The organism is Bartonella machadoae (genome assembly GCF_022559585.1).
Taxonomy (GTDB): Bacteria; Pseudomonadota; Alphaproteobacteria; order Rhizobiales; family Rhizobiaceae; genus Bartonella; species Bartonella machadoae.
In genome coordinates this window covers 915,966-1,031,308 of record NZ_CP087114.1, presented here as the reverse complement: position 1 = coordinate 1,031,308, position 115,343 = coordinate 915,966, and the positions used below count along the sequence as shown (strand labels likewise).

The 115,343-nt window shown below is 40.5% G+C and carries 118 protein-coding genes, 4 tRNA genes and 6 pseudogenes (2 of these 128 cut by a window edge); 33 read left to right on the top strand and 95 right to left on the bottom strand.

Going from position 1 to position 115,343, the window contains the following annotated elements:
• The 9 genes from rplB to rpsL form a co-directional block, all read right to left on the bottom strand.
• A protein-coding gene (rplB, locus tag LNM86_RS04840; protein ID WP_241438647.1) for a 50S ribosomal protein L2 crosses the window boundary here: on the bottom strand, positions 1–433 show its 5' portion. The gene continues 401 nt to the left of window position 1, outside the view; the window shows 433 of its 834 coding nt (coding positions 1–433); the start codon lies at positions 431–433; its stop codon lies beyond the left edge, outside the window.
• Positions 434–453: 20 nt separating this feature from the next.
• Positions 454–747 (bottom strand): 50S ribosomal protein L23, encoded by a 294-nt coding sequence (locus LNM86_RS04835; RefSeq protein ID WP_241438646.1) that lies wholly within the window; start codon positions 745–747, stop codon positions 454–456.
• Positions 744–1,364, bottom strand: a complete 621-nt coding sequence (rplD, locus tag LNM86_RS04830) for a 50S ribosomal protein L4 (RefSeq protein WP_241438645.1) — start codon at positions 1,362–1,364, stop codon at positions 744–746. The genes LNM86_RS04835 and rplD overlap by 4 nt, the downstream gene beginning before the upstream one ends.
• Positions 1,364–2,104 (bottom strand): 50S ribosomal protein L3, encoded by a 741-nt coding sequence (gene rplC / locus LNM86_RS04825; RefSeq protein WP_241438644.1) that lies wholly within the window; start codon positions 2,102–2,104, stop codon positions 1,364–1,366. The genes rplD and rplC overlap by 1 nt, the downstream gene beginning before the upstream one ends.
• Positions 2,105–2,131: 27 nt before the next feature.
• A complete protein-coding gene (gene rpsJ / locus LNM86_RS04820; RefSeq protein WP_005773267.1) occupies positions 2,132–2,440 on the bottom strand; it encodes a 30S ribosomal protein S10 in 309 nt (102 codons plus the stop codon).
• 67 nt (positions 2,441–2,507) lie between these two features.
• Positions 2,508–3,683 (bottom strand): elongation factor Tu, encoded by a 1,176-nt coding sequence (gene tuf / locus LNM86_RS04815; protein WP_144756285.1) that lies wholly within the window; start codon positions 3,681–3,683, stop codon positions 2,508–2,510.
• 60 nt (positions 3,684–3,743) lie between these two features.
• Entirely contained in the window at positions 3,744–5,828 is a 2,085-nt protein-coding gene (gene fusA, locus LNM86_RS04810) for an elongation factor G (RefSeq protein WP_241438643.1), read from the bottom strand.
• Between the two features lie 26 nt (positions 5,829–5,854).
• Complete coding sequence (gene rpsG, locus LNM86_RS04805) at positions 5,855–6,325, bottom strand: 30S ribosomal protein S7 (protein ID WP_241438642.1); 471 nt, start codon at positions 6,323–6,325, stop codon at positions 5,855–5,857.
• Between the two features lie 34 nt (positions 6,326–6,359).
• Entirely contained in the window at positions 6,360–6,731 is a 372-nt protein-coding gene (gene rpsL, locus LNM86_RS04800) for a 30S ribosomal protein S12 (RefSeq protein ID WP_241438641.1), read from the bottom strand.
• A gap of 491 nt (positions 6,732–7,222) precedes the next feature.
• On the opposite strand from rpsL, the gene xth reads away from it, so the two are divergent.
• From xth to LNM86_RS04775, 5 genes are all read left to right on the top strand, one after another.
• Complete coding sequence (xth, locus tag LNM86_RS04795; protein WP_241438922.1) at positions 7,223–8,005, top strand: exodeoxyribonuclease III; 783 nt, start codon at positions 7,223–7,225, stop codon at positions 8,003–8,005.
• Between the two features lie 131 nt (positions 8,006–8,136).
• A complete protein-coding gene (locus LNM86_RS04790; RefSeq protein WP_241438640.1) occupies positions 8,137–9,042 on the top strand; it encodes a transporter substrate-binding domain-containing protein in 906 nt (301 codons plus the stop codon).
• Between the two features lie 138 nt (positions 9,043–9,180).
• Positions 9,181–9,933 (top strand): amino acid ABC transporter permease, encoded by a 753-nt coding sequence (locus LNM86_RS04785; protein ID WP_241438639.1) that lies wholly within the window; start codon positions 9,181–9,183, stop codon positions 9,931–9,933.
• A gap of 2 nt (positions 9,934–9,935) precedes the next feature.
• Positions 9,936–10,652 (top strand): amino acid ABC transporter permease, encoded by a 717-nt coding sequence (locus LNM86_RS04780; protein ID WP_241438638.1) that lies wholly within the window; start codon positions 9,936–9,938, stop codon positions 10,650–10,652.
• A gap of 11 nt (positions 10,653–10,663) precedes the next feature.
• On the top strand, positions 10,664–11,410 hold the full coding sequence (locus LNM86_RS04775; protein ID WP_256460918.1) for an amino acid ABC transporter ATP-binding protein: 747 nt from the start codon (positions 10,664–10,666) through the stop codon (positions 11,408–11,410).
• A 115-nt stretch (positions 11,411–11,525) separates the two neighbouring features.
• Here the strand turns inward: LNM86_RS04775 and LNM86_RS04770 are convergent, their stop codons facing one another.
• The 6 genes from LNM86_RS04770 to LNM86_RS04745 all read right to left on the bottom strand — a co-directional run bounded on the left by LNM86_RS04770 (position 11,526) and on the right by LNM86_RS04745 (position 18,771).
• Complete coding sequence (locus tag LNM86_RS04770) at positions 11,526–11,708, bottom strand: hypothetical protein (protein WP_241438637.1); 183 nt, start codon at positions 11,706–11,708, stop codon at positions 11,526–11,528.
• 1,059 nt (positions 11,709–12,767) lie between these two features.
• Positions 12,768–15,491, bottom strand: coding sequence for a valine--tRNA ligase (locus tag LNM86_RS04765; protein WP_241438636.1), 2,724 nt, complete (start codon positions 15,489–15,491; stop codon positions 12,768–12,770).
• Positions 15,492–15,636: 145 nt separating this feature from the next.
• On the bottom strand, positions 15,637–16,203 hold the full coding sequence (locus tag LNM86_RS04760) for a DUF2497 domain-containing protein (RefSeq protein WP_241438635.1): 567 nt from the start codon (positions 16,201–16,203) through the stop codon (positions 15,637–15,639).
• 252 nt (positions 16,204–16,455) lie between these two features.
• The gene (locus LNM86_RS04755; protein WP_241438634.1) at positions 16,456–17,778 is read right to left on the bottom strand and encodes a TolC family outer membrane protein; all 1,323 of its coding nucleotides are present in this window, start codon (positions 17,776–17,778) and stop codon (positions 16,456–16,458) included.
• Between the two features lie 28 nt (positions 17,779–17,806).
• Complete coding sequence (locus LNM86_RS04750; RefSeq protein WP_241438633.1) at positions 17,807–18,481, bottom strand: protein-L-isoaspartate O-methyltransferase family protein; 675 nt, start codon at positions 18,479–18,481, stop codon at positions 17,807–17,809.
• A 216-nt stretch (positions 18,482–18,697) separates the two neighbouring features.
• A tRNA-Cys gene (locus LNM86_RS04745) sits at positions 18,698–18,771 on the bottom strand.
• A 186-nt stretch (positions 18,772–18,957) separates the two neighbouring features.
• Here LNM86_RS04745 and LNM86_RS04740 point away from each other — a divergent pair.
• Positions 18,958–19,032: transfer RNA gene (locus LNM86_RS04740), tRNA-Asn, on the top strand.
• Between the two features lie 487 nt (positions 19,033–19,519).
• Here the strand turns inward: LNM86_RS04740 and LNM86_RS04735 are convergent.
• The 3 genes from LNM86_RS04735 to ilvA form a co-directional block, all read right to left on the bottom strand.
• Entirely contained in the window at positions 19,520–20,920 is a 1,401-nt protein-coding gene (locus LNM86_RS04735; protein WP_241438920.1) for a DEAD/DEAH box helicase, read from the bottom strand.
• 269 nt (positions 20,921–21,189) lie between these two features.
• Complete coding sequence (locus LNM86_RS04730; RefSeq protein WP_241438632.1) at positions 21,190–21,720, bottom strand: hypothetical protein; 531 nt, start codon at positions 21,718–21,720, stop codon at positions 21,190–21,192.
• Positions 21,721–21,757: 37 nt separating this feature from the next.
• Positions 21,758–23,035, bottom strand: a complete 1,278-nt coding sequence (gene ilvA, locus LNM86_RS04725; RefSeq protein WP_241438631.1) for a threonine ammonia-lyase IlvA — start codon at positions 23,033–23,035, stop codon at positions 21,758–21,760.
• Between the two features lie 147 nt (positions 23,036–23,182).
• Here ilvA and LNM86_RS04720 point away from each other — a divergent pair.
• A tRNA-Leu gene (locus LNM86_RS04720) sits at positions 23,183–23,268 on the top strand.
• A gap of 333 nt (positions 23,269–23,601) precedes the next feature.
• On the opposite strand, the gene LNM86_RS04715 is transcribed toward LNM86_RS04720, so the two are convergent.
• The 3 genes from LNM86_RS04715 to LNM86_RS04705 form a co-directional block, all read right to left on the bottom strand.
• Positions 23,602–24,618 carry an outer membrane protein gene (locus tag LNM86_RS04715; protein WP_241438630.1) on the bottom strand — a complete coding sequence of 339 codons (1,017 nt, stop codon included), beginning with the start codon at positions 24,616–24,618 and terminating at the stop codon, positions 23,602–23,604.
• Positions 24,619–25,369: 751 nt separating this feature from the next.
• Complete coding sequence (locus LNM86_RS04710; RefSeq protein ID WP_241438629.1) at positions 25,370–25,642, bottom strand: hypothetical protein; 273 nt, start codon at positions 25,640–25,642, stop codon at positions 25,370–25,372.
• Positions 25,636–28,005, bottom strand: coding sequence for a mechanosensitive ion channel domain-containing protein (locus tag LNM86_RS04705; RefSeq protein WP_241438628.1), 2,370 nt, complete (start codon positions 28,003–28,005; stop codon positions 25,636–25,638). Before LNM86_RS04705 ends, LNM86_RS04710 begins: the two co-directional genes overlap by 7 nt.
• Positions 28,006–28,628: 623 nt before the next feature.
• Here LNM86_RS04705 and secD point away from each other — a divergent pair.
• The 3 genes from secD (at position 28,629) to LNM86_RS04685 (ending at position 33,969) form a co-directional block, all read left to right on the top strand.
• Positions 28,629–31,142 carry a protein translocase subunit SecD gene (gene secD / locus LNM86_RS04695; protein WP_241438626.1) on the top strand — a complete coding sequence of 838 codons (2,514 nt, stop codon included), beginning with the start codon at positions 28,629–28,631 and terminating at the stop codon, positions 31,140–31,142.
• Positions 31,143–31,245: 103 nt separating this feature from the next.
• Positions 31,246–33,000, top strand: a complete 1,755-nt coding sequence (locus tag LNM86_RS04690) for a cation:proton antiporter domain-containing protein (RefSeq protein WP_241438625.1) — start codon at positions 31,246–31,248, stop codon at positions 32,998–33,000.
• 15 nt (positions 33,001–33,015) lie between these two features.
• Complete coding sequence (locus LNM86_RS04685) at positions 33,016–33,969, top strand: lysylphosphatidylglycerol synthase transmembrane domain-containing protein (protein ID WP_241438624.1); 954 nt, start codon at positions 33,016–33,018, stop codon at positions 33,967–33,969.
• 602 nt (positions 33,970–34,571) lie between these two features.
• Here the strand turns inward: LNM86_RS04685 and LNM86_RS04680 are convergent.
• The gene (locus tag LNM86_RS04680; protein ID WP_241438623.1) at positions 34,572–36,125 is read right to left on the bottom strand and encodes a TerC family protein; all 1,554 of its coding nucleotides are present in this window, start codon (positions 36,123–36,125) and stop codon (positions 34,572–34,574) included.
• Positions 36,126–36,550: 425 nt separating this feature from the next.
• On the opposite strand from LNM86_RS04680, the gene LNM86_RS04675 reads away from it, so the two are divergent.
• Positions 36,551–36,626 (top strand) — tRNA-Lys (locus LNM86_RS04675).
• A gap of 482 nt (positions 36,627–37,108) precedes the next feature.
• Here LNM86_RS04675 and LNM86_RS04670 read toward each other — a convergent pair.
• From LNM86_RS04670 to LNM86_RS04460, 43 genes are all read right to left on the bottom strand, one after another.
• Complete coding sequence (locus tag LNM86_RS04670; RefSeq protein WP_241438622.1) at positions 37,109–38,581, bottom strand: replicative DNA helicase; 1,473 nt, start codon at positions 38,579–38,581, stop codon at positions 37,109–37,111.
• Positions 38,560–39,567, bottom strand: coding sequence for a phage late control D family protein (locus LNM86_RS04665; protein ID WP_241438621.1), 1,008 nt, complete (start codon positions 39,565–39,567; stop codon positions 38,560–38,562). Before LNM86_RS04665 ends, LNM86_RS04670 begins: the two co-directional genes overlap by 22 nt.
• Positions 39,558–39,812: a tail protein X gene (locus LNM86_RS04660; RefSeq protein ID WP_241438620.1), complete on the bottom strand. Its 255-nt coding sequence runs from the start codon at positions 39,810–39,812 to the stop codon at positions 39,558–39,560. The genes LNM86_RS04665 and LNM86_RS04660 overlap by 10 nt, the downstream gene beginning before the upstream one ends.
• Entirely contained in the window at positions 39,809–40,255 is a 447-nt protein-coding gene (locus LNM86_RS04655; protein WP_241437160.1) for a phage tail protein, read from the bottom strand. Before LNM86_RS04655 ends, LNM86_RS04660 begins: the two co-directional genes overlap by 4 nt.
• 31 nt (positions 40,256–40,286) lie before the next feature.
• Positions 40,287–42,635: a phage tail tape measure protein gene (locus tag LNM86_RS04650; RefSeq protein ID WP_241438619.1), complete on the bottom strand. Its 2,349-nt coding sequence runs from the start codon at positions 42,633–42,635 to the stop codon at positions 40,287–40,289.
• A 130-nt stretch (positions 42,636–42,765) separates the two neighbouring features.
• Positions 42,766–43,176 (bottom strand): hypothetical protein, encoded by a 411-nt coding sequence (locus LNM86_RS04645; RefSeq protein WP_241437162.1) that lies wholly within the window; start codon positions 43,174–43,176, stop codon positions 42,766–42,768.
• A gap of 9 nt (positions 43,177–43,185) precedes the next feature.
• Complete coding sequence (locus tag LNM86_RS04640; RefSeq protein ID WP_241437163.1) at positions 43,186–43,704, bottom strand: phage major tail tube protein; 519 nt, start codon at positions 43,702–43,704, stop codon at positions 43,186–43,188.
• Positions 43,701–44,990 carry a phage tail sheath C-terminal domain-containing protein gene (locus tag LNM86_RS04635; protein ID WP_241438919.1) on the bottom strand — a complete coding sequence of 430 codons (1,290 nt, stop codon included), beginning with the start codon at positions 44,988–44,990 and terminating at the stop codon, positions 43,701–43,703. Before LNM86_RS04635 ends, LNM86_RS04640 begins: the two co-directional genes overlap by 4 nt.
• 258 nt (positions 44,991–45,248) lie before the next feature.
• A complete protein-coding gene (locus LNM86_RS04630; RefSeq protein ID WP_241438618.1) occupies positions 45,249–45,476 on the bottom strand; it encodes a hypothetical protein in 228 nt (75 codons plus the stop codon).
• 9 nt (positions 45,477–45,485) lie between these two features.
• A complete protein-coding gene (locus LNM86_RS04625) occupies positions 45,486–46,856 on the bottom strand; it encodes a Bgr_08870 family protein (RefSeq protein ID WP_241438617.1) in 1,371 nt (456 codons plus the stop codon).
• Positions 46,857–46,923: 67 nt separating this feature from the next.
• Positions 46,924–50,067, bottom strand: a complete 3,144-nt coding sequence (locus LNM86_RS04620) for a DUF4815 domain-containing protein (protein WP_241438616.1) — start codon at positions 50,065–50,067, stop codon at positions 46,924–46,926.
• Between the two features lies 1 nt (position 50,068).
• Positions 50,069–51,175: a phage tail protein gene (locus LNM86_RS04615; protein ID WP_241438615.1), complete on the bottom strand. Its 1,107-nt coding sequence runs from the start codon at positions 51,173–51,175 to the stop codon at positions 50,069–50,071.
• Positions 51,175–52,026, bottom strand: a complete 852-nt coding sequence (locus LNM86_RS04610; RefSeq protein WP_241438614.1) for a baseplate assembly protein — start codon at positions 52,024–52,026, stop codon at positions 51,175–51,177. Before LNM86_RS04610 ends, LNM86_RS04615 begins: the two co-directional genes overlap by 1 nt.
• Positions 52,013–52,399: a GPW/gp25 family protein gene (locus tag LNM86_RS04605; RefSeq protein WP_241438613.1), complete on the bottom strand. Its 387-nt coding sequence runs from the start codon at positions 52,397–52,399 to the stop codon at positions 52,013–52,015. Before LNM86_RS04605 ends, LNM86_RS04610 begins: the two co-directional genes overlap by 14 nt.
• Positions 52,400–52,402: 3 nt before the next feature.
• Positions 52,403–52,585 (bottom strand): hypothetical protein, encoded by a 183-nt coding sequence (locus tag LNM86_RS04600; protein WP_241437170.1) that lies wholly within the window; start codon positions 52,583–52,585, stop codon positions 52,403–52,405.
• A gap of 11 nt (positions 52,586–52,596) precedes the next feature.
• A complete protein-coding gene (locus LNM86_RS04595; RefSeq protein ID WP_241438612.1) occupies positions 52,597–53,190 on the bottom strand; it encodes a baseplate assembly protein in 594 nt (197 codons plus the stop codon).
• A complete protein-coding gene (locus LNM86_RS04590; RefSeq protein ID WP_241438611.1) occupies positions 53,190–53,711 on the bottom strand; it encodes a hypothetical protein in 522 nt (173 codons plus the stop codon). Before LNM86_RS04590 ends, LNM86_RS04595 begins: the two co-directional genes overlap by 1 nt.
• The gene (locus LNM86_RS04585) at positions 53,708–54,202 is read right to left on the bottom strand and encodes a phage virion morphogenesis protein (protein ID WP_241438610.1); all 495 of its coding nucleotides are present in this window, start codon (positions 54,200–54,202) and stop codon (positions 53,708–53,710) included. The genes LNM86_RS04590 and LNM86_RS04585 overlap by 4 nt, the downstream gene beginning before the upstream one ends.
• 1 nt (position 54,203) lies before the next feature.
• The gene (locus tag LNM86_RS04580; protein ID WP_241438609.1) at positions 54,204–54,626 is read right to left on the bottom strand and encodes a gp436 family protein; all 423 of its coding nucleotides are present in this window, start codon (positions 54,624–54,626) and stop codon (positions 54,204–54,206) included.
• A 14-nt stretch (positions 54,627–54,640) separates the two neighbouring features.
• Positions 54,641–55,606 carry a major capsid protein gene (locus LNM86_RS04575; RefSeq protein ID WP_241437175.1) on the bottom strand — a complete coding sequence of 322 codons (966 nt, stop codon included), beginning with the start codon at positions 55,604–55,606 and terminating at the stop codon, positions 54,641–54,643.
• A 12-nt stretch (positions 55,607–55,618) separates the two neighbouring features.
• Positions 55,619–55,960: a capsid cement protein gene (locus tag LNM86_RS04570; RefSeq protein WP_241437176.1), complete on the bottom strand. Its 342-nt coding sequence runs from the start codon at positions 55,958–55,960 to the stop codon at positions 55,619–55,621.
• Positions 55,957–57,024 (bottom strand): phage protease, encoded by a 1,068-nt coding sequence (locus LNM86_RS04565; RefSeq protein ID WP_241438918.1) that lies wholly within the window; start codon positions 57,022–57,024, stop codon positions 55,957–55,959. Before LNM86_RS04565 ends, LNM86_RS04570 begins: the two co-directional genes overlap by 4 nt.
• An 846-nt stretch (positions 57,025–57,870) precedes the next feature.
• Positions 57,871–59,076, bottom strand: a complete 1,206-nt coding sequence (locus LNM86_RS04560; RefSeq protein WP_241437805.1) for a phage head morphogenesis protein — start codon at positions 59,074–59,076, stop codon at positions 57,871–57,873.
• The gene (locus LNM86_RS04555; protein WP_241437806.1) at positions 59,069–60,673 is read right to left on the bottom strand and encodes a DUF935 domain-containing protein; all 1,605 of its coding nucleotides are present in this window, start codon (positions 60,671–60,673) and stop codon (positions 59,069–59,071) included. The genes LNM86_RS04560 and LNM86_RS04555 overlap by 8 nt, the downstream gene beginning before the upstream one ends.
• Before the next feature lie 12 nt (positions 60,674–60,685).
• The gene (locus LNM86_RS04550; RefSeq protein WP_241437807.1) at positions 60,686–62,308 is read right to left on the bottom strand and encodes a hypothetical protein; all 1,623 of its coding nucleotides are present in this window, start codon (positions 62,306–62,308) and stop codon (positions 60,686–60,688) included.
• Positions 62,301–62,882, bottom strand: coding sequence for a phage protein Gp27 family protein (locus tag LNM86_RS04545; protein WP_241437180.1), 582 nt, complete (start codon positions 62,880–62,882; stop codon positions 62,301–62,303). The genes LNM86_RS04550 and LNM86_RS04545 overlap by 8 nt, the downstream gene beginning before the upstream one ends.
• The gene (locus tag LNM86_RS04540; RefSeq protein ID WP_241437181.1) at positions 62,845–63,201 is read right to left on the bottom strand and encodes a VpaChn25_0724 family phage protein; all 357 of its coding nucleotides are present in this window, start codon (positions 63,199–63,201) and stop codon (positions 62,845–62,847) included. The genes LNM86_RS04545 and LNM86_RS04540 overlap by 38 nt, the downstream gene beginning before the upstream one ends.
• Entirely contained in the window at positions 63,198–63,512 is a 315-nt protein-coding gene (locus LNM86_RS04535) for a DUF2730 family protein (protein WP_015399066.1), read from the bottom strand. The genes LNM86_RS04540 and LNM86_RS04535 overlap by 4 nt, the downstream gene beginning before the upstream one ends.
• A complete protein-coding gene (locus LNM86_RS04530; RefSeq protein WP_241437182.1) occupies positions 63,509–63,724 on the bottom strand; it encodes a hypothetical protein in 216 nt (71 codons plus the stop codon). The genes LNM86_RS04535 and LNM86_RS04530 overlap by 4 nt, the downstream gene beginning before the upstream one ends.
• A complete protein-coding gene (locus LNM86_RS04525; protein WP_241437808.1) occupies positions 63,717–64,055 on the bottom strand; it encodes a hypothetical protein in 339 nt (112 codons plus the stop codon). The genes LNM86_RS04530 and LNM86_RS04525 overlap by 8 nt, the downstream gene beginning before the upstream one ends.
• Complete coding sequence (locus LNM86_RS04520) at positions 64,048–64,335, bottom strand: hypothetical protein (protein ID WP_241437184.1); 288 nt, start codon at positions 64,333–64,335, stop codon at positions 64,048–64,050. The genes LNM86_RS04525 and LNM86_RS04520 overlap by 8 nt, the downstream gene beginning before the upstream one ends.
• Complete coding sequence (locus LNM86_RS04515; RefSeq protein WP_241438608.1) at positions 64,332–64,928, bottom strand: glycoside hydrolase family 19 protein; 597 nt, start codon at positions 64,926–64,928, stop codon at positions 64,332–64,334. Before LNM86_RS04515 ends, LNM86_RS04520 begins: the two co-directional genes overlap by 4 nt.
• Before the next feature lie 83 nt (positions 64,929–65,011).
• The gene (locus LNM86_RS04510; protein WP_241437810.1) at positions 65,012–65,410 is read right to left on the bottom strand and encodes a helix-turn-helix domain-containing protein; all 399 of its coding nucleotides are present in this window, start codon (positions 65,408–65,410) and stop codon (positions 65,012–65,014) included.
• A 6-nt stretch (positions 65,411–65,416) separates the two neighbouring features.
• Positions 65,417–66,049 (bottom strand): regulatory protein GemA, encoded by a 633-nt coding sequence (locus tag LNM86_RS04505; protein WP_241437811.1) that lies wholly within the window; start codon positions 66,047–66,049, stop codon positions 65,417–65,419.
• Between the two features lie 12 nt (positions 66,050–66,061).
• Positions 66,062–66,685 (bottom strand): DUF3164 family protein, encoded by a 624-nt coding sequence (locus LNM86_RS04500; protein ID WP_241437188.1) that lies wholly within the window; start codon positions 66,683–66,685, stop codon positions 66,062–66,064.
• A complete protein-coding gene (locus LNM86_RS04495) occupies positions 66,669–66,947 on the bottom strand; it encodes a hypothetical protein (protein WP_241437812.1) in 279 nt (92 codons plus the stop codon). The genes LNM86_RS04500 and LNM86_RS04495 overlap by 17 nt, the downstream gene beginning before the upstream one ends.
• On the bottom strand, positions 66,944–67,246 hold the full coding sequence (locus LNM86_RS04490; RefSeq protein WP_241437813.1) for a hypothetical protein: 303 nt from the start codon (positions 67,244–67,246) through the stop codon (positions 66,944–66,946). The genes LNM86_RS04495 and LNM86_RS04490 overlap by 4 nt, the downstream gene beginning before the upstream one ends.
• Entirely contained in the window at positions 67,243–68,271 is a 1,029-nt protein-coding gene (locus LNM86_RS04485; RefSeq protein WP_241437814.1) for an AAA family ATPase, read from the bottom strand. The genes LNM86_RS04490 and LNM86_RS04485 overlap by 4 nt, the downstream gene beginning before the upstream one ends.
• A 309-nt stretch (positions 68,272–68,580) precedes the next feature.
• Positions 68,581–70,575, bottom strand: coding sequence for a transposase domain-containing protein (locus tag LNM86_RS04480; RefSeq protein ID WP_241437192.1), 1,995 nt, complete (start codon positions 70,573–70,575; stop codon positions 68,581–68,583).
• Positions 70,572–71,030, bottom strand: a complete 459-nt coding sequence (locus LNM86_RS04475; protein ID WP_241438917.1) for a hypothetical protein — start codon at positions 71,028–71,030, stop codon at positions 70,572–70,574. Before LNM86_RS04475 ends, LNM86_RS04480 begins: the two co-directional genes overlap by 4 nt.
• Positions 71,030–72,049: a ParB/RepB/Spo0J family partition protein gene (locus LNM86_RS04470; protein ID WP_241437193.1), complete on the bottom strand. Its 1,020-nt coding sequence runs from the start codon at positions 72,047–72,049 to the stop codon at positions 71,030–71,032. The genes LNM86_RS04475 and LNM86_RS04470 overlap by 1 nt, the downstream gene beginning before the upstream one ends.
• On the bottom strand, positions 72,049–72,447 hold the full coding sequence (locus LNM86_RS04465) for a hypothetical protein (RefSeq protein WP_241437194.1): 399 nt from the start codon (positions 72,445–72,447) through the stop codon (positions 72,049–72,051). The genes LNM86_RS04470 and LNM86_RS04465 overlap by 1 nt, the downstream gene beginning before the upstream one ends.
• A 200-nt stretch (positions 72,448–72,647) precedes the next feature.
• Entirely contained in the window at positions 72,648–72,941 is a 294-nt protein-coding gene (locus tag LNM86_RS04460) for a helix-turn-helix domain-containing protein (RefSeq protein ID WP_241437195.1), read from the bottom strand.
• Between the two features lie 149 nt (positions 72,942–73,090).
• Between LNM86_RS04460 and LNM86_RS04455 the strand changes: the two genes are divergently transcribed.
• The 3 genes from LNM86_RS04455 to LNM86_RS04445 all read left to right on the top strand — a co-directional run bounded on the left by LNM86_RS04455 (position 73,091) and on the right by LNM86_RS04445 (position 74,773).
• A complete protein-coding gene (locus LNM86_RS04455; RefSeq protein WP_241438916.1) occupies positions 73,091–73,612 on the top strand; it encodes a helix-turn-helix domain-containing protein in 522 nt (173 codons plus the stop codon).
• A 631-nt stretch (positions 73,613–74,243) separates the two neighbouring features.
• Positions 74,244–74,501 carry a type II toxin-antitoxin system RelB/DinJ family antitoxin gene (locus LNM86_RS04450; protein WP_241438607.1) on the top strand — a complete coding sequence of 86 codons (258 nt, stop codon included), beginning with the start codon at positions 74,244–74,246 and terminating at the stop codon, positions 74,499–74,501.
• A 68-nt stretch (positions 74,502–74,569) separates the two neighbouring features.
• Positions 74,570–74,773 carry a type II toxin-antitoxin system YafQ family toxin gene (locus LNM86_RS04445; protein WP_372712449.1) on the top strand — a complete coding sequence of 68 codons (204 nt, stop codon included), beginning with the start codon at positions 74,570–74,572 and terminating at the stop codon, positions 74,771–74,773.
• 21 nt (positions 74,774–74,794) lie between these two features.
• On the opposite strand, the gene LNM86_RS04440 is transcribed toward LNM86_RS04445, so the two are convergent.
• From LNM86_RS04440 to LNM86_RS04415, 6 genes are all read right to left on the bottom strand, one after another.
• On the bottom strand, positions 74,795–75,010 hold the full coding sequence (locus LNM86_RS04440; RefSeq protein WP_241438606.1) for a hypothetical protein: 216 nt from the start codon (positions 75,008–75,010) through the stop codon (positions 74,795–74,797).
• Positions 74,934–75,104, bottom strand: a complete 171-nt coding sequence (locus tag LNM86_RS04435; protein ID WP_308219241.1) for a hypothetical protein — start codon at positions 75,102–75,104, stop codon at positions 74,934–74,936. The genes LNM86_RS04440 and LNM86_RS04435 overlap by 77 nt, the downstream gene beginning before the upstream one ends.
• A gap of 16 nt (positions 75,105–75,120) precedes the next feature.
• The gene (locus LNM86_RS04430) at positions 75,121–75,354 is read right to left on the bottom strand and encodes a hypothetical protein (protein WP_241438605.1); all 234 of its coding nucleotides are present in this window, start codon (positions 75,352–75,354) and stop codon (positions 75,121–75,123) included.
• Positions 75,351–76,013 carry a gene transfer agent endolysin BgtA gene (gene bgtA, locus LNM86_RS04425; RefSeq protein ID WP_241438604.1) on the bottom strand — a complete coding sequence of 221 codons (663 nt, stop codon included), beginning with the start codon at positions 76,011–76,013 and terminating at the stop codon, positions 75,351–75,353. The genes LNM86_RS04430 and bgtA (LNM86_RS04425) overlap by 4 nt, the downstream gene beginning before the upstream one ends.
• Positions 76,014–76,079: 66 nt before the next feature.
• Positions 76,080–76,409 carry a hypothetical protein gene (locus tag LNM86_RS04420; protein WP_241438603.1) on the bottom strand — a complete coding sequence of 110 codons (330 nt, stop codon included), beginning with the start codon at positions 76,407–76,409 and terminating at the stop codon, positions 76,080–76,082.
• 14 nt (positions 76,410–76,423) lie between these two features.
• Positions 76,424–76,954 carry a hypothetical protein gene (locus LNM86_RS04415; protein WP_241438602.1) on the bottom strand — a complete coding sequence of 177 codons (531 nt, stop codon included), beginning with the start codon at positions 76,952–76,954 and terminating at the stop codon, positions 76,424–76,426.
• A gap of 745 nt (positions 76,955–77,699) precedes the next feature.
• Here LNM86_RS04415 and LNM86_RS04410 point away from each other — a divergent pair.
• Together LNM86_RS04410 and LNM86_RS04405 are read left to right on the top strand one after the other, a co-directional pair.
• Complete coding sequence (locus LNM86_RS04410) at positions 77,700–79,100, top strand: amino acid permease (RefSeq protein WP_241438601.1); 1,401 nt, start codon at positions 77,700–77,702, stop codon at positions 79,098–79,100.
• An 865-nt stretch (positions 79,101–79,965) separates the two neighbouring features.
• Positions 79,966–81,501, top strand: coding sequence for an amino acid permease (locus tag LNM86_RS04405; RefSeq protein WP_241438599.1), 1,536 nt, complete (start codon positions 79,966–79,968; stop codon positions 81,499–81,501).
• A gap of 104 nt (positions 81,502–81,605) precedes the next feature.
• Here the strand turns inward: LNM86_RS04405 and ilvC are convergent, their stop codons facing one another.
• The 6 genes from ilvC to LNM86_RS04375 form a co-directional block, all read right to left on the bottom strand.
• The gene (gene ilvC, locus LNM86_RS04400) at positions 81,606–82,625 is read right to left on the bottom strand and encodes a ketol-acid reductoisomerase (RefSeq protein ID WP_241438598.1); all 1,020 of its coding nucleotides are present in this window, start codon (positions 82,623–82,625) and stop codon (positions 81,606–81,608) included.
• A gap of 885 nt (positions 82,626–83,510) precedes the next feature.
• A complete protein-coding gene (locus tag LNM86_RS04395) occupies positions 83,511–84,245 on the bottom strand; it encodes a pyridoxine 5'-phosphate synthase (RefSeq protein WP_241438597.1) in 735 nt (244 codons plus the stop codon).
• A 75-nt stretch (positions 84,246–84,320) separates the two neighbouring features.
• Entirely contained in the window at positions 84,321–85,442 is a 1,122-nt protein-coding gene (locus tag LNM86_RS04390) for an ATP-dependent DNA helicase (RefSeq protein ID WP_241438596.1), read from the bottom strand.
• Between the two features lie 1,308 nt (positions 85,443–86,750).
• The gene (locus tag LNM86_RS04385; RefSeq protein ID WP_241438595.1) at positions 86,751–87,185 is read right to left on the bottom strand and encodes an XRE family transcriptional regulator; all 435 of its coding nucleotides are present in this window, start codon (positions 87,183–87,185) and stop codon (positions 86,751–86,753) included.
• Between the two features lie 64 nt (positions 87,186–87,249).
• Complete coding sequence (locus LNM86_RS04380; protein ID WP_308219232.1) at positions 87,250–88,035, bottom strand: DNA adenine methylase; 786 nt, start codon at positions 88,033–88,035, stop codon at positions 87,250–87,252.
• Positions 88,036–88,059: 24 nt separating this feature from the next.
• Complete coding sequence (locus LNM86_RS04375) at positions 88,060–88,290, bottom strand: hypothetical protein (RefSeq protein ID WP_241438593.1); 231 nt, start codon at positions 88,288–88,290, stop codon at positions 88,060–88,062.
• 392 nt (positions 88,291–88,682) lie between these two features.
• On the opposite strand from LNM86_RS04375, the gene LNM86_RS04365 reads away from it, so the two are divergent.
• From LNM86_RS04365 to LNM86_RS04340, 6 genes and pseudogenes are all read left to right on the top strand, one after another.
• Positions 88,683–89,849, top strand: a complete 1,167-nt coding sequence (locus LNM86_RS04365) for a tyrosine-type recombinase/integrase (RefSeq protein WP_241438591.1) — start codon at positions 88,683–88,685, stop codon at positions 89,847–89,849.
• Between the two features lie 218 nt (positions 89,850–90,067).
• Positions 90,068–90,274, top strand: coding sequence for a helix-turn-helix transcriptional regulator (locus LNM86_RS04360; protein ID WP_241438590.1), 207 nt, complete (start codon positions 90,068–90,070; stop codon positions 90,272–90,274).
• Positions 90,275–90,374: 100 nt separating this feature from the next.
• Positions 90,375–90,779 (top strand): DUF7146 domain-containing protein, encoded by a 405-nt coding sequence (locus tag LNM86_RS04355; RefSeq protein ID WP_372712448.1) that lies wholly within the window; start codon positions 90,375–90,377, stop codon positions 90,777–90,779.
• 84 nt (positions 90,780–90,863) lie between these two features.
• Positions 90,864–91,154, top strand: coding sequence for a CopG family ribbon-helix-helix protein (locus LNM86_RS04350; RefSeq protein WP_241438589.1), 291 nt, complete (start codon positions 90,864–90,866; stop codon positions 91,152–91,154).
• A gap of 32 nt (positions 91,155–91,186) precedes the next feature.
• Positions 91,187–91,423 (top strand): annotated as a pseudogene (locus LNM86_RS04345) (type II toxin-antitoxin system RelE/ParE family toxin); the annotation flags it as partial.
• A gap of 105 nt (positions 91,424–91,528) precedes the next feature.
• Positions 91,529–92,521: pseudogene (locus tag LNM86_RS04340) on the top strand (DUF3987 domain-containing protein); the annotation flags it as partial.
• 171 nt (positions 92,522–92,692) lie between these two features.
• Here LNM86_RS04340 and LNM86_RS04335 read toward each other — a convergent pair.
• From LNM86_RS04335 to LNM86_RS04315, 5 genes and pseudogenes are all read right to left on the bottom strand, one after another.
• Positions 92,693–95,527 (bottom strand): annotated as a pseudogene (locus LNM86_RS04335) (restriction endonuclease); the annotation flags it as partial.
• Between the two features lie 574 nt (positions 95,528–96,101).
• On the bottom strand, positions 96,102–97,718 hold the full coding sequence (locus tag LNM86_RS04330; RefSeq protein ID WP_241438472.1) for a YfjI family protein: 1,617 nt from the start codon (positions 97,716–97,718) through the stop codon (positions 96,102–96,104).
• A gap of 70 nt (positions 97,719–97,788) precedes the next feature.
• Positions 97,789–98,344: pseudogene (locus LNM86_RS04325) on the bottom strand (DUF7146 domain-containing protein); the annotation flags it as partial.
• A gap of 99 nt (positions 98,345–98,443) precedes the next feature.
• The gene (locus tag LNM86_RS04320) at positions 98,444–98,650 is read right to left on the bottom strand and encodes a helix-turn-helix transcriptional regulator (protein WP_241438164.1); all 207 of its coding nucleotides are present in this window, start codon (positions 98,648–98,650) and stop codon (positions 98,444–98,446) included.
• Positions 98,651–98,868: 218 nt separating this feature from the next.
• Entirely contained in the window at positions 98,869–100,035 is a 1,167-nt protein-coding gene (locus tag LNM86_RS04315; RefSeq protein WP_241438473.1) for a tyrosine-type recombinase/integrase, read from the bottom strand.
• Positions 100,036–100,211: 176 nt separating this feature from the next.
• Here LNM86_RS04315 and LNM86_RS04310 point away from each other — a divergent pair.
• From LNM86_RS04310 to LNM86_RS04260, 11 genes and pseudogenes are all read left to right on the top strand, one after another.
• Positions 100,212–100,619: pseudogene (locus LNM86_RS04310) on the top strand (phage tail protein); the annotation flags it as partial.
• A gap of 5 nt (positions 100,620–100,624) precedes the next feature.
• Entirely contained in the window at positions 100,625–101,005 is a 381-nt protein-coding gene (locus LNM86_RS04305; protein ID WP_241438588.1) for a phage tail protein, read from the top strand.
• Positions 101,002–101,226: a tail protein X gene (locus tag LNM86_RS04300; RefSeq protein WP_241438166.1), complete on the top strand. Its 225-nt coding sequence runs from the start codon at positions 101,002–101,004 to the stop codon at positions 101,224–101,226. Before LNM86_RS04305 ends, LNM86_RS04300 begins: the two co-directional genes overlap by 4 nt.
• On the top strand, positions 101,223–102,527 hold the full coding sequence (locus LNM86_RS04295; RefSeq protein ID WP_241438587.1) for a contractile injection system protein, VgrG/Pvc8 family: 1,305 nt from the start codon (positions 101,223–101,225) through the stop codon (positions 102,525–102,527). Before LNM86_RS04300 ends, LNM86_RS04295 begins: the two co-directional genes overlap by 4 nt.
• Positions 102,528–102,656: 129 nt before the next feature.
• Positions 102,657–102,920, top strand: a complete 264-nt coding sequence (locus tag LNM86_RS04290) for a hypothetical protein (RefSeq protein WP_241438586.1) — start codon at positions 102,657–102,659, stop codon at positions 102,918–102,920.
• Positions 102,921–103,343 carry a type II toxin-antitoxin system VapC family toxin gene (locus LNM86_RS04285; RefSeq protein ID WP_241438585.1) on the top strand — a complete coding sequence of 141 codons (423 nt, stop codon included), beginning with the start codon at positions 102,921–102,923 and terminating at the stop codon, positions 103,341–103,343.
• Positions 103,344–103,568: 225 nt separating this feature from the next.
• Positions 103,569–104,231, top strand: a complete 663-nt coding sequence (gene bgtA, locus LNM86_RS04280) for a gene transfer agent endolysin BgtA (RefSeq protein WP_241438583.1) — start codon at positions 103,569–103,571, stop codon at positions 104,229–104,231.
• A complete protein-coding gene (locus LNM86_RS04275; RefSeq protein WP_241438581.1) occupies positions 104,228–104,455 on the top strand; it encodes a hypothetical protein in 228 nt (75 codons plus the stop codon). Before bgtA (LNM86_RS04280) ends, LNM86_RS04275 begins: the two co-directional genes overlap by 4 nt.
• Complete coding sequence (locus LNM86_RS04270; RefSeq protein WP_241438579.1) at positions 104,388–104,594, top strand: hypothetical protein; 207 nt, start codon at positions 104,388–104,390, stop codon at positions 104,592–104,594. The genes LNM86_RS04275 and LNM86_RS04270 overlap by 68 nt, the downstream gene beginning before the upstream one ends.
• Complete coding sequence (locus LNM86_RS04265; RefSeq protein ID WP_241438395.1) at positions 104,587–104,805, top strand: hypothetical protein; 219 nt, start codon at positions 104,587–104,589, stop codon at positions 104,803–104,805. The genes LNM86_RS04270 and LNM86_RS04265 overlap by 8 nt, the downstream gene beginning before the upstream one ends.
• Before the next feature lie 125 nt (positions 104,806–104,930).
• Positions 104,931–105,323 (top strand): helix-turn-helix domain-containing protein, encoded by a 393-nt coding sequence (locus tag LNM86_RS04260; RefSeq protein WP_241438577.1) that lies wholly within the window; start codon positions 104,931–104,933, stop codon positions 105,321–105,323.
• 235 nt (positions 105,324–105,558) lie between these two features.
• On the opposite strand, the gene LNM86_RS04255 is transcribed toward LNM86_RS04260, so the two are convergent.
• From LNM86_RS04255 to aroC, 13 genes and pseudogenes are all read right to left on the bottom strand, one after another.
• Entirely contained in the window at positions 105,559–106,737 is a 1,179-nt protein-coding gene (locus LNM86_RS04255) for a tyrosine-type recombinase/integrase (protein ID WP_241438576.1), read from the bottom strand.
• A gap of 362 nt (positions 106,738–107,099) precedes the next feature.
• On the bottom strand, positions 107,100–107,369 hold the full coding sequence (locus LNM86_RS04250; protein WP_241438913.1) for an XRE family transcriptional regulator: 270 nt from the start codon (positions 107,367–107,369) through the stop codon (positions 107,100–107,102).
• Positions 107,370–107,522: 153 nt separating this feature from the next.
• Positions 107,523–107,792, bottom strand: a complete 270-nt coding sequence (locus tag LNM86_RS04245) for a type II toxin-antitoxin system YafQ family toxin (protein WP_241438574.1) — start codon at positions 107,790–107,792, stop codon at positions 107,523–107,525.
• A gap of 2 nt (positions 107,793–107,794) precedes the next feature.
• Positions 107,795–108,040 carry a hypothetical protein gene (locus LNM86_RS04240; RefSeq protein WP_241438573.1) on the bottom strand — a complete coding sequence of 82 codons (246 nt, stop codon included), beginning with the start codon at positions 108,038–108,040 and terminating at the stop codon, positions 107,795–107,797.
• A gap of 101 nt (positions 108,041–108,141) precedes the next feature.
• Positions 108,142–108,372 (bottom strand): hypothetical protein, encoded by a 231-nt coding sequence (locus LNM86_RS04235; protein WP_241438572.1) that lies wholly within the window; start codon positions 108,370–108,372, stop codon positions 108,142–108,144.
• Positions 108,296–108,466, bottom strand: a complete 171-nt coding sequence (locus tag LNM86_RS04230) for a hypothetical protein (protein ID WP_308219241.1) — start codon at positions 108,464–108,466, stop codon at positions 108,296–108,298. The genes LNM86_RS04235 and LNM86_RS04230 overlap by 77 nt, the downstream gene beginning before the upstream one ends.
• Positions 108,467–108,482: 16 nt before the next feature.
• Positions 108,483–108,716: a hypothetical protein gene (locus tag LNM86_RS04225; RefSeq protein ID WP_241438516.1), complete on the bottom strand. Its 234-nt coding sequence runs from the start codon at positions 108,714–108,716 to the stop codon at positions 108,483–108,485.
• Positions 108,713–109,243 (bottom strand): annotated as a pseudogene (locus LNM86_RS04220) (lysozyme); the annotation flags it as partial. The gene LNM86_RS04225 and the pseudogene LNM86_RS04220, both read right to left, overlap by 4 nt.
• A 964-nt stretch (positions 109,244–110,207) precedes the next feature.
• Positions 110,208–110,954, bottom strand: a complete 747-nt coding sequence (locus LNM86_RS04215) for a TlyA family RNA methyltransferase (RefSeq protein WP_241438570.1) — start codon at positions 110,952–110,954, stop codon at positions 110,208–110,210.
• A 16-nt stretch (positions 110,955–110,970) separates the two neighbouring features.
• Positions 110,971–112,878, bottom strand: a complete 1,908-nt coding sequence (dxs, locus tag LNM86_RS04210; protein ID WP_241438569.1) for a 1-deoxy-D-xylulose-5-phosphate synthase — start codon at positions 112,876–112,878, stop codon at positions 110,971–110,973.
• A 224-nt stretch (positions 112,879–113,102) separates the two neighbouring features.
• Positions 113,103–113,357 (bottom strand): exodeoxyribonuclease VII small subunit, encoded by a 255-nt coding sequence (locus LNM86_RS04205; protein ID WP_241438568.1) that lies wholly within the window; start codon positions 113,355–113,357, stop codon positions 113,103–113,105.
• A gap of 7 nt (positions 113,358–113,364) precedes the next feature.
• Entirely contained in the window at positions 113,365–114,471 is a 1,107-nt protein-coding gene (gene ribB, locus LNM86_RS04200; protein WP_241438567.1) for a 3,4-dihydroxy-2-butanone-4-phosphate synthase, read from the bottom strand.
• A gap of 3 nt (positions 114,472–114,474) precedes the next feature.
• A protein-coding gene (aroC, locus tag LNM86_RS04195; RefSeq protein ID WP_241438564.1) for a chorismate synthase crosses the window boundary here: on the bottom strand, positions 114,475–115,343 show its 3' portion. It continues 232 nt past the right edge of the window; 869 of the gene's 1,101 nt are visible here — the last part of the coding sequence; its start codon lies off the right edge, out of view; it ends in the stop codon at positions 114,475–114,477.

The following is a 115,343-nucleotide window of genomic DNA, read 5'->3' as shown; positions in this document are numbered from 1 at the left end:
CAACATTATGAATAATCGTACCAACCGGCATATTCCCAAGAGGCATCGCATTGCCTGGTTTTACATCGACATTTGAACCGGCTATAATAAAATCACCAATACCAAGACGCTGTGGCGCAAGTATATAACTTAACTGGCCGTCTTCATAACGGATCAATGCAATAAAAGCAGTCCGATTTGGATCATATTCCAAACGTTCAACTTTCGCACTAACATCACGTTTGAGACGCTTGAAATCAACAAACCGATAGCTGCGTTTATGCCCACCACCCTGAAAACGAGCAGTAACACGACCACGATTATTGCGCCCACCTTTTGACGACAGCCCTTCTGTTAACGTCTTCTCAGGCTTACCTTTATAAAGAGAAGAGCGCTCGACAATAACAAGTTGACGCTGTCCAGGTGTCGTTGGATTAAAATGCTTAAGTGCCATTATCTTATCTCCGAACCCCTTTAAAGGCCTGTTGAAACGTCGATAGACTGACCACTAGCCAGCGTTACGATCGCTTTTTTGACATCATTTTGCCGACCAACAATGCCTTTGAAACGCTTTACCTTGCCCTTACGAACTATCGTATTGACTGCTTTAACTTTAACGCTAAAAAGCGCTTCAACAGCCGCTTTAATTTCAGGCTTTGTTGCTTTCGGTGCAACATTAAAAGCAACTTGATTATATTCAGAAATCATAGTCGACTTTTCAGTAATAACTGGGCTAACAATTATATCATAATGGCGAAGGTCTGTCATTTAAAACGCTCCTCAAGAGCCTCTACAGCTGCTCTTGATAAAACAAGTTTGCTGCGACGCAAGATATCATAAACATTAATCCCCTGAATTGGTAAAACATCAATATTAGGAATATTAGATGCGGCACGAGAAAAATGAACATCAATTTCTTTGCCACCCACTAAAAGAGCATTATCAAAACCGAGCTTAGAAAAACGAGAAACAAGCCCCTTCGTTTTCGCATCCTTAACACTCAAATCATCAACAACAATTAAATCATTTGCTTTTAATTTTGCCGACAAAGCAAGACGTACTCCAAGCGCACGAACCTTTTTGGGAAGATCATACGCATGGCTACGAAATACAGGACCATGCGCCTTACCACCACCTCGAAACTGTGGTGCACGAGCAGACGAGTGGCGAGCACGCCCTGTTCCTTTTTGTTTAAACATCTTTGCTCCTGTACGCGACACATCAGACCGTCCTTGCGATTGATGCGTCCCCTGTTGACGACGAGCAAGTTGCCAACGAACAACACGTTGCAAAATATCTTCACGTGGAACAAGACCAAAAATACCTTCAGAAACCTTTAGTTTACCAGCTTCATTCCCATCAAGGGTTTTAATTACAAGATCCATTACTCGGCTCCCTCAATTCCAGAGGTTTCCATCACTGGAGCAACCATTTCCGTTTTTTCTTTCTCAAGACGGCGAATACCAGCGGGTTTAGGTGCATTATCAGGAAGACGTTTCTTTATAGCATCGCGTACTAAAATCCAAGCACCTTTAGAGCCAGAAACAGCACCACGGACCAAAATCAAACCACGCTCAATATCTGTAGAAACAACCTCAATATTTTGCGTCGTCACACGAACATGCCCCATATGACCAGCCATTTTTTTACCTTTAAACACCTTTCCCGGATCTTGACATTGCCCTGTCGATCCATGGGCACGATGTGTGATTGAATTACCATGGGATGCACGATGCCCACCAAAATTATGCCGCTTCATAACACCAGCAAAACCTTTACCAATACTCGTACCGGTCACATCAACGCGCTGACCTGGAACAAAATGTTCCACGGTAATCTCAGTACCGACATCAAGAAGATTGTCGGGACTTACACGAAACTCCGCTATTTTTGCTTTTGGCTCAACAGAAGCTCTAGCAAAATGCCCACGAAGAGCTTGCGAAGTATTTTTAACTTTAGCAAAGCCTACACCTAGTTGAACAGCAGTATAACCATTCTTTTCAATTGTACGCTGAGCAATAACCTGACAATTCTCCAAACGAAGCACTGTTACCGGCACGTGCTCACCAGCTTCATTATAAATTCGGGTCATGCCCAGCTTCTGTGCTATTACACCTGAACGCATCGGGTCTGTTCCTTCTGTCCTCAAACCTCAGAGCTTAATCTCTACATCCACACCAGCAGAAAGATCGAGCTTCATAAGCGCATCCACTGTTTGTGGTGTTGGATCAACAATATCAAGAAGACGTTTATGTGTGCGCATTTCAAACTGCTCACGACTCTTCTTATCAATGTGCGGTCCACGATTCACTGTGAACTTCTCAATCCGCGTTGGAAGCGGAATAGGACCACGGACATTTGCACCAGTACGCTTAGCAGTCGACACAATTTCACGTGTCGATGTATCAAGAATCCTGTGATCAAATGCTTTCAAGCGAATGCGGATATTTTGACTGTTCATGCTCTCTTATTTCCCTGTCATGTAAAACGCCTCTTAATAACAAGGCGTTTTTTTTAACAACCACTCTTTACTCAATGATCTTAGAAACGATACCAGCACCAACAGTACGACCGCCTTCACGAATAGCAAAACGAAGTTTCTCTTCCATCGCAATGGGAACAATCAAAGAAACATCCATCGCAACATTGTCACCAGGCATAACCATCTCTGTTCCTTCTGGAAGCGTCACTATCCCCGTAACATCCGTCGTACGGAAGTAAAATTGCGGACGATAATTCGTGAAAAATGGAGTATGACGACCACCTTCATCTTTCGTCAAAATATAAGCCTCTGCTTTAAAACGCGTATGCGGTGTAACTGAACCAGGTTTTGCCAAAACCTGACCACGTTCAATCCCTTCTCGATCAACACCACGAAGCAGTGCACCAATATTATCACCTGCTTGTCCTTGATCCAAAAGCTTACGGAACATTTCAACACCTGTAACCGTCGTCTTAGACGTAGGACGAATCCCTATTATTTCGATTTCTTCTCCAACCTTAATAACACCACGCTCAACACGACCAGTAACAACCGTACCACGACCTGAAATCGAAAAAACATCCTCAATTGGCATCAAAAATGGCTGATCAACAGGACGCTCTGGTGTAGGGATATAATTATCAACTTCGCTCATCAAAAGACGAACCGCATCTTCACCAATGCTTTTATCTTTATCTTCAAGGGCAGCCAACGCAGAACCTTTCACAATTGGGATCTCATCTCCTGGAAAATCATATTTTGATAACAGCTCACGGACTTCAAGTTCAACAAGCTCCAAAAGCTCAGCGTCATCAACTTGATCAACCTTATTTAGAAAAACCACAATTGCTGGAACACCAACTTGGCGCGCAAGAAGAATATGTTCACGTGTCTGAGGCATAGGACCATCAGCAGCAGAAACAACCAAAATCGCTCCATCCATCTGTGCCGCTCCCGTGATCATGTTTTTCACATAATCTGCGTGACCAGGACAATCAACGTGCGCATAGTGCCTTTTCTCTGTTTCATACTCAACATGTGCTGTAGAAATGGTAATTCCACGGGCACGCTCCTCTGGTGCTGCATCAATTTGGTCATATGCTTTAAATTCACCAAAATATTTTGTAATTGCTGCTGTCAATGACGTCTTCCCATGGTCAACGTGACCAATCGTACCAATATTAACATGCGGCTTCGTACGTTCAAATTTGCTCTTTGCCATTTGAGCTCTCCATTTTCTGTCCAAATAAGGACTAAGTTAAAAATTAATGACGTAATAAAATTATGCGTATTTCTTTTGAATCTCCAAAGCAACAGCCGAAGGAACGGGCTCGTAATGATCAAACTGCATCGTATACTGTGCACGTCCCTGACTCATCGAACGAAGAGTATTCACATAACCAAACATATTAGCCAAAGGAACCATTGCATTTACAACCGTGGCAATACCACGCGCCTCAGTTCCTGAAATCTGACCACGACGAGAGTTTAGATCCCCAATAACATCACCAACATAATCTTCCGGAGTGACAACCTCCACCTTCATAATTGGTTCAAGAAGCTGTGCACCAGCCTTCTTTGCTCCATCACGAAAAGCAGCACGAGCAGCAATCTCAAAAGCCAAAACGGAAGAATCAACATCGTGATAACCACCATCAATCAAAGTCGCTTTTACACCAAGCATAGGGAATCCTGCAAGAGGTCCCGACCCCATAACACTCTCAATCCCCTTTTGAACACCTGGAATATATTCCTTAGGAACGGCTCCACCAACAATCTTTGATTCAAAAATAAAATCATCACCTTCATGAGGCTCAAAAATAATTTTTACACGAGCAAATTGCCCAGCACCACCAGATTGCTTCTTATGCGTATAATCAATTTCTGCCATTTTGGTAATTGATTCACGATAAGCAACTTGAGGCTGCCCAATATTTGCCTCAACTTTAAACTCACGCCGCATACGATCAACAATAATATCAAGATGAAGTTCACCCATTCCAGCTATAATAGTCTGCCCAGATTCCTCATCAGATTTCACTCGAAATGAAGGATCTTCAGCCGCCAAACGATTGAGCGCTATACCCATTTTCTCTTGATCTGCTTTTGTTTTTGGCTCAATCGCAATCTCAATAACAGGCTCTGGAAAATCCATCCGCTCTAAAATAATAGGCTTTAAAGGATCACAAAGAGTATCACCAGTCGTTGTTTCCTTAAGCCCTGCAAGAGCAACAATATCGCCAGCAAAAGCTTCTTCAATATCCTCACGAGAATTCGAGTGCATCTGAAGCATACGCCCTAAACGTTCCTTCTTTCTCTTCACTGTATTTTCAAGAGAAACACCTTTTTGCACTTTACCGGAATAAATACGACAAAAAGTTAATGAGCCAACAAATGGGTCATTCATAATCTTAAAAGCAAGCATAGAAAGGGGAGCATCATCCGAAGATTCGCGTGTTGCCTCAGCCTCAGTCTTCACATCGACACCACTAATCGCAGGAACATCAACCGGAGAAGGAAGATAAGAAACAACAGCATCTAACAGTGGCTGAACACCCTTGTTTTTAAAGGCCGTACCACACAAAACCGGATGAAACTGAACTTCTATTGTTCCCTTACGAATAAGAGCAACAAGCTCTTCATTGGTTGGCATAACACCTTCCAAATAAGCCTCCGTTGCAGCTTCATCAACCTCAACTGCCATCTCAATTAATTTCTCGCGATACTCTTCCGCTTTCTCTCTTAAATCAGACGGAATTTCACCAACAACCGCCGAAGCACCAATGGAACCATCCCACTTCAACGCCTGCATTTCAACGAGATCAACAACACCTTCGAAATCATTTTCAGCACCAATTGGCAACTGCAAAACAAGCGCCTTAGCCCCCAACCGCGAACCAACCATTTCTACACTACGATAGAAATCAGCACCTATCTTATCCATTTTATTAACAAAAACCATGCGTGGCACACGATATTTCTCAGCCTGTCTCCAAACAGTTTCCGTTTGAGGCTCCACACCAGCATTTGCGTCCAACAACGCTATCGCACCATCAAGAACACGCAAAGAACGCTCAACCTCGATGGTAAAATCAACGTGCCCTGGCGTATCAATGATATTAAAGCGCCGCTTCCTACCATCACGTCCTTCCCAAAAGGTTGTTGTCGCAGCAGATGTAATGGTGATACCACGCTCTTGTTCCTGCTCCATCCAATCCATCGTAGAAGCACCATCATGGGTTTCACCAATTTTATGATTTTTCCCCGTGTAAAACAAAATACGCTCAGTCATCGTAGTCTTACCGGCATCAATATGCGCCATGATACCAAAATTACGATAGTCTTCAATTTTATATTCGCGAGCCATTGTATTTACCTTAATCTTAAATACGCTTACCAACGATAGTGAGCAAATGCACGATTAGCCTCAGCCATACGATGAACATCCTCACGCTTCTTTACCGCAGAACCACGATTATTAGCTGCATCCATCAACTCACCAGAAAGACGATCAATCATTGTCGTTTCATTACGCCCGCGAGCCGCTGAAATCAACCAACGAATAGCGAGAGCCCGACGACGATCAGGACGAACATCAATAGGAACCTGATAAGTAGCACCCCCAACACGCCGCGAACGAACCTCAATATGAGGGGCAACATTTTCCAACGCCTGATGAAACAGAGCTATAGGATCTGTCTTCACTTTCTTCTCTACAACATCAAGCGCACCATAAACAATACGCTCAGCAACAGACTTCTTACCATCAAACATAATGGCATTCATAAATTTTGTAACAACCAAATCACCAAATTTAGGATCCGGATTAATTTCACGTTTTTCTGCTCTATGGCGACGGGACATTAGCTTTGTCTCTCAATATTAAATTTACGTTTTATCATTTCGGACGCTTCGCGCCATATTTTGAACGACGCTGTTTACGATTCTTGACGCCCTGCGTATCAAGCAAACCACGAATAATGTGATAACGAACCCCTGGAAGATCCTTCACACGACCACCTCGAATCATTACAACAGAGTGCTCTTGAAGATTATGCCCTTCTCCGGGAATATAACCAATCACTTCAAATCCATTTGTCAAACGAACCTTAGCAACTTTACGAAGCGCAGAATTTGGTTTCTTCGGTGTCGTTGTATAGACACGAGTACAAACCCCACGTTTCTGCGGATTCGATTGAAGAGCAGGAACCTTATTGCGCTTAACGGGCACTATACGCGGCTTGCGAATCAACTGATTTACGGTAGGCATGCAACCTTCCTCTTTCGACTTAAGTTTCTCCACCCACTTGAAGGGCTTTATTCATTATCCGATAAAATCGGAGCAAATAACTAAACTCACACACAAAATCGGGCACACCTGTTATGAACAGTTTACCCGATTACAAGCAGAGAAGGCAACCGCCTTTTGCACCAGCATTTGCTTTTAATCTTTAAAATAAAACACGTTTGAATGAACTCTCAGACAAATGTCAAAAACACTAATCACTCTCACATCGTTTATATTACCTTCTAATAACGAGAACACATACATTCGTCAAGAACTAAACATTAAAAATTTTCAAAAAATGAAAATAAAATAAATTATACTTTAAATTTGGCTTTGATAGAAACTCTTGATAAATCTAACTTCTATATTAGCTCACTCTACACAGCATATTGCCGATATCCATAAAACACTTTAACTTTATACTTTAATAAATTGCGCATGGAATATCTAAATGGAATATAAAAATGAGCACCATGAAAATAGCAACGTGGAATATTGCTGGAATAAAAGCACGACATGAAACACTGTATCAATGGCTACAACAAAATCAACCTGATGTAGTTTGTCTACAAGAAATTAAAAGCACCGATGAGAATTTTCCACGCGATGCAATTGAAGGTTTAGGCTATCACATAGAAACACACGGACAAAAAAGTTTTAATGGTGTGGCGATTCTCTCTAAAAAAACACCTGATGAGGTTATGCGCCGATTACCCGGCGATGATAATGATGAACAAACACGATACATTGAAGCCGTTTATTCAACAAATAAAGGCGTTATCCGTGTTGCATCTCTCTATCTACCGAATGGAAATCCTGTCAAAAGCGAAAAATATCCTTATAAAATGCAATGGATGGAAAGATTGTACGCACACGCGAAATCATTGCTTGCCTATGAAGAACCTCTTATCTTAGCGGGTGATTATAATGTCATTCCGACCCTCTTAGATGCAAAAAATCCTCAACAATGGAATCAGGATGCCTTATTTCTTCTACAAACAAGACAAGCGTTTCAGCGCATTATTCATTTAGGTTTTTATGACGCTATTCGTAATGTTACAGAAACCCCCTCTTTTAGCTTCTGGGATTTTCAAGCTGGTGCATGGCTTAAAAACAACGGGATTCGCATTGATCACTTTCTCTTATCACCAGAAGCTATCGATCAACTTATCTGTGCTTATAGCCAAAAAGAAGTAAGAGGATATCAAAAACCGTCAGATCATATTCCTGTTTGGGCGCATTTTGATTTCAATTAACAGGACACACTACTTAAATTCTATTGAGATAAAAAAATATCCCACCTAGAATATAAATGTGCTAGACCATGTATGGAAATATATCTTAAAGAATAAACAAGAATAAAAATTGTAAACAAACGGAGGACATAATGAAAAAAACACTTTTACTATTTGTTGCAGCCACTGCCATTGGGCTCATAAATATCGCACATGCTGGCAATGATACACTTGAAAAAATCAAGAGAACTGGAGAGATCACACTGGGTGTCCGTGAATCATCAGGTCTAGCCTATGCCCTTGGTAATAATAAATATGTAGGTTTTCATACAGAAATGGCAGAACGTATTATTGACGATATTTCTAAAAAAATTGGTAAGCCAATTAAAATTCATTATCTTCCCATCACATCACAAAATAGAATCCCTCTCTTAAAAAACAGCACCTATGATTTTGAATGTGGTTCCACAACAAATGATGTTGCGCGCAGTAAAGAAGCAGCATTTGCTTATACCACTTATGTTGAAGAAGTTCGAATTGCTGTAAAGAAAAACTCTCATATTAAATCTCTTGCCGATTTAAATGGAAAAACGGTCGCAACCACCACAGGAACAACATCTGTTCAACTTATCCGTAAAAATAAACGTGCGAAAAATATTCACTTTAATGTTGTAAAAGGTAAAGACCATGGAGATAGTTTCTTATTATTAGAATCTGGTCGTGCAGACGCATTTGTTATGGATGCTTCAATTCTTGCTGGCCATATTGCCAAATCAAAAAACCCATCTGATTATGTGATCCTTGATCCAGTCCTTTCCGTCGAACCTATCGCTTGTATGCTTCGATTAAATGACAAAAACTTTGAAAAAACAATCAATGATAGTATCGTACGCCAAATCAAAGACGAATCACTTGCAAAACTTTATGATAAATGGTTTATGCAACCAATTCCGCCGGCAAATGCTATTATCAACTTGCCTTTATCTAAAGCAACCAAATACGCTTGGGAACATCCAAATAATAAGCCTCGCGAGGATTATGGAGAAAATAATTTGTAGAATTTAGAAAAAGACAACCACACTCTTTGAAAATTGAGTGTGGTTATGTTTTAGTTCATTTCTCAATAAATTCAGCATATGGAAATAAGCTGGTTTACTGTTCTTTTGCGGATGATTAAATTTAGGAAATATCAATTAATGGACTTTTCTTTCCTTTGTACAGATGATCTTACCCAAACTTTTGTGACTGGATGCCTTGGAACTCCTGGGGTAAGTCATACCTACTTAGATACACTGCTTGATGGCTTAAAAAATACAGTTATATTATCAATCTCTTCGTTAGTCTTAGCTGTGTTTTTGGGTATTATTATAGGAACCATGCGCACTCTACCAAATACTTCCATGATCCGTTGTTTATTGCGTACCCTTGGCGCTATATGGGTAGAAGTTATGCGTAACATTCCTTTGCTTGTACAGGTGTTTTTATGGTATTTTGTTGTTCCTAAGATTTATCCACCAGCAATGAATTTTTCGCCTATTTTGCTCATAACATGTGCTTTAGGATTCTTTACATCCGCTCGTGTTGCGGAACAGGTTCGTTCAGGTATTGAGGCAATTCCTTCTGGGCAGCGTTATGCAGCCATGGCAATGGGATTTACAACTTATCAAGTTTATCGTTATATCATCTTACCGCGTGCTATACGCACAATCATGCCTCCTCTTACTTCGGAAGCAATGGGGATTGTAAAAAATTCGTCTATAGCATTTGCCGTTTCAATAAATGAATTGATGCAATTTCAATATCAAACGATTGAAGAAGTAAGTCATGTTTATGAAAACTATCTCATCGTTACGATTCTTTATATTTTTATAGCCTTGTTCGTATTTATCATTATGACAATAATTGAGCAGATGCTCAAAATTCCTAATTTTCAAACAGAGGAACATTGAATATGATGAATTTCATAAGCTCCAAGTTTGGATTTTCCTCCTCTTTCAATTTTTCAGACTTTGATTTTTCATTTTTTACTTTTGATATATTCTATTCTTACATTCTGTCAGGCCTGCTTTTTAGTGTTTTTCTCACTCTTTTTGCAACAGTATTAGGACTTGTTTTTGGCACATTCTTAGCAATGATGCGCCTTTCCTCTATAAAACTACTCTCTTGGCTTGCAATAATTTACATAACAGCCATGCGTTCAATCCCGCTTGTTATGGTTATTTTATGGTTTTTTGTGCTTTTACCTTTCCTAACTGGGACATCAATTGGTGCTAACAAATCAGCACTCATTACCTTTACCGCATTTGAAGCCGCTTATTTTGCCGAAATTATGCGTGCCGGCATAAATTCTATTTCGCAAGGACAAAAACATGCTGGGCAAGCTCTTGGAATGACATATTGGCAGAATATGTATATTGTAATTCTTCCCCAAGCTTTTAGAGATATGTTGCCCGTTTTTTTAACCCAAGTCATTATCCTTTTTCAGGATACAACACTTGTTTATGCAATCAGTGGTAACAGTCTTTTAAACGGTTTTGATATTGTTGCTAACAATTTTGGTGCGAAACAAGAAGCTTATATCTTGGCAGCACTTTTCTATTTTGTTATCTGTTTTACACTGTCTCAGATCGTCTTATATCTCCAGAAAAAAATATCCATTATTCGCTAATAGGAAAAGAAATGACTACACATATGATCGAAATAAAAAATGTTTCCAACTGGTATGGCGAAATTAATGTTCTTAAAAATTGTACAACAAATATCAATAAAGGAGAGGTTGTTGTTGTGTGTGGACCGTCAGGTTCAGGAAAATCAACACTCATTAAAACCATTAACGCTCTCGTCCCGTTCCAAAAAGGGGAAATTTGGATTAATGGCACACCAGTTCACTCAAAAAAAACAGATTTGCCTAAATTACGCAGTCAGGTGGGAATGGTATTTCAACACTTCGAACTCTTTCCGCATTTGTCTGTCACAGAAAATTTAACAATTGCACAGATCAAAGTTTTAAAGCGCAGCAAAAAAGAAGCACTCGAACGTGGCTTGTTATATCTTGAACGTGTGGGACTTATCGATCATAAAGATAAGTATCCAGGTCAACTTTCTGGGGGACAGCAGCAGCGTGTTGCTATCGCTCGTGCTTTAACGATGGATCCACTCGTTATGCTTTTTGATGAACCAACATCTGCTCTAGACCCTGAAATGGTAGGTGAAGTACTCGATGTCATGATCAGCTTAGCAGAAGAAGGTATGACAATGATGTGTGTAACCCATGAAATGGGATTCGCACAAAAAGTTTCTGAACGCATTATTTTCATGGATCAAGGAGAAATTCTTGAAGACTGCTCATCTAAAGAGTTCTTTTCTGATCCACAAAAGAGAACACCACGAGCGCAAGATTTTTTATCTAAGATTCTTAACCATTGACCGTTATATTATAACCACAACGGTCTCTCTGTTGTAAACTTAGACATAAAAAATCAATATCTCATAACAAAGACACTAAAAATATCATATTAAAATATTCAAAATTTGCCATTTTTTAAATATCACCAACCAGCGGTATTACTGTAGGTTTTTCATATTCATCACAAATAGCAAAAGCATGCTCTTGCATAGGACAAATCCAATCTCGACCTCTTACTTTGTCTTTTTCATAAGTTAAAGTTAAGAGTGTTGTGCCATGGAGCATTTTTTCTGCCTGAGGAAACATATTTTTAAGCATTCTTGAACAAAGAGAATTCTTTTTTCTTGCTACAAGCCTGAAAGCACCATGCTATCTGTACAAGGATTTTTTCTTTTCGTCCCCCCCCTTGAAAATATTTTTTCTAAATGATCCTGAGCGATAGAATTTCTATAATTCATCACAGCCAGCATATAAAGACGGGCAGCATAAGAAAGATTAGGGTTTTCAAGTCATTGAAGAATACTTTTCATATAATCTGTAAATTTAACCAAAGCATCAAAAACAGATCTTTCATCGGTTAAACCAAAATCCGCACCTTTTTTAACCAATAGATGCAAAAACTGTGTGACCTATAAAATCATCTTCAAAAATACCATTACCCTCTGCATAGATAGTGCCAAACTTCCCAAATACTCCAATATTTTCCGTATCGCCTGCACAACGTAATACTGAAATTGCCTGAATTTTATTTGTCTATTTTTATAAGAAGCTATACAACGCTTCAAAAAATAAAATGAATCACCACTAGAGTTCTGCACGCTATTTACATCTATTCCATAAACAGAAGAAAGGAAGTTCGAACACTAAGCACAGCTTTCCCATGCCTCAAGCTTGTTTAGCTTCTAAAGAATTCACCCTTAGCTTAGTTTGAATGATCACATCTTCTCTAAACTTCTTTGTATGGCCTAAAAACCTTTTCAACAAAAAAGATATTGCGCATATCAGAACTCGAACAGAAAAATAAATAAAGATCAAACCAAAAGAAGATTTTCTCTTCATCTACAACAAATTGATTTTTAAATATAAATTATCATTCTCTATTTTGTAATAGATCGCTTAATATTATAATATTTTGTTATTTGAATATTGTTATTACAAAACAACCAAAACAGTTTACTATAGAAACAGAACTGCTAAAAGTAGGATAAAAATAAATACAATATTTAAAAACGTTTAAATATGAGAGTGATAAGAAACTTCAAAGAGAAATAAAGAGAAACAACATTATTAACTTATTATTTTATCAACAGAAAAACGAAAAAATCTTTTGATTTTTCATTGCACCATTCATGAGAATGAAGAGGATTAAAGATTCAATTACATCAAACGTTCTAAAGCAGCGGAAACTTTTTTCTGCGCTGCATGCAATTCTACAATTCTGTTACGTTCAATCTCAACAATCTCTGGTCTTGCATTTTCTATAAATTTAGGATTGTTTAATTTAACCGATATTTTTTCAATATCCTGTTCAATTTTACTCATATCCTTCATCAAACGAGCACGTTCAGCTTCTAAATCAATCAATTGCCCCAATGGCAAACAAAAAACAGCTTCTTCCAAAATCATTTGCGCAGATACAGCTGGAACTTTATCAGAGAAACGAATGGTTTCAATACGCGCTAATTTTTTAAGAAGAGCATCATAGCGCTGTACACGCTCTTGTGTTACTTCCCCCCCTTCTACAATAACAAGAGGCGCTAACGTGCTTGCGGGAATATTCATTTCAAAACGTACAGAGCGAATTCCACTAACAACATCAATAAGCCAATTAATATCAGCAGCAGCTTCTTCATCTAGAAATATCCCCTCCGGCCATTGCACCAACGCTAGCATATCTGCACGCTTTATACTTGGCGTTTCTGTAAGGGACCATAGCTCCTCTGTCATATGAGGCATAAAAGGATGCAAAATCTTATAAACTTCATCTAAAACCCATGCAGTACAGGCTTGAGCCTCACTTTTAGCCTCTTCATTGGAACCTTGAAATAGAGGTTTAAGAAGCTCCAAATACCAATCACAGAATGTATGCCATATGAATCTGTAAAGAGCGCTAGCAGACTCATTAAACTTATAATTTTCAATACCGGTAGTAACTGCTGAAATGGTTTTAGAAAGTTCTGTTAAAATCCAACGATTAAGCGCAAGTTTCGCCTTTTCTGGTTTGAAAGCTGGGTCGTGCTTAACACCGTTCATCTTTGCGAATCGCGTAGCGTTCCATAATTTCGTAGCAAAATTACGATAACCTGCAATACGAGAAGGATCAAGCTTTACATCACGACCTTGTGCCGCCATAATCGCCAAAGTAAAACGGAGTGAATCCGCACTATATTGATCAATAAGCTCTAATGGATCAATAATATTTCCCTTCGACTTTGACATCTTTGCTCCCTTCTGATCTCGGACCAAAGCATGCACATAAACCGTTGGAAAAGGAACCTCGCCCATAAAGTGAAGTCCCATCATCATCATACGCGCAACCCAGAAAAAGATAATATCAAATCCTGTAACCGATAACGATGTTGGATAAAAAGTAGCCAATTCAGCCGTTTTGTTTGGCCACCCCAGTGTTGAAAACGGCCAAAGAGCAGATGAAAACCATGTATCTAAAACATCTTCATCACGCGTTAATGCAACCGCTTCACCATAATGAGAGAGCGCCGAAGCCAAAGCTTCTTCTTCAGTTTTTTCAACAAAAACCGCCCCATCAGGGCCATACCAAGCGGGGATCTGATGTCCCCACCATAATTGGCGTGAAATACACCAAGGTTGAATATTTTGCATCCAATTAAAATAGGTTTTCTTCCAACTATCGGGAACAAATTGCGTTTTTCCTTGATGAACAGCCTCTATCGCTGGCTTAGCTAATTCTGCCGCATGAACATACCATTGATCTGTCAAGAATGGTTCAATAGGCACTCCACTACGATCTCCATGAGGAACAGTGTGGGAATGATCATCAACAGCGGCTAAATATCCTCTCTCTTCCATCAGAGAAACAATCTGACTGCGTGCAAAGAAACGATCAGATTGATCTAAATTTTCCACTAATATTTTTAATTCATCGGACAAAACCAAACCATCAAAAAATGCTTCATTTTCACGCAGAAAAATCTCAGCTTTTTTTGTAAAAATATTAATCAAACGTAGATTGTTGCGCTGCCCTACTTCAAAATCATTAAAATCATGTGCTGGTGTAATTTTTACAGCACCACTTCCTGCTTCAGGATCTGCGTAAGAATCACCAACAATTAATAACCTACGACCAACAAGCGGTAAAATAGCATGTTGTCCTATAAGACTTTTATAACGATCATCTTCAGGATTAACAGCAATGCCTGTATCACCAAGCATTGTTTCTGGTCGCGTTGTCGCTACTGTTATAAAAGTTGTCGCATCATTCGGATCAAAAGCTTTACCTTCAAGGGGATATCTAAAATGCCACAAATGACCTTTAACTTCTTTTTGCTCAACTTCAAGATCAGAAATAGCTGTTAATAATTTAGGATCCCAATTAACCAGACGTTTATCCTTATATATCAACCCTTGCTTATAAAGCGTAACAAAAACTTCACGAACAGCCTGTGATAAACCCTCATCCATTGTAAATCGCTCACGTGACCAATCACATGAAACACCCAATCGACGCAGTTGGTTGGCAATGACTCCACCAGCTTTGTGACGCCATTCCCAAATACGCTCAATAAATTTTTCCCTTCCCATTTCTTGGCGTGTCGGCTCTTGGCACTCTGCAAGTTGACGCTCTACAACCATCTGCGTAGCAATTCCTGCATGATCCATGCCCGGCTGCCATAAGACATTCTTGCCTTGCATCCGCTGAAAGCGCACCATAATATCTTGAATTGTTGTATTAAGTGCATGTCCCATATGAAGTGAGCCGGTAACATTAGGAGGCGGGAGCATAACACAAAAGGGTTCAGCATCGCTTTTTGCACCTGCTCCTGCTTCAAAAGCACCACGAGCTTCCCATCTCTTTGCAACCCGTTGCTCTATAGAAGCAGCATCATAGTTTTTTTCTAACATTTCACCTACTCATAATGCTGCGGAAAAACACAGTCCCTGATCTAACATCCGATCATACTACCTGCAAATATCACTGATTGACATTGAGTCTCAAAAATTGCAAACAAAACCTTAAAAATAAAGAGAAAACATAAAAAACAAAATGTTAAGAAGATTTCTTAATTGTTTTAACAATCTCTTCACGTAAAATATTCTCCAGCAAAACAGGCAATTGACGCTGTAACCACTCTGCTATAGCTGGACGAAGCACATCTTTTGCAATCTTCTCCGCAGAAGAAATACAATATTCAGATAATTCCACACGACCAGAAGCCATATTTTCCATCTGTGATAGAGTTTCCTCATCACGATATTCTTTTGTTTTATGAATGGCGTCCTGTTCTTCAGAAGAAAACTTCACATTTTGCATATCCACACCAATCGTATTATTTTCTGCCTCTCTCTTTTCTTTCTCTTGTGTTAACGAACAATCTTTGTTTTCAGAAGAAAGCCCAATACGATCAGCCAAAGCCTTCATTGCATCATCAACCGATAAAGTCGTATCATAAACACCTTGCGTTCCTCCTTCTAAACGGTTGGCAGAGGTATTCATTGCAACACCTTCATTTAAAAAGTGATCAGATTGAACGGCATTTTCTTCGATTATTTCACGAATAGATGTCAAAATCTCATCCATACTTGGTTCACGTAACACACTTGAACTCTGTACCATACTTAAAAACCTCTCAAAGACGCAACGACAAACAGAATCATATTCTTAGTGTATGCAAAAGAATCATAAGATCAACACATCTCCTCCTATATTTTCAAATGTGGCTACCACGAGTAAGACGCTACACACAACTTTCTCTGTTTTTTAAAGGACGAGATCTAACCACCCTCTTTCTCAATATGTCCACCTATTGACATAGTGATCTTTTATAGAAGGAAAAGTCTTTGTAGTTTCAAAAGTGACGTTTATGTGTTATCGAAGGGGTTTATTTGTTTTCAAGCCTAGATAATCTGCCGTCAATTTACCAATAGAAGATTGAACACTATAGCTAGCAACAACAGCATTACGTTCTGCCGTTGCAAGTGCAATTTGAGCATTAATCAACTGAGTACGAGAATTCAAAACATCCAGTGTTGTCGCCTGCCCTACACGATTTTCTTGAACACGCCCCTTAAGAGCAATTTCAGCAGCGCGAACACTGTCACGATAAGCAACTAAAGATGCGCGTGCTCCCTCTAACTGAAACCACGCAGAAGTAAGTCCCTGCCTTGTATTACTATAAGCCAAATCAAGCTGAAGATGAGCCTGCCCAAGCATTTCCTTAGATTGGCGAATCTGAGCAGACGTACGCCCACCTTCAAAAATTGGCACACTCACGGATACCCCTATTGATTTAGAAACACCATCCTGTCCAGCACCACTGTAAATTCGATTATAAGATGCTGTTGCAGAAAAATCCACTTTAGGAAGCAATGCTCCCTCTTTAGCTTTTACATTGTAAAGCCCAGCATCAACTAAATACTTTGCGTACAAAATTGCTGGATGTAGGGCAACGCTAAGTTGATAAGCGACATCCAGATTAACCGGTAGATCTTTTGCTACTGGTGGACGCGTTAATTTTTCAGGATCTGAACCAACAACTTGCCGATAAACTGCTTCTGCTGATTTTACATCAGCACGCGCAAGACTCAATTCTGAAACCGCTACAGAACGTGCTGCTTGCGCTTGAAAAAGATCAACACGCCCTCCCTCTCCCACATCAAATTTTGCCTTATTCGAACGAACTTGTTCTTCAAGGGCTGCCAAATTTTCTCTACGAAGGTCAGCGATACGACGCGCTTGATATACATTAGCATACGCAGTTACAGTATCGAGAAACGTATTTTGTTCAACATTACGAAGATATTCATGCTGTGCCCGCAATTTAACCTGAGCTGAAGAAAGCGTATTTTGCGTGATAAAACCGTCGAATAATCTTTGATTGAATCTTATCCCAATAGATCCAGAAGTGGTATAAGGACCTGCCATAGATTTACTTCGCCCATAACTTCCAACCCCTTCAATTTGTGGCAATAGACCAGACCGTGCAATAACCACATCATCACTCGATATACGCACAGCTGCACGTTCACTATTCAACTTAGCATTATGCGTATAAGCTTTAACAAAAGCATCCATCAATGTTTCAGCACAAACAGATTCTGATATAAAACTACTAAAACCTAACAACAAAAGTGCCTGAATTTTTTTGTTCATTTTGAATACACTATACACAACAAACCCCAAATTAATCATAAAATTATCTTTACAAACAAAATAAACACTAGAAGATAAAATCAGGCGCTTTTAAAAAACTAGAAAGACTTTTTACAGCAAGATTAAAAGCACGGCGCCCCGCAATAACGCCATCTTCTTTTATATAGATTCGCGCAACACCAGAATTACCGTGTCCTTCAACGACAACAAGACGTCCACCGTCTTTCATTTGATCAAAAATATCCTCTGGAACGAAATCAACAGCACCTTCGATAAAGATCAGGTCATAAGGCCCCCCAACAGCATATCCCTGCTCTAAAGGTCCCGAAACCACGACCACATTATCATACTGATTTCGTTTTAAAGTCTCAAAAGCACGTTCTGAAAGAATTTTATTACTTTCTAACGCAACAACAGACCCTGCAAGTTTTGACAGCAATGCCGCACAATAACCACTATTTGCACCAATATCTAACACAATATCCGATGATTTCACAGCTGCAAGTTGGAGCAATTTTGCTAATGAGGCAGGTTTCATAGAATAGCGTGGAGGCAACTCATTTTGCGCTGGATATATAATAATATCGTTATCAAGATAACTTAAAGCTTTCATCTCTTCTGGTACAAAATCTTCACGTGGTACCATTAAAAACGCTTCAAGAACTGATAAATCCGTCACATCGACTGTACGAATTTGATTGTCAACCATTTTGCGACGAAGTTCTGCAAAATCTGCAACCATAACACCCCTTTTCTCCTACACACGACAAGAATACAACAAAACGGTAATCATGAGAACCTATAAAATCCTCTCCTATGGGTGTTAAAAAAACACACTACAATCAACAATTCGATTCTAACCGCCTATTAGCATATTGTATGTAAAAGCATTTTGCCATGAAGGAAAGCAGCTCACCTGCCTATATTATCCCTAAAGACCATCTCATTTTACATCATCTGGAGGCCTCGCCCGGAATCGAACCGGGATACAAGGATTTGCAGTCCTCTGCGTAACCATTCCGCCACGAGGCCTCACCAACAAATACATTCAATGTCAATAAGGGAAGGCAATGCATCCGTCAAGGTGTAGAAATTTTCTCTGTTGTTTTTTCCTCTTTTTCTGCAACTTATAACATTTTTTTTTAAAAAAATAATTTTATCCTTTGCAAATCAGTATTGCTTTGCTATAGCCTTTACAGCTAAACAATCGAGCACTGTTCCCCGGTAGCTCAGCGGTAGAGCAACCGGCTGTTAACCGGTTGGTCGCTGGTTCGAATCCGGCCCGGGGAGCCATATTGTCTTTTATATAAAATAACTTATTGATTTTCCGATATATTCTCTAATGCGAGAGACTCGCAAATAAAAGCTAAAAGCAAGGATATAGGATTTTCTAGCATTGCTTTATAAAATGCTTCTAAATCATCTTTTAAAAGACTATTTTTAAGATATAAACTACACTCTATTTCATTCTGTTCTTTGAATTACGATGGATGTTGAACATAACGCAAAGTCCATTGATATTTTCTACAAATACATTAAAAAATAACTATAACTTAAGAAAATACAAGAATACTTTCTTTTCAAGATATCTTTAATTATTCTGAATATCGAGAATATTTTGACTTCTAAAGAATTGAAAGCCTATTCCTGAGAAATTGTAATCTTTGAAAGATTCCCTTAATTTGAGCAAAAACATCGCTTTGTATCTCTCTTGCTCTCTTACAATCTTAACGAAATTGAAAAAAGAGAGATACTCCACAATCTCTTGTAAAAATTTTTCTCAAGCAGCATTCTTGATTGACTTGCGAAAACGAAAAGGCTTCCCTCGTTTTGTAGCTGCTTTTGCTTTTTTGTGTTTTTCACTTGAAGAAGACAATTTTTTACCCTGTAATTGCTCAGATTTGTCTTTACAATCTAAAAAACGCTTCTGACATTTAGATTTTTTGCAACGAGATTTCTTTTCTTTTTCTCTCTCTTCTGACACAATCGGCTTTTCTGGAAAAGCAGCAAACTGTTCCGGAATATCTTCACGTGTTAAGCGTATACGAATCAAACGCTCTACAGCACGCAACCGTGCTCCTTCTACGCCTTCATCAAAAAGGGTAAGTGCTTCACCAGAAGCACCATTGCGTCCTGTGCGACCGATACGATGCACATAACTTTCAGCTTCATCTGGTAAATCATAATTAATAACATGGCTTATTCCCAGTATATCAATTCCGCGGGCTGCAATATCTGTTGCAACAAGGATCTGTACTGCTCTGTCACGAAAGGCTTTTAAGGCAGATTGACGGGCATTTTGTGATTTATTTCCATGAATTGTCGCAACACAATACCCTGTCTTTGTGAGACTGCGTGTGACAGCATCAGCACCATGCTTCGTTCTAGTAAAAACAATAACAGAAGTAAAAGCCGGATTTGTCAAAAGTTTACCTAAAACATTCTTTTTTTCACGTGTAGGAACACAATAGAGCTTTTGGCTGATCTGTGCAGCTGGAGTCCCTTGAGGAGAAATTTCTATTTTCACGGGTTCATTGAGTAAACACTTTGCAAGTGCGGTAATTTCTTTCGGCATTGTCGCAGAAAAGAGTGCGGTCTGATGCTCCTGATGCAAAAGTTTTGCAATTTGCCGTACGTCATTAATAAAGCCCATATCTAACATACGATCTGCTTCATCCAGAACCAAAAAATGCGTTTGAAACAGATCAACACATTTTTCACGAATAAGATCTCTTAGACGCCCTGGTGTTGCTATCAAAACATCGACGCCCGCATTCATGCGTTTAATTTGTTTTAAGCGTGATACTCCACCAAAAACAAGACATGTTGAAAGATGCGTTCCTTTCGCAACAGCACGAATTGTTTCATCAACCTGAACAGCAAGCTCACGTGTAGGAACCAAGATTAAAGCGCGTGCAGTTTTAGGGGAACGCTTATCTCCCAGAGCCAAAATCTGATTTAAAATAGGCAAACCAAAAGCCAAGGTTTTTCCAGAGCCCGTCTGTGCAATCCCTAATATATCATGCCCTTTCAGCATCACTGGAATTGCCTGTTCTTGAATAGAAGTAGGTTTACTCATACCAGCAACAAGCAAGTTTTTAATCAAAAGAGGAGGCAAACCTAATTTTAGGAAAACATTATTTATATTCAAAGTAAAATCTCTCCTCAACTCCACCACTATCAACAAGTAAGGAGCTGAATCTCATTACTCAAGAGTCCGCGCAAAAGAAATCTTGGTATTTCAAATTTGTAAAGCAACGCTTGAAAGAGCGATTTGCGCAACCCATGAGGCCCCTGAAATCAAGGCAAAGGTGGCATAAATCTTACTTTAATAAAGGCCCATTAAACAGCCTAAACACCTTCAACTGTATTATTATTAGATTATTACAAAAAAGCAAGAGCTTTGCGAAAGTGATTTATCATAAACAAGAAAAATAATCTTCTTATCTTTTATTTCTTTATTATGATTTCCTTCGGTAAATGTAATCTATCAAAATCAGGATAAATCTCTTGAAAAACCGGATTTTGTATCGTTTTTTGACCACCGTAAATTAAAAACCATTGCGTTTTATCAAAAATTGCCAAAGTTTTATATTGAATAATGCGATCATTCGTCTCAAGCGTAGTCTGAATCAAAGCATACAAAGTCCCTTTATCAGTCTGCAAATATTCTATATTTTTTTCATCTAAATGGTACGCACTAGCAGGCAAATTTTCAAATTGAACATGCAACTGTTTAAGAAAACTGTGACGTAAATCGTCCTCTGTCGTATTCAACCGGCGCGCTATTTCTTTATAAAGCCGCTCAGGCATATAAGAAGCAATAAGCGCAAAATTTCCATTTTTTACAGCATTATTGACATCAACAATTAATCTTGAAAGTTCATTTTTTTGTATTGTCTGTAGCTCCGATGCTATACTTTGTTTACCAACACTCAAAAATAAAAATAGCCCCAGTAAAAAATAAAAAACAGCTTTCATCCTTAATATCTCTCATTTTTGCAAAAGTTTTAACTTGTTAAATAACAAAATCGAATAATGTTTGATCATCGGTAATATCGCGATAACGCCAACCTAAAGCTTGAAACTTTTTCTCTAAAAGACAAAAATTATCGTATTTCTTTGTCTCAATTGCGATCAACACAGAACCAAAGCTTCTCGATGATTTTTTGAGATATTCAAAACGCACGATATCATCATCTGGAGAAAGTTGAGTAAGAAAATTACGTAAAGCACCAGGATGTTGCGGAAAACTAAAAATAAAATACTTCCTCAAACCTTGATAACGTAAAGAGCGCTCTTTAATATCGGGCAAACGCTCAAAATCAAAATTACCACCTGAAATAACAAGAAGGACTTTTTTTCCTTTCAACTCTTGAGGAGAAAGACTATTAAGAGCATCGATTGATAAAGCACCGGCTGGTTCCAAAACAACCCCTTCAACATTAAGCATTTCAACCATTGTCGAACAAACACGATTTTCAGGGACTGTAATAACAGAATCAGCTGAAAATTTCTTTAGTATTGTGTAGTTCAACGCACCAATTTCAGCCACAGCAGCACCATCTACAAATGTATCGATATTTTCAAGTTTGACATGTTTTCCACTCTTCAAACAAGCAAGCAAACTTGCCGCTCTTTGCGGCTCAGCAAAACGAAGCTCCGTTTTCCAACCATATTCATGTAAAAATTTACTCACACCACTCGCCAAACCACCACCACCTACAGGTACAATAATTAAATCTGGCTCGCTTTCCCCATTGAGTTTTTTCCATTGCAAAATGGCCTCACAGAGAACTGTTGCTTGTCCGGTAATGATGCGAATATCGTCAAAAGGTGGTGCCATCACCCCTCCACTTTCCATAGCAAAAGATTGCGCGGCCGCATAACATTGATCAAATGTCTCACCAACCAAACGGATATCAACAAACTCTTTACCAAAAATGCGTGTCTTATCAATTTTCTGTTGTGGCGTTGTCACAGGCATAAAAATCACGCCTTTACGTTTAAAATAGCGACAAACAAAAGAAACGCCCTGCGCGTGATTCCCCGCTGATGCACAAACGAATGCAGCATCCTGAGAGATCTCACCAAGCATTTCTGAAACGAAATTAAAAGCACCACGAATCTTATATGATCGCACAGGTGTTAAATCTTCACGTTTCAAATAAATTTCCGCATCATATTTTTGACTAAGGAAATCATTTCTCTGAAGTGGTGTTTCCGCAAATACATTATGCAAAGCCACCATAGCTTTATTTACGTCTTGAATAAATTGACTCATAACACCAGCCATTTCACGCTTCGTTAATCTTATACAGGCTTCTTCTAACTATAAAGACAACCATTGTCAGTCAAAAATTAAACAAAATACGAAAAGTTCTGCTCTTAATCATTATTTCTTGATTCAACAAAAGATATAGCTTATGAGAATGCTCTTACCGCGGACGTGATGAAATCGGTAAACATAGCAGACTTAAAATCTGCCGGTCTAAGACCTTGCGGGTTCAAGTCCCGCCGTCCGCACCACAACATCTTAAATTTACCTTATTTTTCAATATGTTGTTAAAATCAACAAAAATTAAACCGCCTTTCATAACTCCATTATAACGCTATTAGACGGCACCACAATAATGCTGAAATGCGAATCATAACTTTTTTGATCATGCGTTTTAGTGCTGCCAATGATCTACAAAAATTTCATTTTTAAAAATGAAAAACTTACAGCCATTTTTCACCTTATCACAAGAATTAAAAACCACCCCCTCATTTCCAATACAAAGAATAATATTGACAGTATAGAAAAGAACAAAGGCCCTATCCAAAGATAGGACCTTTAAAACCAATTTAATCCCGAAAAAATTAGAATTTGTAAGCTATTCCGGCACGAAAGTCATTCGTTTTATATTTTATTTCAATTTCATCATCGAATTTCTTTTTACCAAAATCTGAGTAACGATATTCCGCACGCATAATGAGATTATCTGTCATGGCAAAATCAATACCACCACCTACGGTATAACCAACCATGGTTTTTGTAATATCTGATGTTTTATTAAAGGGCTCTGCTCCCGTAATTGCAGTCGACATAACATCTTGAAACTCACCATAAGCGATACCACCAGCGATATAAGGCATAATACGACCCGTAGAAAAACCAATACGCGCTCGTGTAGCACCTACCCATTTTTGTTTCAAAGTATGAGTGAAAGTCGCACTACTTTTCTCCGCATCTCCTTTATCTTCTGACCTTGCTGTAACTGACACCATATTATAATGGTTCTTTCCCGCACCATTTACAAGCTCATCTCCATTCTCTCCAGCTCTACCTCTCACCTCTATAGCTACAGCTTTTCCAGTTTCCTCTGTTACTGTTCCAGATGTCCCATTTCCAAGTTTCCCATTTGGTTTCCCATTTCCAGGTTTCCCATTTCCAGGTTTCCCATTTCCAGGTTTCCCATTTCCAGACTCTTCAGGATAAGAACCAGTTTTTGTATCCTTTTTATCCGTAAAAATTATATCCGTATCAATTCCAAAAATAAAATTATTACCGAGATCAAAATTAGCCCCAGCATAAATACCACCTAAAAAACCTGAAAGTTTAGGCACATATTGTTTGTCCATTGGTACCCATGGTTTCTTCCTACTCTCCTCATCAGGATAGAGAGGAATATCAACATCAGGTATTCTAGCAGAAATTTTACTTGAAAAACCACCAACTTGACCTCCCAAATAAAAACCTGCCCAAGAAAACTGGGGAGGAGAAATAACTGCTGCAGCAACATGCGTTGGCTCTTCAGGAACCACCACATCTGCTGCCTGTGCTATAGAAACTGAAAACAAAGAAAAAACGGAAGTTGTTATAAATCTTGTATTCATAAAATTATACCCCATTTGCTATTATAAAATATAATCAAAAATCACATTTACTAAAAACAAAGCGCTATCAAATCTTATGCTGCAAAATTACATATACTCCTCTATATTTACACCAAAATAGAATATCAGTAAATAGTTTTATTCAATTTTAATATTTAAGCTATAATCAATACTTTTATATTTACAATTTTATTTAGAATATCTATTATATTTTCTTTCGAAAGAAAGAATTATAAAACTCTTCTCATCTAAAAGATCGCATCACAATACCAAAACCTATTTATTCAACGGCCTATTTGTATACAATCAGCATCTAAAATCATCCTGATAACTTTCAGTACATCGTTCGTTATCAAACATTTCCATAAATAGATTAAAAAACAAACTCTTTTATTGAAAAAGAACCAAACTATACAAATAATTCAACATTAAAAATGAAGAGCATTTAATGCATAAAAAATAAAACAATTTTATAAGTAAAATATTTCAAAAAAATTATAAAAGAAAAGAAAGAACAAAAGAGTTTTCAGTTATTTACTTATAGAATTTTTAAAGGAGTATCATACTTAAATATATATTTTTGATTCTTCATAATTTAAAAAGTCTACTCATTTTACTTATTCAATACAAAATCCTATACTCAGATTATAGCTTTCTATCAGCAGCTCTTTAAATAAAATATTTTTCAATAACGGAAACAATGGCACCTTTGGTTTCCAAAGCTTACCTCATAAGAAAAGTTTAAATGATTTTATTGAAAAACTGCTCTACCCTGATGGATCTCTATAGTATCCTCTGGTTTGATTGCAAAACGGTCCTTATTGGGAAAAGTGATAAAACATCCTTTCATACAAATTGTAACAGTTTGATGAGGATGCAAGGAGAGACTTAAGGGACTACTTCCTTCAAGAATGACGAGAGATTGTACCTTTAAATCAGTATTCTTCACAATTGCTGCAAAAGCTGGAAAAACCCAAATATCCCAAAACACAATTGCAATAAAAGCGCAAATATATTTTAGCATTCCAAGATTCCTTCTTCAACAAAGCGCTTATATAACACAAAATGAAGAGCATTTGTCACCTTAGCAGGTGAGGTAATATTAGGCACATAAATAGCTAAGTTAAATGAAAATTTTTTACTATCAAATGAAGTAAAATGCACCTGTGGGGCAGGATGTTTTAAAACCCCATCTGTTGCAAAAGCAATCTCTAACAAAATTTCAACAATACGCTCTGGAGGAATATTGGAGGAAACAGTAACAGGGATGTCAATCCGCCCTATTTTATTACGTCGCGTCCAATTACTAACATTATTATTGATGAGACTTGAATTAGGGATAATAATCGTCTTCCGTTGAAATGTTTCAAGTTCGGTTGCACGGACACTAATCCGTTTAACAATACCACCTACTGAGCCAGATTCCACATAATCCCCCAGTTTAAACGGTCTTCCGACTAAAATAATCAGTCCAGAGACAAAATTTTGCACAATATTCTGTAAACCAAAACCTATGCCAAGCGAAAGCCCACCAGCAATAAGAGCAAAATTTCTAAGATCCAAACCTGCCATCGACAATCCTATCAAAGCAGACAGAACAATACTGCTATAACTTAGAACCGTTTTGATAGAATTACGCACACCAGAATCGAATTCATCATAGGATAATATCGTGCTATCTAACCAACCAATAAATTGACGAATGATAAAAAAACAAGCAAAAAAAACAACGATTCCTGTAAGGATAGAAATCAAAGAAATAGAGACATTTCCAATTTGAAAACCAGTCACCAACTGCCACAACACTTCTCTCAAATCAGAGTAGGAAAATCCAAACTGTACGGCAATTGGCATTGCACAAAATACGATAACAAATAAATTAAGGAAAATGCTCAAGATACTCCCTAATTGATTCATCGTTTTCTCTTCTAAATGGAACCATTGCATCAAACTATGACCAACGATCGTTTTCATAAATTGTCCTTTAGTTCCAATTGCTTGCGCGCTTTTTATCCCCAAATACATGAGAACTAAAAATGCCCCCCCGATGACAATTTGCTGCACAAGAAAACGTGCCAAACCGACATAACCTAAAAAATTCATTACAATCAGCAATATCCCCAATACAATGAGAGGAACACGTATATAAAATGGCCAAAAGTACGGTTCCCTCTGTTGTTCTTGGGAAATCCTACTAAACCGCAAAGGGACAAATGCGATAAGAAACAACAATATTGCCACAAGAAAAACAGCAATAAAACTTTTGGCAATTGTTAAGGAAAGAGAAGCTGAAACTATTTGATAAATACTATCAAAAACAGCATCAAATGCCAAAATTCCACCTAAAAAAGTGAACAAAATCACCAATTGATATGCCACCGACGATGTAACATTAAAAAGATGCATATGTGTCATATTTGTTGTTAAAAGAACAACGGCTAAACGATTTATCAAAAAAACTAAGATAACTTGATAACCTATCGTATCAAAGACTGCTGTGAGTTTTCCTAGCTCTAAATTAAAACTACGGAACAGAAATAAGACAAGATAAACGCAAAAAACACAGACAAGCGAAGGTAAGAGAACAGAAATAAAAGCGATTAATAAGCGTTGTAAATAAGATATCTCCTCATTTCTTTTAGCAAAGTGGTCATGCACATATATAAGAACTCTACGAGAAAAATAAGAAAGTCCCAAAGCAGTAAAAAGTGGAATCAACAAGGAAAGAAAGAGCTGTAACAATTTGAAATAAAATACAAAATTCCACCAAGAACTCAAAAGTAAAAGAAAATCAGATGAAGCTTCTTTTGTTTTCTGGACGAGATGTTGAACCATCGGGATTGAAAACACGAGCTTGTGCGTAAGAGTGCGTTTAAAAAGTTCTCGAGATTGAGAAATAGCAAGTTCAGATATTCTATTTGCAGCCAAAAATATCGCTTCAAACCGAAGCACTATGTTATTAATCTCAGTTTTTTTCTCCATCAACTGAGACTGCTCCTTAGCTATTTTTTTTAAGTTTTCTACGCCATCATGGAGCTCTATCAATTGATCAAGAAGTACATTAATATCATTGAGGGGCGCACGCAAAATGAATGCTTCTTCTATCGCCCGTTTACTGATATTTCGCGCACGAGAGCGTAGTTCCGCCAAAGCGTTCTCGTCTTCTAATTTATTTTCAAAATCTTTTTTCAAAGTTTCTGTATTTTGTTCAAGATTCTTAATAACAAGCTGTTGTTGTTGAATAATCTCATCAATTAATTGAGAGCTTGCCTGTTCAACAATTGCATTTTGTGACCGAAGAGCCCCCCATGCACAAGAGCCAAAAACAACGATAATCGAAAAAACAAAGAGAAGTATGCGTATCTTTTTTCTAAAAAATAAATACATATCTGCCTTAGATGTATAAATTAGGAATCTACCCCTCCTTTTTTAAGAATATGGCATGAAATAAATATTTTCAACTTGTGTAGAATAATTTATAAGCTTTCTCTTATCCTATAATACTGATAAGAGAAAAAAGATAATAGTAAGTGTGAAGACAATAAAATTAAAGAAAGTGTTTTAGCATGTTTTTTTTGCAACTCCCTTGCAAAAAAGAAAATTTTTTTCCCTTTACGATCTGGCTTCTTTTGTCAGGCTTTGGCATGTTGTTGATAAGCAATCTAGGAGCCGCTGCTTATTTAATAAAACAACCACAAGAAAATAATATAGTCAAAACGAACAGTTTTTATCCACAAAACAAATCTCATCGATTAAAGGCTATAACAACTGAAAATAAAAACTTTGCAACGTTTCATATAAATCTTATTCTTCCTAACGGTGGCTTTCTCCCAACATTAAATCTTTTTTTAGTCATTGTCATCGTTATTTGCACACAATTTAGAAACCTTAAGACACAATATTTTTCAAATAAACGCGCTCCTCCTCTTGCTTGAATTATAAAACGACACTCTTATCTTAGCCTTGCCTTTATTAATAACTCTTAAGATTGCCTATTAGCGGAATATATCATGCGTACACCCAGTTGGTTGACTACTCTTTATTGTTTGATCCTTTTAAGCAGCATTTATGTTGCCTTACCCAATTTATTTTCGCAAGAACAGGTCAAAAATTCGCAATTTTTAACGAATACCCGTGTAACACTTGGTCTTGACCTTCAAGGAGGCTCTTCTCTCCTCCTCGAGGTCGATAGCAAAACGTTAAAGCGTGATCAATTACACATACTTTTAGCAAATGTGCGTAACACACTGCGTGAAAAACAAATCCCAACTTCCAGTGCTCGTATCATCGAAGACAGCATCGTTGTACTTGTTTCTGATCCGTTACAAATCGAAAAAGCACTTTCTGCTTTGAAGACATTGGTAAGCCCCATACATCGTGGTTTTGGCGCTACAGCCGATGACATTGCTATCAGTTCTCAAAATGGAACTATCCGTGTTACATTAACGGAAGCTGGTATAAAAGATCGTATAAGCAATGCTATTGAACAAAGCCTAGAAATCATTCGTCGCCGTATAGATCAAGTTGGTGTTACTGAACCTGCTATACAAAAGGTTGGAATGGATCGTATTATGGTGCAATTGCCAGGTTTACAAGATCCAAAGCAGCTGCGTGATCTTTTAGGAACAACCGCTAAAATGACCTTTCATCTGGTGCCCTCCAATGTTGATATCAATAATCCTCCAATAGGTGTTTCAATCCTTCCTGGCTATACTGATGAGGCGCAACACTATGCAATTTATGATCAAATTGCCTTAGATGGAAATGTCCTGAAAGACGCCCGCGCAGGTTTTGACCCACAAATACCAGGACGTTCTATTATTTCATTCACGCTAAATTCCGCTGGTGCAAAAATATTTGCGGAAATAACACGACAAAATATTAACCGTCCTTTTGCCATCGTTCTCGATAACAAAGTTTTGACTGCTCCTACTATCAATAGCGTCATTCCTAACGGACAAGGTCAAATTACAGGAAGCTTTGACGCCAAAGAAGCATCAACTCTCGCTGCTCTACTACGCGCAGGCTCTCTACCTGCTCCACTAACCGTCATTGAAGAAAGAACTGTAGGTCCAAATCTTGGTGCTGATGCGATTCAAATGGGACTTTACACCGGTATAATCGGCTTCATTCTTGTGACAATTTTTATTTTTCTTCTCTACAGAGTTTGGGGGATCATTGCGAATATAGCACTTGCACTCCATACTATTTTAACATTTGCAGCACTCAGTCTTCTAGGTGCAACACTCACACTCCCAGGTATTGCAGGTATTATTTTAGGCATCGGTATCTCTGTTGACGCCAATATTCTCATCAATGAACGGATTCGTGAAGAAAGCCGAAAAGGGATAAGCGCCTTTGCCGCCTTAGATCGTGGTTTCAAACATGCTTTTGCGACCATTGTTGATGCCAATATTACTGCAATTATTGCAACTATTTTACTGTTTTGGTTTGGTACCGGTCCTGTTCGCGGTTTTGCTGTAACAATGTTGCTTGGTATTATCATCTCGATGTTTACAAATATCACCATTGTGCGCATCATGATGATTTGGATAATCCGTAAATGGAAAATGAAAACTCTACATCTTCACTCTATTTTCAATATTATCCCACAAAATACGACTTTCCGCTTTATGAAAGCACGTTTCATTGGTATTGGCGTCTCAATTATTTTATCACTTGCTTCCGTTTTTCTGTTTTTAAAACCTGGCTTAAATTTTGGAATTGATTTCATTGGTGGAAGCCAAATGAGTATTACCACAAAAGAGCCTGCAAACTTAGCAACTTTGCGTTCAAAGCTTTCTACCCTCAATATTGGTGAAATTACATTACAGAATATTGATAATGCAAACACTGTGTTGATTCGCATGCAGAAACAAAGCGGTGGTGAAGCACAACAAACCATCGTCATCGATAAAGTCAAAACAGCCGTACAAAGCATCTATCCAGATGCCACATTTGACCAAATAGAGGTTGTTGGTCCAAAAATTTCAGGTGAACTTGCCACAGCTGCTTTTACTGCTGTTATTCTCGCAGCAATTGCTATGTCCCTCTATATATGGCTACGCTTCGAATGGTTCTTTGCCGTTGGAGCAATTATAACGCTTATCTTAGATACAACAAAAATGATTGGTTTTTTTGCTTTATTTCAATTTGATTTCAATTTAACAGCCATCGCTGCTCTTTTAACAATTGTTGGTTATTCGATAAATGATAAGGTGGTTGTTTATGATCGAATGCGTGAAAACATGCGTCTTTATAAAAAAATGCCGTTGCGCGAACTCATTGATCTCTCAATTAACCAAGTTCTTGTCCGTTGTCTCTTTACATCAGCGACCACAGTTCTTGCCATGTTACCTATGGCGATATGGGGTGGCAGTGCCGTCCATAGTTTTGCTGTCCCCATGGTTTTTGGGATTGTCATTGCAACATCATCTTCTATCTTTATTGCCGCTCCCATTTTACTCTTGTTAGGAAATTGGTGGCATAAACGGAATAATCGTATAAACACGAAACTAAAATGAACATACCATGCTACTTAATATGATAAACTCTCTCTTTCTTTTCAGAAAAGACTTACAATTGTTTCAACTCATTCATTTTTTTGATAAAAAGTCGTAATAATCCATGCTCCATGACACACCACTGATTACAACTATTGTTGCAGGCTTATGTTTAGCCTTTCTTTTAGGAATGATTGCCAGCCGTCTGCGTATATCACCACTCGTGGGATACTTGTTAGCGGGTGTTATCGTAGGACCCAATACAGGTGGTTTTAAAATAGATTCCGTTATTATCAACCAACTGGCAGAAATTGGTGTCATTCTACTGATGTTTGGTGTTGGGCTCCATTTTTCATTAAAAGACCTTTTATCGGTAAAAACGATTGCGATCCCTGCCGCCATTGCACAGATGGCATTTTCTACTGTTCTAGGTTTATGCTTAGGTTTGATCATGGGATGGGGTTTCAGCGGTAGTCTAGTCTTTGGTTTAGCTTTATCAATAGCAAGTACGGTTATTCTGCTGCGTGCTTTGCAAGAACGCCATCTTATTGAAACAGAAAAAGGACGCATTGCTGTTGGCTGGCTAATTATTGAAGATTTAGCGATGGTCCTTATTCTTGTTCTCATACCATCACTAGCAAATGTTCTTAGCAATACCAAAAAGGAAGCAATTGATCCTCTTGTTCAGTGGTTAGATTTAAGTATTTGGGGGGTTTTTGGTCTCACCATCTTGAAAGTCATCATCTTTATCGCTCTTATGCTTGTTATCGGACGCCGTGTTATCCCGTGGTTATTAAAAATAAGCGCACAATCGGGATCACGTGAATTGTTTCGTCTAAGTGTCTTTGCCATTGCATTAGGAGTAGCGTTTGGAGCAGCCCATCTCTTTGGCGTTTCTCTTTCTCTTGGTGCTTTTTTTGCAGGCATGGTTATGAGTGAATCCGAATTAAGCCACCGTGCAGCGGAAGAATCTTTACCACTACGAGATGCATTTTCTGTTCTTTTTTTTGTCTCTGTAGGTATGTTATTTGACCCAGGAAAACTCTTGAGTCATTTTTTTCCTCTCTTAGCAACGCTCTTCATTATTATACTAGGAAAATCTGTTATTGCTTTTTTTATCGTAAAAGCTTTTCGCTATTCTAACGCAACAGCTTTGACTATTTCTGCAAGCCTTGCCCAAATCGGAGAGTTTTCTTTTATCCTTGCCGGTTTAAGTTTGAGTTTGGGGCTCTTAAACAATGATGCTCATGATTTAATTCTTGGAGGAGCAATTCTTTCTATTTTACTCAATCCCCTTGTTTTTATTGCTTGTGATAAAATTAAAAAATATCTAGAAAACTTGCCTACAAGTGTACAAGATACACAAACAATCATTGATATTGATCTACAAGATTCTGACCATGATTTTTTACCAATGACCTTGAAAACCAATCATATCGTGATTATTGGCTACGGTTGTATTGGTAAATGTATCGCATTATCTTTAATAAAAACAGGTGAACCTGTAGTAATCGTCGAAGAATCAAAACGCCTCGCTGATAAAGCAATTGCAGATGGCTTCGAAGTGATTTGCGGCAATATCATTCAACAAGAAATAATGAACGCAGCAAATATGAGTAATGCATACAAAGTTGTTATTACAATGCGAAGTACCATTGAAATAGGAGAATGCATCGTCAATATCCGTAATATGAAAAAGGATATTCAAATAATCACACATGCATTATCCGATGTAGAAACAAATTATCTCATTGATTTGGGTGCGGATGTCGTAGTAACTGATGACGAAGAAATTGCTAACGGTATTATCGAACATATAACAGAACAAAGATCTGTAAAAAATATGCACAATCATGTAATGAATTTACAAAAAATATAAAATGGATAAAGAAGCGTGAAACTAAAGCGATTTATATGGCCATCTATTGGTATTTTAGCAATGCTGATCTCTATCCGCATTCTTTATGTAAAACTTTCTACCATTTCTTTTGGTGATGTGTTGGAGCGCTTAAGCAATTTAAATACACAAGACTGGCTGTTAGCCAGTTTGTGCTCTCTTTTAGCCTATACTGCTCTTGCTGGTTATGACCGGATTGCCTTGCAACATCTTGGCCATAAAATTTCTTGGCTTTTTATCGCATTATGTTCATTTACGACCTATGCTCTTTCACATAATATCGGTGCTTCCGTTTTTTCTGGTGCAGTTGTTCGCTATCGTGCATATAAAATAAAAGGATTAAATGGAACAGAAATTGCCATATTGGTGGGTTTTTGCTCTTTTACCTTTGTGATAGGAACAATTCTGCTTTTTGGCATCGTTTTGATTTTGCAACCTGAAATTATCAAGCTCATTCATAATGAATTTCCCGAATGGCTTGGGACAACAGTTGGTGCAATACTGCTCGGCAGTATTGCACTTTATACCTTTGGTAGCTGGCTTCAATTATCCCCCTTACATTTGAGTAAAAAAATTCAACTTTCTTACCCACAATTTAAAATTGTCATCCAACAACTTCTCATTAGCCCCCTAGAACTTTTAGCCGCAGCAGGAATTATATACGCTGTCCTTCCTCATAATACAGATATTCATTTTATTTCTGTCCTCGGTGTTTTCCTAGCATCTTTCACCATAACCCTCCTCTCCAATGCTCCTGCCGGAGGGATTGGTGTTCTAGAAGCCTTATTCATAACAGGCATGCCGAACGTAAACCCCACGGACGTTGTTGCAGCACTTATTGTCTTTAGAATGCTCTATTTAATCATACCACTTATCATTTCGTTATTTATTGTAGCAATTTTTGAAGCTCAACAATACTGCAAACAGGCCACCAAGATGCCACCTAAATAAATAAAAAGAAACCATAGCTTTTTTCGCAATACATAAATAACAATAACCGTATTGGATTTTGTCTCGTATATAAATCAATACAATTATTATTTTTAATTTATCTTTTTATATTGCCTTAAAGCCTTTCTTTTTCCACATCGACTTCATGATATAAAAGAGATAAAAAGATTTTATCTTTCAATTTTCTTCAAAAAGCTCTTCTAGAATTCTATCTAATAAATTTCGTATAAAAAATAACGATTTTTATCATCTTCCTTGAATCGGTTTCCTCTATTGAAGATTGAATTTTTTATAATGTTATTTCCTCTATGCAGTTTCTCATGATAAGAAGGATTTCAAAAATTTTCTAAATAACACACAAAAGATCACTTCACAAAAATAACGCAGCATCGCCTCTCTTAAGCAGTCCCTCATAAAAGCCTTTTTGAACGTAAAAATTTATTAACTTATACCCCTTTTGCATATCGAGACGCATGCATTAAAAACGTCTTAAAAAGAGTGATAACCAAATTGATTTACCCCTCCTCTATACCCTTTCCACTCTCTATCATAAGAGGATATTTCTATCACTTTAACATATAGAATAGTGCGCCTTTTTCTTCTTATCCAAGTGGAGAAATAAGGATTTTAGATAAATTTCGACGATCCATTTCAACCACTTTAAAGCATAAACCATCAGCTTCAAAACTTTCCCCCTCATTAGGTAAATGGCCAAACCGCCAAAGCATAAATCCTGCAAGAGTTGTATAACGATCTGCTTCATCAACAAGATCACGCCCAAGATAACCACTTAAACGGCGGATATCAGCATATCCTTCCACAAGAAGGCTTCCATTTTCAAGTTGTTCTGCGATCATGGGTTCTTCATCATCATCAGGAAAATCACCAGCAATAGCTTCAAGAATATCTGTTGGTGTTGCAATTCCCTCAAAAGATCCATGTTCATCAACAATAATTGCCAGCTGGATTGAAGAATGACGTAATTGCTCCATCAATCGCAAAACACTCGTATTCTCATGAACGACGAGGGGTTCGCGCATAGCTTTTTTCCAATTGATTTTTTTGCCCTCAGCCAAGTTTAAAAGAAGATCTTTTGTCAAAGCAACCCCAACAAATTCATCTACTTTTTCACGCGCTAAAATTAAGCGGCTATGTTTAACTTGTTGCAATTCTTCACGCATTTCATTCTCATCGCTGTTTAAATCCAACCACTCAATTTCATTGCGCGGCGACATAATAGAACGAACAGGTCGATCAGCCAAATCGAGAACACCACGAATCATTTCCTTTTCTTCTGGTCGAAATAACTCAGAAGTTGCTGCCTGTTCAGCAATGACATCTACAGTTTCCCCAAGATGACCGTCTTTGTTTCCGCCTCCTAAAAGTTTCAAAACAGCATCAGCTGTTCGACCACGAAGATCATTTGTTGTAATCATTTTTTCACGATTACGGCGTCCAATTTGATTAAAAGCCTCAATGAGAACAGAAAAACCAATAGCAGCATATAAATACCCTTTTGGAATATGAAAGCCAAATCCCTCAACAATGAGAGTAAAGCCTATCATCATCAAAAAGCCAAGACAAAGGATAACAATAGTGGAATGACGATTAATGAAGCGCATAAGAGGGCCAGATCCATACATCATCACCCCCATAGCAGCAATGACTGCTATATACATAACAACAGCCTGCTCTTTTGCAATCATACCTGTTGCAGTAATAATACTGTCGAGGGAGAAAACGGCATCTAATACCACGATCTGAACAATAACTTGCCAAAAAACTGCATACGCAATACCTGTTTTTCTTTCGTGCGATACCCCTTCTAACCTTTCATGTAACTCCAACGTTGCCTTTGCCAAGAGGAAAGCCCCACCACTAATTAAAATAAAGCTATGCCAACTAAATTCAAAAAACGAGAGTGAAAAAATGATTGTATCGACACTCATCACCCATCCGATAATTGTAAGAAGGAAAAGCCGCATAACTAACGCTAAAGTGAGTCCTATCAAGCGTGCGCGATCACGTAAATGTTGCGGCAATTTTTCCGCTAAAATTGCAATAAAAACAAGATTATCTATTCCTAAAACAATCTCAAGAAAAACCAGTGTGATCAAACCAAACCACACATGAGGATCAGTGATCCACTCCATCATAGTTCACCTTTTAAAAACTTAAAAGCGCGCAATTGATCAAGAACATTGAACGCAAAAACATTGCATTCAAAGAAAGCGAAATATCTCTTAAACATACACAACTATTGATAAAATTTATAAAACAGAACGATGGTGTACACTGCTTATAACCACAAGATGGCTCTTCTGAATTTTTTTCGGGCATTACGCTCGACGATCCTCCAACTATAGTACTCATAGTACCGCATAATAATCAGAACATTTACTTATAGAGCATCTTATAATGGGACTATTTTTATATAAGATCAAGAGGTGTATCATATTTTTAACCATACAGCTAATAAAGCTATCGACTTTACGATTTCATATAAAAAGCAATAAAACCATCTAGACTTCTTCTCTTAGGAGCGTTATAGAACCGCTTATTCTTATTTTTGATAAGCTGTGGGTGATTAGCTCAGTCGGTAGAGCAGCTGACTCTTAATCAGCGGGTCGTGGGTTCGATCCCCTCATCACCCACCACTCGTTTTTATCTTAGCGACAACTTATTGATCTAACATATGTTTTTTGTAGTGAGGGACCTGCAAATAAAAGCAGGGGAATAGGATTTCCTAACACTTCTCTTGTAGCTTGCCACCAGGTTTTGCACAATTTGACACCAGGTTTTGCAGCAATTCATTTTTTTTTCACAGAGTTTTTAAGCAATTCTCAAAGTGGTTTTAAGAGGTGTTTAGAGCCGCTTTTATGAGTCTTATTTTGCCCTACCCAGAATCACAATTTGAGATGATTCATTTCTTCCAGCAATCCCCTTATTTGACACCTAAAATCTGTAAAATATGCATGCAGAGACCAACAAATTTTGTATCATTTGCATCATATTTTGTAAAAATAACCTCATTTTCAAAGGATTTTCATTTTTTCAAAGGGCTCTCAAAGGGTCTTCAAAGGCCTTTCAAAGGACATTTATTGCCCCCTTTATGCATATTTTTCTCTTATGATTTTCTTTATAGGTCACTAAAACGTGTAAAATCAGATTGGAAAGCAAGAGGAACAGTTCCTGTAGGACCATGGCGTTGTTTGGTGATAATCACTTCCGCTTGCCCCCTCACCTGATCCATCTTCTCTTGCCATTTGACAGATTCAACACTGCCTTCCTTTGGCTGTTCATTTTTTAAGTAATAGTCTTCACGATAGACAAACAAAACAATATCAGCATCTTGTCCAATCGAACCGGATTCACGTAAATCAGAAAGTTGTGGGCGCTTATCGGTGCGATTTTCAACTTGCCGTGAAAGCTGTGAAAGAGCAATGATGGGAATATTCAGCTCTTTCGCCAATGCCTTGAGAGCCATAGTAATGGCTGTCATTTCTTGCACACGATTGTCTGAGGAACACTTGGTATGACCCGTCACGAGCTGGATATAATCAATAATCAAAACATCTAAACCATGTTGTCGTTTGAGGCGCCTTGCACGCGCTGCCAATTGAGCAACGGACAAACCACCCGTTTGATCGATATAAAGCGGGGCTTTTTGCAGAGAACGTGTCATGTGGATGATTTTAGTAAATTGCTGTTCTGAGAGATTGCCCCGCCTAATATCAGAAGAAGAGACTTCTGTTTGTTCAGAAATGATACGGGTTGCTAATTGCTCTGAGGACATTTCTAACGAGAAGAATCCAACAATGCCTCCTTCATTGTCTTGTTCCTGTGTATGGTCATCACGTGTGTAAGCATTAGCAATATTAAAGGCAATGTTGGTTGCAAGAGAGGTTTTCCCCATACCGGGGCGACCAGCGAGAATAATGAGATCAGATTTTTGTAATCCTCCCATTTTCTCATCAAGGTTTTTGATATGGGTTGCGATTCCTGAAAGCCTTGAGGAACGCTTTTTCGCAGCACTTGCCATGGTAAGCGCCTTTGTAAGAGCGCCTGCAAAATTTTCAAATCCACCGCCATATTTTCCCTTTTCTGCCAATTCAAACAACTGCTGTTCAATCCTTTCAATCTGTTGTGAGGGCTTCAGTTCTACAGGAGCATCAAAGGCTTTATTAACAATTTCATTGCCAAGATTAATCAAACAGCGTCGAAGGAAAAGATCATAAATAATCCGCCCATAATCTTGCGCATTAATGATGGTGACGGCTTCTTTAGCGAGACGTACAACGTAATGAAAGACAGTGATTTCACCAATCTTTTCTTCTGCTGGAAGAAAGGGTTTCATGGTCACGGGATTGGCAAGTTTTCCCTTATGGATCATCTGTGAGGCAATCGCAAAGATCTTTTGATGCAAGGGTTCAAAAAAATGGGATGCTTTAAGAAAGTCCGAAACGCAATCAAGCGCATCATTGCTTATGAGAATTGCCCCGAGCAAAGCTTGTTCCGCTTCAAGATTGTGTGGGACCTCTCGAAATGAAGAGAGCATGTTATCCCTTTGATTTTCTTGTGCACGGCATTCTACGAGGTTGACTTTTCCCATGGCTGTTTTCCCTTCTCTGGTGCTTCTAAGGTGATTTCTGTAGTATAGCCACTTTGTTTCTCATAGCGGTGGGTCACGGTTGCAGCTTTCCATGGACCATTGATTTGCTCACGGAACCCTTGCAAAAGGAGAGGTTGATCGGCCATGATTTCTGGACGCCCTTCTAAAACCAAAGAACCACTGCCCATGCTACGGCACAGCCGGTCTGATTCTGATGCGGCAGCAGCTAAAGCTTCCTCTCTGCAAGGATAGCAACCACGCAAACGCCGTGTGGGACCTTTGAGGTTTGTGCGATATTTGACAGATAGCTGTTTACCTTGCGAGCGATCAAAGTACGTTGATTCAACGCTGCCATATTGGGTGCGTGGCTCGAGGGTAAATTCCCAACTGGAACAATCATGCTTGGCAAGAGTGAGGGGCGGTAAATTGTTGCCGCTTAAAAATAAAAATTTATTGTCTTTGATTAAAAAACGTGCCTGCATACGCTCTGCAAGGCGGGTTAAAAAATCAATTGTCGATTGATCAGTGCGCACCACATAAGGCAAGGTTTTGCTATAAAATTCTTGGTCGACTTTGGCTTGATAACCATGGCGCTTGGCTAAGCTTTCAACAATCTCACCAATGGTTTTATTGTCAAAATGCTCACTTGCTTGTTCTTTGAGTTCGCCACGCATTGAAGCGCTTTTGCCGCAAAGGTGTAAAACCTCTCCATCACTGCCCCCGATACTGACAACAGATTCAACAACAAAACGCCCCATAACCGCACTGATGCTGTCCTGATAACCAAACAGCACCTGCAGAGTACTGTTCTTTTGTGGAACCTCTAAATCATTGTCCCTATCATCAAACTCCGCTTCAAAACGATCGGCTTCATTGCCGGCATGATCGGTAATGGTGGCGCTAAGAAGACGCTGGTAAAAAACCTCATGGACGGGTTTGTCTCCAACCTTAACCTCGATAAAAGGATATGTCCGCCTTAATCCCATAACCGCTTCACTCTGCTTTGAGGAGGAACAAAGACAAATTCAGGCAAAGTGATCTCTAAACCCCGTGGCAAAACAGCACCATATTGGGCAATCCCTGGATTGGCTCTCAAGGTGGCTTCTAAATAGCCCTCTACGAATCCAGCCTGTTGACGGTCTCCCAACACCGCCATGGCATGTTGAAAGCAAATCAGATCGAGGCTCATATCTTCTAACTCTACAACAACGTGCTTTGCTGGTAGCTTCATAGCTGTTGTCCCTCTTGGAAATATCCTTGTGGTTTGCCCCCATCAAAAAAGGGCAACAGACTGATGGAATAACGGATACGCTGCGATTGACCAGAGCGACTGATATAATCGTGGTCTTTCGTGATGGAGGTAATCACCACGGGACCATGGAATATGGCACTATAACTCATATCATTGACCCAACGAAGCATCTGCACCGGTTTTGCTGCTCGTATGGTCATGGTGAGTGCATCAATGGCTATACGATCACCAAACTCTTCTGGAAACCACACGCCATGGATGGTTTTGGCATCATTGCCATAGCCGGTAAATTGCAAGCTGGGGGCTTTGCCAAAACGCTCCATAGACACCCATGAGGCGGAGAACTCTTCTTCAAAGGATTGGAAATTCAGCCAATCGACATAAAATTGATGCGGACCTAGCATCATCAAAGGATCTTTCATTTTCCTCCTCCCCTCATTGTTTTCCCTCCCCTTATTCTGTGCCGCCATGCAAGGCATTGGCTTTTGCCCGTTGGAGGGCATGACTTACCGCACGGCCGGTAGCAAGAGGATCACGCGCCCCATTGACATGCACGGTGACATTTTGATGGTGATAAACGGATGCGCTCTGCTTGCTTTTGTCCGTTGCCTGCGTTGTCACAGGGCTGGTTTGCGGGTGACCGGCAAATTGTACAATCGGCTGCAAAGCTGTTTTGCCACCAAGCCAACTGGGCAAATGAAACATGTTGGAGATATCAATCGAACCAATCCATCCTTTGATGCGACCGGATAAGGATTTAAAAAAATCAGCCAACTTTGTGATGGAGGACATAAAGCCATCGACAATCCCATTGGCAAGATCTTCTCCAGCCTGTTCCATACCCGCCTTGGCTTCTTCTGAGAGCTTTTCGCGAGCAAAAAAACTGCTCAACCAGCTCCAAAAGCTGGAGAGACTTTGCTTAAAACCCTCCCAGACATTACCAAACCATTGGGATATAGCGACAAGCCCCTGTTTGAACTTTTGCCAAGCTTGAGAAAAGTCAAAAGCAGCAGAAAGGGTATTTTTCCACTTGGTGATGGTTGCGGTATCAGCACCAAAAAAGCGCATGACAGCTTCAAAGATACGGCCAAAAGCGTGGACCAGCCCGCGAGCAAAACCTTTGACAAAAGAAGAAAACCGGTCCCAATATTTCCACAAGGCAAAACAAGCAGCCATGATCACTGCAACAACAGCGGCAATGAGCGCCCCTATCGGGGTAAAAACAGCACCAACAACAGAAGCAATGCCAGCAGCCACCACTTCTATCACTGTGCCAACCCAGCCAAATGTAGCTGCAAAGGCGGAACTCAAGACCATAAGCCCGCGAAAGCCTGCCACCAACAAAGTCATGGGTCGCAAGAGACGAAGCGTGCTCCCACCAAGAGTTGCCGCCATGATTCCCAAAGAGCGCCCTGAAGCGATTAAGCTGCGCCAATTGGTTTTAAGGACACGACTCACAGTACCAATTTTGATCAAAGAGCCCATCAATTGAAGCAAACCAAGCCGTGTGCCAGCCATGGTAAAGCGCAACACCCGCAGAGCAATATTAAAAGCCATCAAGGCGGCAATGGTTTTGACAATCGCACTGGTTAAGGCGGGATGGGCATTGGCCCATGCCATCAAGCCATTGATAAAATTGCCAACACTGGCCATCAAATTGTTGACATGGGGCAACAACACGTTGCCAATGGTAATGCCCAAAGCCACGATGCGGTTTTGCAAAAGTTCAAATTGCCGGATGGCACCAGTTGCTTGTTTATCCGCTTCTTGCTCTACGGAGCCTTTAAAAACTTTGGGGTCTTTAACAAATTCGAGCGCTTGGCTTAACAATTCTGGATTGCCAACCAATTTGGCAAAGTCACCGGTAAAATCGCGCCCAGCAATGGCAATCAGGGAACGCATACCCTGTTCGGATTTGGCTAAAACATCAAAAAAGCGCACTAACGTGCCGGTTGCATCTTTGTCGATGTCTTGGAGAAACTTTTGCCGTGACAGCCCAATATTGACAAAAGCATCTTCAATATGTTTGCCCCCTGCCTGAATACGCGAACTCATGGCATTAAAACCACGCGCCGCACTCTCAGGGACAATCCCCGCAGAAATCATCGCGGTACCAAAAGCAGCCGTTTCACGGGCAGTGAGCTTAAACATGGTGGCAGCACCGGTGGCACGATTGGTAAAATCAGACACTTCACTGGCTTTAGCCGCCATATGGTTGGAGAGATGGTTGATGGCATCGCCTAACTCTTCAATGCCTGTCTGATTGAGTTTGAAGACATTGCGCAATTTGGCAAAGCGTTCACCAATCTGGTCCCCCGTCATATCAAAAGCCACAGCCGCTTTGGCAGCGTAAAGACTAAAAGCTTCGAGATCTTGCTCGCCAATCCCCGCTTGGCTGGCACTGGTCATCAGTTCCAAAACCTCACGTGCAGCAAGCGGGATTTTGGTTGAGGTCTCAAGAGCAAAGCGGCGCAATTCCTTTAAGCGATGCAGAGGCGCATCAAGAACCTTTTCCAAGCCCTTCATCGATTGATCAAATTGCATGGCCTTATAGAGGGGGGCAATCAAGGTTGCGGTTTGGGCAATTGCCCCCACCATGCGCCCTCGCGCTTGGATAAAAGCCATTTCAGCATTCTTGGTTGCATCCTCAAGATGTTGAGGATCAAACCAATTTTTAAAGTGTTGTCGTGTCTTGTTTTGCAAATGGGCAACATCGGCACTAAAGGCTTGCAAATCGCGCTTGGCAGAGGCTATCCCTTCTTGCAGATGATTGACAAAACGCACAACAAGGGAAACATCCATAACAGCTCCTATTCCAACATCTGCTGTTCATATTCTTGGGATTTCAAGCGTGCTAATTCATTGCGATAAAAAATGACATCCAGCCAATCCATCTGGTTGATCTCTAAAGCCGACCAACGAAAATGAAGCGCTAATTCGGCTCCAAATTGTCCAGCATAAGGGATTGGCGTCCCATAAAAAAAGCAAAAAAAGCCTTCAAGATTGCCATCATATCAACAGTATCAATCCGATCAATCAGTTCAACCGTTTCATGGGACATATCCGCCAAAAGCGCTGTAATGCCTTCTGTCGCCTCATTGGTGAATAAAACTTGCGAAAGCTTGACAAGCAGAACATCATTGGAGAGCGTTTTCTGCTTGCCAATTTCTGGAGCCAGCAATTGTGTCAATTGCGGTCCAATCAGCACTGCCAATTGCTTGGCATGTTTGAAGGTGGGGCGATAAAAGGTTAATTTATTGCGTGTTGCTTGCTTACCATCACTGTCTGATATAAGCAGCGGCACTTGCAATTCCACAGCAATGCTTGTTTGTAAATTTGTCATCATAGTTTCCTATAAATTGAGGATAGAGCGCCTGCGCCCACCAATATCCTGCCCATTGCGCACAAGCCAACCACCCCGTTTAAATGAAAAGCGATGCAAAACAGCACCATCCCAATATTCGCTATAGTCCCAAATATTCTTAATCTCACAATCATAGCCCGTCGCTTTTCCAGCAGTAAGACCCTCGCTATCGACTTTGACCAAGCGCCCTGTGACATCAATGGAATGTTCATGCTCGCGCCCATCTTCTTCAGACACCACATGTTTTTTGCCAGTAAATTTATGACGAAGACCAGGGGGACCAGCAAAGATACCGATAACTTCGGGGGTATGACTGCGGATCTTCATTTGCAAGCTTAAAGCTTTCACACCAAGACCGCTCACATCAATTTGCATATCAGAACCGCCTGGTTGATAGGTTTCGGTGAGTTCTTCTAAGGTGGGCAGTTTGAGTGTTTCAAGATCAAGATGAAGATTGACATCATCATCAACAATCAGGGTAAAACCACGAACAATCCGTAAAGTCATGCTTCACTCCTTGCTGCTTTGCGATAGCTCTCTAGCGTATCGCCAAATTGATAGGTCATTTTCTTTTGGATGTCTTCAGCCAATCGGTCAAAATAAGCGCCATTGCGCCGGCTCCCAAAACTTAAATCTTCTAGAGGAGGCACTTCTTCGGCATCAAATTCAACCCGCAGCTTGCCCAATTGCAAAGTGCTATTGGAATTCAAATCACGATCAAACCAAACACGTCCACCAAGCAGGGCACCACGAGCAATCATATCATCAAGAAACTGCGTGAGACTTCTCGTAATGGCAATGACATGTTGACCGGTCAAATTCTCATCATTGGCAAAAGGGCGGAAACTATTGATGATGGTCTTTTCCAGTGCTGCACGGGTGCGCACCACATTGACAAAGCGCCAAAGCGGATCAGAAGATGTGGTATGATTGCCCCATAAAATCCGTCCATTGGCAGCCATTTGACCTTGCGCATTTTGGCTAAGCCGTGCCGGAATAAAGGTAGCAATATCGGCTTGGTTAAGACGATTTGCCTCATGATCGATTTCGCCATCAAAATAGCTAATGGGGCGCGCTGTGCCTAAAATGCCATGTACATCTTGGTTTGAAGGCGACCAAAAAACACCCCCCTTTTGCTTATCGCGTTTGATAAACATCGCTGCGGCAAAGGGACTTGCCGGTTTAATACAATAACCACCCTCACCGTTTGCCACCCGTACAAAGGGGTCAATCAAATAACAAAAGCGTGAGGAAAAATCAGCGCGATAAGCAAGGCTTTCTTCGGTGTTTTTGCCCCCTGTGTCAAAAACCGCAATTGCTTGCAGCTTTTCGGCAACCTGTTCTAGCGCATCAGCCACAGGGTTTTTACCATTGTCAAGGCGCCCTGCACTATAAGCTGGTGCCAACAAAATTCCAGGTTCAACCCCTAAATGCCCACGTGCATGGGTCAAAGCATGAACACCGGTTAAGGCAGCATTGGACCCTACCATTTCGGCTTGTGTTTCAGAAATTGTCGACTTTTCTTCTACCCGCACAAGGATAATTTTGGCCTCAACCCCTTGCGCGCATACAGCATGAATCACATCAAGAGCTGTGCCCCTTTGCCCCAGCTTTTGGATTTTCTCTGTTTCATGGGTAAAAACCAAAACAGGCTCGTTTACCGGATAAATTTGTCCATCAGCATCAGGGGCTGTAACAACCGCGCCAATCGCCGTCTGATCAAATGTTGCCAACGGTCTAGAGCTTTCACCAGCCTCAACAATGCGGATACCATGATTAAATTCTGTTGCCATCTTGCGCTCCAAATCAATAAAGCAACAATAACAACAAGGATCAAACCGCATAAGACTGACACTGTCAGTCAAAAAATTCCTTTAAAAAGGCTTTGAAACCCCTTTGAAAAGGACTTTAAAAGAAAATGATATAGCTTAAGCTATCACACAATAAGCGTGCGTCAAACCATTCGATTATTTTTGATACAAGAGCTTGCATCCAACAATGTTGGTTATAATCTATTCTCAACAATTATACTAAGCTTGTTCATCTTTCTCTTATCGTTCTTTCATAGATTCTACCGCTGCGTCTGTCTTAGCCCTTTCAGAAGACAAAGAATTGTTTTCTTCATCAATAATGGGAGGAGAGAACACCCCATCTTTATAAGTCCAACCAATTTGCGCTTCATTTGAGGCAATTGCCTCTCCCTCAGACAAATGAACATAATTTTCTGAGGCAACGATAATATTTGTTACCACACCCTTTTCAACAACTGCATATTCCATAAAAAGCTCCTATATAAAAAATCTCAATAAGATTGCTCCGTCGCCACCGTCACCGCCAATTTTACTGCCATCCTTTCCACGAAAATATCCACCGCCACCGCCACCACCGTTAGCTCCGTAATCACCACCATTACCTCCCCCGTTATTGCCACCATAACCGCCTTTGCCATTCTTTTTGCCACCGCCGCCGCCACCGCCGCCGCCATAAATACTGTTTCCACCATTGTCGCCATTGATATCGGAGTTGTTGCCGCCTGCACCACCTAATCCACCAGAAAAAATAAAACTTTCATTTTTCATAGCCGCATCGCTTTTTTTCCAAGTGCCACCGCCTATACCGCCTAACCCGCCTTTGCCACCATTGCCGAGAGAGCCATAGGCATTATAATAGCCACCAGGGGTGTTGTCATTGCCACCACCATAACCACCACCACCAGCACAAATAATTCCTTTAATAATTGTGTATCCACCATGATTTCCGTTGCTTCTGCCACCTTTTCCTCCCCTACCAATTTGAACTGTTTTCGCTTTTTTTAGATCGGCTCCCTTAATTTTAACACGTGCATATTGAGCACCTCCACCACCACCTCCACCGTTATTATTATTTCCACCATCACCTCCGCCGCCTCCACCGCCACCCCAAGCACATACTTCAATTTCTGTGTTATCGGTCATACCTTCAGGAAACGGGATAGTGCCGCTTTCTGTCATGAGGATTTCGACAGGTTTTTTGTTCAATGAAGCCACCAATTTATCTATTTCACTTTTCGTATAAACAGCTTCACCATCAACTTTGAGTGGTCCTTTGAGCTTGCTTCCCGTTGCAGTTAAACTTGTCACAACTCTACCATTTTGGATGAGGTTCAAGGACGAGTTTCCCGAAAGCTCTAAGCTATCACCAATGGTGACTTTGCTGGTAAACTTATTGTAATTTTGCCATTCATTGGCTTGCGCTAAGCGCCCATAGCTTGTCAGATCTTCATTAATCTTAGCTCTAAACGCATCAAGACCGACAATATCTTCAATTTTGTGTTGGTGCGCTCCAAGAAGGGAGACAGCACTGCCAAAGGTAAAATGATTGTTGCTTGCTTTATAGAGAACATAATTGTTAGCAGCGTCCTTAGCGCCCTCGATATCGCCCAAATCGGTTAAAGTGAAGGTTTTATCTGCTGCCATTTTGCCTTTGAGGGCTGCTTCAAGATCTGTAACATCCCCTATGCTATGCGTGTGTTTTGCAGGGGCTTTTTCATCTAGCTTTTCCTCAACTTCCATGATGGCTTGATCAATTTTTGTCAAGTTCTCACGCAAAATAGGGAATTCAGAACTGATAAAACGCCCTTCTTTAGGCAATTCCATTGCAAGCTTTTTGCTTTTTGTCATTTCCATTCTCCAAATTTTCCAAATCTCTCAAGCAGTCTAAAATCCCATCTCTCAAAGCGAAGGGGCATCACAAGATGCCAGCACCAAAATCACGCAGCATTGACCGTGCGCAAGGTCCACCGGTTAGCGTGAGTTTCAAGCGCGCTTGCTTTGCTGTTTGGTCGTGACTGACAAATTTTCGCTCTGTCCAAAGGGGTTCCATAAGCTGTTCTGTTTCCTCTAAGGTGAGGGGGGTAAAAGCACCATCATCCAGTTGCATCTCGAGGGTGAATGTGGAGCCGCCTGGTAAAAAGGTCTTGATATAGCTGGTCAATCTTGCCTTCTCACCAAAGGCAAAAGCACGGGTGACATAGGTTGCTGTGTTATGGATCTTGCCGGCAATCAACTGAATGGGAGCAAACAGAACCGGTGAGAGTTTCTCCGTGCCTTTAAGAATAGCACGTAATCGAACTGTTTCACTGATATATTCGGTAAGACTGAGCAATTGAAAGGGTAAGAGTTGATAAATTGTGCCGTTGTTTCTTTCAATTTCAAAGATCACCGAACAATCACTAGAAGGCAATTCAACCGCGCTACGGATTTGTAAATCAGAACAGTCAACAAGATCAAATGTGCCAAGATCTATGGTTTTTGTTGTTTGTCTGTAGCGAGCTGCCAAGACACGAAAAGCCAAAGCCTCATCTTGATGGGCACTCCATGTTTGCGCATTGACAGAGGAAAAACGAGGACCGGTCACATAAGGGTGGCTTGAGACAAATCTTTGCTGTTCTTCATCAAAATCGCCAAGCTTTGCCAAAGAGAGAGAATGATCACTATCATCGGTTTTAATGACAAAAGCCGTTAAGCGGTCATTGGGCACGAGGAGTGGGACAGCATAGCGTGCCTGTGCCCATCCGGTTTTTGCCCCCTTCATGGAATAAAAACTTTGTGCTTGGATATTGGCGGTGGGATAGCCGTTTTCGGTTGTCACCAAATCAATCACCAGATCATGATTGGGATTGCCAATTTTGCAAAGATGAAAGTCAATACCGGTGATTTGCCGTGTTTCTTCTGGTGTAAAGACTTGCGCTTGCGGGTCCACTTGCGTCCAGATCTTGACTGTTGTGGTGTGCCGCATCACTTTCACATCAATAACACCTTGTCCGGTAAAGAGACCTGTTGCAAGGGTTCCCCCTTTGCCTCGTGCCACAACACTTTTTGTACCGGCAGGAATATTTTCAGGGATCTTGAAACTGCCTTCCAAAATGCCAGTGCTATTGGCAGCAAGGCGGTTCGCTGGCATGACACTTACACCATCAAAGGTGAGACTGTCTAAAATTTCTCCCTTGCCAAAACCTTCAATTTTAAAGCCAAGGGTAATTTGTCTTAAGAAATCGATTTGTTCTTGATGCGTATTGATGAGATCATCACGCACTTCTGTGTTACGGATAGTGCTACCACGGTTCCATCCCATGTTTAGTTGATTGGTGACACTTGAGAGCCAATCGGTGCGCTGGACATGCCAAAAATCTGTTGCGGGTGTGAGAGTTACTCTACCAGTCAGAGGAGCAAAGTTTTGATAGGGGTTGATTTTTTCGCAAGCGGTTGTCAATTCTTGGGCAATGATCACTTCATTGGTCCAGTCAAGGGTGACAGGAGCCTTTAAAGGGGCGGTGTAAAAGGTTGGATCAATAGCCAGCTGTAAAATGCCATTGCCGACAGCCCCTGTTTGCGTGAACCCTTCATCTCTGTAAGTATCATCAAGGAACGGGTCAGCAAACATGCCTTTTTTGGCAACGGGCTCTTTAGAGTCAACATTGCTTTTAATGCGCTCTAATTGCATCAAGCGATCAAGGGAGAGCACCCGTTGAAAATAACGCCACATCTCATCATAGGGGGCAACACGCGTGCCATCATTGACCACAAGCGGGGTATCCAACCAACTGTTGGTGATGGTGGCAAGGGACAACACATCCTCAGGAACGCTGGGCGCCATGGGATGATCAGCGGAGATTCCTTTGATATAGACAACCGTGCCTTGTGTATTAAGCCCTATACGGTCAATACGGGGCAATTTGTAGGTGTAACTGACAATGATATCCCCTCCTTGCGCACCCCCTGAGACAGTGATTTCCTGTGCCGTGACCTTATCGGCGGTCACTTGTGCACGATAGCGATAGGTTACCGTGTAACTGCTGCCAGGACGCGGTTCATCTCCCACCGGTGCCCAGTCAATGGTATCACCGGTCTTTTTAAAATCCGTTCCTTCTTTGAATTCCTTGTCGCCTTGCACAACTTTGAGAAAAGAGGTGATGCTTTTATCGGGAACACCATCACGCCCAGCAACGACCGCACCGCGTGTAACTGTAACGGTTTTTTCTTTTGTCAACAAAAGAGAGTGGATATCGGCAATGGGAGCATAATAACTTTTAAAGGTAAAGCTTGTTGTGCCTTTTTGCGGGGCAAAAATATGGGTTTCACTAGGCACAACGCTTGTCGAAAACTCTTCTTTCTCTTCATGGCGCAAAGCAGCAAGGCGCTTGCGCTTAAAGCCATTGATATTGGCTTCTCCTTCTTGAATGCTAAACACTTGGCAACCATTGTTTGGTCCCAGAGCCGTCACCCGGCATCCATTGACGATATAATGACCATGGGCACGGTCATAAGTAGCAATGGCTTGCATGGCGGGTTCCAGCAATGAGGGGGACTTTTGATCAATCAAAATGCCATCTTGTAAGATATAAACAGGAAAGAACGTGCCTTGCTGCCCATCCTCTTTGAGTGCCCAAACAAGCTTTGCTGTTTCGCGTGCCGCACCGGGCTCTCCTTCTGCCAAGGTGCCGGGAACTTGCCCCAACAACTCTGGATCATCCTCATGGGTAATCCATGTTTTTTGCAACTTCACACCGATTTCAAGACGCCCAACCATAGAAACAGCATTCAGAACCGCTTGTGAGACCGGAAAGATATCGCCTGCGATATAGATTTTGCCCTCTGTTAAAGTAACGCTCTTCGCGTCTTTATTGACAAAGGCATCTGCCCGTTCAACACGGTCTCCCTCTTTAGCAACCAGACGCCCCAAACGGTCATGGCGCCCCCTGATGATGGTTTGCATCTCATTGAGTTCACCACTTTGGATAAAGGGACGTTGCCCATAAAAGACAACGCTTTGTTGGTCGTCTTTGCCGCAAGATCTGTCAATTGCAAAGGGTAAACCACTTTCATGCTTCATGTTAAAACCTCAATAAAATCTTGAATTGCTCGCGAACATCACCGCGCAAAGGAATAGTAACGGGCGTTTTGATGATCTCCACCCCGCCAATCAGTTCATTGCTCTCACACCAAAGCTTACCCAAAGGAACATGTTGTTTGGGAGTCCCATGCACCAAAACAGCAACAGAGGCGGCTTTTCTACCGTCAACATCTTGAAAATCCGTGCGTGCTGCAATAAGAACGGCTGTGCCCATAAAGGAGGGTTGATAACAATCGCCCAAATGGTGATACACACCCGCCAAATTCTGTTCTACCGGCTGGACAATGTTGCATCTGCGATATCCAATGACATCATCCTCACTGTTTTTTAACACGAGATAAAGGGTACGGTTGCAAAACCACTCTGCCATCAAAATATCGCGTTCATGTTTTTTAACAGAACACCAAGGGAAATTTGCCATATCCCATGGATAATCAATCTGCTCCCAACTTAATTCCCCATCCCCGTCATCCATCCAATTGCCAATTAGTGTGCCTTCTTCTTTTGTCAGCCTGTGCTTGATTTCTGTTGTGCGACCAAAGGAAAACAGTGTGTCCCTCGCTGTTAAGCGCACACCGCTCTCATAGTCCAGCAGACTGTCATCAAGCCGTGACATATTGCCTTCCATAGCTTGCACGTCATAACCATTGACACCGCGGCGAAAATCAGAGCGCAAACTTTTGGAAAGTTCTGTAATGGCTTCAATGGCTTCAAGAGCACTTTGTTCAGGCAATTGATCAAAGTAAAGTTGAAAGGAATTCCACCACGCACGCCCTGACCATGCTGGTGTAAATCGTGCTGTAATCTGAAGCCATGCAAGCCCTCTATCAATGGCCGCTAAAGAACCGCGAATATTTTGCCATTGCAGCCCTTGGTCAATCAAATCATAAGGATTAGAAAAATATGGGCTTAATTCTTGTAAACCATATTCGTCGATCAAGTAAGGCAACCATGAAGGGGGACGCGTGATAAATTTCGCGCGGGGGATTTCTTCAAGAGTGTTTTTAACCTGCGGATCAAAAGCCATTGCTTCGGCTAAACAGCGTTCAAACAAGCTCGAATTTTGCGGTAAAAGTGAGGAAATCATCAATAAGCATGCCCCCGTTTAGACAAGACAATCTCCCCTAAAGCCACCGCCTCATCAGGCGCGACCACAATATCTGTTAAGGGCTGTGTTAAAATCACATGGTGGACACCTTCAACCATCAAGCGGCTTATCACCCAACTTAAAGACAGATCACGCCCAAGCCTTTGCGCGCGTGCCCATTCCGTTTGCAAATTGTTCACGGCTTTTTCCAAAACAAGGGGACCTTCATTGGGCAACAACCAGAGATCAGCATGCACATCGATAATCCGCTGTACAGCACTTTTTACAAGGATATGATCATTGGTCATTTTAACCTGTTTTTCATCAAGAGCTGCTTGTACCTTGGCAATCAAAGCCTCATCGGCAATACCAGAAGGGCTATCGCTAAAAAGCGCAACATGAATAAGCGGGCTTTTCCCCACACGATAAACAAAAGCATCCTTGACACGGATATCACTTGAGAGGGCAAAATATTGATAACGTGGGATTGTGCCACCTGTAGAATGCCCTTGTCTATTCAAACGAATACGGCGACGATAGCGTTCATCATCCTCATCCAAAAGGCGGGAAACCCCATGAAAATCCCCCAAATGGTCTAAACTTGTCCCACGCGCAAAAGCAAGAAGATTGTCCCGCGCAACCTCATTTACCCGCTGGCGCAACAGCAATTCTTCATAAGCGGCTGCTTGCAATTGAATAACCACAGGATCATAAGCCGTCTTTTCCACATTATAAGGGATATTCTGTGCGGCAAAAAGCTTGGTTAAACGGGTGATTTTTTGCTGTAAAATGGCCTCAACGGAAAGTTCTTCAAGAATTTGTGGGAGGGGCAATTGCTCAAATTCTGTCATCACCCACCTCTAAATCGACACTTATCGGCTCCTTATGTGACCAATCGCCCAAATGCCCATCGGGATAAAACACACCTGTGAGAACAAAGTGGAATGTTCCCTCCCGCGTTGCTTTTATCAGATCTATCTTTTGCAACGAAAATCCAGGCTCTCCACATTCTGGGTCGTTTAAAGCTTGTACAATTGCTTGATAAAGCTGCAATATTGTCGCCGGATCAGCATTGGCATCTTGGAAAGCTCCAACATCACATCCATAATAACGTCGCAAAACCCGTGTGCCAATTTTTGTTGTCAAACATTTACGAAGGGACTGACAGCAGTGCGCCCAACCATATAACAGAGAGCCATCCTTTTCGTTTACTCCACAGCGCATGCTTTAAGCACCTTTCGCTGCCTTTGTTGAAGAAACGACAGATGTTTGTTTCTCAGCAATCTGACCAAGCAGCAATGGGTATTTGGCCGCCTCATCGCTTAAACAAATTTCTTCACCTTTTCCCGGTGAACGATTGCCTGCCACAAAATCCGCATTGGTTAAAATGACATAAGTTTTTTCACGCATGATAAACTCCTTTAAAGAGGGCTAGAGGTTGTAGAGGGACCAATTTTGACCCCACCATGTTTGTGGTTTGCTCCAACAGATGTTTGATTATGGTACAAATCTTCTGCTTGAATCTGTACGCTTTCCTTCAGCGCAACACGGGTTTTCTGATGACAAAGCAGCAAACCTTTTTCACTCAAATGGATTTGGTTTTCTCCATGGGAGAGGATCAGTCCCTCTTTTGTAATACGCAAAGCGCCACCGGCATAACACAGCGCTAACTCTTGGTGTTGATGTGCGGGATTTGGCGCATCTTCACTATAGCTATCACGAACCACCAAAGAAGCCGAACCTATTTCCCCATGGGGATTAAACAACCGCACCGGATCACCAACATTTAAAGGCATATTGCTCGAAACAGCCCCAGCTGCTTCTTGTGCTTGCAACCAAGGCGATAACACCGCCTGCCCCTTTTGCCCTCGTGAGGAAACTTGCACCCGCACCCTATGTCCATCAACTTCTGCAACCCGCCCAATCATGTGCTGGTTGGCAAGACAGAGTTCAAGCTTATCCAGCCGTTTCATAATTTGCCGAAAGGTCGCAGCAATGAGATGGGCATCATTCATCACACGCCCTCATCTTCCAAACAGATCAAACCCTTTTTAAGCTGCTTACTCTCATAACAAAAAATATCGTGACCCAAATGATACAAATCTTGGTGCCATTCAACCACGCTTATTGCCACACCGCGTTGCTTAATCGCCGCAGAGATAACCGGTTCAATCTGCACTTCACGGGGTGCCCCCAAATGCGTTAACCCCCACAATTGCCCGCTATGACAAAGCACCGCAATGGCTTCAGCCAAAAGCCAACTGTGAACATCACGTTCTTTTCCTGTGGTGATAATAAAAGCGCCCAAATGAAGATCAGCACTCTGCTGCCCATTGGCGACAGAAGTCAAACGGCTTTCTAACACCGCAACACGGATTGCTGGTGCAACCAACATTTGGGTTTCAAGTTCTTCTAGATTAAAACGCCCAAATTGGCTCTCGCAATCACGCACATCAGGCAAAGCGCTTTTAAGGCTCTTTATAACCGCTTCACGAAGTGCATTGATACGCCCCATCTGCTTCATCATTTGACTCATGAAAAGGTCCTTTCCAACCAATCCTCTGCTGCTTTGACAATTTCCACTTTATTGCCCTCTGAAAGCCCTAAATAAGGGCGTGCTGGCATCGTTACTTGGTGGACACAAACAAAGCGCTGTGCTTTGCTGCTGTTAAGAAAAAAGCGAAGGGTTCTGCCATTTTTAGGGCGGATAACCCCACCCAATTGGTGAATACGGGCATAAACCAAACCACTGCCAATGATGACCTTTTCTGGAGATGCCACCATATCAATAGAGCGTGACAGTGCTCCGCTAGCATAAAGAATGGAGGTGCGGGCGTAATTGTTTTGCCACTTCTCTCCTTGAGGAGAGGTTTTTTCACTTTGAATCCGCCGCCTTGTGCTCTCTTGCAACAGACGCCCCACCCCTTGCGCTAAAGTTCCCATCGAACTATCAGCGCCTTTTTGCAAGAAAGACAGAGCCGCTTCAAGCCCCATTTCTTTAATTTCAATAGGGGTGGAAATGCTCATTTTATCGCCCCATCAAACGTGGTTTTGCGTGAAAAAAAGCACCATCACGCACCGGCCCATCTTCACTCATAATTTTTGGTTCATCTAAGCCTAAACCCGCTTTGCCCTCCGCAATGCGTTTCAAGAGATCAATCGCCTGTTTGTGACGATCTTCAATAGTGGTGGTAAGAGCCGTATGACGGATGGCTAAATTATAAACAGCAAGATTGACACAAATCATGCCCAACGCTGTTGGCTGTCCGGCAATCGGGACGCAGTAGCGATGAGACAGATGGGCATCAATCTCACCACTTGCTTGTTCTAGCGCACGAAAAATTGCTTGATCAGAGAGTGCTTTGTCTGGATTTTCGCCAATCCCGCACAAATCATCCAAGAAATCGTCACCCCAGAGCTCTTCAATCAAGGTTTTATTTGCATAAGCCATCGAGACTCTTTTCCTCAGACAACCTCTTGCAGCAAAACACCAGCATCTTTGGCTGCCACCAATTCACACACCCGTTCACCCACACGCACCCGTTTACCACCCGATAAACCGATATCTGGATCAGAGATCACCCCAGACAAACGCTCTCCCAATTGGGCGCTAAAGCCCCAACTAATCACCGAACCATCCGCCTGTTGTTTGGTGGGATCAATATAAAGCAGTGCTATCTTATTGCCCCAAACCCGCGCCAATTGTGCTGCGCGCCCTTTGCGTGCCAAATTCACTTGCGATTCACCAATGAGTAAACGCTCAGGGTGTATTTCCATCAGATCGGCAAATTGCGCCTTGGTGACAAAACCATCCGCAGTGCCACCCCCTTTAACAGCTTTGATAATTTTGGGATGGCGTTTGAGTTTTGACCAAACGACTTTACCCATAACAATGGTGTTTGGCGTATAGACAAGGCTTTTATCCATTGCCTCATCTAAAGTAGCATAAGGATCTGATTTGTCGTAATCGCTAAACTTATTCTCGCCCTTAAGATCAATCACCCGCTCTGGAGCATAATTTTCACGCGCTTGTACAAAGGCTGCAACACGCACTTCACGCCCCAATTCCAGCAAATTGGCAAGACCCTCCACAGCTGTCTTTTCGGGGTTATAACGAGAGCGTTTTTCTGCCCGTGCCCTTGCCGCTGCTTCAATATCCGAATTGGGAATGAGATCATCAAGCCCATAATCTTTGACACTGGCTTCCCGTTCAAAGGCCGAAAATTCTATCACATTCGGGCGTCCTTTGCGGCCAACCTCAAGTTCAGGAACGGTAAAATTTTCCGCTAAGGGAAATTCACTATATTTAAACACCTCGCTTAAAACAGAAACACGGGGCAAAACTTTGTCGCCAATAAGAGAACCTGCTGGATTGCGATAACCAATAGCAATAGCGGTAAGTGTTGGATCAATGGGAAAAGGTCTGTTCATTTTAAGCCTCGACTAATTTATTTTAAAAGAAATAACATCACCAGCAGAACCATCACTCATGGCAAGTCCAATCGTGCGATCTGTTCCTTCAGCCTTTATGGCGCGCCCCTTAGCATCGGAGGTCAAAAAATCACCAAAGGAAACATTGCCTCCACAAACCACTTCGCCCCAACCACATTGGCCAATATCAACCATCTCACCAGCCTTTGCGCTCAAAGACCCTGCAGTCCCTAATAGTTTATCTGTCTTACCAGAAGCGGTGACCACACATCCCTCACCGCGTGCTGCAACAATGCAATAAGGCGAAATCTCATCACCGGCGCGAAAAGATTTAATCAAAATCATTGTACTCATAACTGGCGCTCCTTTTGTTCGCAAACAGTGTCAACCGCTTGGCTAATGGTGATAAAGTGCCCTTTTTGCGCTTGTTCTTGTTGATAATGGCGTGCCGCAACAGCAACATCTTCTGGTGCAAGATTTTGTTCTTGTCTCAGAAAAGAGCGCTCTAAAGGACTTGTTGAAGCAAGAGTGGGCAACTTCTCAAGCAAACTTCTAAAATGCTCCATGCCCCCTTCAAGGCTACACAGTGCCCGATATTCCTCACGCGCAGCTGGCAAAATTTTGCCCTCTTCAATAGCTTTATCTAAAAGCCTCTCAATCGCATCATTTTTTTGCTCTGCCTGTAAAAGAGACAATTGATCGCGTGCCTCTGTTAATTGGGCATTCAATTCCACACGTTCCTTTTCGCGTGCCGCAACAGCGGCTAAAATTTCATCAAGCCGCACATCTTTTGAAAGCGAGAGTGCGCTAGCAATGGCTGTCAAATCCATATCTTTCTCCACATCAGTTGTTAAAGGGGGGTCTAAAGGCTGTTGACTGCTTAAAGCCGTCATGACAAGGGCTGGACGATTGACCAAACCAGCACCAGCTAACTGCAAAATTTCACCTTTCTTAGAATGGCGAAATTCAGGCGAAAGATAGCGATATTCGCGGGCAATAATTTTTTTGGCTGCCACCTCAGTCCACTTAACCCGTCCCCAAATCGCACCATCCCGCTCTGCTAATTCTTCAATCCAACCACTAGCCGGTGCTTCTAAACCTTTTTGTGCACGGTGATGTTGCCCATGCTCATAATCAATCACAAGCGGTCCTTTATTTCCCTCAAAAGCTTTTAAAATCCTTTGCGGGTTATAATGCCATTCCCGCCCATCACGCGCTTTCACATTGGGTGCTTTGGGTAAAATCTCTACCCACTCAGGCGCTTGTTTGCCTGTCATGTTTTCACATAAATTGTCTTCACAGAGATTGTCTTGGCACAAAACCTCTGGGCAAAGATCAATCAATGCGGTATGAACTGCCCCATCATGAAATGTCCCAGCATGCCCATCCTCTTGATCTTCGTGAAATTCCTGTTCCATCATTGCCTATTGCTTTACAGTTGTCATTGGCAATAGAATGCACGAAACCCATCCACGCTATAAGTCTGACACTGTCAGTCAAAAGAGCGTATTTTTAAAAGCACTTTAAAAGCGCCCTTTTCCCCACTTCTCCCTGATGAGAGAAAAGTCTCTTCCAAACACTCTTATAAAATCGTTTTCAAAGGCACTTCAAAGGCGATAGAGCGCCGTTATAAGTTTTAAGGTACAAATTATCGTCTTATACCAAAAAGCCTTTCTCAAGCCGTTTTTTTTTAAAGATTGCTTTTCTGCTTAAAAAGACTATAGTTTTAAACTGAAGGTGTGAGCCAGTTTTGCCAGGACGGCTTTGCCGGATCTGCGAGGAGTTGACCGCCCTCCATGCCTTCTTCATTTTTCTTACCCCTTCTCCTTTAAGACCACAGGAATTTCTTTCCGTTGTTTTCCCTACAACAACCCTCTCTCAAACCGTTTTTTAAAAGATTGCTTTTCTGTTCAAAAAGACTATAGTTTATAAACTGAAGGTGTGAGCCAGTTATACCAGGACGGCTTTGCCGGATCTGCGAGGAGTTGACCGCCCTCCACGCCTTCTTCATTTTTCTCACCCCTTTTTTTCTAAACCAGCATGGAATTTCTTTCCGTTGTTTTCCCTACAACAACCTCTCTCAAACCGTTTTTTAAAAGATTGCTTTTCTGTTCAAAAAGACTATACTTTTAAAGCGAAGGTGTGAGCCAGTTATGCCAGGGCGGCTTTGCCGGATCTGCGAGGAGTTGACCGCCCTCCACGCCTTCTTCATTTTTCTCACCCCTTCTCCTTTAAGACCACAGGAATTTCTTCTTGTTATTTCTCTACAACAATCTCTCGCCCTTTTTTTCGGCAGCATTTAATAAACGTTGAATTTCTCTAAAGCTCTTTTTATGCATAGAGATAAGCCACCACTCTTGTTTGCTAGCTACCCATTTGACCGCAAACCGCCACCATGCTCCCTCATTTTCACCTAAAAACACAACGCTCTGTGCATCTTTTCGCCTGATGATACCATGGGGGCGGATGAGGGTTTGAATGGCACCACGAAAATCATCCAAAGTCAGATCACGGGCTTGATGCTCCAACAAAATATGCTTCACACTGTCTGAAGAGAGGCGGACAAGGGAACTGTCCGTTGCAAAAACTTCACACACCTTGCTTGTCATCGGGGCAATGGGAAGAAATCCACGCGGCAAACGCTCTTCAAACATTGCTTGCAAAAGTGGAGAACCAACAATATCTTCAATGGCAATGCGCTTGCGCTCTTCCGGCATCCCAGAAATTTTATCACTCAAGAAACGGCTTAAGTTTTGTGCCCGCTGTTTTCCAGGGTTAGAGTTCCAACCAGGATCAATTCCTTTTGGGATCTTTTCAACTTTCCCTGTCCGTTTATTGTGCCAAACCTTCTGTTCCACTTGGAATGGGGCTGCATCCTCTTCATAGCCTAAATTTTCTGCTTCATAACGGCTCACCTGTCGCACACTGCATTTACACCGCCAACCATTGGGCGGATAAAGCCAATCCCAAACTGGGTCATCAACCGGTGCTGTAAAACCTACCCAACTTTCATGTTCTAAACGTTTGTGCTCTGAACTGGACAAAGCATAGGTCAGATAAGGCAAAAACTCTTTATTATTTTGCGTACGCTCCCACTCACCTGCCGCATGCGCACTCATGGTATTGGCCCAATAGACCGTTTCTAAACGCCGTGGGCTGCCCAACTGTACAACGCTCTTCTCACCGCTTTGTGGATCAAGGACACTCTTCCTCCCCCACCAGCCTTTTTCCTGTAAAAGCGGCATCAGATTTTTTTGAAAATCCTGAAAGGGAAGTCGATTTTTTATCGCCTCTCCAACCGCTCGCTTAAAATCATCTAAAATATCATAGCCAACCGATTTTGCCACCGTAAAGGAAAAAGCATGTTCCTCTGGTGCTATATCACGCCAATCAAAGCTTGGAACAACAGCCTTGGCGGCAAAATAACGTGTGACCTCTTTGGGAGCTGTTTTGAAAAGTTCCTCATCCATGATGCCCAAGCCCTCGTGCAATCATTTGCACCTTTGCCAAGCGTGCGGCTAACGCATGATGATCCATTTGACCTAGCAATTCATCTAAACCTTTGAGGATATCCTCATAACTTTTTGCTTGTTCAACAAGCTTTTTAAAGGGCTTTAAAAGGGGTTCTAAATCCTCTTCCCAGTCGCTTAAAGCCTCTTCAGAAAGCTGGTCCAATTCATCGTGATGATCTCCACCCTGCTCTCCTCCACTCTTGTGCTCTCTTGTTAGAGAAACATCAAAAGACCCACCACAATCGGCACAAACACTTGTCCCTTTGCTTTCCTCACCGCCCTCTTGTCTTGCCTCATCACCGATAACATGATCAGGAGACTTTAAAATATCTTCCTCTTTTGTTGGTTGCGAAAAACCAATCTTATTGCGCACTTCTTGCGCACCAACATGCAACCCCAAAGGCACAAGTTTTGCCAATGCATCACTCAAAGCCTTAATATCTTCATTTTCAGAGATTGGCCAATAGACAAGCGGGTAGTGCTCTTGACGACCGAAATTAATATCAACAAACGGCACAATCAAATCACGATTAGCAGTAAGCGCCAATTGGCGTGCATCAGCTCTGGCAATATCATGGCGGACATTTTCATGAATACGCGCTTGCGAAAAAGACGAACCATCATCCGTTGTCATGGTTTGCCCTAAAACACCCTTAGAAATCTGCCGATCTAAATATTCCGCTTTCGCAGCAAAAACAGCATTGCCACTGCCCCCCGCTGCTTCAATAAATTCAATCTCCATTTCTTTAGGAATGATCGCTGCCGCATCACTGGATAAATCACGCACAGCCTGAATAAGCACCCGCCGCTCCTCATGGGAAGAGCTCGCTCCATATTTTCCCAAACGCAACGGCATGCCGTAAATTTCTAAAAAGGCCATCCAATCCTTTAAGGTATAAGACTTAAAAAGGAAAGCCCAAGCCGCAAGCCTCGCAAGCCCCGTCCGGATTGGCAAACCGCTTTTAAGCTTTGGTCGATGAATGGAAAATTTATAAGCAGGCAATTCGCTACCATCTTGAGAGCCATCTTCTTCTTTTAAACGCAAATGAAAACCATCCCGTCTATCCAATTGGAAAAACCGCTGATCACGCCATTTCCACGCAACAGGCCACCATGCTGTGGCACTTTTGTCCCACAAGGTTTCAACAACCGCATAACCCTTGCCCAAAGCATCTAATAAATCCGTCACATAATCATCAACAAAAGTTGGTGCCCTAATCACTTCGTAAACAGCATCGGCAATTTTTTTGTCCAAAGCACTCTCACTTGCGGCAATCACTCCAGGTTCCACCCCTGTCAGAGCATTTTTACGCATGCCAAGCACAGCACGATAATGCAAATCACGCTCTTCCATTTCATCAGCAAGCTGGAAAAATTGTTCTGGAGTGCCTTGCGCTGCCTGTTGCAAAATATCAGCAAGTTGCAAAGGTGTCAGACCACTGACAAGGGTTTGTGACCAAACATCACGAACCCCACCAATCGTTGGTGCCGCAACTTCACGCTCCAACCCTTTGACTTTAAGCGCCCTACCCCATTGGTCGACAAGTTTTACCATTTCACAATTCCCTCAATAAATCTTTGACCGCATTGTTGAAAAAAAGGGGGTTGAAAAAAGCGGATTTTCCTCAAAACCATCAACAGCACGAACAGGTGTATAGTCGTAAATCTCAGGGGTTTGACGGCTAGCAAAATAAGCCAAAGCACAAGCAATAGCGCTATCACCATGGCGCATAAAACCATCACTGCCTTTAAAACGATGATTATCAGGAATTTTCACAATGCCATTCACATAAGCAAGGGCTTGATGATCAGCAACAATGTCACAATCGCGCGGCAAAACAATAGAGCCATCCCCAAAAGCTTCTAAGTAAGCAGGCATTTCTTTGCCATACCAACTTTGCGATAATTGCACTTCCTTTACACAAGCCCCATAACGTTGTGCCGCTTTTTCCGCTAAATAAGCCCCATTGCCCCGTGCATCCAAAGCGCCCCCCAACAAACGCGGCAAACCACTCACCACATAAAATAAAATCTCTCTTTGTTGATCAAAGGGTGTATTGCGCAACTCCACCATAAACCGGACACGGCGCACCAGATCTTGCCCAATTTCTAAAACCACAATCGAGGTTGCATCCCCAGATCTGGCAAAATCAACTCCAAAAACATGTTGGCGCCGCCGATCAAGCCCCGCATGAAGAGGCTTTAAGTGCCCATCACACCAGTTAAGCGCCGCAACACTTCGTTGATAATCCGATTGATTTTTAAAAGCATCCACACAAGCAAAACGCAACACCGCAATATCAGGTGCACAACAATTTTCAATCTGTAAGCGCGTTAAAGCGGCCCCTTCTTGATCTGCTGGGATAGCATCCAATTCTTGCCGCATCGCAGAAAAACGCACCCCATAAGACGCACGAATCTGCTGCTCCCATTGTTGCTCCGCCCTTGCACTCCACACCTCCCCCTTCATGGCACAAACCCGTTTAAACAAACCATTTTTAACCGCCTCAACAAAGGGGTAACAATGCACAGAAAAAGGAACCTTCCCCGCCCTTGCCTCACGGATCAATTCATTGAAAGGGTTTAATACGCCATTATGCGTGGAAATCACACGGATCTTACCACCCCAAATCAACAAAGCATTGACCGCATCCAAAACAGCCCGCACATCTTGATGAAAAGCCGCCTCATCAACCACCACAATCCCCTGCAGCCCGCGAATATTTTCAGGGCGGCTCGAAAGCGCTTCAATACGAAAACCAGAAGCAAAACGCACACGGTAAGCAGAAATATATTTTGTCGAGCCATCCGCCTTTTGATCAGAAAATAAAAATTCCTCCACATCGCCACTATTGCTGGTAATAGCCCTTGCAAAATTGCTCACATAGCCAATAAATTCCCGTCCCTTTTCTTTGCTATCGCCAATGTAAAAAACATTATCACCACCCGCTTCTCGCTTAGCCGCAGCAATCAATGTATCATCTAAAGCTTCAGCAAAAGTAATGCCGGTGCGCCGCCCCTTTTCAACCAGTTTTAACGGTGATTTATCTTCAATCCATGCCCGTTGATGTGCCATCAAAACACCATCCGCTAAAGGATCTTGCTCTTTTGGAAAAACACTTGCCTTCCAAACATCACAACCGCTTTGATGATCAGCATGTTTTTCTATAAAAGAGCACCTTTCAGCCATGTTTTATCCCCAACACTTGCGCACGAATGGCCCGCGCTGTCTCCTTGGAAAGTCCCGCCGCTGCCGCTGCCGCATCAACCGCTTTGCTCGCTTGGGTCGCAAAATCTTTCTCAAGCTTTTGCCGTCTGGTGGTCGACAAATGTTCCGCAGCCAACACACCCTTTAGTGCATTTGCCAACTCTTGTGCCGCTTTTGGTGAAAGGTTTTTCCCACTGCTTAATGTAGAAAAAATAAGCTCTTTAATCGCCGCTGCCGTCAACAGCGTAATATTGTCACAAGCTTTAGCATCAAAGCGCTGTGAAAGGCTTGCCGCTATTTCCCTTGTCTGTTCTAGGCGCCGTGACATCACAGCCAAACGCAAAGAATAACGATTAAAACTGGAAAAAGAAGGGATCGAAAAACTTAATCCCGTTTCCTTTTGCAAAGCCTTTAAAGCCGCTTTAAAATCACTATAAATAGCCATTTGTGTTTTCTCACGCCCATTTAAAGCCTCAGCAGCCGCAGCAATAATCTGATCACAAGCTTGCGGCAATAAATCAATCGCCGTTAAGCGTCCACGCCCGACCTTGCGCATCCTTCACCTCATATTTTATTGATGTGCGTTTGGGTCGTTTAATCCCTTCAATAGGAAAACTCCGGTCTAAATGACGCGCCCCCCGTTCTGTTAACGCCGCAAGCAAAACCGAACCCACCTGTTTTAATGTGACAGCACCCTGATCTTCCATCCATGCCAATTCATTATGCACAAAATCCCGATCGCGTCTGATACCATAGCTGTATAAAAGCCTCTCAATCATCGCACTCGACAAAGTCTCACTGCGCTCACAAAAAAGCCCTTTTAAAATAATCAACCGCGCTTCTTCACGGATGATCTTATCCATATCTGCTTTCATTTTTTGGCATTCTCCAGTAAAAACTCTTGCAAACGCTCTCCAATCGCCGCCACCGGTTGCAACTGCGCAGAAAGTGTATTGAGACGCCCATTCAACCGTTCCATATTCACTTCCAATCGTTGCAGTCCGTCACGATCAGGCAAAAAATCCATCTCCGTTTCTAACTTTTGCACACGCTCCTTAAGCAGTACGAGATCTTTCAACATTTCTCGCGCACCAGAAGAAAAATAGGCTTTCAAAACACCACAAATTGCAACAATCGACAGCAGTAAAGACAACCAGCCATTGGCAACACTAATATCCAAATTCACTTCAATTCCCCCTCCCTCTTGGCTAAAACCGCTCTCACAGCAGCAGCACGACGCTGTTCACAGATCAATAAAGCCGCACGGTCACGCCCCCAATAATGCACCACTTCTCGTGTGTTCAAAGCACGCTCTGGAAGAAAAAGCGGGCGAGAACACGCAACTTGGGCTAAAGGCGGCAATGTAACCGATAAAAACCGATAAGAAAGATTATCCACCGGCTTGCTTGTTGAGCAACCGCACACGTTCAAGCTCAATACCACAGCCAGTAACCGGCAAAGTCCCATTTGCTGCCTCCATTTTTGTAAGCTTTTGTTCCAAAGCTGCAATCATCCTTTGCGCACGACTTTCAGCAACATCTGCTGCTTGCCTTTGCCGCTCTTTCTCAAGCTGTGCGCGTGCCGAAATCTTGGCAATTTCCAATTGCCAATACAAATCACGCGCTTTTACCGCTTTGAAAACTTGCGCTTTCATAAAGCCAAATTCCACCAACAGCACACTTGCCAAAAAAACCATCCCAAAAGACAATTTTGAAAGAGGGCTAAACATTGCGTTTATCCCCCAATTGCATGGACATAATCCTCTTTTGTTTTTGGCTCTTGCCCCTGTTATCATGCTTCCTATTGGAAAAATCCAATGAACCAAAGCCGCGGTGCACACCCAAATTGCCAACGATAATCGCCACCATTGAGGGAATAGAAATGCCCGCCAAATCAACAATGCGCTCCACACCTAACAAACCACCAAAAACAAGCAAAAAAACAACCCCCCAAGCAAACCAAAAAGACCACCATAAATAGAGCCTCGAACCACGATAAGATGGCTTCATAGCTTCGCCTCGCAAAAAAGCCCCAAAAGCTTTTTAGCGCGATTCAGATAGGTCAAGCGTTGCACAAGCCCGTTCTTTCCTCCATTAATCGCCTTGGTGATCCTGAGACAATCATCTTGATCTGCTAACCTATTCAAACCTTTCATCTGCCAAAACCAAATGGCCGACCAAAGCGCTGCTGGAAACCTTTCCACCATTTCTGGAAAAGCTTCATAATCAACAGCCTGTTCATTGATCGAACACCAAAACTGCGTAAAACGTTGATAATTCTTGCGCCCTGTTAATTGGATCAAACCGCGCCCCTTAAAGCGCACTCCATCCCCTGGCTTAACATTGCCTAAATCTTTGCGCCCCTCATAAGCACGCCCAGAAGCATATTCACACACCGTAAAAAAACCATCACTTTCATGCGCACATTGGCTTAGAAAATGCGCAATACGCAAGGGTGTTGTCAGTGCAGCATAAGACAAAGCTTCAGGCAATGCCCGTGCCATTTCCACAATAATAAAATCTTGGCGCGCATGATGCGCCAATCGAGGGGCAAGCTTATGAAGAAAAGAACTGTCTATCGAAACCATAACAAAACACCGCATGCATAAAATTCATGCGCAGTTTATTGGATTTCTAATCGCAAAAATAAGTCTGACACTGTCAGTCAAACAATTTCAAGACTCAATTAAAGTTCTGGAAATAAGAGACCTTGGGGTTCTTGCAAAGAAATTTTCTTCTTCAAGCGATAAGCTGTACGCACATGCATACCAGAAACAGCAGCCGCAGCATCGGCAGACCAGCCTTTTTGCAAGGCTTCTATCATTTTTTGCCGCCGTTCAGCATCTTTGCCAAGGGGGATCAGAAGGCGCACACCAGAACCATTAAAACAAAAATGCTTGATCAGTTGCTCTGTTTCTTCAAGCCCTACAATTTCAACCAACCAATCAGCATTTTCAAGGCGCCCAGGAAGATAAACCTGTCGCCCTCCAAAAGCCCGCATCATATTCCATGCCGCCTCATTGCCAGCAACAGCGGCTATTTCACGCAATAATGCAGGAAAATCGCTATAAGCTTCCTCTTGCACGCTCGCTTATCCCCCATAATCTTTCCTCCCGCGAATTTTCCGCCCCCAAACATTCATCACTTGCCTCAAAGCAAAAACATCCATCTCGTCCAACCCCTTACCACTCACAGCCATAACACCTTGATGAAAAGCCTCAAGGTCAAAGGACCCACGGGGATGCAAACGCTTCCATTGGGCACGCAAAATCAAATATCCCAGTAGTTTTTGCCCCAGTCGTTTCTGTAAAGAATCTTGAATCTTTTTCCCTTTCCAGTCAACCCCGCCCTCACGCTGCAACCAATTTTTTAACGCCTCAATAGCTTTGGCCGCATCATCTCCATCCCGTAAAAAACGAATATGATCAATCCCCGTTTGCCGTTTGACAAAGGCAAGCAATGCCTTATCTGAACGATCACGGATAATGCCAAGATTCCATCCCGCAATCCATAAAGCCTGAAGCTTTTTAGCATATTTGCCCTCTAACCGTTTTCTATCTTCCTGAAAACCGAACGCTTTCATCTCATCAACAACAAGACGCTGTTCTAAAACAGTTAAATCTTTTGCCGATTGCTTGCCTGTTAAGCGAAAAAGCAGGGCGCGATAGGTCTCATCATCAAGACCTAACGCACGTTTGCCCATATGAAGAACAGCCAAAGACATGGGACCGCCTCCTCACGTCTTTGCCAAATCAATCGTGACAGGATGCCAAGGATGCTCCAAACTCTCCCGTTCATAAAAACGCACATATTCCTTACTGGTCGTCACACGGATCGCTTCACGAATTGCACGCATAGCTTCCTGCCAGCGAGGGTCATCAATATCCAAACGCAACAACATAAAGATTTCGCCACGATTAACTTTCCCTTCTTTATCGGTATTAAAAGCACGCGTAATAATAGCGCGGATTTCAGGACGCGCATCCGCAGACCACTCATTTAAACATTCATCAAGAAGGCTTTTGGCTATTTGCAATTGCGGACCAAAATCAAAGCTCTCTTGCACTTGCACCCGAATGCGTTGCAAACCATCAAAACTCTGGTAAGTACAATTGCCCTTTTTGCCGCGCCGCTCCACACCATATTCTTGCGCAAGCAAACTATCAAAGGCACTCAAATCCGCAATCGTATGATTGTTAAAACGCGCAACCCTTGCCGATAATTCTTTGGCAAAGCCCATAATTTTACGCACCGTTTCATCTTCTAATAAATCCGCAGGACGGATCAGATTGACCGGCACCAAAGCCCCTTTCGCATCCTTCATATAATGCGTGCCTTCAAGCTCAATTCGTTGATTCATCACAAAAATCCTCCTTGTTTTTTTGCAAACGGCGAAACGGTATAACTTCACCTGATTGCGGCTGATACCCCGCTTTTATTTGCCAACGATACCGACAAAGTTCATGACCCAAAATGTGGTTATAGCGCGCCAAACGACGCAAATAATCATTCAATTCTCGAACATCTTTCGCACTCAAAAAAATGCCTTCCAACTCATGCTTTAACAAAGCAGAACGCATGGCAACCAAACATTCGCCGACCATATAGGGATTGCGTTTCATGACTTGCCTCCTCCAAAATCTATAGGAATAACTGTACCTGTCTCACCAATTGTTTTTGTCTCATCTCCTGCCTCATCCCTCTTTGAAGAAGGATTTTGGCAACGGGCAAAAGAGTCCACCACTTGGTTTTCTAAAACCGCTTCTGCTTCGCTTAGACGGTGAATACTCAATTCCAATTCAAGCGATAACGCCAAATCAACACAAAGTTTAATCTGGTCGCCAATCTCAAAACCACGTTGATAATCGTCATAAAGACCAACAAGCGTATTGGATAATTCTTTATCGCATAAAGGGATCATGCCAATTCCTCCACATCACGGTTTTTCCAAGCCGCTTTGACATGTTTAAGCGTGACCTCACACCCATCACCAAGGGCTGCCATGCGTGCCAGCATCATGGTTTTGTCAATTTGCCGCAAAGCGCCAGCCTTTAAACCAATCCCTGTCAGAAACTTAATCGCCCCAGCATCTTCAATCCCCCAATCATGGATACGAGCGGCAATATCTTCACTATAGGGCTTACGGCGCTTCAAATGCATCGCCAAACGGCTTTTAATTTGCGCATAAGAAGGACCATTTTGACGGTGAACCAAACGTCCAGAAATCTCATCATTGCCAACCAAAGCCAAACCCGTGCCATTGACATCAACAAAATGGCGCAATTGATTAATCGCCTCATCCGTTAAATTTTGCGCCTCATCAACAATCAGTAACGTCCCACCACCTACCCGCTCTAACCTCTTGCCAATAGCGCGTGTTAAGCGGGTGGGATTATATTCCACCACTTCCAATTCTGCTGCCATATCATTCAAAATACCATGAACACTGCGCGTATGCGGACTTGCTGTCACTAAATAAACATGCGGGCGCGTCGCACGATAATGGCGGCATGTTTCTGTCTTGCCACTGCCCGCATCAAGCGTAATCATCACCATATCACCCGTGCTTTGTGCCAGTGTTAAAGTGTCAATGATTTCCTGCGCAATACGATTCCTCTGAAAAGCCGGCTTTTCAGGAATACGCTCCAAAAGTTCATCCACCTCCTTTAAAGCCTCCACCCACTGTTGAACTTTTGTATTCTGCTTACCCAATTGCCCCGCATAACTGCCCGCATACCATTGCGAAAATGTTCCATCCGGCATGCCAATGCGCCGCGCAACTTCCGCCTTCGTCCAATCATGCATTTTTGCGATAGCTCTCACCGAATCCACAAGTGCATTCCATAAGGCAATATCATCACTGTTGCGGTTTGCTGCTGTTTCGGGCTGGATTTTTGGTCGCGCCCAAGGATTTTTCTCAACTGTTGCATTGATCGCGTATTTCATCTATAATCCCCTCTTGTATTGATTTTAGACTATTGAATGGGTAGGGTTGCAAACCTACCCATTTTGTTTAACCTAAAGCCGTACGCGATACTCAACCGGCTCCCGACAATCTCCCCCCTGCACCTTTTCACTCAAAAGGGAAACTTAAATCACTCCATACTCCTCACCCAATCAGGCAAAGACGCATAAAAATTGGATTGTATTGATTTAGAAATTGAAATGGATAAGACTTCTCCCCCCTTTCTCTGTTCATTCTTCAACCCCGCACATGGACCTCAACCAGTCCCCTAAAATCCCCCTCTCCTTTTCCTATTGCTTAGGAAACTTTATCACTTCACGCCCCCCATCACAGACAGAAAGCCGTCTTAAAGCCTTGTGAAGATGTTGGCTAAATTCTTCTTCTTCCAAAGCCTCATCCTCCTTTGCTGTCAAAGCCAAATTCCCCCTATTAGCCAAATTCCCCACATTGTTTGCAACCAATCGTGTAACCTTTGCTTTGATCGCAGATTTGCGTTTTAACTCTTTGCCCTTTTTCTCAAGGCACCCATAAACATCAGCCAATTGATCAGGGGCAAGTTTGGCTGCCAACTGCTTTTCGGCTTTCACAGCCTTCACATATTCTTTACGCAAACGCCCATTCAAACGCGCCGCCTGCTGATCGTAAAAACCCACATCACATAGACAAGATGCCATGCAAATAAACCGATTGTTCAAATCATAAACCCGCAAATCCTGATGCAAATCATCCGGATCAAAGCGCACAATCACCTTCTGTCCCGCATATTCGTTCAACGCACGCGCCCAGTAACGATTGCCATAAAAATGGATCTCACCCGTGCCCTTTTGCGCCCGAAGCGCTTGTGAAGTCAAAAGCCATAAAGCCCGTTGCGCCGCTGTTGCTTGCCGAACAATCGTCCCATCGGCTTTTAAACTCTCAGCAAAGGTCACATCAAAACTGCGCCCCGCACAATTAACCGCCTTGCGCCCCGTTTGCTCATTATGCGCCATAATCTGCGCGCCAACATGGGCTTTAAATTCTTCAAATCCAATCGCACGCTTACCATAATCCTCAGGCTTGGCATCCGGCTTATTGCCCGTATAAGCCCCCGCACAAAAAGGATGTTTCGAAATCCCTTCCGCCAAATCACGCCATGCCCGTTCAATCGGTTTCGATTGCCCACTATAAGGCGTCGTCCATTGCAATTGCACACCCAAACTCGTCAAAAGTCCTTGCGGATCATCCGGCTTAATCTTAAAGCGAAAACGGTTTTGCACACCCCCAGAAATCCATTTGCTGGTAAAGGCGCGCCCATTATCCAAAGTCATGCGCTCCGGTATCCCATAGGCTTCAACCATATCACCAATCACCAAACGAACGATTTCCCAGCTTTCAACATCCGATAGGCGCCACGATAAAATCTTCCCCGAATAAAGATCTTGTATAGCTATCAAATAAAGCCGCACAGGCTTCTCCGCCCAAGGCACAGTCACAAAAACATCCAGCTTGTGCCCATCCATATTCACCGCTTGCAAAGCATGCAGGCTCGAGCGATCACGCCGTTGTGCTGGATAAAGCTTTTTTGCCTTTTCTTCTCCCTCACGCGCCAACACCACAGCCGCCTTGGAAACTTCTTTATGAAAACGCCGCCGCAAAGCCCGCTCCGAAGGAAGTGGTTCCCAACCCTTTTCTCGTGCAATCACAACCATCCGCCGATAACACGCCGAAAAAGCCGGTTTAGAGGGACGTAAATAATCCGAACAGAGAACCTCCCAAGCCTCCTCATGACAAGGCGCAAATTGTGAAAAATTCTCCTCACCATAACAAGGCGCTAAAGCCGCAAGCCAATCAGGGCGTTCATAACCTTCCACCCTTTGCCACCAATGAAACAGTGACCGACAACTGATACCAAAATGAACCCCCGTCCGTACCGCCGCATCATGCACGCCAAGACCTCCATGGAGTAAATCATCCATAAAACAAAGTGCCTTCAAACGCTCTTCACAGCGCCTTTTATGCTCCTTTGAAAGCCCCTCATAACGCGCCCAAAGGTCTTCTTTTTGCCCACGACTCTCCCCCGAAACACACCCCGCACCAGAGCGCACCAACAAAGCCGCCCGCGCCTCCTCCGGCAATAACGAGAGATGATACTCCCAAACCGGCTTGGTCTTACCTAATGTTTGGCGAAACAATTGTTTATTCAAACGCCATTTTTTAAGCGCAAAATTATTGAGACCAATTTTTGTCTTCGGCAACCCTGGCAAAGCCGCTTCAGCCAATTCAGCAATACTAAACCATTCCTTCATGGCTGCCCCCGTCTAATTCTCACAGGGGTCGCACGCATAACCTTTAACCGTGCCGCAATCTCTCGCTGTTCTTGCTGGAGCCTTGCAATCTCTGCCAAGCGCGCTTCATCCCCTTGCAACAACAACAAACCATCTTCACGCACCACCTCATCCCAGAGCCAAAAAGCTTCTGTCGCCCGCACAAAGGCCTTAAAACGCGGTAGAGAAATATCCACCTGCTTACTCTCAGCAACATAAGCATCCAAACTCGCCTTACTCAAACAACCAATGCCCAAATAATGCGCCATACGTTCCGCAACCACGCTGCGTTCAAACCGGCATTCGCGTAAAGCCCGTGCCATGGCGCGCTTCATGTGTGAGCGAAACCGCTCCAAATCAATCTGCGCAACCGGTTCGCGGCAAGGAAAAACCGGCTGTTGAAAAAAATCAAGCTGCCCGCAACCATGCATCTTCATCATTGCACCTCCACCGCTTGCTTTTCTAAATAGGCGCAAAAACGCGCCCGCGTTTGCTCATTCGCCCTTTGCCACACCCCCAATAATTGGGCAAAAATCCGTTCCTGTTCATTAATTTGCGGGGGCGTATTAATCCCATTGACCAAATCAAAAGCCCGTCGCAAATCCCCCTCAACCTGTTGAAACGCAACCGCCACTCTCCGCTGTGCCAACGGCTCCATCTTTGCCAATTTTAACAATTGTGCCTGATTATCCGCCAAGGCGGTCCCACGCAAAACCGACCGCAATTCCGGCTGTAAATGCTGCGCAATCTTTGTTAAATAATGTACTGCGCGTTTCGATAAACCAATGCGGTCCGCCACATGTTTAGCAAAAGGGTAAACTTTACCCAATTGCTCTTCATCATGCAATTGTGCAAACTTTGCACTATTGCTACTCCTTTGAGCAATTCGGTCAACTTGACCGAATTCCTCCAAAGACCCATCATTTGGCAAAGGTGCAACTTGCACCTTTGCTACTTCGTCCCCTTCACGGGCGATTTCATTGTCATTTGAAGAGGCATTATCACTGATTTGAGCAATAGGGTAAACTTTACCCAATTGCTCTTTTTTGCTTTTATGCTGGTTACTACCGTCCCCACCACGTTGAATCTCCCCATACTTCTTCTCCCACAATTCACGGTAGGTCTGGACAAACAAAGCACGGTCAATAACAGATAATTCATTACGAAACAGATTTTCCGCAACCTCTAATAGTGCAGCATTCTCCTTATCCGCTTGCACAACAACCGCATCAATTTCGCCAAAACCCAAAAGCGCAGCAGCCCGTAATCGGTGCGCACCGGCAATAAGCGTATAATTACCCTCTTTTGCATTGGGCGTATGGCGCACGGTAATCGGGTTCATCAACCCTTCTCGCGCTATCGATTGCGCAAGAGCCTTAGCATGCTCATCATCCACAGGGCGAATACGCTCCGGCACAACAATCACATCAAGAGAAAGCCTTTGAAACTGTGCCATCACCCCGCCGCCTTTCTCATTTCTTTAAAAAACAAATCCATCGCACGGCACACCCATCTTCGATAAGCCCTAGCAAAAACAGGATCGTTCAAACGCTGACTAATCACTTGAAGAGACAAAGATATAGAAGTCCGCTGCCGTGCTTGTATGGCGACAATACGCCGCCGCGGCACTTCAAACTGATAATGCAAAATATGAATAACAATCTGCCGTGCTAATGCCGCATCAAACAAACCATGCGGCGGATCAATAATATACCGGATTGGAAGATGCCTAAAGCCTCCATTCACCGCCTTAAAACAACAAGCAAGCATCGTTTCTAACCGTTCAACTTCTGAATAAGGGTTGACGATTTCTCTTTTTGCCTCTGGGGTCCATAAATTACAAGCTGCAACCATAACACCCCCCTCTAAAGAGAACCTGCTTACCACCTAAGCGCCAAAACAAACCTATCCAAACAGCCGTTTGACCATGCAACTCTCTGCAATTTATCTTGCCTATTTCGTATTGATGTTTAGACATTGATAACTCTTTTTATCTTATGATATTTAAATTCATGGGAAATGCGTAAAACACACGCACAACCTTGCAACAAAGTTCAAGCGGCATTACCGCGCAATGTGGAATGTGCACTCAAATCCGTATTGGCATGTTTTGCTGCTTTAAAAATGCGACGGTTCGTTTTAGGGTAGCGGTCGCTAAAAACCTGCTCGACGGGCAAGCCGATAAAATCGGCAATGGCACGTTCAGCTTTTTCATTGGGCCGTGTCCAAATGTTTTTGACACTGGATGACGGGATTTGATAAACTTTCGTGAGTTCCGCCAAGGTCATATTACGGCGGCGTAGCTCAGCTAAAATACTATGGCGATCCCATGTTTGTGTGATAGTCATAACTTTCGCTCCTGCTTGAAACGGATGTCGCAACCATCCGTCTTTTGTGGGGTTCTTTGTGTAATAACTGCCCTTAATAACGGGCTGTAATATGAGGTATAATGCAAGAATTGCATTATGTCAATTCAATATTTGCATTATTTTGTGATTTGGCAAAAAAAGAAATTGAACCAAAAACTGAACAAGCAAAACGATTACGTTTGATACGAGAAAGCTTACAGCTTAATCGAGATCAAATAGCTACCCGTTTAGGTATTAAGAAGGCAATTTATGACCACGCTGAAAGAGGTACTACCTTTCCCAATGTCGAGTTTTTGACTGCTTTGTCACAGAAATTACAGGTTAACTTAGCTTGGTTTGTTACAGGCGAAGGCGAAATGTTCGTAGATATAACGAAAGTGCTTGGTTTAAAAGCACCTACCATCCCTACTGGGCTAATGAAAAAGCTCGGTCGCATAGCTTATACGACCTATCGCGACGCAAAAATAAAACTCCCCCCTGAAGATATAGCGGAATTAGCGGCAGAGCTTTATAGAAAGTTGCAAGAGCTTGTTCAAAACATCAATGACCCAGAAGAAGTCGAAGCGACTTTTCCTCTTCTAAAGTTGCACTTAAAGCGACAAATTGAAGCTGAAAAAGCACATCTAACAACCACACAAAATACGGCCTAATGTCCCTTTAAAAGGAAAAATGTAGGCGCGTTTCTCCTTACATTAACAAAATAAATTAAATTATTGTTTTTAAAAGATTATATGCGAAAAAAATAGAAATGCGCCATATGACGCGTTTCTTTTTTGCTTTTTTGGTCATTTTGGGCTGATTTTGAAGGTAATTACATTTTTTGCTTCATTTTTTTCAAAGGGTCTTCAAAGCCGGTTTTCTGGGATTTCACAGACTTTTTAAAATTCTTCAAAGGATTTTCAAAGACCATTCAAAGCTTTTTCTTATTTTTAGTGCAAAATTCTAATTTTTGGCATTTTTCGCTCTTTTTGCCATTTTCAGGTGTCAAAATCTCTTTTGACAAAACGCGCATTTTAAGGTAAAAAATATGCATAAAAACAACAAATTACCACGTATTCCTACCTAATCCCACCTCTTCCCACTTACTGCAAAACCTACTGTCAAACTACAGGGGAATAGGATTTCCTAACATTTCTCTCAATTATTGTGAATCAACAGTTCTTTTCGAGGTATTTTTTTAGAAAAACCAGCTGTCCATAGCGTTTCTAATTCTAAAAAGTTGACTTAAAGGTATAGTGTAGCTACATTATAAGCACAAGATTAATGGAATGAGATACTACAATGAAAGCAGATTCTGTCGTTCGCGCCCGTATTCCTACTGAAATGAAAAAACAAGCAATGATTACCCTAGAACGTATGGGGTTGAGTGCATCAGACCTCATCCGTATGACATTTTTGCGTGTAGCTGAAGAAGGTTGCTTGCCTTTTGATGTTAAAGTTCCCAATAACATCACACGTAAAGCCATCAAGGAACTAGACGAGGGAAAAGGTAAAACATTCGAAAATGCGGAGGCACTGTTTAAAGATTTAGGCATCTGATATGTTAACGCCTATTCGTTCAGTGCAATTCAAGCGTTGTACACAAAGCAGAAAAACGCGGTAAAAATATGAATAAACTACGTGCGTTATTAAACCTACTGATTGAAGAAAAACCGTTCCCACAATATTATTGCGACCACCCATTAAAAGGGGCATGGTCGGGGTGCCGTGATAGTCATATTGAACCAGATTGGCTACTGATTTATAGAATTGAAAAAGACAAATTACATCTTGTCCGTACAGGAACACACGCTGACCTTTTTCAAAAATAACCATGAAAAGATAGAAATTTTCTAACTTTTGCTTATCCATCTTTTGAGATGTGAGAAGATATTATCGAGCGCATCCATAAGGCGGGCAAAGTCGATAAGAAACATCATCCACTTCATAAAACGTGACATCATCTTCACACCCTGATAAGCGTTGATCATCTCATGAAGGAGCTCCCGTTCTCTCTCTGTAAACCTTTGCTCTTCGCTCTTGGGATTTCTGTTCATCTTTCCAACCACATAAATGCGCCCCATGCTTGTTATGCTTTAAAATATCTCTTGCTAAATTGGCACTGATCACACCAACATCCTGCTGGTCCAAATAAATCGGCAACCAACCACCACAACTCTCAATCCTCTTTGCTGCGCACCCAACGAGAAAGATCACGGCGCACATCACCATCACTCTTCTGATTAACTTCATTTTCAACCTCAAGACGTGTTTTTACTTGCTTTAAAGCGTCCTCTGTTTGCTTGTGCTGTTCGCTTTTCTTGCCTAAATAAAACGCCTTCGCTAAAGCCATAAAAAAAACGGCTAAAGCCGCTGTAAACATCAAGTAATATTTCTTGAGATAAAACATCATAGCCGTTGCTCCCGAAACCGCTTGGCAACAAACACAAGACCAACACAAGCCGCTAAAACCATCAGACCGGCTAAAGCCCATTGAATAGGACCATTGCCTGCTAATAAGCCTCCAAGACCAGAGCAAGAACCTATAATCGGTGCTAAGGCTTCTATTTTAAGTGCACCCGTTGCCTCTTTTACTTGAACTCTTTGATAGTTAGAAGAAACATAAGACCCTCGAACCCATAATCCCGCTTCGGCAGCACGCCGGTTGGCTAAACCTTTTAGAACTTTACCTCCAGCCTTATTCCATTTTTGCAATTCAAAAGGAACAGACGCATAATCACCTTGATTAAGCCTTTTTAACAAAGTCGAGTTGTAAAAAGCGCGCGTGCCTACATTATAGCAAAACGAGACTAACGCTGCGAACTGTTCATCCGTTAACGAAACCTTCACCGCTTTTGCAACAGCCTTCTCAAATTGCTTTAAATCCTCACAAAGGATTTCTTCTGCTTGCTCTTGCGTAATCGACATGCCCTTCTTAACAAACGGTTCGCCTGCCTTACTGGTGTGCCCATAACCAATCGTCCAAACGCATGCCTTATCTAGATACGCATCCAAACGTAAACCTTCCCATTGCTTGATTAGCGCTAAACCTTCTTGCGATATTGTTCTCATTGCCTGCTCCATAAAAAAAGCCCCACAAAAGTGAGGCGGGATAATGTCGTGATGGCTGTTCGTAATTTATTGGCTGTGCTCTCTTATTAACTGCTCGACCTCCTCAACTCCAAAGCCAACAGAACTGAGAAAAGAATATTCATCCTCTTGCAATTCATACTGATAGCGCTTCTCAACAACAGCTCCCTCTAAATCAACCGGCATCTCTGTTACCGTCTCAATCTTATGCCTCTCATTCTCAAGCCCCTCTTCTCCTTCTCCTAGTTCTTTGACACGAACCCAATGAAAACGCGTTTGTAAAAGTACCTTTAGTCTTCTCACCGTTTCATCACGGTCATAGTCAAGCATGTTCAAATAATCTTCCTTGCTATTTAAATGCTCTGGATATTCTCTCATCTCTCTTGCCTCCTCTAGACAAAATGCCGTGGACGACTACAACCACGGGCTCCTACGATTTCATCCTTAAAACTCCGTGAATAATTACTAGAGCGAATAAACACTCCATTACCAACACCACCACCCCAACTGCCTCCCCCTGCCAAAACATTCATAACCGTTCTAAAAGTGACCCTTCCAGCTATCGTAGAAGGAATCTGCATAGGGAAAGTTGCTAATAAAAATTGCCAAACATAACCACAACCATCCTCACAACCAATATACGAAATCATACGCCTATTGGCTGTATCGACATGACCTCCTGAATGTTTTGGACTAGGAGCTTTTCTCCCTTGAATGCTTGTTTTATTATTGCTCCCATACATAGATGAAGCAAACTGTTCATCACTTAACAAAGACTTCTTAACACGCATCAGATCTTCTAAAAAATCTGTATATCTACGACTTGTCATGATCGTGATACCATACGCAGAGCGTGTCGTTTCCCCCGTGCCTGACTGAAGATAAATATCAACCCAAAGATTTTGTGAGGGGTCATAAACCATTCCTTTTGAATTGGCTTAAACTGCTCGCTAAGAAGATTCTTCCCCTTTAAAAAGATTTTTCATTGTAATTTCCCCTAAAATTCATCAAAAACCCTACGGATCATTCATCCTTAACCTTAAAACGAAAACGGTTTTGCATGCTATTTAAAATCTTTTTTCTGATAAGAAACACCGATCATTCAAAATCATAAGCTCTCAAGATACCATAAACTTCAACCGCATGAATTCTTACAAAACACAGAGTTTTTTAAGTTTTAGAATCGGTCAAACACAAAGAAATCGAATAAAATACCAAATAAAATGATTGTAGAGATCAATTGAGAATCTTTTGTTATTTGCAGATTATTCCTTAAATAACAGGGCAACTTTATAATCTATTTGACTAAAAATTAAAATCCCTCTCCCATTATCATCTTGAAAGCAACTGTATTTATTATGTAATGAGAGTTTTCGGATACCCATAAGTATTTTCTCATAACTATTTGAAAGAATTTAAGAACAACGAATAATTCTAAATCATTTACCCGTCATCTCAACGACCACTTACAATTCTGTACGCAAATACGCATAGCATTGTTCTGGAGTAAGATTATCTGTCCTTATCCGTTTCCTATGCTTTTTCTTTATCCACATGACATCATAAAAAATATTTTTTTCTTTACTCCTCATTTATATCATGCTTCGATACACTGGATTGCTTTTTTAATGTTTTAAATCTTAAATAACTAAAGGGAACATCTAAAAAATGGACTATACACAAAATTCAGAAGATAATCCTCAGCAGAAATTGCAACGTGGATTAGATAACCGTCACGTACAACTTATAGCGCTTGGTGGTGCTATTGGGACAGGTCTCTTCATGGGATCGGGAAAAACAATTAGCGTAGCAGGACCTTCCATCATACTCGTTTACGCTATTATAGGCTGTGCCTTATACTTTGTAATGCGCGCTATGGGAGAATTATTGCTTTCTAATTCACAATATCGCTCTCTGGTTGATTTTTCAACCGATATGTTAGGACCAGGAATCGCTTTTTTTGTCGGCTGGAGCTATTGGTTGAGCTGGGTCGTAACTGGGGCTGCGGATATTATTGCCATCATCACTTACATGCACTTTTGGTGGCCAACACTTAATCCATGGATAATTGTTTTTTCTTGTATCGCTTTCTTTTTAGTCTTTAATCTTTTTGCTGTAAAACTGTTCGGAGAACTTGAGTTTTGGTTTGGTCTTATCAAAATCGTAGCGATTATAGCGTTAATTGTTGTTGGACTTTATATGATCGTTACTGGTTTTACCTCTCCAAATGGCACTGTCGCCTCTTTCAGTCACGTATGGAACGGTGGAGATATATTTCCTCGGGGAATAACAGGTTTTTTTGCTGGCTTTCAAATTGCCATCTTTTCTTTTGTAGGTATAGAAATTGCCGGAACAACCGCAGCTGAAGTCAAAAATCCTAAAAAAGTCCTACCCAAAGCTATTAATGCAATACCAGTTCGCATTGTGCTTTTTTATATCCTTTCCCTCGCTATAATTATGTCAGTTACACCTTGGAATCAAGTTGTTCCAGAAAAAAGCCCCTTTGTCTCGATGTTTTGGCTTGCTGGTATTCCAATAGCTGCTGGTCTAGTAAATTTTGTTGTTCTTACTTCGGCCGCCTCTTCAGCAAATAGTGGTATTTTTTCTACCAGCCGCATGATATACGGACTTGCAACACAAAGTGGTGCACCTCGCTTTATGGGTAAACTTTCCAAATACCATGTCCCAGCGAATGCCTTATTCTTTTCTTGCTTGTGTATTTTCTTAGGATACGCAATTACATCACTGTCTCCAAGTATCATAAGTGCTTTTACAATTGTAACGAGTATTTCAGCTATTGCATTTTTATTCGTGTGGTCTGTAATTCTAGTAAGCTATATTGTGTATCGTCGCAATCGCCCCCAGCTACATGCTGAATCTATCTACAAAATGCCAATTGGTAATAGTATGTGCTGGTTGATTTTAGCTTTTTTTATTTTCATACTCTATTTGTTAACATTAGAACATGATACCTTTATAGCTTTCCAATGCGGTATAGTATGGTTTATTTTCTTAAGCATAACCTATTTTCTATTTGTAAGAAAAAGAATGCCTAAAGATAATAAATAAAGTCTATACATAAAAACATCTCGAAAAAGGGGGTTTTTAATTCCCTTTTTCTATTTAATCTCCTCCCCACACCTCAAAAAACAAGGATTCCTACCAGCGCATGTTTGTAAATAATCCAGCGTGTTAAAGGGAAATGCTCATGACCATTTACATGGTTCACCTACATAAGGGGCTCTATGGACCAGCTCTTCCCTGAAGACTCACCACGCCTTCTCAAAATGCTTCATGTATAAAATTTGATATTCTTTATATCACTGCTCGAAACAACAAACTTTTAATACTATAATAAGAAAAAAATGAGCTATTCTGTAAATAATTCTCTATAAACTTTACCAACATTGTTGATTAATAAAACATGCGATTTTATCTCACCCTCCCCCTAAAAAAGTTATATTAATTTTTTCTCAAATTTTAAAACACAGATCTAAACAGAATACATCTTAGTAGCTATCTACAATAAAAAAAGATTCTATGAAAATATTTTTCTATTTGATAAATTTATAATTTTAATTACATTATTACATAATAGCAAATATTTATTAAAGTATAATTTCATTATAAAACTATTTATACAATATAAACATTTTTATAAAAATATATATTTATATAAAAACATTATTTGTCATAATTAAATATAATATATTATTATAAATTATTTATAAAAATAAATAAAAATTATAATATAACTTCTATTTTATGCCTTATATATAGAATAATTATTTCATAAATTCGTAATGTTTTTCTTTATTAACATATAGTCATAGAAAAAAATTCCTTTACTCCTTAGCCATATCATGTTCCGATAGCAGAGATTACCTTTTTAGGGTAATTTTTATCTAAAATAACGAAGGGGAACTTCCCAACAATGAACAAACAAAATTTAGAAAAAAAAACCAAGAAGAAATTGCAACGTGGACTGCATAACCGGCACATACAACTTATAGCACTGGGTGGAGCAATTGGAACAGGTCTCTTTATGGGATCGGGAAAAACAATCAGCGTAGCAGGCCCCTCCATTCTACTTGTTTATGCAATTATTGGCTGTGCTCTATACTTTGTTATGCGTGCTATGGGAGAGTTGTTGCTTTCTAATACACAATATCGATCTTTTATTGACTTCTCAACCGATCTTCTAGGGCCTTGTGCTGGTTTCTTTATCGGCTGGACATATTGGTTGTGTTGGATTGTCACTGGAACTGCTGAAATTATTGCTATTGTCACTTATACACACTTTTGGTGGCCTGAACTCAATTCGTGGATTCCTGCTATAATTAGTATTATATCCTTTTTAATTCTTAACCTCGTCGCAGTAAAACTATTTGGCGAACTTGAGTTTTGGTTTGGTTTTATCAAAATCGCAGCAATTCTCGTCTTAATTGTTGTGGGACTTTACATGATCTTTACCGGTTTTGTCTCTCCAAACGGCACTGTTGCTTCTCTTAGCAATATATGGAACGATGGAAATATTTTTCCGCGAGGAATTACAGGCTTTTTTGCTGGATTTCAAATTGTTATTTTTGCTTTTGTCGGCATTGAACTCGCTGGAACAGCTGCTGCTGAAGTAAAAGAGCCTCAAAAAGCTTTACCACAGGCTGTTAATTCAATACCAATCCGCATTGTATTCTTTTATATATTCTCTATTCTTGTGATTATGTCTGTGACACCGTGGAATCAAATCAGTCCAGAAAAAAGCCCATTTGTAACAATGTATGCACTTATTGGTATTCCAATTGCTGCAGGTTTGATGAACTTTGTGGTCCTCACAGCTGCCGCATCTTCAGCAAATAGTGGAATTTTTTCTACCAGCCGTATGATATATGGGCTAGCAACACAAAAAGGTGCTCCTAAATTTTTAGGAAAGCTTTCTCGTAACCACGTTCCAGCCAACGCATTATTCTGTTCATGTTTATGCATCTTATTAGGTTATACAGTTGTGTCGTTATCTCAAACCCTCATTGAAGCTTTTACAATTGTTACAACAATTGCCGCTACTTTGTTTATATTTGTATGGTCTATCATTTTGATCAGCTATATCGTCTATCGTCGCAATCGTCCTCTCCAGCATGCTGTCTCTCCTTATAAAATGCCAGGAGGTGTTGTTATGTGTTGGGCGCTTCTTGTTTTCATTGCCGCTACTTTGTTTATATTTGTATGGTCTATCATTTTGATCAGCTATATCGTCTATCGTCGCAATCGTCCTCTCCAGCATGCTGTCTCTCCTTATAAAATGCCAGGAGGTGTTGTTATGTGTTGGGCGCTTCTTGTTTTCTTTGCATTCATTATTTATTTATTGTCATTAGAAGCGGATACAGCCATAGCTTTAAAATACACTCCAACGTGGTTCATATTTTTAGGGATTGTATATTTTCTTTTTAGGAAAAAGGATTATGCAAAAAATTAAACAAATAAAGCTTATGTTGCAAAAAGCATATAAAAAAGGGTAACTGAAGTTACCCTTTTTTGATATTTTTATATAAAGTTTAAAAACTCTTTACAGATTAAATTTTAATTACGCTCTTTATTAACCAGAGCATTCGATTTTATCCAAGGCATCATAGAACGAAGTTTTTTGCCAACTTCTTCAATAGGGTGGCTATCATTTAAACGCCGTATACTTTTAAAATGAGCCGCACCGCCCTTGTATTCTTGAATCCAATTCGATGTAAACTTTCCTGTCTGAATATCTTGCAAAATACGTTTCATTTCTGCTCTCGTTTCATCGGTAATTACACGTGGACCAGACATATATTCGCCCCATTCAGCTGTATTGGAAATGGAGTAATTCATATTTGCAATACCACCTTCATACATAAGATCCACAATCAATTTAACCTCATGTAAACACTCAAAATAAGCCATTTCCGGCGCATAACCTGCATCCGTTAGTGTTTCATAACCCGCTCGAATAAGTTCAACAAGACCACCACAAAGAACGGCTTGTTCACCAAAGAGATCAGTTTCACACTCTTCTTTAAAGGTTGTTTCAATCACCCCAGCACGTCCCCCACCAAGACCACATGCATAAGACAATGCGATATCATGGGCATGTCCTGAAGCATCTTGTGCAACCGCAATTAAGCAAGGAACACCACGACCACGTTGATATTCATTGCGCACTGTATGACCAGGACCTTTGGGAGCAATCATCACAACATCAACAGTTTTTTTAGGTTCAATTAAGCCAAAATGAATACTTAAACCATGAGCAAAAGCAATCACGGCACCGTCACGTAAATGATCATGAATATGCTCTTTATAAATATCAGCTTGCAACTCATCTGGTGTAGCCATCATAATAAGATCTGCCCATTTTGCTGCTTCAGCAACACTTATAACTTCAAAACCATCCACCATAGCCTTTTTAGCTGTTGCAGACCCTGAACGCAGAGCAATTTTTACATTTTGAACTCCGGAATCCTCCAAGTTTAAAGCATGGGCATGTCCTTGTGAACCGTAACCAACAATGGCTACTTTTTTTCCCTTAATCAAATCAATATTGGCATCATGATCATAATAAACACGCATAAAAATACTTCCTTTTCTCTCTATTTAAAATAAATTTTGGCTTATTTTATTGAATAAATAAGTAAAAAATAGTTCACGTGCTTGAAAGACTATAAATAAAAAAATAAATTTATAGTAACAAAGCAATAGAATGTCTTTTTTAATTTATATATTACAAATAAAAATTATATCCCCAAAAACTTCTAAAAGTATATTTTGAACCAAAATATAATTCAACTACTTACTTTACAAAAATACGATATTATATAATAACAATACTTATAAAAATAAACAAATATACTAAAATTATATTCTTCTTTCAAAGAATAAAGCATTATCTCTTTGAAATGAAGATAGAGCATGCATTTTTAGCATGAACGAAATCAAAGTGGATAGCAAGAAAAATTGTAAACAAAGGATAGCGTTTTTATATTTAAACGCAAAAAATCAATTCTACCATTCGCATGATAAAAAACACTGTTCATATAACCCAATTTTACAGCGCGGTAATAAATAGTACAGCTTCAACTGTAGGTAATATTGAGTATTTTAATGGAATAAATTCGTAACTGAAGAGCACAAAAGAATACCCTTAAAACTCTGTATCTTCTCCAAAATGACCCTTATCATCTCAGTTGCCAACACACATCTAAAAGTTTCAGTTTCTTATATTTCTCATGAACTCTACTACTGATTTTCTACCTCTTAAAATAATTACAAAACTGACCTCTCTCTCTACAGAATCCTATAATGAAATCACGACCAGTTTTTTTTAATTGAATGCGGCATTTCCATTGCTATCATAATATATAGCAGTATCATTGATCTAAACAAACATATGTAAAATCGTTTCTTCAAGATAAAGAGCACCTTAGAAAAATTTTTCCATGGTGTAGAGGAACAAAATCACACCAACAACCGAAGAAAACGTTGAACAGTCTCATACATTCCGTATTCTAACGCATCCGCAATCAACCCATGACCAATAGAAACTTCATCAAGCCAAGGAATATGATGGACAACAGCAGGAAGATTTGTAACTGTCAGATCATGCCCTGCGTTAACACCTAATTGCAACTCTTGAGCTCTTCTTGCTGCGAAAACAAGTTTACTGAGTTCTTGATCTTGTTTTGTCTTATCCCGCAATGCACCACCATAAGGACCAGTATAAAACTCCACACGATCGGCACCGATTGCTTTAGCAACATCAAGGCCATCCACGATAGGGTCAACAAACAGAGACACGCGAATTTTTTTTGCTTTCAGGCGTTGAATAATAGGTGCTAAAAATTCTGCATTATGAGCAAAATCCCACCCATGATCAGAAGTTGACTGAGCTGGGTCATCCGGCACAAGAGTAATCTGATCGGCATATTTTTCTGCTATATTCAAAAATGTATCGCTTGGATAACCTTCAATATTAAATTCAGCAGTAGGAAATGTCCTGTTCATTAAACAGCGTATATCCGGCAAATCAGCAAAACGAATATGTCGCTCATCGGGGCGCGGATGGACTGTCAAACCAGCAGCGCCTGCTGTAAGTGCGATATGCCCAATATGATTGATATTTGGCCAAGGAAGATTACGCCGATTGCGCAAAACAGCAATCGCATTCAGATTAACCGAAAGTTTTATGGCCATGCTCACTCCTATTTTCAGACACAGCTCTCAAGACAAAAATATATTTGCCAATACAATATTAAAGAATAAAATTCCCTATCGAACAATTATTAAACGCTCTGCTGCACGTGTAATTCCCGTATACAGCCAGCGAGCATACATGTCACGAAAGGCAAAACTTTCATCAAATAAAACAACATTATCCCATTGTGATCCTTGTGCTTTATGAACAGTTAATGCATACCCGTAATCAAAATCATCGTGTCTTTTTTTTAACGCCCATGAAATCTCACTATCAGGATCTTCAAATGCTGCTTTTAAAAGCTTAATCTTCGCTACCCCACGCTCACTTTCTTCTGGTTTAACAAGAAGGTTAATACTTGGTTTAACAGTTTCCTTCTGTGAAGTCATGACTTTCCATAAAGATCCATTTAACAAACCTTTAGCGGGATCATTACGCAAACACACCAGCTTATCTCCCGCTTGTGGATAGTCTGCTGTAAATCCCTTCAACGCACGCAAACGTCTATTATAAAGGTGACGTGTCCGATTCACTCCTACCAACACCTGGTCAGCATCTAAAACCAATTTCTGATCCACCTCTTTGCGTGTAATAACACGAGCCGCCCCATAATCACCATAAACAATATCGCGCCCTTCACGTACATCCATAGCCAAACGAACAATCGGATTATCACGCGCTTGTCGATGAATTTCAGAGAGGAGAAAATCTGGTGTACTGTTGGAAAAAAAACCACCTCCTGATACAGGAGGCAATTGACCTGGATCACCAAGAACAAGAATTGGCGTTTGAAAACTCATTAAATCACGCGCTAATTGTTCATCGACCATTGAACACTCATCAATAATGATAAGTTTAGCATGTGCAGCAGTACTTCTCCGATTTAATACAAATGTCGGTGCAAGAGATTTTTTTCCTGTGACTTCATCGGAAACTTCTTCTTCTCCACGCGGACAATAAATTAATGAATGAATCGTACAAGCATTGCTTGCACCTTTAGACCGCAAAACTTGTGCTGCCTTTCCTGTAAACGCAGCAAATTGAACAGATCCATCAACGGTCTCAGCAAAATAGCGCGCAAGCGTTGTTTTCCCTGTTCCTGCATAACCAAAAAGGCGAAAAAGTGGTGAACGCCCTTCCCTTAACCATGCGGCAACAGCCTTCAATGCTTTATCTTGTTCCGGTGAAAACTGCATAACTTACCAACATAAGATTCGCGTAAAAAGAGCAAGAATTTTGAAAAAAATTCCTATCAAGAAAAAAACTTTATTAAGAATTGCTGACACACACCCATCTCACAACTTTCGTAGCACAATGACCCATTATTTACCCATATGCTTTTCAAGATATTGTAACACTCTAAATTTTATCTCTCCATCGCTCTTCTTGATAACACCTTATCTTATAAAGAAAATATCATTTTTTACAACAGTAACACCAACAAGGGAATATATGCATATCTTAAATTTAAAATAACATCTCTATACGCTTTTTTGAGCCAAAATTGAGAATGAGAAAAAGAGCATTATAATTGCAAAGCCCTCACTAGAAAAAATGTCCTTAACAGGATAAGATGAATGTAATTTTATGAAGACTATTTTACACAATCAATCAGCTTTCTTGCACATAAAAATAAAGTACATCCCCTAATACGAAATAACCTTTTGGCAGAAATAAAAATAACTCTCAACAAAACAACTTAATCCCATGATGCTAAACCTATAAAGTTCCTCTCTCCCTCTTATCATGATTTTAATAAATTTACTCTTCATGCTACAAACAAATTACATCTCAACGAATAAAGAGAAACATCAGGCTTCTATGAAGCACGCTTTGTCTCGCACAAATATGTAGCTTTTTCTGTTTCGACAATAAAATCTACTTCGCAAATATGGCTTTCTTAATAGTCTATTATAAGAAAACTAGAACATGGTTTCAGTCCAGCGGTGCACTTCAGGTTCATCCTCTAGAATATCAGAAAAGCGCAAGTCTCTATCTCCTGAGTCAAACTTTTTCTTTTTGTCGCAATGTTTTAAAGTTTATAAAAATAAACTGATTAATACTATTTTTATTGCTAGAAATAACAATGAAATCAAGGGGGAGGATAATTTGTTACTAGCCTTGACCTTACGTCAAAATATCAGTGGTGAAATTGCTTTTTAGTTGTTTTAGCAATGAAATAACGCGCTCAAATATTGATGAATGAAACGGAAACTTTAAATTAAAAATATTCATTCCAGATGGCTATCAAAAAGCCATCTTAACATTACAATCTCTTACAAAATTAATGAAATGGCATGAAGTGTTGGTTATCAATAATTAAGCGAAAGAATGTGATTTAGAAGATAAGCTCAAACAGATAGATATTCTTATCTTAATCAGAGAGCGTGACTATAGTTGATAGAAATCTTCTCCTGAAACTGCCAAATTTAAAATTAATCTGCCAAACAGAAATAACAAACTTTCTTTTTATCTATATAATCAATTGATTTATATGTTCTTTTTTAAGGTTTGGGATGAATGAATAAATGTATGGGAATAGGATTTTGAATCATGCCTCTAAAACGTGACATTTTTTTGCTTTCCCTTTCTCTAATTGCTGCTAAAAATTCTCTGAAGGATTCTAAATCCTGTTGTGAAAAACTATTCAACATTCTCACAAACATGCCGGTGATTTCACACCTCAACTGATCAGAAGGTCTGATCGTAAAAACATGACGACAAGCATCAGATTCTCGCCTTAAACGTTCTGCCGCTTCTTGATCTAAAGCATAAAGCTCTATGATCTTTTCTTCTATGCCAACCGGTACTGATTTTTTGCCAATTTCTACTGATGATAAAAATGGTACGGATATGTTTAATTTCTCAGACATATCTAAAAGACGTTCAGAATAATCAATGCGAAGTTTCCGTAAGCTTTTTCCAAAAGGTGTAAGCATCTAAAATCCTATGAAACAAACGAATATTCGCTCTGATTCTAGCAAAAAAATTCAGATTTTTCTCTCAATTATTCCGAATCAACAGTTCTTTTCGAGGTGTCTTTTTAGAAAAACCAGCTGTCCATAACGTTTCTAATTCTAAAAAATCAAAATCTTTGAAGATTTCACGTACCTCCTGACAATCATTGAGACTTAAGACAAATTTGCCTTGTATAGTTTTGAGAATGTCTGCCATTGCAACAAAGTCATCTTCTCTAAAATTACCAGAGGTATAATAATCACCCTTCAGATAATAAGGAGGGTCTAAATAAAACAAACTATCTGGTGCATCAAAAAGTTGAACAACACGCTCCCACGAAAAGTTTAATATCGTTGTATCAACAAGCTTGCGCCTAACACGCCTCATCCGTTCTAAAAGCTTATCGGGATGAAATACCGTAGACTTTTTTCTTCCAAAGCCAAAAGTACTATAATCTTTTTTACCATACATGACGCAGCGCTGGAGAAACAAAAACCTTGCTGCTCTTTCAACCTTGGAGAGACTCTCTGGTTCAATAGCCGCAAGTTCAAAAAACAACTGTCTGGAGTAAATAAACCACTCTAATTGCTTGGCTAATTCGTCAAAATGATTTTGAACACACTGAAACAAGTTGGTAATCTCACCGTTGAGATCATTAATAACAGAATATTTTGCTAGTCGTTTGTTCAAGAAAATAACACCAGAACCTAAAAATGGTTCAACATAGGTTTCATGGTCAATATTATTTAAAATCGGTATAATTTTCTTACGCAGATAATGTTTACCACCCATCCACGCAAACAATGTTTGTGTAAATTCTTGTTTCATCATATTTTTAAAGGAGAAATTTGATATTCAACTCTTTGTTAACCATCTTTTGAGGTGCGTAAAGATATTATCGAGCGCATCCATAAGGCGGGCAAAATCAAGAATAAACATAAAGACAAAAAACATAATCCACTTCATAAAACGAGACATCATCTTCACACCCTGATAAGCATTGATCATCTCATGAAGGAGCTCTCGTTCTCTCTCTGTAAGCTCTTGCTCGTCGCTCTTGGGATTTCTGTTCATCTTTCCAACCACATAAATGCGCCCCATGCTTGTTATGCTTTAAAATATCTCTTGCTAAATTGGCACTGATCACACCAACATCCTGCTGGTCCAAATAAATCGGCAACCAACCACCACAACTCTCAATCCTCTTTGCTGCGCACCCAACGAGAAAGATCACGGCGCACATCACCATCACTCTTCTGATTAACTTCATTTTCAACCTCAAGACGTGTTTTTACTTGCTTTAATAAGACATTGATTTATAATAATAATTCACTGTTTTGCATGTTGAATTAGACTCCCGAATATTCTAAGATTCTCTCATCTCAAACCTGCTTATGCTGAATCAATCAAAATCATCCCCTTGCACATCACAAGCGGGGCTGATGTGTGGGTAGAAAACAGTTTAGAAAGGAAGAAAAATGCCTTTAATGAATCGTCTAAATGCAAGGGCTGTCGCAACATTGGGGACTGGCAAATATAATGATGGTGCTGGCTTGTTACTTCATAAGCGTAAAGATGGTGGCGCTCAATGGCTTTTACGCTATACCATCCACGGGCGGCGTCGCGAAATGGGCTTGGGTGCCTTAAGAGATGTTTCTTTAAAACAAGCCCGTGAATTGGCAACTGGGTGGCGATCTGTTTTACGTGAGGATCCTGCCCCCATTAAAGAACGTGAAAAACAAAAGCGTGAAGCAATGCGTAATCTCCATTATCTCAAAGATATTGCTTTGGATGCTTTTGAAAGCCGTAAAGCTGAACTAAAAAGAGATGGTAAAAATGGTGAGTGGTTTTCACCTTTAAAACTTCATATTCTCCCTAAATTAGGCTGTCTCCCCGATTCAGAGATTACCCAAAATGATATACGCAATACACTTGCTCCCATCTGGCATACAAAAGCTATAACAGCAGAGAAAGCACTAAATCGACTTGGTATTTGTTTCAAACATGCTGCTGCCTTGGGTTTGGATGTTGATTTACAAGCTACAGAAAAAGCAAAGGCTCTCTTAGGGAAGCAACGCCATAAAGTTAAAAATATGCCTGCAATGAATTGGAAAGAGATACCGGCTTTTTATAAAATACTTTGTCAAAAAACAACCCTAACACAATTGGCTTTGCGTCTGCTTATCCTTACAGGTGTTCGTACAAATCCCTTGTGTCATATCCATAAAGATCAAGTTGAAGATGATATATGGACCATCCCTGCTGAAAATATGAAAGGAAAACGTGATGCTACAACAGAGTTTCGTGTGCCTTTATCAAATGAAGCATTAGAAATTTTGAAACAAGCGCGTCCTCTCTCTCGTAATGATTTCTTTTTTTCTGCAACTGGTCGTGGTCCTCTTGCTGATACTTGTATGTCACAATATATGAAAAAAATTGGACTTGAAGCCTGCCCGCATGGTTTTCGGTCTAGTTTACGCGATTGGTTAGCAGAAACAACCGATGCCCCTTTTGAGGTAGCAGAAACCATTCTAGGTCATGTGGTCGGTGGACAAGTAGAGCGTGCTTACCGTCGTACTGATTATTTAGAACAACGCCGTGTTTATATGGATAAATGGGCGGCTTATGTCACGGGGCAATCTTAAAAGATGGGGTCTTGTACCCCATTTTTATTCCATTATCTGTGGATAACTTTCTCTCTTCGTTTGCTCATTTTTGCTCAATAAGACTCATAAATTATCAAATGAGAAAATACATCATAAAGTACTGTTTTTTATGATTAAACTTACTTTCAAATCTCAATAAAATATGGTTAATAAATACTTATGATTTGTTACTATTTTTAGATTGAAAGGATTTAGTTATGACTGAAAATGATGTTCTTCTTACAGACCGCGAAAGTGCAAAATTATTGCATATAAGCGTTTCAACATTCCGTCGCCATGTCACCAATGGATCTTTACCAAAGCCCTTAAAATTTGGTTCTTTATCGCGTTGGTTAAAATCGGATCTGTTGAATGTGATTGAAAAAGCCAAAACGCAACGTCAACATCTCAGTGATGTGGCATAAAAAAACCTTGTCACGTAAGGACGGACAAGGCTTTCTCAAATTATCGTAAATTGAAAATAGCAAAAACCGTCCTGTGACGCAACGTCTAAGGACAAGAAAAATGTATGATTTTATAAATGCTCGGGGCATTACAAATGCCTTGCGGGGTGTCTGGCATGGTGCTTATGGACTAGCCCGTTGCCCTGCCCATGATGATCAAGTGCCTAGTTTAGCTCTTGCTAATGGAAATGATGGGCGTCTCTTGCTTTATTGTTATGCCGGCTGCTCTTTTAAAGAGATCTTACAAGCTCTTAAGAACATTGGTCTTATCAATACACAAACATGTTTTGATAAAACTTATGATTATAGGTTGTCTCTCTCAAAACAGTTTTGTTGTGAAGATAACAAGGCAAAACAGAAAGCAGAGAGAGCACAAAAGATTTGGAAGCAAAGTCAACCAATTAAAGACACTTTAGCAGAGCTTTATTTACGCAAGCGTGGGATCACTTGTAACTTGCCCCCCTAAGTTACGCTTTCATAGCACATCTTGAAGAAATAACAAAGATGTGTTATATTAAAATTACTTTGTAACACATTAAGTGGTCGTAAAATGGTTGACACAACATTTACCTTTCGCGTTGATGATGTATTAAAAAATGAATTTTCTAAAGCAGCAAAAGCATGTGATAGGTCGGGTGCACAACTTTTGCGAGATTATATGCGTCATATCGTACAAGAACAAAAAGAAAAGAGTGCACACGATTTATGGTTTAGAGAACAAGTTCAACTTGGGATAAATTCTGCTAATACAGGTGATGTAATATCTTCTGAAGTAATTGAAGCAGAAGCAGAGGAATGGCGCTTTGAAACAAAACGTAAGCTAAATAAACCAATTGTATGAAGATAATTTGAACACGAGTAGCACACGTTGATCGTAAAAAAATACGTGAGTATATAGCACAAGATAATCCTTCTGCTGCCTTAAAATTTGATAAACTTTTATCTGAAAAAGTAGAAAAACTTGTTAAATTTCCTACTCTTGGACGTTTAGGGCGAATTATAAATACACGTGAACTTGTTGTACATCCAAATTATATTATGATTTATGATATTTCAAATGGTGTTGTACGTATTTTGCGTGTGCTTCATACAAGGAAAAAATTTCCTTAACCAATTCTCTTCAATAAGTAATGATAAATCACTATTTTCTTTAATACTGCTAATATGATTGCACAAATCACTTCGCGCACTGCTTAGTTCCTTACTCGTAAAAGTGAGGATGAAACTCTTGTTAAACGACGTCTTCTGGTCAATGATGTAACGGTTGAAAAGCTTGGGGAATTACTCAATGAAAACCCGCGGGGATTATTGATGGTTCGTGATGAACTTTCTGGTTTTTTAGCAAACTTGGAACTTAAGGAATATCAAACAGACCGTGGGTTTTATTTACAAACTTTTAATGGGGATCAACTCTATACCTATGACCGTATTGGGCGTGGAACGATTCATATTCCCAATGCAACCCTTTCCATTATTGGGGGAATACAACCTTCTCGGATTATTCCTATCATTCAGGCAATGCTTTCTGGAAAAGCAGATGATGGTTTATTGCAACGGTTTCAAATGATGGTATGGCCCGATAAGATAAAAAAATGTACATGGATTGATAGAGACCCCTTAAAAGATGCCTATAAAGACTATGAAGAGGTGTTTCGTTCTTTTCGCGATAAACCCTTGGGATCACCTGAACACCCGATTGTGATGCGTTTTTCTCCCGATGCACAAGAGATGTTTAGTGAATGGTGGGAAAATCATCAGAAAGAGATCAGAAGAGATGATCTCTCTGAACCCTTACAAGCGCATTTAGCAAAAATGGACAAAACCATACCAAGCCTTGCCCTGATTTTTGAACTTGTTGAAGGGGGTCGTTTTGAAATCACTCTCCCTTCTCTTTCCATGGCTTTGCGTTGGGAAAACTATCTGTTAAGTCATGTAAAAAGGCTTTATGCTGCTGCGGATATACTGATAAAAGAGCGTGCAAATTTGATTATAGAGCGCTGTGAATGCTTACCTGAGGTTTTTACTGCTCGTGATATCTACAGACGCTGCTGGACGCATTTAAAGGACAAGGAAGCGGTCAAACAAGCTTTAGAGCTTTTATGCCATACAAACCACATTCGCAAAAAGTTCATAACCCATCAGACAAGTAAATCGAGTACCTATTATGAATGGCATCCTTTGGTAAAAAACGAGAATGCAAGGCAATAAAGCGAATGAACAGAAGATGATTTTAAAGAGTGCTGGCAAAAGAGAAAGATATGATCTGAATGGATAGTCATAACTCAGGTCATATTCTTGTCAGTCGTTGTCGGTTGATTTACCCCCTCATTTTTAAAAAAACTTTTCGATAAAAATAAAAACCATTATATTTCAATATGCCGGTTTTATCAGATTAGAATGTAAAAGCCGCGTGATAAAGGTACCAGTTCCCGTAAAGGGGTCAAGAATAGAAACACCACGGGAGCCTAAGCTCTTGCCAAATTCCTTGCGTAAAACATCATCAACGGAATGAATAATAAAATCCACAATTTCAATAGGGGTATAAACAATGCCTAATTTTTCTACCGTACGCGGAAAGGCATAACGGAAAAATTCATTATAAAGCTCTACAATTAAGTTTTGTTGTGCTTCAAGACTCGTAATTCCTCGTGTGTAAAACTGTACACTCCTAGAGAGAGTTCTGTAATCTTGAGATTCTTCGTTAAGAGTAACTTTATCAAGGATATTGAGTACACGTTGTAAAGCACAAGAGACGGGATTTTCTTGAACAAACTGATGCCCCTCAAACAAAGCATCAAAGACAGGACGCGTTGCAAGGTGTTGTGCAAGCATTTCAATCGCATTTTCTTCGGAGATGGTTGCGTTTAAATTGCTACGCAATTCTGTCATAAAATCATTAAACACCCGCCGCGTTTCCGTTTCTGATTGCGTCAAAACTTCAGTTAAGCGTGTGATATGATTTTGAGCAAGATCAGCAACATTCGTTGCCCATCTTTTCCAATAGCTAGGGTCGTAATTTTTCTTAACAATAGCCGCTCTAATGAGCTCCGCACATTGAGAGAATAAGTCAAGTTCTTCTTCTGGTTTATAGGCGTGAAAGGATTCATAAGTTGGTGACCCAATATCCAGTCCTGAATATTCTGCTTTTGAGTGTATCGGTAAGTCATCAATAACCACAGTTGTATCTTCTGAGGTAGCCTTTTGAGAAGGAACAACAATGTCAAGAGCATAGCTTACGTCTTGTTTTATGGACATATGGTGAATGATTTTATTAAAACCATCATCATGGGCACGCAAAGCATTGACGACTTGCCAGATGACATCATATTTCGGATTATTTTCCAAGGCTTTTACTGGTGGAATGCCAGCCGGTATTCCAACGGGTAAAATGATGTAGCCTCTTTTTTTACCCTCTGCTCGACGCATGACGCGTCCTATTGCTTGAATGATCTCGATTTGACTTTTGCGCGGGTGTAAAAACAGTATCGCATCAAGAGCGGGAACATCCACACCTTCAGAAAGACAACGAACATTGCTTAACACACGGCAGGTATTTTCCCCAGTGTCTTCCTTTAACCAATCAAGCAATTTATTACGGTCCTTAGCACTAACAGTTCCGTCAATATGGGCAAATGTACAGTCAAGAGGAGGCGTTTCTTTATGGCTTTCATGAAGAGCAAGCAAATTTTCTTTCATTTTTTTAGAATTGAATCTTTTACAGATGCGTTTAGAGGTCTTGATATCTTTACAAAAAGCCAAAGCGCGACGCATAGGGTTGGGGTCATCGCCAAGATCAATTTTTAGATCCATTTTGGTCAGGGCTCGATAACAACCATGGATTTTGGTTCTATAATCAAGAATGAGTTCATAATTTTTATCTGTAATAAGACGTTGAATAGATTTGCTTACTTCTGTTTCGTTGACAACTAATATGATCACTTTACAAGGTGATAACAGTTTATGTTCTAGAGCTTCTGCAAATGTGTAATGATAGAGTTGTTTCCCATAAAGTGTTTCATCATCCATAGAGGCAAGAACAGTATCAGATAAGTCAGCTTTCCTTTTTAACCTATCCGTAAAGATTTTTGGGGTTGCGGTCATATAGAGACGTTTTTTACCCTGTATAATGCTGTTATCATGCACTTTGACAAACTCAGATTCACTTTTATCTGATCCCAACACAGCACCCGTTGTACGGTGAGCTTCATCACAAATGATCAGATCAAATTCGGGTAAACCATGATCTTTTTGTGCATCCGATATCACTTGTATCGAATGATAAGTCGAAAACACCACCGTCATTGCATCTGCTTGGTTTTCACGAGCTTCTTTGGCAAGTGCTTGTGCATCCGTTGTAGCAGGCAATGCAAGATCGGATGTTTCCATTCCAAGAATATCCTCTTGATTTTTACGACGCTTGCCAACTTTTGTATCCGAACAAACAGCAAAGGAATGCAATGGAATTTGTGCATCCGCTGTCCATTCCCTTATGGTTTGTGAGACTAATGCAAGAGAAGGCACTAAAAACAAAACACGCTTGCCTTGACCAGCAAGAGTTTCTGCTATCTTAAGACTTGTAAATGTTTTACCTGTTCCACAAGCCATAATCAGCTTGCCACGGTTAGCTTCTTTTAAACCATCACAGACTTTCTGAATTGCTTCTATCTGATGAGGGCGTGGTTCTTTTGTCGATTTAAGGACAACTTCTTCTTTTGTTGCAAAGATTTGCCAGTCTATACGACTGTTTTCCATATGACGAAGGTCAATGCGATAAACCGGTATCGCTTGTCCTTTAATCATTGCATTCACATTGTCACTTAAATTCACTTCAGTGCTATCAACCAGAAGGCGATATTTGAAGATATCTTTCCCAGAGGCAGCAATAAAGCTATCAATATCCTTTTTACTGATCTGATGGTCTGCTTCATAAAATTTGCATTGAATAGCAACATACCCATCTCGATTACGCAGTTTAGCAACCAAATCAATGCCGATATCATTTTTATTCCAACCTTCACGCTCTTTAGCCCACTCGTAATAGCTTTGAACCTTTTCATATCGCCCATAATGAAGAGGGTCATGCATAAGGTATTTAGTAACAAAACTTTCAAAGATTTTTCCTTTTTTTGCATTTGAGGTTGCCTGTTGGCGATAAGACTGTAAGAGAGCGCGTAAAGAGGATTGTTTGTTATCAGAATTGATGGTTTGAGACATTATAGAGAAACTCCATACCTTATGACATTGACTCATTAACAGTGTAAGAATCACAATGGCGTTTCATAAATACATTTAGAACAAATATCGAGTACCCAATAAACCAAAATGGCGCGAAAACCTATCAATTCCCTCAAAAAAATTTAACAAGTTGCAATTATAAACAGCCTATAAACAGCAAAGTAGTAAAATTTACTATTCGTTTTTGTGTTAATAAAAACAAATTCGATATGTATTTTAAGAGATCAAAATAAATAGTTTGAAGTGTTTTATGATCACAAAAATCATAAATGGTGTCAGTTCAATTTTTAGACAAATACAGACAAGTTTTGATCAATTATTCCCATTAATTCTCTATACAGATCATCTTATTGGGATGGTTTTTTTGTAAAAATATCATAACATATTGAAATGTAATGTTTTTTACTTTTTGCTAAAAGGTGTTTTTTAAAATGAGGGGGGTAAATCAACCGACAACGACCGACAAGAATATGACCTGAGTTATGGTTATTCATTCAGGTCATATCTTTCTCTTTTGCCAGCACTCTTTAAAATCATCTTTTGTTCATTCGCTTTATTGCCTTGCATTCTCGTTTTTTACCAAAGGATGCCATTCATAGTAGGTACTCGATTTACTTGTCTGATGGGTTATAAACTTTTTGCGAATGTGGTTTGTATGGCATAAAAGCTCTAAAGCTTGTTTGACCGCTTCCTTGTCTTTTAAATGCGCCCAGCAGCGTCTGTAGATATCACGAGCAGTAAAAACCTCAGGTAAGCAATTACAACGTTCTATAATCAAATTTGCACGCTCCTTTACCAAGATATCGCCCGCAGTATAAAACCGTTTCGCATGGCTTAACAGATAGTTTGACCAACGCAAGGCTGTTGAGAGAGAAGGCAAAGTGATCTCAAAACGCCCATCCTCAACAAGTTCGATAATGAGGGCAAGGCTTGCTATGGTTTTTGGCATTTTTAAAAGATGCGCTTGGTAAGAGACAGAAACTTTGCTTTCCTTGATTTCTTTATGATGATTTTCCCACCATTCACGAAACAATTCTTGAGCATTAGCAGCAAAGCGCATGATCCGTGGGTGCTTAGGTGATCCCAAGGGTTTGTCATAAAAAGAACGAAGCACCTTTTCATATTCTTGATAGGCTTCTTGATTGGGATTTTTATCTTTCCATTCCCACTCTTGGTTTTCATCCGGCCACACCATCATTTGAAACCGTTGCAATAAACCGTCATCTGCTTTTCCAGAAAGCATTGCCTGAATGATAGGAATAATCCGAGAAGGTTGTATTCCCCCAATCATTGAAAGCATTACATTGGGAATATGAATCGTTCCACGTCCAATACGGTCATAGGTATAGAGTTGATCCCCATTAAAAACTTGTAAATAAAACCCACGGTCTGTTTGATATTCCTTAAGTTCCAAGTTTGCTAAAAAACCAGAAAGTTCATCACGAACCATCAATAATCCTCGCGGGTTTTCATTGAGTAATTCCCCAAGCTTTTCGACGGTCACATCATTGACAATAAAGCGAGAGAGGCAATCATCTTTTTCATTGTCTTTAGAAAGGGTTTCCGACAAAAGAGCATTGGCAGCCTCAGAATCTCCTTTTTTAAGAGCTTTAGAAGCTTGTTTTCTCTTTTCTTTCTGATTGAGCTCCTCAAGGATTTCTTTAATTTTTGCACGTTTTTTTTGTTTTTTCCATTCTTGATACCATTCTTTTTGCAGGTGAGCGATAGGTGTTAAAGCGGCTTGCATGGCAGGTGTTTTTCGTGCAGAAGGTTGACCAATAATCATCCCCCATAGATTAGGAACAATCTTCCAATTATTACTATGCTGTTTTGGAGCGATACGAACCCCATTGCCAATCACGGTTGCTAAAGCACAGATAGCAGAGACAGCCACAAAATCGACAGGGGATTGTTGATGGTTAGCAATATCATAAATATACCTTCCCAAGACCAATGGAACTTGTGTAGCATGAAAAGGCTCGACCGGTAAAAGAGCGGTGTTAATCGGTTTTAATTCACCCCAGCCCATTTGTTGCAAAGCCTGTTCATAAGGGATGGCTTGTAAACAGGGATGCTCCTTTAAAGAGACAGGGGTGTTATCGTTATCAGTATCATTTAAAGAAGTATTGCCATTTTTATTGGTTAAATCAGTTTTATTTTTGTGGTCCATAAGATATTCCTTTCAAAGGGTAAAAAATCATTAAAATCAGCTCCTTCGGGAGCTTGCATCATCAAGACTTCAAAGCCTTGGCGATAAGCACGGGCAGCAAGCATCCATTGTCTTGTAAAAAGGTTCTATGGATTGCAAAGGAGCCACCACCCTCAACGAGAGCAACCAACGCGGGGATGGCTTTCCCAGAGGGATGGGGGCATTTGCTATGAAAGCGTAAACTAGGGGGGCAAGTTACAAGTGATACCACGCTTGCGTAAATAAAGCTCTGCTATGGTCCCTTTAATTGGTTGACTTTGCTTCCAAATCTTTTGTGCTCTCTCTGCTTTCTGTTTTGCCTTGTTATCTTCACAACAAAACTGTTTTGAGAGAGACAACCTATAATCATAAGTTTTATCAAAACATGTTTGTGTATTGATAAGACCAATGTTCTTAAGAGCTTGTAAGATCTCTTTAAAAGAGCAGCCGGCATAACAATAAAGCAAGAGACGCCCATCATTTCCATTGGCAAGGGATAAACTAGGCACTTGATCATCATGAGCAGGGCAGCGAGCAAGTCCATAAGCACCATACCAGACACCCCGCAAGGCATTTGTAATGCCCCGAGCATTTATAAAATGATACATTTTCGCATCCTTAGACGTTGCGTCACAGGACGGTTTTTGCTATTTTCAATTTACGATAATTTGAGAAAGCCTTGTCCGTCCTTACGTGACAAGGTTTTTTTATGCCACATCACTGAGATGTTGACGTTGCGTTTTGGCTTTTTCAATCACATTCAACAGATCCGATTTTAACCAACGTGATAAAGAACCAAATTTTAAGGGCTTTGGTAAAGCTCCATTGGTGACATGGCGACGGAATGTTGAAACGCTTATATGCAATAATTTTGCACTTTCACGGTCTGTAAGAAGAACATCATGTTCAGTCATAACTAAATCCTTTCAATCTAAAAATAGTAACAAATCATAAGTATTTATTAACCATATTTTATTGAGATTTGAAAGTAAGTTTAATCATAAAAAACAGTACTTTATGATGTATTTTCTCATTTGATAATTTATGAATCTTATTGAGCAAAAATGAGTAAACGAAGAGAGAAAGTTATCCACAGATAATGAAGTAAAAATGGGGTACAAGACCCCATATTTTAAGATTGCCCCGTAACATAGGCAGCCCATTTATCCATATAAACACGGCGCTGTTCTAAATAATCAGTACGACGGTAAGCACGCTCTACTTGTCCACCGACCACATGACCTAGAATGGTTTCTGCTACCTCAAAAGGGGCATCGGTTGTTTCTGCTAGCCAATCTCGTAAACTAGATCGAAATCCATGAGGGCAAGCATCAAGTCCAGTTCTTTGCATGTAATGTGACATGCACTTAACAGCAAGGGGACCGCGACCGGTTGCAGAGAAAAAGAAATCATTACGCGACAACAAGCGCGCTTGTTTCAAAATTTCCAATGCCTCTGTTGATAGAGGCACGCGAAATTCTTTTGTTGTATCACGCCTTCCTTTCATATTTTCAGCTGGGATAGTCCATATATCATCTTCAATCTGATCTTTATGGATATGACGCAAAGGATAGGTACGAACGCCTGTCAGAATAAGCAGACGCAAAGCCAATTGTGTTAGGGTTGGTGTTTTGCAAAGTGTTTTATAAAAAAACGGAACATCTCTCCAATCCATTGCTGGTCTATTTTGCATTTTATGGCGTTGTTTGCCTAAAAGAGCTTTTGCTTTTTCTGTTGCTTGTAGATCCACATCTAAACCCAATGCAGCAGCATGTTTGAGGCAAATATTAAGACGATTTAGTGCAGCACGGGCTGCTCCAGCTTTTGTATGCCAAATGGGGGCAAGCGTATTGCGTATATCGGTTTGTGTAATCTCTGAAACGGGTAGACAACCTAATTTAGGGAGAATATGAAGTTTTAAAGGTGAAAACCACTCACCATTTTTACCATCTCCTTTTAATTCTGCTTTACGACTTTCAAAAGCATCCAAAGCAATATCTTTTAAATAATGGAGATTACGCATTGCCTCACGTTTTTGTTTCTCACGTTCTTTAATGGGGTCACGACCATCACGAATAACAAAACGCCATTGGGTTGCCAATTCACGGGCTTGTTTTAAAGAGACATCTCTTAAAGCACCCAAGCCCATCTCACGACGCCGCCCGTGAATGGTATATCGATAAATCCATTGAGCACCCCCATCTTTACGCTTATGAAGTACCAAGCCGGCACCATCATTATATTTGCCAGCCCCCAATGTTGCGACAGCCCTTGCATTAAGACGATTCATTAAAGGCATTTTTACTCCTTTCTAAATGTTTTCTATCCACACGTTAATCCCACTTGTGACGTGCAAGGGGATGATTTTGATTGATTCAGCATAAGCAGGTTTGAGATGAGAGAATCTTAGAATATTCGGGGGTCTCATTCAACATGCAAAACAGTGAATTATTATTATAAATCAATGTCTTATTGATGCCTAACTGGATGAAAGAAAAACTTGGTTTCAATGTTTCAATCAACAAAACTTCAACAGAAACGATTAAAACCTTTACCGATGAAACCAATGCACGTGCGAAAAGAATGATGGATACCGCTGTTGTCACCAAATCCCCATCTGGAAAAAGCAACAGTGGTTTTAATACAGGGGCAATCGCAACAAAGCATATGGAAGCTCCCAATGCAAAAGCAGATGCCTTCAAAGCTCCCAAACCAATTGCAATTCATAAACCTGTTGAAGTAGACGCCCGCGTCACCATTACAAATCTCAATATTTCCGTGCCAAATGGTCTCAAAGATGAAATCAGAGACGCTGTCAATCAAGCCCTTGAACGCTATGCAAAACAGCAACGTTTGGCGATAGCCTCTAGCCTTTCGGATTAAAGACCATGATGCTTGCTTTGGGTGGTTTTATTTTTTCGATTGAAACGGCAGCCTATCAAACTCTTGATCTGTCTTATGGTGTACCATGGGTCGAGCAAGGACGATTGGGACGAAAAGCTGCTCTTCAATTGCCTGCTGTTGCAAATGCAGAATTTTCCTTAACGGGTGTGATCTATCCAGATTTCAAAGGTGGGCATGGACAACTCGAATATTTGCGGCAAATCGCCCATCAGGGACCTCATATTCTTGTAACAGGGCAAGGCAAAATTTTAGGGAAGTTTGTTATCCTTTCCGTGGAGGAAAAGCAAAGCGTTTTTCATTATAACGGTGCCCCCAAAAAACAAGAATTTACAGTAAAACTGAGAGAATATGGTGAAGACCTATGAGTGATCTTTATAGGACAAAACAAGGCGATATGGTTGATGCCATTTGCTGGAAATATTATGCCAAAGGTCAACAATCGCTTGCTGTTGAACGTGTCTATGCGGCAAATTTAGGGCTTGCAGACTATGGACCCATTTTGACAGCAGGCATTACAATCATTTTGCCATCCCTCCCCTATCCCAAAGCCACACCCGTGATTAGAATTTGGGGAAGCAAATCATGAAACCTTTTTGCATGGTTATGGCAAATGGACAAGACATTACCAAAACGCTCATGGATTATGTTTTATCAATTGAAATAACCGATGAGGCAGAAGACAAAAGCGACCGTATCACCATAGAGCTTGATGACCGTGCACGCAACAGTGATAATGGCTTTCTTGATATACCCCTTATCGGAACAGTTCTTTCCGTAACACTTGGTTATGAGAGCGGCAAAATACGCGATATGGGAGCCTATCTGATAGACGAGATCTCTGTAAGCAGTCCACCACAAAGCTTAACTGTTACAGGGCGTGCTGCGGCAATGAACACGTCTTATAGAACACCCAAAAGCCAATCTTATCACCAGCAAACACTTGGCAATATTGTTCAAGAAATCGCACAACGTAATGGTTATACCGCAAAGGTTGACCCTTCTCTTGCGAAAATTGTTGTGCGTCATATTGATCAAACCACTGAAAGTGATATGGCTTTTGCCGCCCGCCTTGCAGAAGAATATGATGCGGTAGCAAAGCCTGTTGATGGTAAGCTAGTCCTTGCCAAACGGGGAGAAGGAAAAGCCATCACCGGCGAGACACTTCCCATAGTGATTCTTCATGAGAAACAGTGCACATGTTGGGATTTTAAATACAGCGCACGGGATGAAGCAGGTGCAGCCAATGGTCTAGAAACCGATGGTGGTGAGGACCAAAAAGCCGCAGCAGATGCACGTGCACCAGAAGAGATAGAGGAGGATGAAAACACCATCCATATGGATGAAAATGATCTACCAGAACCATCTGAACCAGAGAAAGAAGAAGAAAAAGAAGCGGAGAAGCAAGAACAAGAGAAAAAAGGTGGCGTTATCGCAACCTATTATGATCTGCGCAGTGGTGAAAAGAAAGAAGTCAAATCCGGTAATCCACCGTTTCATGAACTCAAATATACCTACCATAATCAATCAGAGGCTGTTGCAGCTATTGCTGCTTATCGTAACAAATCATCACGGGGCAAATCTTCTTTCTCCTGTGATATTGGTGGTGATCCCTTTGTGCAAGCAGAGGCAAAGCTTGTTCAAGAGCCCCCTTTCCGTCCTTATATACCAGCAGAATGGCGCATCAAAAGCGTCAAGCATAAGCTTGATAAAACGGGTGGTTACACCACAAAAATAGAGTGTGAACTTTTTGATGAAGGACAAGAAGACGCCGCTGGAAATGTTGCAAACACAACACCAGACAAGGATGATACTCTTGATCCAAACGCTCCACAAAATGCATATGAGGAAGGCGAAGGCGTCATCCATATGGATGAGGGAGATATATAAAGAAATTGTAATGTTTCTCTCCGATTAAAGGATAGCGAGTTGTTTGAGATTTTTAAAAATACTGGAACTAATATTAATTATATGATATTATAATTGTAAGAAACTAATATTAGTTTTGGAGGTTAGAAAATGTCTGATACACTTTTTGTTCCGAATAAAAATGTTAAAAGATTAGCTGATGAAGTCAAAAACCTTTATGGTTATAATACTTATACTCAAACAATTGAAGCAGCACTTTTGATGTTAAAAGAAGCTAAGAAAAAAGAAGTTTCTTATCAGGAAAAGGCTATAGAGCTTCAGCAACGAACCAAAAAATTTTTAGGTAAAGAATATAATTCTTATACGGAAGAACAGCGCAAGGCGTTTTTTGATGATTTAAGCGGAGGCTTTTAAATGTTTCTCGACGCTTCGGCTATTCTTGCTATTTTGTTAGGTGAGGAAGAGGCACCTGTTTTTATCGAAAAGATGGAAAAAACTCAGCAAAATCATACGTCAGCAATAGCTGTGTGGGAAGCTGTTGCTGGACTTTGCTTTGAGAAAACACAAGAAGGAAAACCTGTTGCACGCTCAACAGTTGTAGAAGCAAAAGCTTTAGTTGATGATTTTCTAGAATTTTACAATATTCAATTTGTCACTATTGAAGATCGCGAATATCAAACTGCTGTTCATGCTTATATGAATTTTGGTAAGGGAACAGGCAGCAAAGCACGACTTAATATGGGTGATTGTTTTGCTTATGCTTGTAGCAAAAATTATGAATTACCACTGTTATTTAAAGGAAACGATTTTATCCACACAGATATCGAAAAAATATGATCCGTTACGAGCAAAGGACTTGACTGGTCATTTACGTCAACATAATTGCACGAACCTTAGTATCACTGGATGTCCCGACCTGATAATTTGCTAATTGTTAAGATATTGAGAAAGAATTTTATCATTAATAAAACAAGTAACAGCTGTTGAATTTTCTGGTCGTTACTCAATCAAGAAACTTTAAGTGTCCATCCATAGAGGTGGGCTTTTTTTATGGAGAAACCTATGAGAAAAATATCATCAGAAGGATTAGCACTTATTAAACAATGGGAAGGCTTGCGTCTCAACGCCTATAAAGATGCCATTGGTATATGGACCATTGGTTATGGACATACAAATTCTGCTGGAAAACCCTTTGTTCATAAGGGCATGATAATCACTGAAGAACAAGCAGAAGAGTTTCTTTGCCATGATTTGCAACAATTTGAGAATGCTGTTGAACACGCTGTTCAAGTTTCCTTAACAGACGAACAATTCGCAGCACTCGTGTCCTTTTGTTATAATGTAGGAACAGCAGCCTTTTGCAATTCGACACTGTTAAAAAAACTCAATCAAGGTGAATATGAAGCAATCCCCTCTGAATTACAAAAATGGACCAAAGCGGGTGGAAAGCGCCTTCAAGGTCTCGTACACCGGCGTACAGCAGAAGCAGGCTTATGGGCAAAAGGCGCTTATGTTTCCTCCAATTATCAACCAGTAGAAACCAAACAGCCAATGGGGATTTTCAAAGCGGAAGCGCTTGCCCCCATCATTGGTTCTTTCTCTGGTCTTGGCGGCTTGTTAGCGGGCAATGGTCCCATCCAATGGGCATTGGCAACCATTATGGTTTTAGCCGCCTGTGCCGGTCTTTTCTGTGTCGCAAGACGCTTTCAGGAACACAAATTATGATTTTATGGATGAAAAAAAATCTGATGCTAACAGGTGCGGCTTTAGCCGCTTTTTTTATGATTGTAGCAAAAGCTTTTGTTCTTGGCAAAAGAACTGAACAGCAAAAGCAAACAGAGAAGATTTTAAAGACTGCAACAACACGGCTTGAGGTAGAAAATGAAATTAATAAAAAAAGTGATGCTGATGTGCGTACTGATCTCTCTCACTGGTTGCGCGACAAATAAAGTTGCTTCTTCTTGTGTGGGTTGGTTGCCGATATATTTGCAGCGACAAGATTTGAACATCATCAGTTCAAACTTAGCAAGAGAGATCTTAAAGCATAACAAGCAGGGTGAATATTTATGTGGGTGGAAACATGGCTAGAAAAAACACTAAAAAAACCACCGCGCTTACAGAAGCAGAAAAAGAAATGCTTCAAGAAATAATCATCACTTATCAAAATGTAAAAATGATGTCTCGCTTGATGAAGTGGATAGCCTTTTTTCTCTTTTTACTCATCCTTGACTTTGCTCGGATTATGGATGCAATAGACAATGTTTTTGCCCATTTAAAACAGTGGTTTTCAAAGAGTTAGTTCCTCCATATCTCTCTTAAAATAGTTTCCCTTTGAAAAGAAATCTTTCCTAAGAATTGAGAGAAATAATTTTCAAATATGCTAGAATCAAGGTGAATGTTCATTTGTTTCATAGGATTTTTTAGATGATTACACCCTTTGGTAAAACCTTACGCAAACTTCGCATAGATCACTCTGAACGTCTTTTAGATATGGCTAAGAAATTAGACATCTCTGTCCCATTTTTATCATCTGTAGAAATTGGCAAAAAATCTGTACCCGTTGGCATGGAAGAAAAGATCATAGAGGTTTACGCTTTAAATCAAGAGGCAGCCGCCCGTCTAAGGAGAGAATCGGATGCTTGTCGCAGCAGTTTTACCATCAAGTCGTCTGATCCCTTGTGTCGTGAAACCGTTGGCATGTTTACAAGACTTTTAAAGGTTTTTTCACAACAGGATTTAGAATCATTCAAAGGAATACTAGAAACGATTAGAGAAGAGAAAAGCCAAAAAAATGTTCGTGTTGCGGAGGAATGTTAGAAAACCCTATTCCCTAACCTTTATTCATGTATCCCGCACCTTAAAAAAACATATGGAAAATCAGTAAATTATTTATAGCTAAATATCGAATGGCGGAGAAGCAGGAAGAGACACGAGTCTATAGAGGTTGTTTCATTTGACAAACTCATTGCTTATGTCGAAAAAAAGACAGCAACGCTTCTTTGAAGTTCTAGGGATGCCATTACAATAGGGTGACAGCAATTATATTTTAGGCTTAACGGTCTGGAATGTTTGGTAAAGATGTTCCTGATATAAAAGATGCCCATTGCTCCAAAAGAACACGCCGTTGCTCTAAGAAGTCTGTTCGCATGTAAGCTTTTGTCACTGAATTACCAACTGAATGCGCAAGAATAGATTCTGCAATTTCAAATGGTGTTGATGTTGTCTCCGCTATCCAGTCACGAAGACTCGATCTAAAACCATGAGGTCTATAATCAAAGCCTTTGTCTTTCATGAATTTAGAAAGCGTTGCATCAGAAATTGGTTTTCCTTTAAGCCCCGCAAATAGAAAGCCCTTTTTTTCAAAAGGCAGAGTTTTTTCAATGACTTTCATAGCTTCACTACTCAGTGGCACACGAAAGTCTGAAACTTTTCCTACAATACCTTTCATATTTTCTTTGGGTATGGTCCATATATTTTTATCAATCTGTTCGAGACGCAAATAGCGCAATGGATATGATCGAGCACCTGTCAAAATTAGTAATTTTAGTGCTAAGTTTGAAAGGATATTATCCTCTAAGTTGTGATAAAAATCTGGAAGTTCTTGCCAAGACATAGCAGGAATATTCGTCGATGTCGCACGTGATTTTCCTAAAAGGGCTCGTGCTTTCATACAAGCCTGTAGGTCAACATCTAAGCCAAGAGCAGCAGCATATTTCAAGCAAATATTGATACGATTCAGTGCTTTTCGCGCTGTATCTGCTTTTTCATGCCAAAGTGGTGCAAGAACATTGCGAATGATATTGGCTGTCAATTTTTCTATAGATAATTTACCTATGTGTGGAATAACGTGCAACTCTAATGGAGAAAACCAACGACCATTTTTCCCTTCATTTTTCAATTCTGCTTTTTTGCTTTCAAAAGCCGCTTGCGCAACTTCTTGAAAGATATTGCTTTGCTGTTTTAAAATAGTCTGTTCTCTAAAAACAATAGGATCATTACCTTCTTTAAGAATATCACTATAATGCCTAGCAAGCTCGCGCGCTTCTTTTAAAGAAAGCTTTGTAACAGGACCAAGCCCCATTTCACGGCGCTTATTGTGGTGCGTATAGCGAAAAAACCAAGAACGCGTATTGTCTTTTCGAACATTTAACCATAGTCCTACCCCATCACAATATTTACCCTGTGGAGACGTCTTTACGAATGATGCTGATAACCGGTGAATCGCCCTCACTTAACACCCCCTTCCGTCCACCTTTTTTGGTCCACCTTTTAGACCACCTTTAATTTCTGATTTGAGATTTTTTCTTTAATACTTATTTTTTTTATTGGAACATAAAAAATTATATACATCAATACACTCTTGCACATCTTTATACTATTTGATTCTTGCTAATAAAGCCTGATTCGCCCTCTGGGGGCACCATTCTTTTTTTTAATCAAATAGCTCATTGTTTATCCATATGTTTGTAAAGGTAAGGGACTTGCAAATAAAAGCGAGGGAATAGGGTTTCGAATCATGCCTCTACAACTGAGTATTTTTTTGCTTTTCTCTTCTTTAATCACTTCTAATATTCCTTTGAAGGATTCTAAATACTATTGTGAAAAAGTCTTTAAAAGTCTCATAAACATGCCAACGGTTTCACGATACAAGGAATCAGATGATGTGATAGTAAAACTATGACGACCAGCATCAGATTCTCTCCTTAAACGGGCGGCTGCCTCTTGATCTAAAGCATAAAGCTCTATGATCTTTTCTTCTATGCCAACAGGTACCGATTTTCTGCTAATTTCTACTGATGATAAAAATGGAACTGAAACTTCTAATCTCTTAGCCATATCTAAAAGACGATCAGAGTGATCTATGCGAAGTTTTCATAAGCTTTTCCCAAAGGGTGTAACTATCTAAAGTCTTATGAAACAAATGAATTTAACGCTCTGATTATAGCAAAAAAATTCAGATTTTTCTCTCAATTATTTTGAGTTTACGGTCTTTTTAAAAAGATGAGAATAAGATTATTACTTAAATAAATCCGAATGCGTATCTGTTCTATCAAAATGGACTCGTTCTTCATCAACTATATAAATTAATAACCAATCAGGTTCTATATGAAGATCTTGACGAGATTTCCAATTTCCTTGTAATGCATGATCATTTAAAATAGATGGCAATTGCTGCTTATGAATCAGAAGTTGCATAACTTCTGTAAGTTTTTGCATATCTTTTCCACGCTTTTTTGCCCGTTTTACATCTTTTTTAAACTTTCCTGAATAACTCACTGAACGCATAATTAAATATCCAGTTGCTTAATCAAAGCAGCAATATTTTCAGTATAATAAATATCTTGATTGCTATCGGTTTTATGAAAAGTTTCAAGCGTTTCCTCATTAGGTGTCTTGTTATTTTCAACGTAAACACGAATAAGATCACGTAAAATTTGAGATGCTGGACGGTGTTTTCTTTCAGCTATAGCCATAAATACACTTTTTAGATTTATATCTACTTTAGCTGCTATAAGTTCACTTTTTAGACTCATAATTTTCCTCTTTAAGAAATTTAATGATTATACATTGTTTTACCTAGTTAAATATAGTTTAACTTATCATTAATATCAATTTTTCTTAAAAAAGAAACTTTTCAACTTTTACTTATTCGCCTTTTGAGGTGCGTAAAGATATTATCGAGCGCATCCATAAGGCGGGCAAAGTCAAGAATAAACATAAAGACAAAAAACATCATCCACTTCATAAAACGTGACATCATCTTCACACCCTGATAAGCGTTGATCATCTCATGAAGGAGCTCCCGTTCTCTCTCTGTAAACCTTTGCTCTTCGCTCTTGGGATTTCTGTTCATCTTTCCAACCACATAAATGCGCCCCATGCTTGTTATGCTTTAAAATATCTCTTGCTAAATTGGCACTGATCACACCAACATCCTGCTGGTCCAAATAAATCGGCAACCAACCACCACAACTCTCAATCCTCTTTGCTGCGCACCCAACGAGAAAGATCACGGCGCACATCACCATCACTCTTCTGATTAACTTCATTTTCAACCTCAAGACGTGTTTTTACTTGCTTTAAAGCGTTCTCTGTTTGCTTGTGCTGTTCGCTTTTCTTGCCTAAATGAAACGCCTTCGCTAAAGCCATAAAAAAAACGGCTAAAGCCGCTGTAAACATCAAGTAATATTTCTTGAGATAAAACATCATAGCCGTTGCTCCCGAAACCGCTTGGCAACAAATACGAGACCAACACACCCCGCTAAAACCATCAGACCGGCTAAAGCCCATTGAATAGGACCATTGCCTGCTAATAAGCCTCCAAGACCAGAGCAAGAGCCTATAATCGGTGCTAAGGCTTCTATTTTAAGTGCACCCGTTGCCTCTTTCGCTTGAACTCTTTGATAGTTAGAAGAAACATAAGACCCTCGAGCCCATAATCCCGCTTCGGCAGCACGCCGGTTGGCTAAACCTTTTAGAACTTTGCCTCCAGCCTTATTCCATTTTTGCAATTCAAAAGGAACAGACGCATAATCACCTTGATTAAGCCTTTTTAACAAAGTCGAGTTGTAAAAAGCGCGCGTGCCTACATTATAGCAAAACGAGACTAACGCTGCGAACTGTTCATCCGTTAACGAAACCTTCACCGCTTTTGCAACAGCCTTCTCAAATTGCTTTAAATCCTCACAAAGAATTTCTTCTGCTCGCTCTTGGCTAATCGACATGCCCTTCTTAACAGACGCAGCTTTATGAAAGAATATATTAAGGAACTCTGTAAAAGAAATTGATAGCAAGTAGCTATATACAAAATGTATTATATTGCAAGCTCTCTAGTTTCTTTATAAAAACTTATCCCAAAAAATATAAATGAAGAATAGGAAAGCATGTTATTTATGATTGTTTAAACGTATTCATAACAACGCTCTCATATTTGAGGCAGTCAATTTGAAAGAAAGCACGTTCTCAAAATGCCTCTTTAAAACCTATTAAGATATTAAGCTCATTTTTGAGTTAGAAAAATTAATCACCCCAATTTTGCAGATGTTATCTTTCTATAACTCTCTTTAAATATTTGTGTTGAATGATGTTCTCTCTTTTAACTTCTCTCTACTTATCTTAAAAAACGTCTTTCATTTTTGAAGTATCTAAAATGACGCAATCCAAATTTGGATTCATTATTCTTAAACTGTAACTTTTAAATAGCTTTTGATGCCTGTTATGCATTCTATTATTAAAAGTATATCAATTTCATGAGATATAAATTGTAATATAAACGTATTATATAGTTTATAAACAGTTATAAATTATAATTGCTTTATCTCATTTGAGTGCTTCCATGCGTTATAATATTGCATCATAATTTGCTTTTTATGCTCTGTTTATAAATGGTAATCTTTTATAAAGTGGTCTATTGAATCATGCACAAAACTGCAAATTCTGATGGAGGTTTAAATAAAATAATATATTAATTCTACTTTGTTTTTATACTATATGTGTTATTGTACATTTACCGCCTTCTTCAAAATGCTAGTAAGGAGCATTAGTGCGTTCTGGCGGTTTTTCCTTTAATATTATAAGTTTAGCATATGTTCCATGCACTTTGATCTCAGCATGTTCTCCTAGTAAAGTGAAAGAAATCACGTAATGAGTTTATCACACCATTACCATTCGCCCCAATATGGTCGATTATGGCATTATCATTCATGCGTGTTTTTCTCCAAATAACAAATATTCTAAATTACCATCACTCCCTGTAATAGGTGAGAGAATCATCCCTTTTGCATTCCACCCTCTTTGCATATTTAACCAATCAAAGAGCTCTTCAGCAATTTTTTTAGCCATTGATGGATCTTTCAATACTCCACCCTTACCAAGATTCTTACGACCAACCTCAAACTGAGGCTTTATCAATAAAACGGCTTGAGCCCCCTTTTTGGCTAAAGACAAAACAGGAGGTAACGCCAATTTAAGAGAAATAAAACTGACATCTGAAACAATCAGATCAATTTCCAGTCCGCATAAATGTTCTCGTTGCAAATCTCTAACATTTAAACCTTCTAATAAAGTTATCGCATTATTGCCCAATAAACGTGCATCCAATTGATGATGACCAACATCAACAGCAATGACATGAGCCGCTCCACGTTCTAAAAGAACCTGTGTAAAACCACCTGTCGATGCACCTATATCAATAGCAATCACTTTATCCGTTACAACCGGAAATGCATCGAGTGCACTCATCAATTTTAACGCTGCACGTGAAACATAGTTTTGCGCTGGATCGCAAACGATAATCTCTGCCGTATCAGAAACGATTTGCCCAACTTTTAAAACAACTTTACCATTCACTTGAACAGTTTTGCGCACAATAGCATCACGTGCTCGTGAGCGAGTCGTAAAAATTTTTTTTTCAACTAAAAGAACATCAAGTCTTTTCTTAACGTCCATTTCATACTCAAAATTTCTACACTGTCCGAATTTTGTGTCCTAAAGCAGTAAAAACTGTATTAACAATACCAATAGAATCAAGCCCTATACGTGACAGAACTTTCTCTGGTGAACCATGGTTTAAATATTCATCTGGAAATTTTAAGGTGCGCACTTTCAAACCATGTTCTAACAGCCCCTCTTGAGCTAAAAATTGTAATAAATGCGCTCCAAATCCGCCTATTGCACCTTCTTCAATCGTTACTAATACTTCATGCTCACGCGCCAAACGACGCATCAAATCCTTATCTAAAGGCTTTGCAAACCGTGCATCTGCAACCGTCGTAGACAACCCTTCCGCAACCAACGCATCAGCAGCAGCCAACACTTTCGACATTCGCGTTCCAAAACAAACCAAAGCTATTCTGGTTCCTTCTCGCAGAACACGCCCTTTTCCAATCTCTAATAACTCACCGCGCTGTGGTAAATCTATTCCAATACCCTCACCACGCGGATAACGAAAAGAAATGGGCCCCTGATCATAAGCTGCGGCGGTACGAACCATATGCATAAGTTCGACTTCATCAGAAGGTGCCATAACCACAAATTCAGGAAGCGTAGCCAAAAAAACAATATCAAAACTGCCGGCATGTGTTGCACCATCTGCCCCTACAAAACCCGCTCGGTCAATTGCAAAGCGCACAGGCAACTTTTGAATGGATACATCATGGATAATCTGATCATAAGCGCGCTGTAAAAAAGTAGAATAAATTGCAACAAAAGGTTTATATCCCTCACAGGCAATACCAGCAGCAAAGGTTACCGCATGCTGTTCAGCAATACCAACATCAAACATTCTTTCAGGAAATTTTTCAGCAAAAGCATCAAGACCTGTCCCCGCAGGCATAGCCGCTGTTATACTAACAATCTTATCATCATGATTAGCTTCTTCTATTAAAGCTTTAGAAAAAACCTTCGTATAAGGAAGAATATTGCTTGATGCTTTAACCTGTTTTCCTGTTGTAATATCGAAACGATTCACACCGTGATATTTATCAGATGACGCTTCCGCAGGTGCATATCCTTTACCCTTATGAGTAACCACATGTACTAAAACAGAACCATTGGAATATTCACGAACATTTTTTAAAACAGGCAACAAATGCTTTAAATTATGGCCATCTATCGGACCAACATAGTAGAAACCAAGCTCTTCAAACAAAGTTCCACCAACCAAAAAACCACGGGCAAATTCCTCTGAGAGACGTGCTTTATCCAAAAAGAATTTAGGTAATTTTTCGCCTAGTGCCTTTATCCGTTCGCGCAAACTACGATAAGCAGGACGGGAAACCAATCGTGCAAGATGCGCGCTCATAGCACCTGTCGGTGATGCAATAGACATATCGTTATCATTTAGAATAACAATCAAACGTGCATCTAAAGCACCAGCATTATTCATTGCTTCATAAGCCATACCAGCAGACATAGCACCATCACCAATTACAGCAATGATATTGCGCCTTTCCTCTGCTTTTAAAGCACTTGCTACTGCCATACCAAGACCAGCAGAAATGGAAGTAGAAGAATGACCGGCACCAAATGGATCATACACACTTTCTGAGCGTTTGGTAAAACCTGATAATCCCCCCTCCTGACGCAATGTGCGAATTTTATCTCTACGCCCCGTTAAAATTTTATGCGGATAGGCTTGATGGCCAACATCCCAAATAATCCTATCCTCTGGTGTATTGAAAACATAATGCAATGCAACTGTGAGTTCAACAACACCAAGACCTGCACCAAGATGACCACCTGTTACGGAAACAGCATCAATTGTTTCCGTCCGCAACTCATCGGCTAACCTTACCAAATCAGATTCCGGCAGTGCCCGCAAATCATGTGGCAGATGAATACGGTCAAGTAATGGTGTCAATACCCGTGACAAAAAAAACTCCTTATTATCACATCATCAAGAGAGTAAAATGCTAAAAACAGACCTTATCCCCTCTTTCATTTATTGTTTTGATATTTTTCCTAAAAAATATTCTCTCTTGGTGACAATTTATGATTTTATCCATTTACTCCACTTATTGCATAAAAAACGATAAAACACGTTCAACTCAATTACGACATCTCACCTTACAGTAAATATCTCAAGACTTTTCCAGATTATTCAGAATCAAGGGGTTGTATACCTTTTGGAAAACCTTCTTCTGAAAGCTGAATTTTTTCAACTTTGGCCTCAGCTGCTTTCAAGAGTTTTTCACAATGTTTTTTAAGCGCTTCACCACGCTCATAAATATCAATTGATTGTTCTAAAGGGATATTTCCACGTTCTAGATTTTCGACAATTGCCTCAAGTTGCTTCAGCGCTTCCTCAAAACTTAAAGTTGTAATATCCTCTTTGTTTATCTCTTGTTTCATGCATTCCTCACAAGATATCTGTTCTCGATATACGAATTCCAAAACCTTCTAAACCTACATAATGATGTTTTTTAGAAGCATAAACAATAACAGAATGAATCCCCAAATGTTTTAAAATTTGTGATCCTAAACCGATTTGGCGCCATTCCTCTTCACGTTTAATTGCCTGCATGTGATTTTCTGCACCTTTTTCCACTCTCTCTTCAATACCCGCAACTGACGGTATCCCAACAGATCCTTCACGCAAATAAACAAAAACACCACGCTTTTCTTTTTCCGTCATGCGTCGCATGATAGCTGGTATATCTGAAGATTGACAAAAAATATCGTTTATAACATTTTCACGCTGCAAATATACGGGAATATCTTCGCCGTCACAGATATCACCAAAAACGATTGCAATATGCTGAACTGTTTCCCAAGGAAGTTGATAACTTTGAACAATAGCTGGACCTCCCGATGTTTCAATATGCCTTTCTCCAACATGCCTTATCAACATTTCTTTACGTTGACGATACGCAATGAGATCTGCAACGGTTATTATATGCAATCGATTTTCTTGTGCAAATTTTGTAATCTCATCTCCATGTTTAACGCTTCCATCATCATTGACCAGCTCACCGATGACACCAACTGGTGGCAAACCAACTACTTTACATAAATCAACGGCTGCCTCCGTGTGTCCTGAACGCATCAGCACACCTCCCTCATGCGCAATCAAAGGAAAAACATGCCCTGGACGGACAAAATCGTCCGGACCAGCATTTAAATTAGCAAGGTTACGTACCGCTAATGTACGGTCATGTGCTGAAATTCCCGTCGTTATTCCATGTTTAAAATCAACGGTAACAGTAAACTGGGTACGATGTGCAGAATCGTTATCGGAAACCATAGGGACAAGATTAAACCGCTGCGCTTCTTGTTTTGGCAGAGGAGCACAAATAATACCCGTTGTATGACGAATGATAAATGCCATTTTTTCTTCTGTGCAATGGACGGCAGCAAGTGTTAAATCACCTTCATTTTCACGGTCATTATCATCGGTAACCACAACAATTTCACCACGTTCAAAAGCACGAAGTGCATCTCTAATTTTTTTTTCGTCATACGCCATTATTCACCTTTCAAATGATCCAACTTGACCGCGATGCCTTAAATAATGGTCAGCAAGAACACAAGCAACCATAGCTTCACCAACAGGAACAGCGCGAATCCCAACACAGGGATCATGACGTCCTTTCGTTACAACATTTACCTCATTACCACGAACATCAATTGAACGACGAGGTGTTAAAATCGATGACGTAGGTTTCACAGCAAAACGTGCAACTATCGGCTGTCCACTCGATATTCCACCTAAAATACCACCAGCGTGATTGGATAAAAAGAGTGGTTTTCCATCACTTCCCATCCGCATTTCATCTGCATTTTCTTCTCCCGTTAAGTGAGCTGCTGCAAAACCATCACCTATTTCTACTCCCTTCACCGCATTAATCGACATGAGTAATGAAGCAATGTCCTGATCAAGTTTTGCATAAATAGGTGCTCCTAAACCAGCGGGAACATTTTCTGCAACAATCTCAATAACAGCACCAACAGATGAACCACTTTTACGTATTTTGTCTATATAATCACTAAAAACCTGTACCATCTCTGAATCAGGCGTAAAAAAAGGATTGTTATCAATCTCTCCCCAATTCCAACGATCACGATTAATCCTATGAGGTCCAATTGCTATCACAGCTCCCCGTACAATCAAACGAGGAATAATTTTACGAGCAATAGCACCCGCTGCAACACGTGCTGCGGTCTCACGCGCTGAAGCACGTCCGCCACCTCGAAAATCGCGGATACCATATTTAACATCATAAGTATAATCTGCATGACCAGGACGATACTGATGAGCAATAGAGCCATAGTCCTTAGATCGTTGATCTGTATTTTGAATCAATAGAGAAATTGGTGTCCCCGTTGTTACCAATGTTG

Excerpts from the sequence above, each read along its gene's own strand:
- LNM86_RS04730 (WP_241438632.1), bottom strand. The coding sequence starts at position 21,720 with ATGAAAGCTGTTTTTTATTTTTTACTGGGGCTATTTTTATTTTTGAGT.
- LNM86_RS04465 (WP_241437194.1), bottom strand. The coding sequence starts at position 72,447 with ATGGTTGCAGCTTGTAATTTATGGACCCCAGAGGCAAAAAGAGAAATC.
- secD (WP_241438626.1), top strand. The coding sequence starts at position 28,629 with ATGCGTACACCCAGTTGGTTGACTACTCTTTATTGTTTGATCCTTTTA.
- LNM86_RS04770 (WP_241438637.1), bottom strand. The coding sequence starts at position 11,708 with ATGCTTAAAAATATGTTTCCTCAGGCAGAAAAAATGCTCCATGGCACA.
- LNM86_RS04330 (WP_241438472.1), bottom strand. The coding sequence starts at position 97,718 with ATGGACCACAAAAATAAAACTGATTTAACCAATAAAAATGGCAATACT.
- LNM86_RS04555 (WP_241437806.1), bottom strand. The coding sequence starts at position 60,673 with ATGGTAAAACTTGTCGACCAATGGGGTAGGGCGCTTAAAGTCAAAGGG.
- LNM86_RS04295 (WP_241438587.1), top strand. The coding sequence starts at position 101,223 with ATGAAACCTTTTTGCATGGTTATGGCAAATGGACAAGACATTACCAAA.
- LNM86_RS04505 (WP_241437811.1), bottom strand. The coding sequence starts at position 66,049 with ATGTCTTTGGCTGTTCTTCATATGGGCAAACGTGCGTTAGGTCTTGAT.
- LNM86_RS04525 (WP_241437808.1), bottom strand. The coding sequence starts at position 64,055 with ATGTTTAGCCCTCTTTCAAAATTGTCTTTTGGGATGGTTTTTTTGGCA.
- LNM86_RS04515 (WP_241438608.1), bottom strand. The coding sequence starts at position 64,928 with ATGCGGTGTTTTGTTATGGTTTCGATAGACAGTTCTTTTCTTCATAAG.
- LNM86_RS04715 (WP_241438630.1), bottom strand. The coding sequence starts at position 24,618 with ATGAATACAAGATTTATAACAACTTCCGTTTTTTCTTTGTTTTCAGTT.
- LNM86_RS04225 (WP_241438516.1), bottom strand. The coding sequence starts at position 108,716 with ATGATGTTTTATCTCAAGAAATATTACTTGATGTTTACAGCGGCTTTA.
- LNM86_RS04495 (WP_241437812.1), bottom strand. The coding sequence starts at position 66,947 with ATGAAACGCAATCCCTATATGGTCGGCGAATGTTTGGTTGCCATGCGT.
- LNM86_RS04670 (WP_241438622.1), bottom strand. The coding sequence starts at position 38,581 with ATGGGAAAAGTCAACCTCGTAGAATGCCGTGCACAAGAAAATCAAAGG.
- LNM86_RS04490 (WP_241437813.1), bottom strand. The coding sequence starts at position 67,246 with ATGATCCCTTTATGCGATAAAGAATTATCCAATACGCTTGTTGGTCTT.
- LNM86_RS04660 (WP_241438620.1), bottom strand. The coding sequence starts at position 39,812 with ATGAAGCTACCAGCAAAGCACGTTGTTGTAGAGTTAGAAGATATGAGC.
- LNM86_RS04635 (WP_241438919.1), bottom strand. The coding sequence starts at position 44,990 with ATGGCAACAGAATTTAATCATGGTATCCGCATTGTTGAGGCTGGTGAA.
- LNM86_RS04600 (WP_241437170.1), bottom strand. The coding sequence starts at position 52,585 with ATGCGTGAAAAAACTTATGTCATTTTAACCAATGCGGATTTTGTGGCA.
- LNM86_RS04380 (WP_308219232.1), bottom strand. The coding sequence starts at position 88,035 with ATGATGAAACAAGAATTTACACAAACATTGTTTGCGTGGATGGGTGGT.
- LNM86_RS04445 (WP_372712449.1), top strand. The coding sequence starts at position 74,570 with ATGAATAAACTACGTGCGTTATTAAACCTACTGATTGAAGAAAAACCG.
- rpsL (WP_241438641.1), bottom strand. The coding sequence starts at position 6,731 with ATGCCTACCGTAAATCAGTTGATTCGCAAGCCGCGTATAGTGCCCGTT.
- LNM86_RS04640 (WP_241437163.1), bottom strand. The coding sequence starts at position 43,704 with ATGACTTTACGGATTGTTCGTGGTTTTACCCTGATTGTTGATGATGAT.
- rpsJ (WP_005773267.1), bottom strand. The coding sequence starts at position 2,440 with ATGAACAGTCAAAATATCCGCATTCGCTTGAAAGCATTTGATCACAGG.
- LNM86_RS04205 (WP_241438568.1), bottom strand. The coding sequence starts at position 113,357 with ATGAAACAAGAGATAAACAAAGAGGATATTACAACTTTAAGTTTTGAG.
- LNM86_RS04560 (WP_241437805.1), bottom strand. The coding sequence starts at position 59,076 with ATGGATGAGGAACTTTTCAAAACAGCTCCCAAAGAGGTCACACGTTAT.
- LNM86_RS04540 (WP_241437181.1), bottom strand. The coding sequence starts at position 63,201 with ATGAAAGCAGATATGGATAAGATCATCCGTGAAGAAGCGCGGTTGATT.
- LNM86_RS04215 (WP_241438570.1), bottom strand. The coding sequence starts at position 110,954 with ATGGACGTTAAGAAAAGACTTGATGTTCTTTTAGTTGAAAAAAAAATT.
- LNM86_RS04630 (WP_241438618.1), bottom strand. The coding sequence starts at position 45,476 with ATGGAATATGCAGTTGTTGAAAAGGGTGTGGTAACAAATATTATCGTT.
- bgtA (WP_241438583.1), top strand. The coding sequence starts at position 103,569 with ATGAGAAAAATATCATCAGAAGGATTAGCACTTATTAAACAATGGGAA.
- LNM86_RS04265 (WP_241438395.1), top strand. The coding sequence starts at position 104,587 with ATGGCTAGAAAAAACACTAAAAAAACCACCGCGCTTACAGAAGCAGAA.
- LNM86_RS04615 (WP_241438615.1), bottom strand. The coding sequence starts at position 51,175 with ATGATTTCCTCACTTTTACCGCAAAATTCGAGCTTGTTTGAACGCTGT.
- LNM86_RS04260 (WP_241438577.1), top strand. The coding sequence starts at position 104,931 with ATGATTACACCCTTTGGTAAAACCTTACGCAAACTTCGCATAGATCAC.
- LNM86_RS04350 (WP_241438589.1), top strand. The coding sequence starts at position 90,864 with ATGGTTGACACAACATTTACCTTTCGCGTTGATGATGTATTAAAAAAT.
- LNM86_RS04290 (WP_241438586.1), top strand. The coding sequence starts at position 102,657 with ATGTCTGATACACTTTTTGTTCCGAATAAAAATGTTAAAAGATTAGCT.
- LNM86_RS04790 (WP_241438640.1), top strand. The coding sequence starts at position 8,137 with ATGAAAAAAACACTTTTACTATTTGTTGCAGCCACTGCCATTGGGCTC.
- LNM86_RS04705 (WP_241438628.1), bottom strand. The coding sequence starts at position 28,005 with ATGTATTTATTTTTTAGAAAAAAGATACGCATACTTCTCTTTGTTTTT.
- LNM86_RS04620 (WP_241438616.1), bottom strand. The coding sequence starts at position 50,067 with ATGAAGCATGAAAGTGGTTTACCCTTTGCAATTGACAGATCTTGCGGC.
- LNM86_RS04785 (WP_241438639.1), top strand. The coding sequence starts at position 9,181 with ATGGACTTTTCTTTCCTTTGTACAGATGATCTTACCCAAACTTTTGTG.
- LNM86_RS04680 (WP_241438623.1), bottom strand. The coding sequence starts at position 36,125 with ATGATGGAGTGGATCACTGATCCTCATGTGTGGTTTGGTTTGATCACA.
- LNM86_RS04475 (WP_241438917.1), bottom strand. The coding sequence starts at position 71,030 with ATGAAGATGCATGGTTGCGGGCAGCTTGATTTTTTTCAACAGCCGGTT.
- ribB (WP_241438567.1), bottom strand. The coding sequence starts at position 114,471 with ATGGCGTATGACGAAAAAAAAATTAGAGATGCACTTCGTGCTTTTGAA.
- LNM86_RS04485 (WP_241437814.1), bottom strand. The coding sequence starts at position 68,271 with ATGAAATACGCGATCAATGCAACAGTTGAGAAAAATCCTTGGGCGCGA.
- LNM86_RS04645 (WP_241437162.1), bottom strand. The coding sequence starts at position 43,176 with ATGACAAATTTACAAACAAGCATTGCTGTGGAATTGCAAGTGCCGCTG.
- LNM86_RS04835 (WP_241438646.1), bottom strand. The coding sequence starts at position 747 with ATGACAGACCTTCGCCATTATGATATAATTGTTAGCCCAGTTATTACT.
- LNM86_RS04650 (WP_241438619.1), bottom strand. The coding sequence starts at position 42,635 with ATGGATGTTTCCCTTGTTGTGCGTTTTGTCAATCATCTGCAAGAAGGG.
- LNM86_RS04545 (WP_241437180.1), bottom strand. The coding sequence starts at position 62,882 with ATGCGCAAGGTCGGGCGTGGACGCTTAACGGCGATTGATTTATTGCCG.
- rplC (WP_241438644.1), bottom strand. The coding sequence starts at position 2,104 with ATGCGTTCAGGTGTAATAGCACAGAAGCTGGGCATGACCCGAATTTAT.
- LNM86_RS04520 (WP_241437184.1), bottom strand. The coding sequence starts at position 64,335 with ATGAAGCCATCTTATCGTGGTTCGAGGCTCTATTTATGGTGGTCTTTT.
- LNM86_RS04480 (WP_241437192.1), bottom strand. The coding sequence starts at position 70,575 with ATGAAGGAATGGTTTAGTATTGCTGAATTGGCTGAAGCGGCTTTGCCA.
- LNM86_RS04430 (WP_241438605.1), bottom strand. The coding sequence starts at position 75,354 with ATGATGTTTTATCTCAAGAAATATTACTTGATGTTTACAGCGGCTTTA.
- LNM86_RS04305 (WP_241438588.1), top strand. The coding sequence starts at position 100,625 with ATGATGCTTGCTTTGGGTGGTTTTATTTTTTCGATTGAAACGGCAGCC.
- tuf (WP_144756285.1), bottom strand. The coding sequence starts at position 3,683 with ATGGCAAAGAGCAAATTTGAACGTACGAAGCCGCATGTTAATATTGGT.
- LNM86_RS04320 (WP_241438164.1), bottom strand. The coding sequence starts at position 98,650 with ATGACTGAACATGATGTTCTTCTTACAGACCGTGAAAGTGCAAAATTA.
- ilvC (WP_241438598.1), bottom strand. The coding sequence starts at position 82,625 with ATGCGTGTTTATTATGATCATGATGCCAATATTGATTTGATTAAGGGA.
- LNM86_RS04760 (WP_241438635.1), bottom strand. The coding sequence starts at position 16,203 with ATGGTACAGAGTTCAAGTGTGTTACGTGAACCAAGTATGGATGAGATT.
- LNM86_RS04285 (WP_241438585.1), top strand. The coding sequence starts at position 102,921 with ATGTTTCTCGACGCTTCGGCTATTCTTGCTATTTTGTTAGGTGAGGAA.
- rpsG (WP_241438642.1), bottom strand. The coding sequence starts at position 6,325 with ATGTCCCGTCGCCATAGAGCAGAAAAACGTGAAATTAATCCGGATCCT.
- fusA (WP_241438643.1), bottom strand. The coding sequence starts at position 5,828 with ATGGCTCGCGAATATAAAATTGAAGACTATCGTAATTTTGGTATCATG.
- LNM86_RS04315 (WP_241438473.1), bottom strand. The coding sequence starts at position 100,035 with ATGCCTTTAATGAATCGTCTTAATGCAAGGGCTGTCGCAACATTGGGG.
- xth (WP_241438922.1), top strand. The coding sequence starts at position 7,223 with ATGAAAATAGCAACGTGGAATATTGCTGGAATAAAAGCACGACATGAA.
- bgtA (WP_241438604.1), bottom strand. The coding sequence starts at position 76,013 with ATGAGAACAATATCGCAAGAAGGTTTAGCGCTAATCAAGCAATGGGAA.
- LNM86_RS04270 (WP_241438579.1), top strand. The coding sequence starts at position 104,388 with ATGAAATTAATAAAAAAAGTGATGCTGATGTGCGTACTGATCTCTCTC.
- LNM86_RS04460 (WP_241437195.1), bottom strand. The coding sequence starts at position 72,941 with ATGACTATCACACAAACATGGGATCGCCATAGTATTTTAGCTGAGCTA.
- LNM86_RS04590 (WP_241438611.1), bottom strand. The coding sequence starts at position 53,711 with ATGAGTCAAATGATGAAGCAGATGGGGCGTATCAATGCACTTCGTGAA.
- LNM86_RS04500 (WP_241437188.1), bottom strand. The coding sequence starts at position 66,685 with ATGAATCAACGAATTGAGCTTGAAGGCACGCATTATATGAAGGATGCG.
- LNM86_RS04570 (WP_241437176.1), bottom strand. The coding sequence starts at position 55,960 with ATGAGTACAATGATTTTGATTAAATCTTTTCGCGCCGGTGATGAGATT.
- LNM86_RS04605 (WP_241438613.1), bottom strand. The coding sequence starts at position 52,399 with ATGCGCTGTGGAGTAAACGAAAAGGATGGCTCTCTGTTATATGGTTGG.
- LNM86_RS04585 (WP_241438610.1), bottom strand. The coding sequence starts at position 54,202 with ATGAGCATTTCCACCCCTATTGAAATTAAAGAAATGGGGCTTGAAGCG.
- LNM86_RS04275 (WP_241438581.1), top strand. The coding sequence starts at position 104,228 with ATGATTTTATGGATGAAAAAAAATCTGATGCTAACAGGTGCGGCTTTA.
- LNM86_RS04365 (WP_241438591.1), top strand. The coding sequence starts at position 88,683 with ATGCCTTTAATGAATCGTCTAAATGCAAGGGCTGTCGCAACATTGGGG.
- LNM86_RS04750 (WP_241438633.1), bottom strand. The coding sequence starts at position 18,481 with ATGGTTGCAGATTTTGCAGAACTTCGTCGCAAAATGGTTGACAATCAA.
- LNM86_RS04550 (WP_241437807.1), bottom strand. The coding sequence starts at position 62,308 with ATGGCTGAAAGGTGCTCTTTTATAGAAAAACATGCTGATCATCAAAGC.
- LNM86_RS04575 (WP_241437175.1), bottom strand. The coding sequence starts at position 55,606 with ATGAACAGACCTTTTCCCATTGATCCAACACTTACCGCTATTGCTATT.
- LNM86_RS04765 (WP_241438636.1), bottom strand. The coding sequence starts at position 15,491 with ATGTTAGAAAAAAACTATGATGCTGCTTCTATAGAGCAACGGGTTGCA.
- LNM86_RS04405 (WP_241438599.1), top strand. The coding sequence starts at position 79,966 with ATGAACAAACAAAATTTAGAAAAAAAAACCAAGAAGAAATTGCAACGT.
- LNM86_RS04775 (WP_256460918.1), top strand. The coding sequence starts at position 10,664 with ATGACTACACATATGATCGAAATAAAAAATGTTTCCAACTGGTATGGC.
- LNM86_RS04420 (WP_241438603.1), bottom strand. The coding sequence starts at position 76,409 with ATGAGAGAATATCCAGAGCATTTAAATAGCAAGGAAGATTATTTGAAC.
- LNM86_RS04240 (WP_241438573.1), bottom strand. The coding sequence starts at position 108,040 with ATGAGTCTAAAAAGTGAACTTATAGCAGCTAAAGTAGATATAAATCTA.
- LNM86_RS04245 (WP_241438574.1), bottom strand. The coding sequence starts at position 107,792 with ATGCGTTCAGTGAGTTATTCAGGAAAGTTTAAAAAAGATGTAAAACGG.
- LNM86_RS04415 (WP_241438602.1), bottom strand. The coding sequence starts at position 76,954 with ATGGTTTATGACCCCTCACAAAATCTTTGGGTTGATATTTATCTTCAG.
- LNM86_RS04755 (WP_241438634.1), bottom strand. The coding sequence starts at position 17,778 with ATGATTAATTTGGGGTTTGTTGTGTATAGTGTATTCAAAATGAACAAA.
- LNM86_RS04395 (WP_241438597.1), bottom strand. The coding sequence starts at position 84,245 with ATGGCCATAAAACTTTCGGTTAATCTGAATGCGATTGCTGTTTTGCGC.
- LNM86_RS04355 (WP_372712448.1), top strand. The coding sequence starts at position 90,375 with ATGTATGATTTTATAAATGCTCGGGGCATTACAAATGCCTTGCGGGGT.
- LNM86_RS04580 (WP_241438609.1), bottom strand. The coding sequence starts at position 54,626 with ATGGCTTATGCAAATAAAACCTTGATTGAAGAGCTCTGGGGTGACGAT.
- LNM86_RS04780 (WP_241438638.1), top strand. The coding sequence starts at position 9,936 with ATGATGAATTTCATAAGCTCCAAGTTTGGATTTTCCTCCTCTTTCAAT.
- LNM86_RS04625 (WP_241438617.1), bottom strand. The coding sequence starts at position 46,856 with ATGACAAAAAGCAAAAAGCTTGCAATGGAATTGCCTAAAGAAGGGCGT.
- LNM86_RS04610 (WP_241438614.1), bottom strand. The coding sequence starts at position 52,026 with ATGACAGAATTTGAGCAATTGCCCCTCCCACAAATTCTTGAAGAACTT.
- LNM86_RS04565 (WP_241438918.1), bottom strand. The coding sequence starts at position 57,024 with ATGGAACAGGAATTTCACGAAGATCAAGAGGATGGGCATGCTGGGACA.
- LNM86_RS04360 (WP_241438590.1), top strand. The coding sequence starts at position 90,068 with ATGACTGAAAATGATGTTCTTCTTACAGACCGCGAAAGTGCAAAATTA.
- LNM86_RS04410 (WP_241438601.1), top strand. The coding sequence starts at position 77,700 with ATGGACTATACACAAAATTCAGAAGATAATCCTCAGCAGAAATTGCAA.
- LNM86_RS04595 (WP_241438612.1), bottom strand. The coding sequence starts at position 53,190 with ATGAATGATGCCCATCTCATTGCTGCGACCTTTCGGCAAATTATGAAA.
- LNM86_RS04710 (WP_241438629.1), bottom strand. The coding sequence starts at position 25,642 with ATGCTAAAATATATTTGCGCTTTTATTGCAATTGTGTTTTGGGATATT.
- LNM86_RS04655 (WP_241437160.1), bottom strand. The coding sequence starts at position 40,255 with ATGAAAGATCCTTTGATGATGCTAGGTCCGCATCAATTTTATGTCGAT.
- LNM86_RS04665 (WP_241438621.1), bottom strand. The coding sequence starts at position 39,567 with ATGGGATTAAGGCGGACATATCCTTTTATCGAGGTTAAGGTTGGAGAC.
- LNM86_RS04470 (WP_241437193.1), bottom strand. The coding sequence starts at position 72,049 with ATGGCACAGTTTCAAAGGCTTTCTCTTGATGTGATTGTTGTGCCGGAG.
- ilvA (WP_241438631.1), bottom strand. The coding sequence starts at position 23,035 with ATGGCTGGTGTTATGAGTCAATTTATTCAAGACGTAAATAAAGCTATG.
- LNM86_RS04450 (WP_241438607.1), top strand. The coding sequence starts at position 74,244 with ATGAAAGCAGATTCTGTCGTTCGCGCCCGTATTCCTACTGAAATGAAA.
- LNM86_RS04690 (WP_241438625.1), top strand. The coding sequence starts at position 31,246 with ATGCTCCATGACACACCACTGATTACAACTATTGTTGCAGGCTTATGT.
- rplD (WP_241438645.1), bottom strand. The coding sequence starts at position 1,364 with ATGGATCTTGTAATTAAAACCCTTGATGGGAATGAAGCTGGTAAACTA.
- LNM86_RS04385 (WP_241438595.1), bottom strand. The coding sequence starts at position 87,185 with ATGCTTACACCTTTTGGAAAAAGCTTACGGAAACTTCGCATTGATTAT.
- LNM86_RS04390 (WP_241438596.1), bottom strand. The coding sequence starts at position 85,442 with ATGCAGTTTTCACCGGAACAAGATAAAGCATTGAAGGCTGTTGCCGCA.
- LNM86_RS04300 (WP_241438166.1), top strand. The coding sequence starts at position 101,002 with ATGAGTGATCTTTATAGGACAAAACAAGGCGATATGGTTGATGCCATT.